Raw genomic sequence first — 111,022 nt, 5'->3', positions numbered from 1 at the left:
TGACGGAGGGGGCCAGCAGGGTGCGCTTGCTGGTCACGCCGTCGCGGAAGCTGTCTTTGTCCTCCTGGGCCAGGTTGAGGCGCACCTGCACCCGCTCACCCGCCTCGCCGTTGAGGTCGGCGGCCAGCCGCCGGTTGTCGAAGCTGCCGACCAGTGCGCTGACGCTGGACTCCTGCCCCTTCTGCGGCTTCTTGCTGACCCGGTTGACTATGCCACCCGTGCTGCCGCGGCCATAGAGCACGGCGGCCGGGCCCTTGAGCACCTCGACCCGCTCTATGTTGCCAAGGTCGCGGGTGTACTGCATGTCATCGCGAAAACCGTCCAGATAGAAGTCGTTGCTGGCGCTGAAGCCGCGGATGTTGACGCCATCGAAGCGGGTGTCGCCGCTGGCGTTGACGCCGGGGATGCCGGTCAGGACCTCGCTCAGGGTGGGCTGGCCGAAGGCGGTCAGCTCGCTGGCCTTGACGCTGTCGATGGCCTGCGGCACCAGCTTGGCCGGGGTGTTGGTACGGGTCGCGGTGGCGACCTCTTCATGCTGGCTGCGTTTGCCGACGACCGTCATGGTCTCGTCTTCGGCACGGGCGCCGGCACTCAGGGCCAGCAGAGCGACGCCCAGCAGGGCGCGTGGGTGATTGGGTGTGTACATGTTGCGTGTTGACTCTTGAGGAAGCGACCTGATGGTCTGAACTTATTGATTTATTTATAATTATTGGTTTCTCTCTTGCGAGAGGATGCTAATGATATTGATTTTCATTAGCTCTGCAACATAAAGATGTAATGAGTATTGGCAAGGGGATCGGATGGAACGCAGCGGCCGGCAGCGCCGTGCCACTGGGTGTCAGGGGCGGTTTGGGGCCCATGGAGAAGGCCGGGTGGTCAGCGGCCCTGGGGGCCCTGGTTGTCGGCGGATGTCAGTTGCTTGCCCAGCACCAGCCGGGGGGCCGGATCCGTCTGCAGCGGAATGTCTTGCAGCGGCGTGCCCTGCAGGTTGCGGTGGATGATGTTGGCCGTCATCCGGCCCAGGGTTTCATAGCTGCTGATGGTGCCGACGGTGCAGCCGTGCTCGACAAACAGCTCGGCGCTGCAGATGGTGGGGATGCCCGCCTCGTTGAGGGCGGCCAGCAGTTCGGGGGCGATGGAGAGCAGATAGCTGTCGGCAGCGAGGAAGACGATGCGCTGGCGGGCATCCTGTTGCAGACGCTTGAGCTCGCCGGCCAGCCGCCGCTTGTCAGGCGCTATGCGCCAGGTGGTGAGATCCCATTGATAGCGCTTGGCTTCGCGCAGCAGCAGTTCACCGGTCAGCAGGGTGTTCTGCTCGCGGGGGTTGAAGGGCAGCAGCAGTCCCTTGTCGGTGGGCAGGTGCTGGCGGGCGTTGGCGAGCTGGAGCGCCATGGGCACCAGGTTGCTGGTGCCGGCCACCATCCGGTTGTCCGCCTTGTCTTCCGACAGGATCCCGGCCCCGACGGGGTCAGACACTATGTTGAAGATCAGCGGCTTGCGATCGCCTATCAGGCTCCTGACCATGGTGGTGGCCGTGGTGCCGAAGCAGTAGATGTAGTCGTAGTCGGCGAGGGAGGGCAGCAGTTGCTGGCGCAGCTGGGTCGCGAAGGCGGCGCGATCCTGGTTGGCGTTGAAGGTGACGAAGGTGGGTTGATGGCCGAGCCGGATCAATTCGGCACGAAAGCCCCGCTCGGCATCCGTTTCACCGCGCCACAGCACCATGGCGATGGTCAGCGCCTGAACGGGAAGGGCGAGCAGCAGGCAGCAGCAGATGAGCAGGCGTAACGGCATGATGATCTCCTCTTCGTGGTTCTGTTGAGCCTAGATCATGAGCCGGACGGCGGCTGGCCTGCATCCCTTTGCGGGCCAACAAAAAGCGCGCCGGCATAAGCCGGCGCGCTGTTTTCTGACTGAGAGCCGAGATTAGAAGTCGTAACGGGCTGCCAGCTGGAAGTCATCCTTGACGTTGAGCTTGCCGCTCTCCTGGCTGTCCAGGTTGTTGATGCGGTACTCGCCGATGACCCGCAGGTTCTTGTTGAACTTGTACTGGGCGCCCAGGGTGTAGTAGTCGATGGAGTCGTAATCGCTCTTGCCGTCCTGCTCCACCTTCTGCTTGTTCCACAGCGCCATCAGGCCGAAGCCGTTCTCGAAGTTGTAACCGAGTGCCCCTTCCCAGCCGGTGTGATCCTTGCCGGTGGCCAGGAAGTCGGTGCCGTCGGCATAGCTCAGGGCGGCATAGACGGCCTTGTTGTCGTACTTGGCGGAGAGCAGCCACAGCTTGGCATCCTCTTCCCCGTTCTTGTCGCGGATACCCACGTTGTAGGCGGTGCCCAGCGCCAGGTTGAACGGGAAGGTGTAGGCCACGGCGGCGCCGTAGGCGGCATCGCTGTCCTTGCTGGTGGTCTCTTCGGTGTCACCGCCATCGAACTTGTAGCTGGTGTCTACCTGGAAGCCGTTGAACAGACCCGAGTATTTCAGCACTGAACCGGCGCGGTTGGTGGCGAAGGTATCGGTCTTGGCGCCGAGGGCTTCGTTGCCGTAGCCATCGGAGAGGGAGACGTCAGTCCAGTCGGCCAGGAAGCCGGGGGCCCCCTTCTGGCGACCGAAGGTGATGTTGCCCCAGTCGGCGCCGACACCGGCGAACGCCAGACGGGTGCGCAGGTTGTCGGAGTTCTCGCTGATGGTCTTCTCGCTGTCGTTGATGTACATCTGCACTTCGTACTGGGCCAGCGCCTTCAGTTGGCTGTTGATCTGGCTATCCACCTTGGCGCCGAAGCGGACAAACTGGTTGGCGCCCTGCTTGTCGCTGTACTCCTGGGTGCCGTTCGGATGGGTGGTGTCGACCCCTTCCTTCTTGTCACCGAAGAACTGGCCGGCATAGATGCGGCCGTACAGATCCAGGGTGGTGGTGTCATTTTTATAAACTTCAACGGCTTGTGCCTGGAAGGCCGCGGTGAGAGCCAGTGCCACTACAGTCAGCTTTTTCATCTTAATCCCTTGTGTTGCAAGCTTTTGTTTTAAAGACGGGGCCATGCTAGGCGAGGGGGATGACAGCGGGGTGACACTCAAGTGACGTGTCGGTGGCGATTTGATGTCAGTTTGGTGAAGGGCCGTGATTTGTGTGGCGATCCGCCACTTTTGCGCGCAAAGGTTTGCCCTTGTGATAGAATGCCGCCCGTTTTCGAGCTCCAAAGGTTGGATATGCGATGAGACGTGAACTGGCAATCGAGTTTTCCCGAGTGACGGAAGCGGCTGCACTGGCTGGCTACAAGTGGCTCGGACGTGGTGACAAGAATATCGCCGATGGGGCGGCCGTAGCGGCCATGCGCCATATCCTCAATCAGATCCAGATCGATGGTGAGATTGTGATCGGCGAAGGTGAAATTGACGAAGCCCCCATGCTCTACATAGGCGAGAAGGTGGGCACGGGTCTGGGCGACGCCGTGGATATCGCGGTCGACCCGATCGAAGGTACCCGCATGACCGCCATGGGCCAGGCCAACGCCTTGGCCGTGCTGGCAGTCGGCGACAAGGGCTCCTTCCTCAAGGCGCCCGACATGTACATGGAAAAACTGATCGTGGGTCCCAAGGCCAAGGGTGCCATCGACCTGGATCAGGCCCTCGAGCTGAACCTCAAGGCCGTGGCCAAGGCGCTGGGCAAGCCGCTCTCCCGCCTGACCGTGATCACCCTGGCCAAGCCGCGTCACGACAAGGCTATCAAGGAGATGCAGGGACTGGGCGTGCGGGTGTTTGCCATTCCCGATGGCGACGTTGCCGCCTCCATCCTCACCTGTCTGCCGGACAGCGAAGTCGACATGCTGTATGGCATCGGCGGCGCGCCGGAAGGGGTGATCTCGGCGGCGGTGATCCGTGCGCTGGATGGTGACATGCAGGCTCGCCTGATACCCCGTCACAAGGTCAAGGGCGACAGCCCGGAAGTGCGTGCCTTGGGCGAGCAGGAAATTGCCCGCTGCGAGGCGCTCGGCATAGACCTGAGCAAGGTGCTCAAGCTGGAAGACCTGGCCAAGAATGACAACGTCATCTTCTCGGCCACCGGCATCACCAAGGGTGATCTGCTGGATGGCATCACCAGCGATGGCGTCATGGCGACCACGGAAACCCTGCTGATCCGTGGCAAGTCACGCACCATTCGTCGCATCAAGTCGATCCACTTCCTGGATCGCAAAGACAGCGTGGTGCGCGACATCATCCTCTGATGCGTCCGACCTGCCGTTGAACGACCAAAGCCCGACTCTGTCGGGCTTTTTGTTGTCTGCGGGCTGACACAGTCCCCTGACTGGCCACTATTTCACGGGCGCGGGGGATAAGGCTAAGGGGAATCGCGGCCCTTTGATAGACTGGTTCGCCACGCACAGGAAAGCGTTACATGGAATGTCGTCAAGGTTGTGGAGCCTGTTGCATTGCCCCCAGTATCAGCAGTGCCATTCCGGGCATGCCCGCCGGCAAACCGGCCGGGGTGCCCTGCGTCCAGCTCGATGTGCGGCTGGGCTGCAAGATCTTCGACCAGCCGGATCGCCCTCTGGTGTGCAGCGGTTTTAGACCCATGCCGGATGTGTGCGGCTATCACAGGGAGGAGGCCATCTGGCTCATAGGTGAGCTGGAGCGGCTGACGGCATAAGCGGGCTGCGGCGTACAATCAGAGCAGAACAGACAAAAGAGAGGCCGCAATTGCGGCCTCTCTTGTTGGTGCTTCTGGCGCAGGGACCAGGATCAGACGTCGGCCAGTTGCAGGGCCTGCCGATAGTACTCGTTGGCCTTGTTGGTGAGGCGGCGCTTGTCCATTACCTGGCCGAGGGCGTGGTAGACGGCGGCACTCGGTGCCTTGGCCACAGCCTGCTCCAGCAGTCGCTGGGCTTCGTCCAGCTGGCCGGCCAGCAGATAGGTCTGGGCCAGTGCGGCGTCGACACCCGGCTGATCCTGGATCTTCTGCAACAAGGTCAGCATGGGCTGGTAGTTATCGAGCTTGAGCCTGGGCAGGCGGGCCAGCAACTGGGGGGAAACCTGCTTGCGCAGCGCATCCAGCCAAAGCTCGGCGGCTTCGTTGTCGGCACCGAGCTGACGCAACCGATCCCCATAGCAGGCCAGCAGATCCGGATCCTGGCGCAGCTTGCGGGGCAGATCCTGCCAGACAGGGCGCAGGGTATCGAGGGCGTCGCTGGCGGCTTTGAGCCGGCCACGCCAGGCCTGATGCAGCAGATCCTCTTCCTGTTTGGGGGTCAGCTTGCCCACCTTGTGCAGGGCGGGGATGAGGTCGATGAGGGCCGTCCAGTCCTCGCGTGCCAGGTGTACCTGACGCAGCTGATCCAGCACCATGGGGTGGCGCGGGTTGAGGGCATAGACGGATTCCAGCATGGCCAGCGCGGTGTCGTACTGGCCCTGCTCTATCTGCAGCTGGGTCTGGGTCAGGGTCAGCGCCAGCTCGGCCTTGGGGTTCTCCTCCTGCGCTTTTTGCAGGTATTGATCCCGGCGCACGTCATCGCCACGGGCCTGGGCGGCCTTGGCGGCGCTCAGGTAGTTGAGCAGCGGGGTGTCGCTGTTGCTGGCGCCCTTGAGCATCAGCTTCTCGGCCTGGCTGTAGTGACCTTCGGCCATGGCCAGGGTGGCGGCCACGGTCTGCTGGTTGGCCTTGCGGCGTCGACGTGAGCCGTACCAGCCCAGCGTCTTGCGACGCAGGCCGAACACCCGGCCCAGCACCCACTCGACGATGAGCAGGGCGCCATAGAAGAGCACGGCCAGGATCACGGCGCTGGTGACCGAGGACTCTACCGTGTAGTTACCCAGGGCGATCAGCACATACCCCTTGTTGCCGGAGGCTTGCGGGCCGAATATCAGCCCCGCCACCATCACGGCCACCAGAACAATCAGACGAATCATGGTGCCCTCCTCAGTTGCTGGCCAGAATGCGTTGCAGGCGCTCGGTCAGCACCTCTTCCAGCATGGCTTGGGTCTTGAAGCGATCCGGATAGTCGAACTGGATCTGCTCACCCTTGAGCTTGTCCAGTTCGGACTGCATGTAGTGGGTCGCGCTGTTGTCGGTATCGAAATACTGGGTCAGCCAGCGCTGTGCCTTCTCCAGACTGTCGTCATACAAGGCCTGCTGCTCGCGGTAGACGGCGAGCTGGGCTTGCAGCAGCTTGGTCTTGAGGTTCTCGCGCAGGAAGATCTCCTGCTGCGGGGAGAGCAGGGCCTCCACGGCACCATCGCGGCGACGTATGGTGATGAAGTTCTCGGTGAACTTGACCCAGTTCTTCTTCAGATTGCTTTCCCACTCGTCCGGGTTGGTGCTGACGGCCTGATCCGGTTCGATTTTCGCTTCCGGCATGCTGACGGTGGAGAGCGGCAGCAGCTCTATCTGATCGGAGAGGGCGGCCAGCTTCAGGGTCAGCCCCTCGCGATCGACTCTGGGCATCCCCTTGAGCTGGGCTATGTCTGCCGCCAGCGCCTTGCGGATGGGCATCAGGCTGGGGTCGTTGAGCGCCTTGATCCGCTCGTCGGCATTGCCGAGCAAGGTGATGGCGGAGATGAGGTCATGCTCCAGCCACAGCTTGCGGCCCGCCATGCGTACCAGGTATTCGGATTCGGCCAGCATCCAGTCGTTGGGGCGCTTGTCGTTGAGATCCAGCACCCGGTTCTGCAGGCCCTTGAGCTCGTCTTGCAGCAGTTGCTGCTGCTTGCCGACGGCGGCCAGCTGCTCACTCTCCTTGCTGTTGCTCTGATCCAGTTTGCTCATGGCCTCGGCCAGTTGCAGCTTGAGCTGATCCAGTTCCCCCTGCTGGGCCACCGCACTCTTGTGGCCGTGCAGGTAGAGACCGCCGGTCAGGCCGAGGGCCAGCAATATGGCCACGCCGCCCAGCAGGGCGCCGGAACGGCTCTTGCCGCCGTTGACCACGGCGGTCGGCTGGGGCTTGACCTGGGTTTCTTGTTGTTCAGTCATTCCATCTTCCTCAGTTCCAGAGCGGCCGTCAGGGCCTGGTTGGATGCACCTTGGGCAATCGTGATTCGGGTAAAGCCCGCCGCCTCGGCCATCTCGGCCACGCGGGGGCTGGGCACCACCAACAGGCGGTCATAAAGCCAGGGTTGCTGCTGGCTTGGCACCAGTTCCAGCAACCGCTGCAACAGTTCGCCACTGGTGATGAGCAGGCTGTCGAGCCCGGCCGCCTGCCAGTGGCGAGTCAATGCGTCCCCGTCGAGCTCGGGGTAGTGGCGCTCATAGGCCGCACAATAGTGCACCAGAGCACCGCGTGAGGCCAGCGTCCGGGCGATGAGATCCCGGCCGCCATTGCCACGCAGGATCAGCACCCGCTTGCCGCTCACCTGTTGCAGGATGGGCAGGGCCAGCAGCCCTTCGCTGCGCGGATCGTCCGGGCAGCTCGCCGCTATGCCTGCATCGGCGAAGGCGTCCGCGCTGGCCTGACCGACTGCAAAGTAGTCAATATGTGGCCAGGTCTGACCAGTTTGCAACAGAAAATGGTGAGTAAAATGAACAGCATGCATGCTGACGGCTATGACTATGTCTGCCTGGGGCAGCAGTTCGGGCAGGCGAGAGAGCTCACTGCCCGCCACGGTTTCCAGCAGCGGACAGCAGAGCGGTGCGTGGCCGTGCCGGCGCAACAGCTGCACCAGCTTGGCGGCCTGGGCGGCCGGGCGCACCACCAGCGGGATCATCAGGCAGCGCTCAATGGTTGTGGCCATGATCCGGCCCGACCCGCACTCATGCCCGGTAGACCTCGGCCAGTATGACGTCGGCGCCCGCCGCCAGCAGGCGCTGGGCCAGGGTGTGGCCGAGCGCCTCGCCATCGGCCAGCGGACCGCGGATCTCGTCGCGGACCACCTGACGGCCATCCGGGCTGCCCACCAGGCCGCGCAACCAGACTTCTTCCCCCTGCACCAGGGCATAGGCACCGATGGGCACCTGACAGCCCCCTTGCAGGGCGCGGTTCATGGCGCGTTCGGTCAGCACCCGGATCCGGGTCTCTGCGTGTTCGAGCGGGGCCAGCAGGGCGTGCAGTTCCTCATCGTCGAGCCGGCACTCGATGCCGACTGCCCCCTGACCGTTGGCGGGCAGGCTCTGTTCCGGTTCGATGAAGGCGGTGATGCGATGTGCCATCTCCAGCCGTTTCAGGCCGGCGGCGGCGAGTATGATGGCGTCATATTCACCGGCATCCAGCTTGGCGAGACGGGTATTGACGTTGCCGCGCAGGTCGCGGATCACCAGATCCGGGCGGGCGGCGCGCAGCTGGCACTGACGGCGCAGGCTGGAGGTGCCGACCACGGCACCTTGCGGCAGCGCCTCTATCTGGCTGAAACGGTTGGACACGAAGGCATCGCGCGGATCTTCGCGCTCGCAGATGGTGTGCAGACCCAGTCCCTCGGGGAACTCCACCGGCACATCCTTCATGGAGTGAACGGCGATGTCGGCGCGTCCCTCCAGCATGGCGGTCTCCAGCTCCTTGACGAACAACCCCTTGCCGCCCACCTTGGCGAGAGGAGTATCCAGGATCTTGTCACCCTGAGTGCTCATGGGTACCAGCTCGACCTGCAACTCGGGGTACAGGGCTTCCAGCCGGTCTTTGACGAAGTTGGCCTGCCACAGGGCCAATGGGCTCTTGCGAGTGGCAATTTTCAGGGTTCGGGCTGCCATATCAATCAGTTGTTTCATCTTTAGAAGGAAAACGATCTTACCACCCTTTGCAGGGGCTTTCATGGCGCAGCCAGCAAAAGCGGGGCCAAGCTCAAAAAGGGGGGCTGAAAATGATTTTCATTAAGTTGAATTAATTTATTAATTCATTGAATCTACTGATTTTTATTGCTTTCCATTGATACTGTTCAGCTGCCAGTCATAAATAATCCGGTGATTCAGTGCGGGCTTGTTTACCACCGCTGTTTGCATTGTTAACATGATCACACTTTTTTGACGTCTCCCCGTTTTGGTGCGTCATTTCTCACCTCGGTATAGGCAGGGCATTGCTGGTAAAACTCGATACGCTGGTGGCGCGCTACGACGAACTCAATCGTCTCAAGACGCAACGGGCGTTAGGTCTCATGAGTCGCTATGGGCAGCAGGTCTTCCAGCTGCTGCCCGTCATGCTGCACTTCAATCATCCCCTGTTGCCCGGTTATGTGGCAGGTGATGTGCCCCACGGCATCTGGAGTTTTACCGCCAACGAGGCCCAGCAGGCCTTCATCCAGGATCTGTGCCAGAACGCCAACTGCCAGAACGGCCTCACCACCCACGACAAGTCGATCCAGGGGCTCTACTCCATGGGCAGCACCTCGTCCATCGGCCAGTGCTGCCACTCGGATCTCGATATCTGGGTCTGCCACGTGGCCGGTTTGTCGCAGGAGCGGCTCGAGCTGCTGGATCTCAAGTGCCAGCAACTCTCCAAGTGGGCCGAGCAGCGCGGGGTGGATCTCAACTTCTTCCTGATCCCCGAGGACAAGTTCCGCCAGCGCAACGATGCCCAGATGCAGGGGGAGAGCTGCGGCAGCGCCCAGCACCTGCTGCTGCTCGACGAGTTCTACCGCAGCGCCATGCTGATCGCCGGCAAGCGCCTGCTCTGGTATCTGGTGCCTGCCGAGTATGACGATCGCTACGACGAATACGTGAACGGCCTGTTTGCCCACGGCAAGCTGAGCCAGGACGACTGGCTCGATCTCGGCGGCTTCGACCGCATTCCCGCCGAGGAGTACTTCGGCTCCGCCTTGTGGCAGCTCTATAAGGGCATCGACTCCCCTTACAAAGCCGTGCTCAAGTCGGTGCTGATGGAGGCTTACTCCCACGAGTATCCCAACACCCGCCTGCTGTCTGTCACCAGCCGCGACTGGTTCCAGCACAACGAGGGCATGCACTACCGGCTCGACAACTACTGCCTGATGCTGGACAAGGTGACCAACTACCTCAAGTCCATCGGCGACATGCAACGGCTGGATCTGGTGCGGCGCTGCTTCTATCTGAAAGTGTGTGACGGCCTCAGCCATCCGAAGGAGGATCACTCCCCGGCCTGGCGCCGCGAGCAGATGACCCAGCTGGTGGCCTACTGGGGCTGGAGCCCGGAGCGGCTGCATCATCTGGATCACCGCCAGGAGTGGAAGGTTGAAGACGTCAAGGTGGCTCACGCCGAGCTGCTGGAAGCCCTGATGCAGAGCTATCGCAACCTCATTCAGTTCGCCCGGCGCAACAACATCAGCGAGTCCATCAACCCGGAAGACATCGGCATACTGTCGCGCAAGCTCTATGCCGCGTTCGAGAGCCTGCCGGGCAAGGTACAGCGCATCAACCTGACCATAGCGCCGGATCTGAGCGAACCGGATCTCAGCCTGGTGCAGGTGCCCCACGGCCGGCTGAATCGCGCCGGCTGGTATCTCTACAAACATTCGCTGGAGCCGGCGGACATCATAGGCCGGGCACCGCTCGAATATAACGGTTACATCAGCAAGCTGGTCTCCTGGGCCTACTTCAACGGCCTGCTGACGCCCCAGTCCCGGGTGCACCTGTTCAATCAGGGCTCGGATCTGCACATCGACAACCTGCACCAGTTCTGTCGTGACCTGTCCGGCACCTTCCCGGTCAAGTATCCCCGCGCCACCAACCTGGCCCTCAGCCGTCCCTGCGAGATCCGTCAGCTCTCCATCTTCCTCAACCTGGAGACGGACCCGACCAGCCACTGGGTGGGTCAGGTGATCGAATTCGACGCCAATGCCGCCGACGTCTTCTCGTTCGGCCGCAATCTGGAGTGTCTGGTGGGATCGGTGGATCTGGTCTATCGCAACTCCTGGAGCGAGATCCGCACCCTGCACTTCCAGGGCGATGAAGCCGTAGTCGATGCCCTCACCACCATACTCGGCAAGATGCACCAGGATGCTGCCGCCCCCGAGATGATAGAGGTGTTCTGCTACAGCCAGCACTTCCGCTCCCTGGTGCGGACCCGTTTCCAGCAACTGGTGGCCGAGTGCATCGAACTGCGCCTCGCCCGTGACAAGCAGCAGCTGGTCAAGACGCTCGCCCTCGGCAAGGAGAAGTACGGCATCTTCTTCGAGCGGCGCGGGGTGTCGGTCAAGAAGCTGGAAAACGCCATCGACTTCTACCGTCACATCTCCCACAACAAGCTGGATCACCTGCCGCTGCGGCTCGACAAGACCCACAGCCAGCACCTGCCCGGTATCGTCGACTCCTACGCCAGCGAAGGGCTGGTGCAGTTCTTCTTCGATACCCGGGATGCGGGCACCAACATCTATATCCTGGATGAGGCGAACCGGGTGGAGATCTACCAGCATTTCGCCGGCAACAAGGATGAGCTGGTGCAGGGGGTGAACCGTTTCTACACCTCCAGCCACGAGCGTTTCAGCGATGCGGGCCAGTTCAGCAACTTCAACCTGCCCCAGTACTACGAGATAGTGCAGGTCAATGGCGAGCTGGAGGTGATCCCCTACCGCAGCCAGGGGCCGCTGCGTGACGGCGCAGGCCAGGCCCGTGAACTGGGCTCGGCGACGGGGTAGCATCAGGGGTCGGGCATGGGGTGGCCGATAAGGCCCTCTTGCTGACGCGGCTCCTCGAACCTGCCAAATAAAAACGGCCTGCAGATGCAGGCCGTTTGGCTATCCGGTGCTGGCTCAGTCCGCGAGGCGGGCCAGCAGCCAGCTGCGGATGTCGGCAAGCTGCGGGCGACAGATCTCGTGGCGCATGGGGTACTCGTGCCACTCGAGCGTCAGCCCTGCCGCTTCCAGCCGGTTCTTGGCGTCCCAGCCCATGGAGAGGCTCACCACATCGTCATAGATGCCGTGCATGTAGCAGATGGGCAGGCTGCGGGCGGCCTCGCTCATCTCGCCGAGCAGGGCGTCGGGCGCCGCCAGGTAGGTGGACATGCAGAGCAGCCCGGCCAGCCGTGCCGGATGGCGCAGGGCGGTGAAGGAGGCGATGACGCCACCCTGGGAAAAACCGGCCAGCAGGATGCGCTCGGGAGCAAAGCCTTCGGCCACCAGCTGATTGAGCAAGGCGGCAATCTGGTCGGCCGATTCACGCACATGGGACTCCACGGCGCGGTCCGCCGGATCGTCGAAGCTCTTGATGTCGTACCAGCCGCGCATCTTGTAGCCCATGTTGATGGTGATGGCGCGCTCGGGGGCATCGGGCAGCAGATGGCGCACCGGCAGGTCGGCAGGCAAGTTCAGCGCATCCACCAGCGGTGCCAGACCCGCGCCGGAATCCCCCAGCCCATGCAGCCAGATCACGGCGTGGCGGGCGTCCTGCGGATGTAGGTCAATCATGGGAATACCACAGCCTCACCCGCCTGGGTGGTGCAGGCCTTGGTCAGCAGGGCCTTGAGCTCGTGGCCGAAGCGGTTGTCGATCCAGGTTTCCCCTTGCAGCTCGAAGTGGAAACCGTTCTCGCGGGTGGCGACCCAGATCTGGTGCAGGGGTTCCTGCTTGTTGATGATGACCTTGGTCTTGTTCTCGAACGACAGGGTCAAGACCCCGCCGGCGCGTTCACAATCAATATCCGGATATCCTGCATCGACTGTGTCTTCCACATATTGGAAAAAGGCGTCGGTCAGGGCGTGATACTCGTGATCCTTCATCGGTTTATCCTGTTGCTTTTAACAATGTGAGTGCGATTATAGAGGGCCAAAAATTTTTTCGCAGCGAACCATTATGATTACCCAGCTTACCAAGTGTCTGCTTGCCACTCTTCTGTCTCTTGGTTTGGCCGCGTGTGGCCTGACGGGGCCGCTTTACATGCCGCCCCCCGAGCAGCCCCAGACCCAGAGTACACCGCAAGCACAGACGCCTGCGACCGCCGAAGCCGCCCCAGAGGCCGCGCCGCAATAATTCAGGAAGGAACCGCCCCTTGGATCACTTTAACTACGACGCCGACGGCCAGCTTCAGGCCGAACACACCTCGCTGCAATACCTTGCCGAGCAGTACGGCACTCCGCTGTACGTTTACTCCCGCGCTACCCTTGAACGCCACTGGCATGCCTTCGATCAGGCCGCAGGCGATATTCCCCATCTGATCTGCTATGCGGTCAAGGCCAACTCCAACCTGGCGCTGCTCAACCTGCTGGCCCGCCTGGGCTCGGGGTTTGACATAGTCTCCGGCGGCGAGCTGTCGCGGGTACTGGCGGCGGGCGGCGATCCGGCCAAGGTGGTCTTCTCCGGCGTGGCCAAGAGCGAAGCCGAGATGCGCCTCGCGCTGGATAAAGAGATCCTCTGTTTCAACCTGGAGTCGGAAGCCGAACTGGAGCGTCTGAACCGGGTGGCGGGCAGCATGGGCAAGAAGGCCAGGGTCTCGGTGCGGGTCAACCCCGACATCGATGCCGGGACTCATCCCTACATATCAACTGGCCTCAAGCAGAACAAATTCGGCATTCCCATCGAGCAGGCGCCCGCCATCTATCGCAAGGCGGCGGCCATGGCCAACATAGAGATCAAGGGGGTGGATTGCCACATCGGCTCCCAGCTCACCGAGTTGACGCCCTTCATGGAGGCGGCCGACAAGCTGCTGCGGCTGATCGACGAGCTGGCAGCGGAAGGCATCCAGATCCATCACCTGGACGTGGGCGGCGGGCTTGGGGTCAACTATGGCGCCGAGCAGCCACCGCACCCTACCGAATATGCCGAGGCGCTCAAGCAGAAGCTGGCGGGCCGGGATCTGACCCTGCTGTTCGAGCCGGGCCGCGCCATCGTCGCCAACGCCGGCGTGCTGCTGACCCGTGTCGAGTTCCTCAAGCCTGGCGAGACCCGCAACTTCGCGCTGATCGACGCCGGCATGAACGATCTGCTGCGCCCCTCCCTCTACGGCGCCTGGATGAACATCATAGAGGTGGACAGCCGCACGGCCCACGAGCCAGCGCTGTACGACGTGGTCGGCCCGGTGTGCGAGACGGGTGACTTCCTCGGCAAGGAGCGCACCCTGGCCATAGGCGAGGGTTCCCTGCTGGCGGTTCGCTCCGCCGGTGCCTATGGCTTTACCATGTCATCCAACTACAACACCCGTCCGCGCGCGGCCGAGGTGCTGGTGGATGGCACGCAATCCTTCCTCATCAGAGAGCGCGAGCAGTTGGCCGATCTCTGGCGCGGTGAGCATCTACTGCCCTGAAAACAGGAAGGCACCATGGCGATGGGATGGTCCAGACGCGTCTCTGTGTGCGTTGAACGCGCGAGCAGTTGACCGATCGCCGGTGTCGCGAGCATTTACTGCCTAAAGGGTACAGGAACGCACGATGTTGATAGATTTTTCCAAGATGCACGGGCTGGGCAATGACTTCATGGTGGTGGATGGCGTCACCCAGAAGGTGTTTTTCAGCAATGACGTCATCAAGAAGCTGGCGGATCGCCACTTCGGGATCGGCTTCGACCAGCTGCTGCTGGTGGAGCCGCCCTATGACCCTGAACTCGACTTTCACTACCGTATCTTCAATGCCGATGGCAGCGAGGTGGAGCAGTGCGGCAACGGTGCCCGCTGTTTCGCCCGTTTCGTGCGCCTCAAGGGGCTGATCAACCGGGATCGCATCGCGGTCAGCACGGCCCGCGGCCGCATTATCCTGCAGCTGGAAGGGGAGAATCAGGTCACGGTCAACATGGGCGTCCCCCAGTTTGAGCCGGGCAAGATCCCGTTTCGGGCCCAGAAGGCGGAAAAAACCTATCTGTTGCGGGCGCAAGAGCATACTGTGATGTGTGGTGTCGTCTCCATGGGCAACCCTCACTGCGTCATCGAAGTGCCATCGGTGGCCGAGGCGCCGGTCGAGACACTGGGCGCCATCATGGAGCGGCACGAGCGTTTCCCCGAGCGGGTCAACGTTGGCTTCATGGAGATGGTCAACGCCACCGAGATCAAGCTGCGGGTGTTCGAGCGCGGGGTGGGCGAGACGCTTGCCTGCGGCACCGGCGCCTGTGCGGCGGCTGTGATCGGCATCAGTCAGGGCAAGCTCAAGGAGCGGGTCACCGTCAGTCTGCCGGGCGGCAAGCTGACCATCGCCTGGAAGGGACCGGGTCAGCCTGTCTATATGACGGGCCCGGCCGAGCATGTGTTCGACGGCCAGATAGAGTTGTAGGCATGGGGCGGAGATGACTCCGCTCTGCCAAGCGCTAATGTCGGGGCCTTGTGCCCCTTTTTCGGATGGACCAACCAAGTTATGAGCGAACTCAAACGGCAGGAATCACTGGTGGATGAAGCCACAGTGCTGGAGTACCTGGCCCGTTATCCCGAGTTTTTCCAGCGCCACGCGGCCATGCTGGATCGGATCCGCATTCCCCACGAGCGCAAAGGCTCGGTCTCGCTGGTCGAACGCCAGATGGACCGGCAGCGCGAGCGCATCGAGCAGTTGGAGCAGGAGATCACCGAGCTGATGGGGATTGCCAGCGAGAACGAGCGGATCTTCCGGGTCTACGCCGATCTCTACGGCGAACTCTACGGCTGCCAGACCCTGTTCGAGGTGAGTGCCGTGATGGGCAAGGCCTTCGTGCAGCGACTGCGGCTGACCGGCCTGCGGCTCTGGCTCAGCCCGAAGAAATTCCAGTTGAGCGGCCCAGAGCTGCGCTTCATGGCGGAGGGCAAGCAGCTCGATCAGCTGCTGGGTCAACGGCTGCCGGGGCAGGATTACTACTTCGGTCGCCTCAACCAGAGCGAGAAGCAGGCGCTGTTTGGCCACGATGTGCTGGTCAACTCCGTTGCCCTGATGCGGCTCGGCGATCTCGGCGTGCTGGCCTTCGCCAGCTCGGATCCCAGCCACTTCAGCCCCCACAACGACACCCTGCTGCTGGGTCAGCTGGGCCGCTTGCTGCAACTGCGCCTGCCCGAGCTGGTTCGTGGCTAAGGCACAGTCTCCTGCCGCCGAGCCTCTGCCGGCCAGCCTGGCCGATGAGTTGGCGGCCTTCATCGAATACCTTAGGGTCGAGCGCCAGCTCAGCCCTCATACCCGCAGCAACTACCGCTCTCACCTGGAGATAATGACAGCCGAGCTGGTCAGGCTTGGCCTGAGCGACTGGACCCGGCTCGAGGCGAGCCAGGTGCGCAGCCTGGTGACCCGGATGCACAAGGCCGGACTGGTACCCAGCTCTCTCGCCACCAAGCTCTCAGCCCTGCGCAGTTTTTGCGACTGGCAGGTGCGCCAGGGGCGGCTCAGCGCCAACCCGGCCCGCGGCATAGCGACCCCCAAGCAGGGGCGACCCCTGCCCAAGAACCTGGATGTGGACGAGATGTACCAGCTGCTCAACATCACAGACGAGCAGGATCCGCTGGCGGTGCGGGATCGCGCCATCATGGAGCTGATGTACTCTTCCGGCCTGCGGCTCGCCGAGCTGGTGGGGCTCAATCTGACGGACATCAAGCTCGATGATCGTCAGCTCAAGGTGACCGGCAAGGGCGCGCGGGAGCGGGTGCTGCCCATGGGGCGGATGGCGGTGGAGTGGTTGCAGAAGTGGCTCAAGGTGCGCCCCCTGCTGGCGGGGGACGAGGCCGAGGCCCTGTTCGTCTCGCAGCGCAAACGGCGGCTGTCGGCCCGCTCGGTGCAGGAGCGGCTCGATGGCTGGGGCAACAAGCAGGCGCTCAATGCCCACATCCATCCCCACAAGCTGCGCCACAGCTTCGCCACCCACATGCTGGAGTCGTCCGGCGATCTGCGGGCGGTGCAGGAGCTGCTGGGGCACGCGGATCTTTCCACCACCCAGATCTATACCCACCTCGATTTCCAGCATCTGGCCAAGGTGTACGACAACGCCCATCCCAGGGCCAGGCGGGATCCTGCCACCCCGGAAGATGAATAACGGGGTCTGGTTACCCCGCCGTGAAGGAGCATGAATGCATTTTTATCGCCGCTGGCAGCCGGTGGCCGCCATCTCGTTCGACCTCGATGACACCCTCTACGACAACGGCCCCGCCATTGAACGGGCCGAGCAGTGGATGCTGGCCCATCTGCGCAGCGAATACCTGGCCACCGCCATGCTGGACAAGCCGCGCTGGCTGGAACTCAAGCGCGCCATCCTGCTTGCCCATCCCGAGTTGCGCCAGGATGTCAGCCTGGCGCGTCAGCGCACCATTCATGAGGCCATGGTGCAGGGCGGCATGGCGGCCACCACCGCCAGCCGGGAGGCCGAACAGGTATTCGCCGCCTTTCTCGCCGAGCGATCCAGGATAACGGTGAGCGCCGCGACCCACGACTTGCTGGCGCGATTGGCCGGGCACTACCCCTTGGTGGTCATCACCAACGGTAACCTGGATCTGGTACAGGCGGGGCTGGCGGATTATTTCACCCTGGTCTGCAAGGCGGGCGCGGGCGCCAGAATGAAACCGGCGCCGGACATGTTTGTGCAAGCGCAGAGGGTCCTCAAGCTGGCTCCAGGCCAGATCCTGCATGTGGGGGACCACCCGGAGACGGATGTGCTGGGCGCGCGCCTGCACGGTTTTCGGGCCGCCTGGCTCAACGATCGCCAGCAGCCCTGGCAGGGGCTGCAACTGTTGCCGGATGTGGAGCTCAATGCCCTCGGCGAGCTGGCCGACTTGCTGCTCTGACGGCGATTGCTGACCGCCCTTCACTGCGTTATTTGCGGCAGATCAGCCCGCGCAGATCGTAAGGGTCGCCCTGATTGACCCGGCAGTAACTGATGCCGAGGGGCAGCGGCTGCTGCAGGGTGAGGGCGGTATCCTGATAGTGGCAGACCAGATAGAGAGGACGCAGGCTGCTGCCGAGCAGGCTCCAGTAGTGGATCTCGTCGCTGTCGCCATTGTCCGGTTTGAGCTGAACCAGCTCACCCGGCTCACCATCAAACAGCGCCAGGTTTGCCAGCCGGTGGCTCAGGGTCTGACCCGGTTTTCCTTCCGGATCCCGGCTCAGACCCTGCCAGCCCTCTGGTGTGGTCAACAGTTGCTGGCGGGTCTCGATTCTGGGTGGGCAGTCAAATTGCAGGGTGGCACTCAGGGCCAGGGCGGTCAGCAGCATGGAGTCGGTCTCTTGTCGAAAGCTCGGGCCTCCATGCTACGTCATAGGCCGCCAAACAGCGCCTTCAGTTTATCCAGCAGATCCCGCGGCGGCGTGACTTGCCTCAGGGATTCCGCCTCCCTTACCAGCAGGGCCTGCTGCTCCTGCTGCCTGGCGCTCAGCACCCGGTAGAGCGGTTCGACCAGCGACTCGCGCTGCATGACCAGCTCCTGGAACATGGCCTGATTGATGCGATAGGTCTCGACGGTGCCGAGCGCCCGCACCGTGAACGGGCTGGGCTCGCCGGTGAGCAGGCTCAGTTCGCCGAAGAAGTCGCCGGCGCTGAGGGTGCCGAGCAGCAGTTCGCGCCCTTCCACCTCCACCAGCATCTCCGCATCCCCCTTCACCAGCACGAACAGCCAGCCCGAGATCTCGCCCTGGGTGAGCATGCGATCGCCGTTGACGAAGGGGGCGAACTTGACCTGATCCGCCAGTTGCAGCAGCTCCTCCTCCTGCAGCATGGCGAACAGCGGCAAGCGGCGCAGGGTGGCGGTGCGCTCGGCGGTATGCCGCTTGTGGCGCTGATCCTTGTGATCCTGATCCGTGGTCATGAAGACGTTGAAGATGGGGGGCGTGAGGCGGCGGTCGTTGCGGCGCAGGGCGGCATCGATCAGGGTGCGCACCGCAGAATCGGTGGGATCGTCTACTGCCAGATCGGTGAGCCAGTAGCGCACCGCGTAGCGGGCGACGCCGTTCTCCACGTTCATCAGCAGGCAGTCTGGCATCGGGCTGGCGGAGACGTGGCGGAGGCGGGTCTCCCGCAGGGAGTGTTCCACCAGCGCTATGATCTGGGTCGGCAACGTGTCCAGGGTGATGTCGAACCAGACCCAGCGCCGCCACTGCAGGGGGGCGTTCTGCCGCCGTCCCAGCACTGTGAAGCGCTGTTTGAGCAGGTGGCTGTTGGGGATCACCACGGTTTCCCAGTTGCGGGTCTCTATGGTGGTGGCGCGCCAGTTGATCTCCACCACCCGGCCCTGGGTAGTCTCGACCTGCAGCCAGTCGCCGATGGCGATGGAGTTGTCGAGCTGGATGGAGACTCCAGCCAGCAGATTGCCCAGGGTGTCCTGCATGGAGAAGGCGATGACGGCCGTGATGACGGCCGAGGTGGTGACTATCTCGCCGAGCGCCATGCCGGAGGCGTAGAGCCGGAACAGGCACCAGCCGATGTAGCCGACCGTGATGACGATGTCGGCTATGATGCGCGGGATGCGGATCTGGCACAGGGGCAGCAGAAACTGGAACAGCAGTATCCCCCAGACCTTCACCAGCACAAGGCCGGCCAGCAGACTGGAGATCTCCACCAGCCAGTGGTGGGGCAGGGGCAGGCGAAACCATCCGCCCTCGAACTGGATCAACAGTATGGTGACGGTGCTCAGCATGACGAAGCCGAGCTCGGCGACCAGCTCCCGCCGCCGGCCAGGGGAGCGCCAGAAATGGGTAGCGAGTAGAGACAGGGTCAGCAGGGTCCAGAACGGGTGCTCACCAATCCACAGCAGGGTAGGTAGCGCAATGAGGTGATCGCTAAACATAACAGCCCCTTATCATTGGTTATTTCCAGCATAGTTGCTTTCGAACCGCTAAATGGGTGCGGGGTGAGGGCAATTTATTTATGCTGGGCGCCAATGTGGCAGGGGAGTGGCGAGTGTGCGCAAGTTGAACAAGCTGGTCTGTATCGCAGGGGTCTGGTTGCTGGCGGGCTGCGATCAGCTGGCCGACAAGTATAGAGTCGAGTTTCGCGATGGCTCCTGGCGCGAGATCGCCATTACCCCCTTCTCCGACGAGGCCCGCTGGCGCGAGGGCTGCGCCACCGGCGAGGTGCTGAGCGACATGACGCTGCCGCTCAAGCGGGGCAAGACGGTCAACGGCCGCGAGCAGCTGCTGATCGGCGGTGAGTTGTTCGAGCTGGATGACGATGCCCTCTATCGCAGCAACGGCATGGTGTTCGGCCACACGCCGGATCACATCCAGCGCGGGCTCAAGGGGATGGAGATATGCCGCACCCTGCGCCCCGAGCGGGGTGGTTTGCCCAAGCTCAAGGCGCGAGGGTTTGGCGACTAGTCAGCCCTTGCTGGCGCGGGCCCGGCAGGCGTCGCCGAAGGCCTCGAAAATCTTGATGGAGTGGGGATTCCCGCTTGCCTTCCACTCCGGGTGCCACTGCACCGCCAGCAGGAAGGAGGCGAGGGCAGGGGCATGGAGTGCCTCGATCAGCCCATCCTCGGCGTGGGCCAGCGGCTCAAGCCCTTTGGCCAGCGTCTTGATCCCCTGCCCATGCAGCGAATTGACCGGGATCGACGGTTGTCCCATCAGCTCGGCAAACCAGCTGCCGGGCACCAGCTCGACCTGATGACTCTCGCCGTACTGCTCGTCGACCGGATCGTCCGAATCTTCCCTGTGATCGTCATAGCCCGGCTCGTTGTAGACCTTCTGATGAATGTCGCCGCCAAGGGCCACGTTGATCTCCTGCATGCCGCGGCAGATCCCGAGGATCGGCAGGCCGCGATCGAGGGCGGCGCGCACCAGCGGGATGTCGAACAGATCCCTGTCTCTGTCCTGCTGCTTCTCCGGGGTCAGGTTCTCCTGGCCGTAGAGGGCGGGATCTATGTTGGATCCGGCGCCGCTCAGATAGACGCCATCCGCCAAATCCAGATACTGCGCCAGATCCTCTGTGCCGCAGCAGGTCGGCACCAGCAGCGGCACGCAGTCGCTGATCTCCACCAGCGGCATTATGTATTTGTGGGTCATCACCTGATAGGGGTGACCATTGCGGGGCTGGGCGCCCATGGTCATGAGTACGACGGGTTTACGCGGGGTGTGGGGGTTGCGAGCTGTCATGATTCACCTTGCTATCCTTTGCGGTCCTGCGCCTTGGGAAGGCCCTTGCTGCCGCTGAAAGGGCAAGGGCATGCCTCAAGGCATGGTCATGGGATCAGGGTCGTGCCGCAGTACCAGAATCGTCGGTCAGCCTGGGCAATGACAGCCTGGATCCTGATCCCAGTCTGCCAAGGCCGTTCAATATGTCAAACGAAATGATGCTGAAATGTTAACTGTTTTAAGCGAAGAGCTGCCTTGAGTCCCTTTTAAAGGGGCCTGCGGGGGTGTTGGTGAGATGAGGGATATGGTCTGTGGTGGATATATTAAACATCTGGCCGGGGTAGCCGGATAGCAGAAGGGGCCCGCAGGCCCCTTTGTCGACTCAGGCGTTCAGCACGAATCGCTCGATGACCTGGGCGACCCCGTCTTCATCGTTGCGCGCCGTGGTGTGCTGGGCCAGCGCCTTGATCTCGTCGGTGGCATTGCCCATGGCCACTCCCAGCCCGGCGTACTCGATCATGTGGTGATCGTTGCCCGCATCCCCCACGGCGATCACCTGGGCGGCGTCCAGCCCCAGATGCTCGGCCAGAGCGGCGACGCCGGTCCCCTTGTTGCTCTGCTTGTGCATGAACTCGAGGAAGTAGGGGGCGCTGCGCACCACTGTGTAGCGCTCATAAAGCTCGGCGGGCAGGCGTTCGATGGCGCGGGAGAGCTGGGGCTGCTCGTCGATCATCATCACCTTCATGATCTGCTCGTCGGCGGGCAGGGTGGCGAAATCGATCAGATTGATGGGCATGCCGATGAGGCGGGATTCGTGCTCGGTATAGGTGCTGACCCTGGGGCTGATGAGGCCACGGGTGACAGAGAAGCCGTGTACGTTCACCTCCAGCTCGTTTGCCAGCCTGGCGATGGCGCTGGCGTCGCCGCCGGTCAGCAGCTGGCTGCGGATGATGCGCTGATCGGCCACCTGTTGCACCAGGGCGCCGTTGTAGCAGATGACGTAGTCATCCTGACCGGTGAGGCCGAGCTCGACCAGGTAGCGGCTCATCCCCTCCAGCGGGCGGCCCGAGGTCAGCACCACAGTCACGCCCCTGGCGCGGGCGGCCTGAATGGCGGCGTGGGTGCGGGGTGAAATCTGGCCCTGGGAGTTCAACAGGGTGCCATCCATATCCAATGCGATCAGCTTGTACATCTCTCACTACCTGAAGTCTGGCTGGCCCGCCCTATGGGGCCAATGGGAGGCCGAGTGTAGCGAAATTCGCCGCCAGGATCACGGGTTGGCGGCGAGAGGCGGCGCCAGCAGGGGGGGCTTGCCGGGAAGTCGCGAGCCGCAGGCCGTCACTTGTGGGGTTCGTAGGGGGTCAGCTGCAACTGATCTTCGTGGATGGCGAAGTGGATGGGGCCGTGCTCTATGTCGACCCTGTAGTGGTGGTGGGCCATCTCCACCTCGACCCCGGGGAAGACGCGCTGGGTGGCTATGATGTCCATCTCCGTCATCAGTTTTTGCAGCTCTTCCTGCGCCGCCTCCAGCTGTTCATCCAGCAGCTTGCTCTCGTCGATATGCTGGGTGCGGATCAATTTGATCTTCTGCACTGTCTGGGGATTGCGCTTGTCCGCTGGCAGCTGCAACAGCTTGAGCAGCAGATCCTGCAGCTTGTCCAGCTGATCCCGGCACTCCTGCTTGCGCTGGCGCAGGGCCTGCTCCTGCTCCTTGTGGGTGAAGTAGCCGCCGAGGATCTGCAACCGGGTCTGGTTGTAGGCCGAGGCCCCCAGTATGGGGGCCATGATGAGGCGATTGGCGATGCTGATGCCCCCCAGAAGGTGGCCCTTGCGCATGCCGCTGTCGCCCACCTTGATGTCTTGCCCGCTGCGGCTGTAACAGTGGCTGAGCTGGCTCTGGATCTGGATGTCGCCGCCGGCCTCCAGCTTGGCGTACTGGGCATAGCTGGCATGGATCTCGCCCTGGGCATTGAGATGGCAGAGGTATTCGTCACTCTGCTCGCTCTTGCGGCCTATGATGCCGCTGCGCACCGTGATGGTGCCGCTCGATTCGATATAGCCCCCCTCGACGAAGCCGCCGATCACCACGTCGCCACTGGTCTTTATCTTCATGCCGGGGGTGACATCCCCCGCCACTATCAGGGCCCCCTCGAAGATGACGTGGCCGTGGCGGATGTCGACCTGCTTGACGCTCAGCACGTCGTCTACCTTCATGCCGTTCTTCTCCTGGCGAGGCAGACCGGGGCGGCCGGCCAGCAGCAGATCCACATCGTCCGGCGAGGCGAAGGTGCCCTCGCCGGCCACCATGGGGCTGTCCTTGCCGTGTTTGGCGGGCAGCTCCTGGCCGGTGACGGTAAAGCCGGGCACGCCCTGGGTGGCGGGGTGGCGGCGCATCAGCTGGGCGCCCGCCTTGACGGTGAGCAGGGTGCCGAGGTCGCGCATGTCGACCCGGCCATGATCCAGCTCCTGGGGCTTGAGGATCCGCTCGGCCGGGGTTTCCACCAGCCGCTCGAAGCGGGTGTCCTGGCCGTTGACGGCGGCCTTGCCCAGCGCCACCGGCAGCTTGATCAGGGCCCCCGGCGTCGCCTCCTTGGCGGCCAGAATGGCGGCGGCTATGAGGGGCGCCTGTACTCCCTGGCTGATCTCGCTGGCTTGCACCGCCTGCTCCAGCTGTTCAGTGGTGAGATACTTGCCACCCCAGTCGGCGGTGATCTGGGCAACGGCGCTCATCCGGTCTTTCTCCACCACCAGGGTGACGCGGGCATCGTGGCGCTGGGCGACGGGGACCGGATTGCCGGGCAGGGGGGCGGCCGGGTTGCTCAACAGGGTGTTGAGCAAGCTGATGGCCTGCTTGATCCCCTCCGTCAGCGGCTGGTAGCGGCGACAGTTGGAAGCCAGCAGCAGCGTCTGGATATCGCTCTCCGAGACGGGTTTGGTCAGCCCGGGCACTATGCGCAGGCAGGCGTACTCCATATCGGTTGATAACAGTAACCACTCTTTGCTTAACACCCGGTTCCCTTCCCTCGTCTGCATCCATATCGAGATCGCTTCTTACTTCCATTTAATCGGCTTTTTGTTAAAAACGCGAGTCATCAAGATGGTTCCGGTCTGCAGTATTCGGGCATTTCTCCTTTTTGGTCAACGAACTAAGCACAAATGGGTGAGCTGGGACGAGGAAATCAAGGATGACAGCGGGTATGCTGACGGCACGAGAAGCCCGCAGGTCTGCGAGAGACGTGCCGGCCCTGAACCCGGTGGTGGTTTGCATCGGTAAGTCTGGCCCGCCGCGAGAGGAGTATCGATGTTGCGTCATTGTCTGCTGCCCCTGGCCCTGACGGGCCTGCTCACCGCCTGCCAGCCGCAGGTGTCCACCATTGCACTCGGTACCCTGGAGCGGGATCGGGTGCTGCTGACCGCCACCGCCAGCGAGATCATTCGCGCCCTGCCGGTGGCCCAGGGGAGTCTGGTGGCTGAGGGGACCCTGCTGGCCCGGCTCGACGATCGCCGCCAGCAGGCGGTGCTGGCCCGTGCCCGTGCCCAAGAGGCGCAAGCGCGCGCGGCCCTCGCCCGCATGACCAATGGCGAACGGCCGGAAGACATAGCCGCCGCCCGGGCCAGCCTCGACAAGGCGCAGGCCAATGTCAGGGAGAGCGAACGCAACTTCGAGCGCATCGATCGACTGGTGCGTCAGAAGCTGGTGAGCCCGGCCGATCTCGACAAGGCCCGCGCCCTGCGTGACGGCGCCCTGGCCGAACAGGACGGGGCCCGCCAGCAGCTCGACAAGCTGACCCGGGGCGTGCGCAGCGAAGACATAGACGAAGCGGATGCGGCCCTGCAGGCCGCCAGGGCCGAAGTGGCGCTGGCCGAGCGGGAGCTGGCGGATCTCTCCATCGTCGCCACTCGCAGCGGCCGGCTCGACAGCCTGCCCTATCACCTAGGTGAAAGGGTATCGGTCGGTGCCGTGCTGGCGGCCATTCAGGCGGATCAGGCCCCCTACGCCCGGGTCTATGTGCCCGAGCCTTCCCTCGCCAGCTACCGCCTCGGCGAGCCGGTACGGGTGCGGGTGGACGGGGTGGCAGAGCCGCTAATGGGCCGGCTGCGCTGGATCTCGAAAGAGCCCGCCTTTACCCCCTACTATGCCCTCAATGAACAGGACAGAGCCCGGCTGGTCTATCTGGCCGAGATAGATCTGCCGAACGGGGCGCAGGATCTGCCGAGCGGCCTGCCGTTGCAGGCGGAGCCCGGTGATGAGAGGGCGAGCCATGAGTGAACTGGCGATCCGGGCGCAGGGAGTGAGCCGCCGCTTCGGTGATTTCCTGGCGGTGGACGGGCTGGATCTCTGCGTGCCCAGGGGGCAGATCCACGGCTTTCTCGGCCCCAACGGCTGCGGCAAATCCACCACACTGCGCATGCTGACCGGCCTGCTCACCCCCTCGGCCGGAGAGGTGGAGGTGCTGGGACTCAGCATTCCCAAGCAGGCCGAGGCACTCAAACGCCGGATCGGCTACATGACCCAGAAGTTCTCCCTCTACGACGAGCTGACGAGCTGGGAAAACCTGGAGTTCATGGGCCGCATCCACGGCATGGGGGGGGCCGCGCTCGGCGCCCGGCTGCACGAACTGCTGGCCACCTATGAGCTGACCGCGCTGGCCCGGCAGCGGGCCGGTGCCATGAGCGGCGGCCAGAAGCAGCGGTTGGCGCTGGCGGCGGCCGTGATCCACGGCCCGGATCTGCTGCTGCTCGACGAGCCTACCTCGGCGGTGGATCCGCAAAACCGGCGCGATTTCTGGGAGAAGCTGTTCGATCTCAGCGAAGGGGGCACCACCATATTGGTCACCACCCACTACATGGATGAGGCGGAGCGCTGTCATGCGTTGGCCATCATGGAGGCGGGGCGGGTGCGGGCCCAGGGCTCGCCCCAGGCGTTGATGGATGCCATGAGTACCCGGGTTGTGGAGGTGCAGGCCAGCGACCTGCGGCTGCTCAAGCAGCAGCTGGTGCAGCTGGCGCCGGTGCGATCCGCCGCCCAGCTCGGTCAGCGCTTGCGGGTGCTGGTGGACAAGGAGCTGGCCGAGCCTGTGACCTGGTTGCAGCAGGCCTGCCCGGCGCTGGCCGGTGCCGCCATGGCGCTGGTCAGGCCCAGCCTGGAGGATGTGTTCGTCAGCTGCACCGGGCAGGAGCCAAGGGCATGAACAGTCTGCGACGGCTCTGGGCCATCACCCAGAAAGAACTCAGGCAGCTGGCGCGGGACAGGCTGACCTTTGGCATGGTAGTCATGATCCCCCTGATCCAGCTGCTGCTGTTTGGCTACGCCATCAACACGGATGTGCGCCACATACCTGTGGGGCTGGTGGAGATGAGCCAGAGCGTGCCGGGACGGCTGCTGGTGGAGGCGGTGAAGGCGAGCCAGGTGGTGCGCATCGAGCAGCAATACGTTGGGGTGCAGCAGGCCGAAGCGGCGTTGACCCGGGGCGAGGTGCGCGCCGTGCTGGTACTGCCCCCCGACTTGAGCCGCCGGCTCAGCGCCGGTGAGACGGCGGGCCAGTGGCTGGTGGACGGTTCGGACACCATGATAGCCGGGGCCCTGCTGGGGCTGCGCAACATGCCGCTCTCCGATCTGAAACCTGGGCTTGAATCCGCGCCGCCCACCTTCGAGACTGTGCTCTACTTCAACCCGGCCCGCCGCTCGGCGGTCAACATAGTGCCCGGCCTGCTCGGTGTGATCCTCACCATGACCATGATCATGTTCACCTCGGCGGCCATAGTGCGCGAGCGCGAGCGCGGCAATCTGGAGCTGCTCATCACCACTCCGGTCAGCTCGATGGAGCTGATGCTGGGCAAGATTCTGCCCTATATCGGGGTGGGGCTGGTCCAGGTGGCCATCATACTCGGCCTCGGCCACCTCATCTTCGATGTGCCCGTCAACGGCGCCCTGAGCCAGGTGCTGCTGGCGACCCTGCTGTTCATCGCCGCCAGCCTGACCCTGGGGCTGCTCATCTCCACCCTGGCACAGACCCAGCTGCAGGCGATGCAGATGACGGTGTTCATCCTGCTGCCCTCCATCCTGTTGTCGGGTTTCATGTTCCCCTACGAGGGGATGCCGGTGCCGGCCCAGTGGATTGCCGAGGTGTTGCCGGCCACCCACTTCATGCGGCTGATCCGGGGCATAGTGCTGCGGGGCGGTGAGTTGTCTGAGCTGCTGCCGGACGTGCTCTGGCTGGCCGGTTTCACCCTGCTGGTGCTGACCCTGGCCGCCCACAGGTTCAAGAAGAGTCTGGATTGAGGCGTTTGATGCCTAGCTGCCGCGCTGCGCCGTTCTGGCCAGGGTGAGGTAGTCGCCGAGCACAGGCAAGCCTTGCAGCTGGCGGCGCAGCATGTCGAGGGCGGCGAAGGCGAGGATCTTGCGTCGGCTCTCGGGATCCGGGTGGCTGGCCTTCAGCGTCTGGCCGATCTGTTGCCCGTCGGCGCAGAGCAGCAGCGGCACGCCGTCCGGCCCCTCCCATCCCATGGTCAGGCTCAGCCCCTCACTCCTTGCCTCCAACTGCGCCAGCTCGCTGGCGACATCGCCGCGAAAGCCGGCCTCAAGCCAGGGATGGTCGTGGCAGAGGGCGAGCAGGGCACCCCGGCTCTCCCCCTCCAGCAGGGTCAGCGGCCTCTCCCCCAGCAGGGCCAGGATCTGCCGCGCCGGCTCCTCATCCCCCCGTCCCACCAGCCAGGGCTGGATCGCCGCGAGCAGTCGCGCCTCGGCGGCATCCATGTCGGCCGCGCTGGCGCCGTGGCCTATGAGTTTCAGCTCGATCAGCGGCATGGAGGAGCGGTAGCCCAGCTCTATGCCGGTCGGCCAGGGGGCCGCATCCAGCATGTCGGAGAGGGCAGATTCCGAGATGCCGAAGCTGTAGAAGCGGCGCAGCTCGGTATCGGTCTGCGCGCCCGCCAGCTGTTTGAGGCGCGGCAAGATCTGCTCGTGCATCATCTGCTTGAATTCGAACGGCACGCCCGGGGTGAAGAAGAGCTGGCTCTGACCCTGATGGCCTGTGTGGGTGACCACAAAGCCACAGGCGGTGCCGACCGGGTTGTCGAGGATCTCGCAATCTTGCGGCAGCCAGGCCTGCTTGGCGTTGCTGGCGGGCATGACGCGGCCCCGGCTGGCGTAGCGGGCCGCTATGGTGGCGAGCCAGTCCGGGAACAGAACCAGGGGCTGGCCGAACGCCTCGGCCGCCGCCTGGGCGGTGAGATCATCGGCGGTGGGGCCCAGGCCGCCGCACACCAGCACCACCTCGGCGCGGCTGGCGCTCTCCTGCAGCACGGTTTTCAGATCGGCGAGGTTGTCCCCCACTGTGACGCGGCGGCGCACCTGCCAGCCCTGTTCCAACAGCAGGGCGCTGAGCCAGGCGGCATTGGTATCCACCACCAGACCCGTCACTATCTCGTCTCCGGTGCTGATGATCTCGATACGCATGGGGGCTCCTTGGGCTGGGGACCTGAACTGGGACGGCCATGAACCATGGCCGGGACAATCAGGGTTTGGCGTGTTCGAAGTAGTAGCTGATCCGGGTACGCGGATTGAGGTACTCGAACACCGCCGGGGGCAGTCGTTTGGGGTGGATCACCTTGGCGATGGAGAGCTCGGCCTGTTGCAGATCTATGATGGCCGCCTCCTGGCGCGGGATGCGGGGATCGTACACCAGCACAGAGGGATAGAGCAGGCGGGAGGCATTCACCGACATCACCAGCCCTACCTGACCGTTGGAGAGCTGCACCACGCTGCCGGGCGGGTATATGCCCATCAGCCGGATCAGCATGCTGAGGTATTCCGGGTTGAACTGGGCCTTGCGCTGCTTGTAGAGGCCGCTCAGGGCCGAGTAGGGCACCTTGGCCTGCAGGTGGCAGAGGTTGTCGTACTCGTTGATCAGCGACACCATCTGGGTGAGGGGGTCGAGCTGCCCCTTCTTGAGCCCCTCGGGCCCGCTGCCATCCAGGTATTCGTGGTGATGCAGCACGATTCCCTTGGCCCCGGCCGGAAAATCCTTGGCCAGATTGAGCAGATCCAGGCCGTAGCGCGGGTGCTGGGCCATCAGGTTCTGCTCAGGCTTGGTCAGCGGCTCCGTCTTGCGCAGTATCTGGCTCGGGATCTTCAGCTTGCCGATGTCGTGGAACAGGGCGCCCATGCCGACCTGGCGGATCTCGTCGGCCGACATCTTGCACTCCTTGGCCAGCAGCATGCTGAGCACGCTGACGTTGAGGGAGTGGAAGTAGAGGTTGTTGCCATCCTCGCTGTCGGAGACCAGGTGCAGCACCATCTCGTCCACCGAGAGCAGCTGCTCCGTCATGGCGTTGATCAGCTCCTGCGCCTCGCCGATGGCGTTGAGGGGGCGGGACTGGATCTTGCTCATCACGCTGCGCACCTGCGCCAGCGACTGCTGGAACTGCTTCTCGCACTGCTGCAAGTCGCGGCGATACTGCTGCAACTGTTCGATACGGCGCTCTTTTTCCAGCTGCATCTCGGCCTGGCGCTGGGAGGTGTCCGGCGCCTCGGCCGGTTGCGGCTGGATCTGGCTCAGCGGCTTGGGCGGCGCATCGCTCTTGTCGGGGATGATGGTAACGAGCTTGAGGCCGAGCCGGCGGATCAGCTCTATCTCCTCTTCAGTCTTGAGCTTGAAGCTGGAAAACAGGAAGGGGTGTTCGCGCCAACCCAGTGGCAGAGAGACGAAATTGCCGACTTGCAGTCGGTCTACGGAAATCTTGATACCTGTCATTGTCTTGGCTGCGAGAGACACATGAGCCGTATGCTAGTCAAAGGCGGAGGTGAATACAAAAGGTATCTGATGACAGGGTAGACGCTTTATTATAGGCTTCTGGATGTCCAGACATATTTACCGATGCAGTACAGGGAGTAAGCATGCCGATCAAGATCCCGGATCAGTTACCCGCCGCCGAAGTGCTGGGGCAGGAGAACATCTTCGTGATGACGGAATCCAGGGCCGTCACCCAGAACATACGCCCGTTGCGGGTGTTGATCCTCAACCTGATGCCCAAGAAGATTGAAACCGAGATCCAGCTGATGCGGATGCTCTCCAACTCGCCGTTGCAGGTGGACGTGGATCTGCTGCGCATCGACGATCGGGAGTCGAAGAATACGCCCCAGGCACACCTGGAGAACTTCTATCACGACTTCGAACAGGTGCGGGCCAACAACTACGACGGCATGATCATCACGGGGGCGCCGCTCGGGCTGGTGGAGTTCGAGGAGGTGGTCTACTGGCCGCGCATCGTCGAGATCATAGAGTGGTCCCATCAACACGTGACCTCGACCCTGTTTCTCTGCTGGGCGGTGCAGGCGGCGCTGAAAGCCTTGTATGGCATGGAAAAACAGACTCACGGCGAGAAGCTCTCCGGCATCTATCGCCATCACAGGCTCGATGAGCACGAGCCGTTGCTGCGCGGCTTCGACGACGAGTTCGTGGCGCCCCACTCCCGTTACGCAGCGTTCGATGGGGATCTTATCCGCGCCCACACCGACCTACAGATCTTTGCCGAGTCGGAGGAAGCCGGTGTCTATCTGGCGGCGACCAAGGATTGTCGCCAGGTGTTCGTCACCGGCCACCCTGAATATGACGTGCTGACTCTGGATGGGGAGTACCGGCGGGATCTGGCGGCCGGGCTCGAGCCCGTCATCCCGGTCAACTATTACCCGGCCAACGATCCCGGCCAGACCCCGCGCGCCAGCTGGCGCAGTCACGGCCACCTGCTGTTCTCAAACTGGCTCAACTACTACGTCTATCAGCTCACCAGCTATAGGGTGGAAGACATAGGCAAGGTGTTTACCTACCAGCAGCCCAAGTAAGGAGCAGGGTGGCTCAGTCGGCCTGCTCCCGTCGTGCGGTCAGGGCATCGAGCCACTGGCGATGCGCCGCCAGGGTGAAGGCCTTGGGCCTGTGGGCCCGGATGGCGGCCATGGCCTCCTGCTGTGGCTGGCCGAGGGAGACAAGCAGTGCGGCCGCGACCAGACCTGTGCGGCCGCTGCCCCCCTTGCAGTGGATGACCAGGTGTTTGCCCTCGCGCAGCAGGCCGGTCAGTTGCGGCAGAGCCTGTTGCCAGGCCTGTTCGAAGGCGACATCGGGGGCCTGATCGTCTTCGATGGGCAGGTGGAACCAGCGCATGCCGCTCGCCTCGACCTGCGGGCCAAGCTGGCTCAGTGCGAGCCGGGCCAGTTCGGCCTCCGTCATCAGGGTCAGCACGCCGTGGGCTCCCGCCAGCCTGAGCTGATCCAGTGCCAGTGGCAGCGCCACCTGCTGGGTGCCGGGGCAGGGGGTCAGCAGCAGCTGGCCATCGACGCGGGGTACTTCCTGGCTCCAGAAGGGGTGAGACGGGTGCATAAAGGTCCTTATGAGGCCAGCAAGGGCGCGGCGAGCCGGCATGGCCGGTTTCTGAGTGCGCCAAAGCATAGGGGGCGCGGCCCCGATGTCAATCTGCGTTGTGTTCGGCCTGGTTTACGGGCAGAGTCTAAAAAATTGATCGGTTCAAGGAGTTAAGATGAGAAACCTGGATCAACTGGATTTGGATATCCTGGCCCATCTGTTTCGCGATGCAGGCATGACCAACAAGGATCTGGCCGCCCTGGTCGGCGTGGCGCCGTCCACCTGCCTGGAGCGGGTGCGCAAGCTGCAACAGGACGGGGTGCTCAAGGGCGCCCATTGCGAAGTGGATCACCAGGCGCTCGGTGGCCATATCCAGGCCATGGTCTCGCTGCAACTGGCGCGTCACAGCCGCCAGATCATCGATGCCTTCCGCGACGCCATACTGGCGCTGCCCGAGGTGATCAGCTTGTTTCACATGGGTGGCAAGGATGATTTCCTGGTGCACCTCTGCGTCGCCGATACCGAGCACCTGCGCAACTTCGTGTTCGATCACTTCACCTCCCGGGAGGAGGTGGTGCACCTCGAGACCTCGCTGGTGTTCGAACACAGGTTCAGCCGCTCGCTGCCCTGTTTCCTCAACACCTGATCCCCTGTTGCGGCCAACATAAAACCCGCCAATCGGCGGGTTTTATGTTATTGCGGCGGCGGGCTCAGTTCAGCGCAGTCTGGGTATCCGGCGCCGTCTGGTAGAGCCCTTTCTGATAAGCCAGGCTGCCCCACAGCGCCAGCCCGAGCGCGGCATCCTTCATGGCATCCGGCTGCGCCGCCGGGGTGAGGGTTTCGGTAGCATCCTCGTAGATGAAGCCTTCCGCCGGGCGCTCGGGTTGCAGTATCACCACGTCCTTGCCCCGCATCAGGGCGAAGTTCTTGTCGTACTGCATGATGGCGCGCCCCGGCCAGTCGGCGGGCATCCGGGTCAGATCCTTGCCCAGCATGGGGTAGTCGGCGCTTATCCCCATCAGGGAGAGCAGGGTCGGCGCCATGTCGATCTGGCTGACGATACGGGGATCCTGCTTCGGCGCTATGCCGTCACCCACGATGACGCCGGGAATGTGGAAGCGGGGGATGGGCACCAGGCTGGCACCGCCGACCCGGCTGTCGTGATCGGCGATGACCAGGAACAGGGTGTCCTTCCAGTAGTCCGACTGCTTCGCCTTCTTGAAGAACTCACCGATGGCGTAGTCGGCGTACTTGGCCGCGTTGTTGCGGGTCTGCTTGGGCTGCTCATAGAGGGCGATGCGATTGTCCGGGAATTCGAACGGATCGTGGTTGCTGGAGCTGAACACCAGGCTGAAGAAGGGCTTGCCCTCCTTGTGCAGCGCCTTGAAGGTCTCGTCCGCCTTGGCCATCAGATCCTCGTCCGAGGCACCCCAGGATCCCTTGAACACCGGATTCTTGAAGTCCTTCTGCTCGACTATGGTGGTGAAGCCGTTGCCGAGGAAGAAGCTGCGCATGTTGTCGAAGTGACTCTCGCCGCCATAGATGAAGCTGGTGTCGTAGCCCCGCTGTTTGAGCAGATCCGCGATGGTGAAGAAGTTGGTCTGGCTCTTGCCAAGCTTGACCACGGCCTGGGCCGGGGTGGGGGTGAAGCCGGTCAGCACGGCTTCTATGCCGCGCACCGAGCGGGTGCCGGTGGCGTAGAGCTGCTCGAAGGCCCAGCCCTGCTGCGCGAGTGCATCCAGATTGGGGGTGAGCGGCAGGCCGCCGAGGGAGCCGACGAACTGGGCCCCCAGGCTCTCCTGCAGCAGGATCACCAGGTTCTTCGGCTTGCCGATATAGCTGGCTTCGTTGAAGGTCTGGCTGGGCAAGGTTTCCGAGCTGAATTCGTGGGGCTCGCGGCCACTCTCCTGGCGAATGAGCTCCAGGATGCGCGCCTGGGGCAGCTTGCCGTAGAACTGGCTGGCATCCTCTTCGGCCCCCATCTGCTTGATGGCGAAGAAGAGGGAGTAGGAGGAGTTGACGGTCAGCGCATTGATCAGGGGATCGCTGGCAAACGCCACCATGGCCGGGTTCAGGGCGCGATGGCCCAGGCTGGAACGGGCGCCGAGAAAGCCTATGGCCAGAATGAGCAGGGCGAAGGCGGGCCGCCAGTACCAGCGCGGGAAGGTGAGATCGCGCAGCAGGCGCCCGCTCAGCCACCAGCCACCGCCCAGGGTCAGCAGGCTGAACAGCACGGCGGCCAGCAGTTCTCCCTTGCGGCCGGCCCACAGCATGGATAGCACCTCCTTCGGATAGATGAGGTACTCCACATAGAGGCGGTTGGGCCTGACCCCGTATTCGGTCACGAAGGAGGGGGTGGAGATCTCCAGGAAGAGCATCAGCCAGAGTCCCAGGGTCAGCCAGACCCGGATGATCTGCAGCCAGGCCCGACCGATAGGGTGGGGCCCCGCCAGCAGCAGGGTCAGCATGGCAGGTACGCCCCACAGCCAGCAGAGGGTGGCGAAATCGACCCGCAGCCCTTGCAGCAGCATCTCCTGCCAGCCGGCGACGGCGTCGACCCGTTCCAGTTGCCAGAAGCCGAGACCGAGTCGGCTGACGGAGAGAGAGACGAGCGCGATCAATGAAAAAACGGCGATGGGCCAAAACGGTCCCAGCCATTGTCTGATAGTGGTCATTGTTGTTCCTACAAGCCTGTTTGCACCCGTCCTCGGGCACATTGTTTTTATATTGCAGGGTTATGACAGCGGGTCCGGGGAAAGGTTGCGTGTAGGTGCCGTTTAAAAGGATGTTTTGGCACGATTTATGATTTTTATGTGAGGGCGCGCAGGGATCCAAGACAGCATAAACGGCTGGGGAAACTGTGATCCCCCTTGCAAAGTCATGTAGGCCGCTTCCCTATAATGACGCCGAATTTTCTCAATCGGAGCCGAAGGGATGCCGGTCTTTATCGATGTGGAATATTTGCAGGGATGGCGCCTGTTCGTGGTGCTCTCCGACGGCACCACGGGGGCGCTGGACCTGACCCCCTGGCGCGCGCAGGCCCTGTTTGCGGCGCTGGATTCGGAGCGGCGTTGCGCCCGGGTCTTCATCAATCGTCACCACCAGCTGGAGTGGCCTGCCGGCTGCACCCTGTCGGCCCACGAGGTCTATCACCTGATCAGACCCATCAACGAGCGGGAGGCTTTCAGTTAACCCCCTGTTTTTGTGAGCCATCCCCAGATTCCTGTAACTGGAATGTTTGTTCATTTGCCTTCTCTACCTAGTTTGGGTAAAACCTGCGCAACATTTTGCCAACCCCTCTTCCAGCTTTGCCCGTCAAGGCTTGCCGCCTCCCGCCGCAGGCCTTTTTTGCGGCCGGATGACAAACCTTTCCCCAACTGAAAGGTTTGTTGGGTGAGATAAGAAAAACAAAATAAACAAAGAGATAAGGAAAGAGTATGGCTTGTCATATGCGCACCCCGCTGGCCCTGCTGGTGGGCGGTCTCGCCTGCCACGGCGCCGCCGGTCAGGAGCAGGTCCAGCAGCTGGAACCCATGGTGGTGGTCGCCAGCCGCCCCGCCAGCACCCTGGAAGTGACCCTGGATCCCAAGAAACCGGGCTCTCCCATGCCTGCCGCCGACGGTGCCGGTTATCTGAAGAACGTCACCGGCATGAGCATGGTGCGCAAGGGCGGACTGGGGGGCGACCCCGTGCTGCGGGGTATGGGGATGTCCCGCCTCAACGTGCAGATGGATGGCGGCATGCTGGCCGGTGGCTGCGGCGGCCGCATGGATCCACCCACCGCCTATGTGTTTCCCCAATCCTTCGACCGGATCCGGGTGCTGAAGGGGCCGCAATCCCTCGAGCAGGGCGTGGCCCTGGCGGGCACTGTGCTGTTCGAGAGGGACAGGCCCGAGTTCACCGCCCCCGGCGTCAAGGCCGAGGCCTCGGCGCTCTATGGCAGCTTCGGGCGCGACGATCAGATGCTGGATGCCACAGTCGGTGCGCCCGAGGGGTATCTGCGCGGCCAGTTCACCCACTCCGACAGCGATGACTATAGAGATGGCCACGGCGACAGGGTGCGCTCTTTTTATCGCCGGGAGAACGGCACGGCCCAGCTGGGCTGGACGCCGGAGGAGCACACCTGGCTCGAACTCACCGCCGAGCGCAGCAACGCCCGCGCCGCCTATGCGGATCGCACCATGGACGGTCCCATGTTCGATCGCGAATCCTTCGGCCTCAAGCTCAGGCAGGAGCAGATCAGCCGCCACTGGCAGCGCAGCGAGCTGACCCTGTGGGACAACGACATCGACCACATCATGGACAACTTCAGCCTGCGACAAAACAGCGGCATGAAGATGCTCTCCAACCCGGATCGGCGCAACACTGGCGGGCGCTGGGCCAACGACCTGGCCCTGCCGGCCGACTGGCTGCTGACCGCCGGGCTCGATGCCAACCGGGATCAACACAGGGCCCGCAGCGGGGTGGATTACGCCAGCCAGCCGCGCCAGCGCACCCTGCGTTTCGAGCAGCAGGGGGGCTTTGTCGAGCTGGGCCGTCAGCAGGGGGCCCACGGCTACAAGGGCGGTTACCGGCAGGACAGGGTCGAGACCACCCGTTATGGCGCTGGGGATCAGACCCTCTATAGCGATACCCTGACCCTGGACAGCGGCTTTGGCCGCTACGAATACCAGTGGTCGCCGGCCTGGTCGAGCTACCTGGCCTGGGGTCAGGCCAAGCGGGCACCGGACTACTGGGAGCGCAGCAAGGACAGCGTCCCCTTCACCCTCAACCCGGAGCGCAGCCGCCAGTGGGATGCGGGGCTGGCCCTGCGCAGCCGCGAACTGGATCTGACCCTCTCCCTCTTTAGTGCCGACATTCAGGACTACCTGCTCTATAACAACAAGTCGAACAAGGTGCGCAACATAGATGCTCGGACCCGGGGCGGTGAGCTGGAAGGGCGCTGGCAGTTTGCCGAACAGTGGCGCCTCGATGGCGGCCTGGCACTGGTCTACGGCGAAAACCAGAGCGACAACCAGCCGCTGGCCCAGATGCCTCCGCTCGATGGCAAGCTGGCGCTGGGCTGGCAGCCGGCCGAGGCGTGGAACCTGACCCTGCTTGGCCGCGCCGTTGCCGCGCAGGACAGGGTGGACGTGGGGTCCGGCACGGTAGCCGGGCAGGATCAGGGGGAGACGCCGGGCTTCTTCACCCTGAACCTGAGCGCCGCCTGGCAGTTCCACCCGGGGTGGCAGCTGTCGGCCGGGGTGGACAACCTGTTCGACACCTTTTATTACGAGCACCTCTCCAAGTCGGTGCACGCCAGTCAGGCGGGGCTGGGCTATGAACAGGTGGGTCGCATCCCGGAACCGGGTCGCGCCGTCTGGCTCTCCCTCAACTACCGTTTCGCCTCCGCCGGCGTGCTCTAGGCAGACGCACCAACCGACTGAACCGGGTAACGTTTTCAGTCACAGACCCGTGCTGGCGGGGCCGCTATCATGGCCCCGGAGTGGCGCCTTGTGCGCCGATACAAATACAGCGGGAACATAACAATGAAACAAGGAACGTTGCGCTATGGCGGCCTGCTCGGGGCCGCCCTGTTACTGACGGCTTGCGGCAGCGGAGGCGGGGGATCCAGCAGCGAACCCCAGCCCCCCGTGGTCAATCCGCCGCCTGCCACCGCCAGCCGCGCCTGCTACGGCAATGATCAGCCCGCCTGCAACCTGCGCACCTATCAGGTGATGGTGGAGTCCTTCGTCGATGGCGACAGCGCCGCCAACTACGGCGTCGGCTACGGCCCCTCCCGGCACAACGGCGATCTGCAGGGGATCATCGACAGCCTGGATCACATCAAGAGTCTCAACGTCAACGCCATCTGGCTCACCCCGGTATTCGACTCCTGCGCCGGTCAGGGCGGGGATGACAAACTGGATGCCACCGGCTACTTCGCCTGCGACTTCTTCACCGTGGATCCCAACTTCGGCAGCAATGCCCAGCTCAAGAAGCTGGTGGAGGCGGCGCACCAGCGTGGCCTCTACGTCTTCCTCGACGGCGTGTTCGGTCACGTCAACAAGGTGGGGGTGAGCAAGCCCTCGCCAGAGGGGCGTCTGCCCGCCCTCAAGAGCGGTGGTGCCGGTTATCCGGGCCAGCTGGTGGATTACAGCCAGTCCCAGAGTCTGGCCTACTTCAAGGAGGTGGCCCGCTACTGGGTCGAGCAGTACGGCATCGACGGCTGGCGTCTCGATCAGGCCTACCAGCTGGGGCTGGACGAGTGGCGTGCCATTCGTGGCGAGGTCGAGCAGGCCAGCGCGGCACGCAAGGCTGCCGGTCATCAGTGGGGCACGCTCGGCTACCTGGTGGGCGAGGTGTGGAAGGGGGCCGACGAGATCCGGGCAGAGGCTTATGGCCCGAGCGACAACCCGGCGCTCTCCTCGGCGTTCGACTTCCCGCTGCGTTACGGTCTGGTGCAGGCGCTGGCGGTGGAGGAGTCCGGCAAGGGCGGCCAGGGTGCCAGCGTGCTCGACGCCAGCTGGAACAAGGTGGAGAACTACCCGGATCACGCCATGCCGAACCTGATGCTGGGCAACCACGATCTGGTGCGCTTCGGCGATCTGCTGGAGCGCGGCAACTTCAATCCGGCGGACTACTGGCAGCGCCACAAGGCGGCCTTCAGCTTCCTGGCGGCCCGCTCCGGCCCCATCACCCTCTATTACGGCGAGGAGTTTGGCGACGAGGTGCCGGGCTTTGCGGCGCAGGTGAGCGGCGACTGTGCGGCCCAGGGGCTCTGTGACGATCACGTGGCCCGCAGCGACGGCAAGGTGCCGGTTGCCACCGGTTTCGTGCCAAGCGGCGAGCAGGCCGAGCTCAAGCAGTGGCTGAGCCAGCTGCTGGCCCTGCGTGCCAAGCATCCCGCCCTCTATCAGGGTGAGCGGGTCAAGCTGGTGGCCGATGGCAGCGTCTATGGCGACATCAAGCAGACGGCGGCGGAGCAGATCGTCTACCTGCTCAACGTTTCAAGCACTCCCCAGAGCTATGCCCTGCCGGTCGGCAAGCTGCGCGGCGGCAGTGCCCTGCTGGATCTGCAGAGCGGCGAGAGCCTGGCCATAGGCGGCAGCAGCGTGACGGTGGACTTGCCGGCGCTGAGCGGTCGCTTCCTGCTGTTGCAATAAGGCTGGCGAGTAACAACAAGGGCTCCAATCTGGAGCCCTTGTTCATTGTGGCGGGTTACTTCTCGATGCCGCTGCCCAGCTCGTCCTGATGGGCGTTGGGGGCGGGGGCGTGACCATTGCCGTGGCGCCAGCTCTCCAGCCGGTTGTGCACGCCGCGGCGCAGGCTCTTGAAGCTGGTTTCGAGATAATCCACCCCCACCAGTATGGCCAGGGTGACGCCGGTGAGCAGCACGGCCTGGTGCAGCATCTGCATGCCGATGAGGGCGCCGAGGGCCGCCAGCATCCAGACGGTGGCGGCCGAGGTGACTCCCAGCACCTGACCATCCCTGGTCATCATGACGCCGGCGCCGAGAAAGCCGATGCCCGTGATGAGCTGGCCCAGCACCCGCGCCCGATCGGCACTCTCCGGGCTGACGGCGGCACCTATGGCGAGAAAGCAGTAGGTGCCGAGTATGATGAGCGAGGAGGTGCGGATGCCGACCGGCTTGCCGCGCAGTTGCCGCTCCAGCCCCACGAGCGTGCCACACACCAGGCAGGCCAGGATGTTCTCCCAGCCAAGGGGCGCTATGTCCCACCAATCCGTTGTCATCATATCCACCTCTGCTGTCGATGCTTGTTATCCTGCCGCGCTCTGCCCCCGGTTTTCCAGCCGTTGCCGGAAGGCCCTGGCCAGGCGCTCGTAGAGGTCCTTTGCCTCCCTGTCCTCAATATCGCCACGTATCCAGGGATTGTCGATGATTTCCAGCAGCACGCAGTCCCGATCCTGCTGGCGCAGATCCACCCCGAACAGGCCATTGCCGAGCTGGTGCACGGCGCGGCGGGCGGTTTGCAGCACCCGCTCCGGCACTTCGGTGAGCGGCAGTGCCTCGATCCGGCTCATGTCGAGGGGATGCTTGCGGCGGCGGATGCGGTTGCCCGGCTCGGGCCGGTAGCGGCGACAGGCGAACAGTGGCGAGCCGTCGAGAAAGCCGATGCGCCAGTCGAATTCGGCGGGGATCCGGCTCTGCACCAGCAGCAGGGCGGAGCGGCCCAGCCCCTCGTCCAGCAGGCGGGCGAGCTGCTGAGCGTCGCTGGCCATGGCGAGATCCCGCCCCTGGGCGCCGTCGGGTATCTTCACCATCAGCGGCAGGCCGAGCCGCTGCACCAGCTCGTCCACCTGATGGCGGCCACGACGGGTCACCACCATGGTGGGCGGCATGGGTACGCCGCTGCGCACCATCAGCTCGTAGAGGTAGAGCTTGTTGCTGCAGGCGAGGATGGCGCGGGAGCTGTCGATGACCGGCATCTTGAGCTGCTCGGCGCGGCGGGCAAATTCGAAGGTGTAGTGGCCGACGGCCGTTTCGGAACGCAGCCAGAGAGTATCGAACTCCGGCAATCGCTCGATGGCGGACGGCGCCAGCCTCTCGGCCTGGATCCCCTGGGCGGCGGCGGCCCGAATGAAGCGATCCAGCGCCAGGGCATCGCTGCTGGCGCGGCCGTCATCGGGATCCACCAGGATGGCGAGCTGGTAGAGCGGGGCCGCCTGCTCCTCGTCGCCGGCACCGACCAGCGCCTGGGCGTGGTGCAGCATCAGCGCCTTCTCGCTTGGGCTCAACTCCAGGGGCGACAGGCTCTGCTGCTGGCGCACCGACCAACCGTGGCGGCCGCGTTTGAGGGTCAGCTCCTGCAGCGGCAGCTGGCTCAGGCCGTAGTAGTAGCGGGCCAGCCCAGCCAGCTCGCTCTGTTCACTCTGGCCGAAGATTGCGCGCACCCGAATGCGATCCTCGCTCTGCTGGGCCAGCCAGCCCTGTACCTTGCGCCACAGCTTGGCCGGCGGCTGCTGGGGTTGCAGCACGCTGATGGCCTGCAATCCCGGCAGGCAGTGGTGGCCACGTGCCTGGGCCAGCAGGGAGCAGTAGTAGCCCGCGCTCAGGTGCTCCAGGTTGCGGCAGAGGTTGATGATGCGGGGTCGGCCGCCTGTGGTCGGCACGCCGTGTTGCAGATAGGTGCGGGCGGTCAGCAGATAATCGGCATGGCAAGGCCAGTCGCCCGGCTCTTCGACTATGACGTAGGTACTCATATTTTCGGCTCCACAGATCAGACTGCCTTGAATGGCAGGATCCCCAGTGGGCTTCGATGCACCGACAAGCACGACAATGGCGCGAGGGGAAACAAGAGGTTACAGTGCCTAATATTCTGCTTTGGTAACTTGTGATACAAGTCGCATTTCTGGTGCTGAAGATAAATAACCGAACAAGGACTCCCCGTGTTGACCGTACGAGCGGCCCGAACCGATGATTTGGGCGCCATCGTTAAGCTGGAACGCTACTGTTTCCCCCCCGAAGTCGCCTTTGGCCGCAGCCGCTGGCACTATCTGCTTACCCACGCCAAGGGACGCACCCTGCTGGTGCTGGATGAGAAGGATCAGCTGATGGGTTATCTCAGTCTGCTGGAGCACAGGGGCTGGGATCGACTGGTGATCCAGACTCTCGCCATCCGCTGGACCATCCGTCGCCAGGGCTGGGCCCGTCGCCTGCTGGAGCAGGTGATCCGGGAGGGGCGCGAGGCTGGCTGGGGGGCTGTGCGCCTCGAGGTGGGTGATGCCAATGAAGAGGCGCTGGCCCTCTATCAGGCGCTGGGATTCAAGGCTCAGCAAAGGTTGCCGGACTATTATGGCCGCGACCAGCATGCCCACCGGCTGGTGTTGCCGCTGGTGAGCGACGAGGTTCGCACCCTCAGGCGCCAGCGCCGCAGTGTACAAGCCGCCCTGTGCCGCCAAGCCCGCGCCTTGAGCGGCCATGGATCCGGAGGACCGGCATGAGCTGTGATGACTGTCTGGCCACCGCCATCAAGGCCAAGCTGGGGCGCTGCCCTGTCTGCGCCGGCCAGACCTTCGTCATCGGCATGCTCGGTTGGCTGGCGTGGTGGTGGTTTGGCGCCGATACCTCGGTCAATGCCCTCACCGGCCTGCTGTTTGCGTTGGGGGGCTCGGGCCTGTTTCTGCTCCATCTGCTGGTATTTTTCTGGCGCAAGGTGACCGGGCGTGAATTGAGCGATGAATGAATCAGATTGGATTCAAATACATAAATAACAATATCGGTGTAGATATGGAGGTTCAGATGATAGCAATGGTAACGGGCGCCTCGTCCGGCTTTGGTGAGTCCATCAGCCGTCAGCTGGTGCAGGCGGGCTACAAAGTGATAGGCACGGGTCGCCGTGCCGAGCGGCTGGCCGCCCTGGCCGATGAGCTGGGCGAGCAGTTCCTGCCGCTGGTGTTCGATGTGCAGGACAAGGCGGCTACCCGCGCCGCCATCGCTGGCCTGCCGGCTGCTTGGAGCGAGGTGGACCTGCTGGTCAACAACGCCGGGCTGGCGCTGGGGCTGGAGCCGGCCCACAAGGCGGATCTGGAAGACTGGGAGCAGATGATAGCCACCAACATCAGCGGTCTGACCCTGCTCACCCGCTTGCTGCTGCCGGGCATGGTGGCGCGCAATCGCGGCCACGTGGTCAATATCGGCTCCATCGCCGGCACCTATCCCTATCCGGGTGGCAACGTCTACGGCGCCACCAAGGCGTTCGTGAAACAGTTCAGCCTCAACCTGCGCGCCGATCTGGCGGGCACCGCCATCCGCGTTACCAACGTGGAGCCAGGCCTGTGCGGTGGTACCGAGTTCTCCAACGTGCGCTTCCACGGCGACGACGCCAAGGCGGCCACCGTCTATCAGGGGGTGCAGGCCATTCAGCCGGAAGACATCGCCAATACGGTGCTCTGGGTCAGCCAGCAGCCCGCCCACGTTAACATCAACAGTATCGAGATCATGCCGGTGGCCCAGACCTTCGGCCCGCTCCATATCAGCCGTCGCTGAGCTTCCCGTTTGACGAAATGAGAAGAGGCACCTCAGGGTGCCTCTTTGCTTTGCAGAGCCGGTCAGAGGCTCATGATCTTCTTGAACTCCTCCTCTGAATACTTCTTCTCGCTGCTCTTGGTGAGATCCGTCATCAGCTTGTAGCGCAGGTCCTTGGCCATCTGGTAGGTCTGCTCCAGCTGGCCGTAGGAGTAGTCGGCGGCCAGCCCGAGCGCCGTCGCCTTGTCGCTGGCATAGCTCTGCTTGAGGGTCTTGTCGAGGACGGCGACCTCCTTGTAGAGCTTGGCGCTCTCCTTGCTCCAGACTCCCCTCAGCAGCGGCAGGTACTTGTCCGGGTTGGTGTTGGCCAGCGCGGTCAGGCTGCGGAACTGCCAGTAGGCGGAATCGTCGGAGTAGCTGTCGCTGCCGCTGCGATAGGGCAGGGGATAGTTTTCCAGGGTGTTGTAGAGCGGCACCATCACGGATTCGGCCAGCACGCCGTAGCTCTGCCAGATGAGCCCTTGCAGCTCCTTGGGCATCTCCTTGCGCAGCTGGATGACGTGGGATTCCAGCTGGCGATCGATGCGGATCGGCCGCTCCGCCTTGCCCGCCAGCGGCGTGCCCTCATAGGTGGCGCTCAGCAGCCGGGCCACGTCCGGCACGGCTATGGGGGCGTCCGGCTTCATGAACAGCGGGTATTGCGCCTGCCGGGTCGCCTGCGGGTGGGAGGCGGTCAGCATGTGTTGGCCGAGCCACTCCCGATCCACGTTGTAGGGGTCGGCAATCACCCCGAATGCCTTGGCGAAGTTGAAATCCTTGGGGTCGGCCTGGTCGAGCAGCTTGTGCTGTTGTACAAACTCCAGCAGCCTGGGGGAGTGCAGCACATCGGCGCTGTCGAGATTGACGCCGTGGATGCGCAGGCCGTTGGCCACCATGGCGTAGCTGTCGTCAGGCACCCGTACCGCGATCCAGTGGTGGCCCGAGCCTATCTCCATCAGCCAGGCCTCGTTCACATCCGCCAGATAGAGGCTGTTGCCCTCGCCGGCGCCATATTGCTCCACATAGCGGCCGAGCAGTTCGACCCCCTCTTTCGCGCTCTTGGCCTGCGGCAGGATCAGGGTCGGGATGATGGCTTCTATGATCCCTTTTTCGATCAGCGGATCGGCTTTCTGGGCCTTGTCGTTGACCTCGGCGCTGGTGGTGGCCGAGAGGGCGACGTTGAGCTCGTTGATGCCGCGCTCCTCATAATACTTGCCGGCGGGATCGCTGGTGGCGGCGTCCCAGTCGCGAATGGCTGAGTAGGCGAGGAAGGCCTTGGGCATGGGCACTTCCAGCCCGTTGCCCAGCTTCCAGACCTTGCCCTCGTTTTGCTGGGCGGGTCGGAAGGCCAAATACTTGTTCCAGTTGTTGACGCCAAAATCCTCGTTTCTGGCGATCATCACGCTGCCGTCGGCACTGGCGCCCTTGCCGACGATGAGGCCGGTACAGGCGTCGGCACTGGTGCCAAGCAGGGTGAGCAGGGTGGCGGAGAGAAGACTCAAGGTGTGTTTTTTCATGGCATTGCCCGAAGCGTAGCTGTGAGTGAAAGTCAGGCGGTGGGATGCAGGTCTGCCGCAGTGCGATCAGCCGCCGATACGCTGCCGGGGGATCGTGCTGCTCATGGTCGATGATGCAAACATTTCATCCATAACACTGCTTGCTGGTCGTTTTGTGCGCCGAAATTGTATGCCTCGCTGGTTGTTTGTTTTGTGATCTATGAGTCGTTCCTTTGCTTTGTCTGGTAAAGCATGAAAATGGCAGCGATATGCACCAGAACCTGCCGATTGGACAGCGCAGCGTCATGATTCTGACGTCGGGATGGCCATCAGTAAGCCTGCGAGCCCGTGCGGGCCGGGATCTGCACCAATTTGGCAAGTTGGCCTGCAACTTGCTGGTTTTATTGCCAATGATGGGGCCTGGCGCCTCATGCCATCGAATCAGCGACCTCGTCATGCCGGATCGGCATGCAGACTGGAGCCCCCATGGATATCAAACCCTACAGCCAGCAGCTTGCCCAGAGTGCGTCCAATTCCCGCGCCCTCGCCACCCTCAGCGGTGCCGAAGGGGGTCAGGGGGGCGGCTGGGAAGATCTGGTCAACCTCTCCTCCCAGCGGCTGACCAGCAAGGCCCAGCAGACGCTCACCTATGAGCACCTGGCCAAGAACAGCAAGCTGCCGCCGGCGCTGGACATCAGTTCAGACAAGGGCGGCATGATGCAGCAACTGGTGGACAAGGCGCTGGGGTTTGATCGCAAGAAATTCAACGAGATAGAAGACAAACTCAAGGAGATCGCCGACAACAAGCAGCTCTCTGCCGAGGAGCGCGAGCAGCAGAGCAAGGCCTTGAACGAGCAGCGGGACGCCATGTTGCAGGATGCCATGGATCGTCTCACCGGCAAGAAGAGCGAGCCAAAGGAAGAGACCAAGAGCGCCTGAGTGATGGCCTGCGTGACTCGAACGGCAATCTGTGGTCGTCGGGGGCAAGCCGTTGCCGATGTCTGGGCGTCATGGCCGGGTTGATGACCTGACAACGTATGGGCAGGCTGGCGCCACAAAAGAGGCAGCAAAAAAGGGAGGGCGGATGCCGCTCCCTTTTTGATCGGGCTGAGCCTGCCAGTGCGGCCCAGGCTGCGCCGGCAGTGGATTCGCTGCTTATTTTTTCTCGGGCACTATTTTTTCTCGGGTACTATGCCGATGCCCACCGCCTGGGTCTGGACGGCCTTGATCTGATCCCCCTTGGCGATCAGGGCAAACTGCGCCGGGTTGTGCACCTTGAGCACCAGGGTGTGATCCACCCCCTTGACCGTGACCGTCTGCTGCGCCTTGTCGACGGCGATGACGTCCCCGTACAGTGTGACCTTGACGCCAACCCCGGCCCCCGGTTTCTGGCCTGCGGCGGCCTTGTCCGCATCCACCTCGACGACGCGCTGTCTGACGCCTGCCGTGCCCTTGAGCAGTTCCAGATCCAGCATCTGCAGGTATTTCAGCGCCACCACGTCGCCGACCTTGAGGTTTTGCAGGTTGGTGACCTGCTCACCTGCGACTATGTCGAACGCCTCACCGGCGGCATTCTTCAGGCTGACCTTGCGGCTCGCCATGTCGATGGCGGTCACCGTCGCCTGGGCGGTCACGGCTTCCACCAGATTGGCCTTGCCCGGGGCGGTCGCGACTTCGGTGACCACCTCGGCGGCTTGCACCAGACAGGTCGAGAGGGAGAGCAGACCGGCAATCCATGCATGCTTCAGTTTCATGTTTCAGACCTTATGACGGGAAAATGAGGATGAGAGGAGGTGGGCATGTGGGTCCTGATGGGGCATGACACCGCCTTCCTGACAGACCATAGCAGAGCCGCGCCTGGCCACCCCGCCGGACTCGAACGCAATGCGTGTTTTGATAGCCAGCTCCCGTTTTTTGACCTCATGACGCCACAGGCGCACAATTCCCTGCATGCATTCAAGCGAGGGCTCTGCCGTGTACAACTTCCAATATGCCAATCCTACCCGCGTCTGTTTCGGTGAAGGCCAGATAGCCAGCCTGCCCGATCTGATCCCGGCGGGCAGCCGCCTGCTGGTGCTCTACGGCGGCGGCAGCATCAAGCAGAATGGCGTCTATGAGCAGCTGACCCAGGCGCTGGCGGGGAGGGATTGGCAGGAGTTCCCCGGTATCGGCGCCAACCCCCAGTACGATCAGCTGATGGAGGCGGTAGCGCTGGTCAAGCGCGAGCGCATCGACTTCCTGCTGGCGGTCGGCGGCGGATCCGTGGTGGATGGCACCAAGTTCGTGGCCGCCGCAGCCTGCTTCGAAGGGGCGGATCCCTGGGAGATATTGCTGCACAAGGCACCCGTCAAGGCGGCGCTGCCCCTGGGCTGTGTGCTGACCCTGCCCGCCACCGGCTCGGAGAGCAACCCCGCCGCCGTGGTGAGCCGCGGGGAGGCCAAGCTCTCCTTCATGAATCCGCTGGTACAGCCCGTGTTTGCGGTGCTGGATCCCGCCACCACCTACAGCCTGCCCACCCGTCAGATCGGCAACGGGGTGGTGGATGCCTTCGTCCACATCATAGAGCAGTACCTCACCTTCCCGGTGGGGGGCGAGGTGCAGGACAGGCTGGCGGAAGGCTTGCTGCAGGTGCTGGTGGATAACGGCCCCAAGGCGCTGGTGGAGCCTACCAACTACCAGGTGCGTGCCAACCTGATGTGGGCCGCCAGCCTGGCGCTCAATGGTCTCATCGGCCGCGGCGTGCCGCAGGACTGGTCCACCCATGCCATCGGCCACCAGCTCACCGCGCTGCACGGGCTGGATCATGCCCAGAGTCTGGCTGTGGTGCTGCCCTCTCTGCTGCGTGAGCAATCGGCCCAGAAGCAGGAGAAGCTGGCCCAGTTCGCCGAGCGGGTCTGGCATTCGAGCCGGGAGGACAAGGCGCTGCGCATCGAGGAGGCCATCATCCGCACCGAGCAATTCTTCCGGCAGATGGGGGTGGGCACCCGTCTCGCCGACTACGGTCTGAGCGAGAGCTGCATCCCCGGCATCTGCTCCAACCTCAAGCGCTTCGGCCTGACCGCGCTCGGGGAGCAGCAGGACATAGATCCCGACAAGGTAGCCAGGATCCTTTCTCACGCGCTTTAAGTCAGGGGACTTGCGCCTGGCAATCAGAGTGGCGCGGATCCTTTCTCACGCCCTCTAGGCCTGAGGTCCTTGGTCAAGGGGCGATCCTGACAATAAGTGCGGCCAGGATCCTTTCCCACGCGCTCTGATCATCTGGTTGACGAGCTGAAAAAAACGCCCCGGTTGTCGGGGCGTTTTGCATTCCGGGGTGGGGCGCTGAAGGCAGAGGATCAGGCGCCCAGATCCAGCTCGCGCTCCAGCGCCGCCGCCTTCTGGCGGGCCGGATGGGTATTGAGTCGCTGCCAGTAGGCCAGCAGATGCGGGAACTGGGCCAGCTGGCCGCTCTGGGCCAGCAGATCCACCAGGAAGGAGTTCATGATGTCGGCGCCGGAGAGGCGAGCCCCCACTAGATAGTGGCGGGTCGCCAGCACCTCATCGAGATAGCCCAGCACCTTGGCACACTCCGCCTTGGCGTAGTCCGGCAGGAAGCGCATCGGGCTGCCGTCCTTGCGCACGAACATGTCCAGCAGCAGCGGCAATATGCCTGAGCTCTCGGCAAAGTGGAGCCACTGCAGGTACTCGGGGTAGTCGGGGCTATCCTGGGCCGGCGCCAACCTGTCGGCCGCGTATCGTGCAATCAGGTACTCTGTGATGGCGCCGGACTCCGCCAGCACGCGGCCTTCCAACTCGATGACGGGCGACTTGCCGAGGGGGTGGATGGCCTTGAGTTCGGGCGGCGCCAGAAAGCTGGTGGCGTCGCGCTGGTAGGCCTTGATCTGGTAAGGCAGCCCCAGCTCTTCGAGCAGCCAGATGATGCGTTGGGAGCGGGACTTGTTCAGGTGGTGCAGGATTATCATGGGAACCTCGATTCGGTGGCAGGAGTCGGTATACGCATCGGCGAGGCGGCCGGTTCACCGGCGGATAAAAAAGAGCGGGCAGATGCCCGCTCTCTCATTGGTTGGCTCAGGCCTCCAGCGCCTGATCCAGATCCGCCAATATGTCCTCGATCGCTTCTATCCCCACTGACAGCCGGATCATCTCCGGCTTGACCCCGGCCCTGGCCTGCTCGGCTTCGCTCAGCTGGCGATGGGTGGTGGAGGCGGGGTGGCAGGCCAGCGACTTGGCGTCGCCGATATTGACCAGCCGCTTGAAGATCTTGAGCGCATCGTAGAAGCGCACCCCGGCCTCATAGCCCTCCTTCAGGCCGAACGAGAGGATGGCCGAGGGGCGGCCGGCCATGTACTTCTCCGCCAGCAGGTAGTGGGGGTGGCCCGGCAGTCCGGCGTAGCTGACCCAGGCCACCTTGGGGTGATGCTTGAGGTGGTGGGCGACCCGCAGGGCGTTGTCCACGTGGCGCTCCATGCGCAGGCTCAGGGTCTCCAGCCCCTGCAGCAGCAGGAAGGCGTTCATGGGGGCCAGCGCCGCACCTGTATTGCGCAGCGGCACAGTGCGCACCCGGCCGATGAAGGCGGCGGGGCCGAAGGCCTCTGTGTAGACCACCCCGTGGTAGGAGGGCTCGGGCTGGGTGAGCTGGGGGAAGCGTTCGGCGTGATCCGCCCAGGGGAATTTGCCCGAGTCGACGATGACGCCACCCAGCGAGTTGCCGTGGCCACCCACGTACTTGGTGAGGCTGTGCACCACTATGTCGGCGCCGTGCTCTATGGGTTTGCACAGCACGGGGGTGGCGACCGTGTTGTCGACGATGAGCGGCACGCCACGGGCGTGGGCCACCTTGGCGAAGGCGGCCAGGTCGACTATGTTGCCCGCCGGGTTGCCTATGCTCTCGCAGTAGACCGCCTTGGTCTTGTCGTCGATGAGGGCGGCGATGGCCTCGGCGCTGTCATCCTTGGCGAAGCGCACCTCGACCCCGAAGCTCGGCAGCATGTGGGCGAACAGTGTGTAGGTGCCGCCATAGAGCTGGGGCGTGGAGACTATGTTGTCACCGGCGGCGGTCAGCGCCTGGATGGCGTAGGTGATGGCGGCGGAACCCGCCGAGACCACCAGACCGGCAATGCCCCCCTCCAGCGCGGCCATCCGCTGTTCCAGCACGTCATTGGTGGGGTTCATGATGCGGGTATAGATGTTGCCAGGCACCGCCAGATTGAACAGGTCCGCCCCGTGCTGGGCGCTGTCGAACTCGTAGGCCACCGTCTGGTAGATGGGTACGGCGACGGCCTTGGTGGTGGGGTCGTGGGAAAAGCCGTGGTGCAGGGCCAGGGTCGCATCTTTCATCACACACTCCTTGTTGGATGTTGCTGGGTAGCAGTTATAGATGGATAGACGTCCAATCTATCAGGCCCAGCGCCGATGTAAACCACCCAATCCGGCAAAGCAATTGCGCCCGCTGACGATATGCGTCTCCCTTGAGCGCTCCGTGCGGGGATGGCACTCAGAGACGGCGACGATACTCCCGATCGTCTATCTGGTGCATGTCCCACTGCATCAGGCGGTTGAGCTGACTCATGGGATCCTCGATCAGGGTCAGCGGCCTGGGCAGGATCCGCTTGAAGTAACGACGCAGGGTCTGCTGGATCCGGTTCGGTTTGAGGGGGTTGGCTTGGTTCATCATTGTGCTCCTGTGCTGTGGTTCTCACGTTCGCCAGCAGTATTGAGCTAAAATGCGGAAGTAAAAACTGATGACTTACAGCAACAGGATTTCCTCTTTTATGCCGACCGGTCGCCTCTACCAGCAGTTTCAACGACTCGCCCAGCAGCTTGGCTGCGATGAGCGGGAGACAAGCCTCGCCGAGGTGGCGGATCTGCTCTGCTGCACCCCGCGCAACGCGCGCCTGCTGCTGCGCCGCATGCAGGATCAGGGCTGGCTCAGCTGGTCGGCCGAAGCGGGGCGGGGGCGGCGCTCCCGGCTGGTACTGCTCGACAGCCAGGAGAGCCTGACCCGGCGCCGGCTGCGGGATCTGCTGAGTCAGGGTCAGCTGGCGCAGGCGGTGCGGTTGGCGGAGGGGCGGCTGGATCTGCTCACCCCGCTGCTGATCGAGCAGCTCGGCCAGGCCACCCGGGAGGGGCGCCAGATCCTGCGGGTGCCCTACTATCGTCCGCTGCCCCAGCTGTTGCCCACGGATCCGCTGCGTCGCTCCGAAATTCACCTGAGCCGGCAGATCTTCAACGGCCTGACCCGACGAAATGAGGAAAATGGGGAAATCGAGGGGGATCTCGCCCACCATTGGGAGCGGCTCGGCCCCTGTCACTGGCGCTTCTATCTGAGGCCGGCCGTGCGTTTTCACCACGGCCGCGAGCTGGGAGTGGAGGATGTGATGGAGAGCCTGCTCGGCTTGCGCGATCGTCCGCTGTTCGCCCATCTTGCCCGGCTGGAGAGCCATTGGCCGCGCACCCTGGATATGTATCTCGACAGTCCGGATCCCCTGCTGCCCCATCTGCTGGCCGAGCCGGTGGCCGCCATCTTGCCGCGTGAACTCAAGGGAGAGGCGGGTTTTGCCCTGCAGCCGGTCGGCACTGGCCCCTACAAGGTGGCTGCCAACGATCCCCTGCACCTCTGTCTGGCGGCCTTCGACGACTACTTCGGCTTGCGCGCCCTGCTCGACGAGATCGACATCTGGATGCTGCCTGAGCTGGCGGATCGGCTGGAGAGCCACCTGCAGCTGGGACGCGACAGCCCCGAGCTCGGCACCATGCGCGGTGAGTCCGAGCTGGAATCGGGCTGCTACTTCCTGCTGCAGGACGACAGATCCGGATCCTTGCAGGATCCCGCCCTGCGCCAGTGGCTGGCCCACCTGCTCAACCCCATAGCCCTGATGGCGCGGGTCGCCCCCGAGTTGCAGCGGGGCTGGACCAGCGCGCTGGGCCTCTTGCCCCACTGGCGCGAGGCCTTGCCCGCGCCGTTGCCAAATCCGACGCGGTTGCCGACGACACTGGTGTTGGCCTGTTTCAACCAGCATCTGGAGTTCAACGAGTGCGCCGGGGCCATGAGCAGCCTGCTGGCGGAACAGGGGATCCGGCTGGAGGTGCGCACCCTGGATTACGGCCGCTGGGTGAGCGGGGCGGATGAAGACGTGGATCTCTGGCTTGGCACCCTCAACCTGGAGCACGAGCACGCCTTCGCCCCCTACGCCTGGCTGCTGGGTACGCCGCTGCTGCGTCAGGTGTGGGCAAGCCAGCGGTCCCTGTGGCAGGGTCTGACGCAGTGGCGTGCCAGCGGTGAGGAACCGGGCCCGCGTGCCCTGCTGGCCCAGGTGCAGCAACAGGGCTGGTTCGTGCCCCTGTTCCACCACTGGCTGGAGCTGGAGAGCCGGGTCGGCGTGCACGGGGTGCGCATGACGGCGCTCGGCTGGTTCGATTTTCGCAGTGCCTGGCTGAGGCCGGAGCTGGCCGGGAGCGAGGCGGGCAAAGCGGGCGGCAGCTCCCGCCCCGAGACAGGGGAGCTTGAGTCCTGACGCGGGCCGCGTTAGCCTGAGCGCGGTCCAACGACAAGGAGTCGATATTCATGCTGGAAATGCAGATCCAACCCCGTTTTCAAGAGACTGATGCCCTCGGCCACATCAACAATACGGTGCCGGCGGTCTGGTTCGAAGCGGCCCGGGATCCCCTGTTTCGCATCTTCTCCCCCGAGCTGGATGTGCACAACTGGCACCTGATCATCGCGGGCTATACGGTGCAGTTCAAACGGGAGCTGTTTTATGGCCAGCAGGTATCGATCAAAACCGGGGTGCGTCGCATCGGCTCCAGCTCCTTCACGCTCTGGCAGGAAGCCTGGCAGGGCGGCGAGCTGGCGGTGACCGCCGAGACGACCCTGATCCATTTTGACTACCAGACCCGCCAGTCCCTGCCCCTGAGCGACAAGCACAGGGAGGGGCTGCGGGCCTGGTTGATAGAGAGTTAACCTTGGCCTATCGGCCAATCACAGGACACTTATGCGCAATACCGTGATCGCCCTGAGCCTCGGCTTGGGGCTGGGGCTCTGTTCCCTGCCTTCCGTGGCTGCTTCCCTCGCAGAGCAGTTTACCCTGATGGAGCGGGGGGCCGAGAGTGCCCTCGACACTCGCCTGTTCAGCCACGATGGCGTCGACATCAAGGCCTGGATCGATGGTTCCCCCGTCATCATAGCCGTGCCCATCATGAACGAGCAGGGCAAGCTGGAAGGGGAGAGCCGCTACTACTTCAAGGGTGGCAAGCTGTTCGGGGTGAAGGAGCCTGCGGCCCAGTTTGCCTTCGATGACAAGGGGACGCTCACCCAGTGGCTGGATGACAAGGGCCAGCCGGCCGAGTTCGTCAGCAAGATGAGCATGCAGCAGCGCGAGGCCTGGCTCACCAAGCGGGCCGCCGAGCTGGCCACACTGTTTGCCCAGAGCCCGGCCGAGCAGAAGGCGGCCAAGGGGGGCGTCAAGCTGAAGGGGGCGGATCTCGCCCACTGGCTCTGCAATGGCAAGCTGATGGATCTCGCCAGAGGGGACAAGGTGATCTTCGAGCAGGCAAAGCTGAAGATTGCCGAACAGGGCGTAGAGGGGGAAGTGTCCCTGCGTCAGGACAAGGGGTGGCAGGATCTCTGCCTCAAGTGCGAGGTGCAGGGCACGCAAGTGACCCGCCTCACCTGGCAGCCGCTGCCGGGGGCCAACAAGCCGCAATAAGCGCGGTTGCAGCAAAGCGAGGGGCCCAGATGTGGGCCCCCTTTTCATTGCGGCGACGACTCGCCCAGCTTGAGCCGGGTGAGAGCCTCCACCCGCCGCCATTGCTCGGCGGGAAACCAGCGCGCCAGTATCTCCTGCTGCTGCTCGGCCCGATCCAGGGTGGGCAGGGGCTTGAGTTCGGCCAGATAGCCCGCCAGCTGTCGTTCGAACCCTTGTTGGCCCTGCTCCAGCTGATGCAGCCGATCCACCGCTTCAGGCCCCAGCCTCTCCAGCAGCACGGCGTCGCGCTCGGCCGCGGGCAGCCGCTCCAGACTCTGCAGGTCGCCGAGCAGGCGGCTGTTGGCCTCGGCCTCCCTGAACCACTGGGGCTGTTCCGCCAGCCAGAGATCGAGCTCATCGGCCAGCATCTTTTTGTCGGCCTCGCTCGTCTCTGCCAGCGCCTTGCGGCGCAGGGTCCACTGCTCCATCAACCTGTCCTCGGCAAACAGCTGCTCCTGCTCGGCCGGGGTGAAGCTCTGCTGGCGCAGCTGCTCGCGCTCGTCAAACAGCACCTGCAGACTGGCGAGGCCAGGATCCGCCGGCACCGTCAGGCTGCCCTCCGCCGCCAGAAAGCTCTGGTAGCGGGCCAGCAGTTCATCCTCCGCGTTCGTTTCTCCCTGTTCCAGACGCTGGGCCAGCTGATGGCGCAGGGCCCCCTGTTCGGGGGCTGCCGTCAGATCTGGCTGCGAGTCGGGCCAGAACAGGACGGCCCCCAGCAGCAGGGCTGACCCCAGAGGCACGGCGATCCGCAGGGATCTTTTCATAGCCCCAGCCCCTGCAGGCGATTGGCGTGCTGGCGATAGAGGGTGACAGGATCGGTTTCAAACAGGTGGTGGATGCCGAACGACTGGTTCACCTCGTCCAGATGGTTCATCCGGTAGCCGGTGCCGATCACCTTGCCGAGGTGGCTGCTGCACACCCCGACCAGACCGTCGTTGGGTTCGCTGAAGAAGGTGCCGGTGAGGGCCAGCGCAGGATCCACCGGATCCAGTATGTTGGTCATGTTGCCGCGCCCGCTCCAGGAGAAGTAGTAGACCCCGTTGGCGGCCTGCAGCGGCCCGTCACCGCAATATTGGCCGGGCAATCCCTCTGGGTAGCGCTGGTTGAAGCGCTGGGCTCCCGAACTGGTCAGGGCATCGAGGGCGGCGAGGGGATCCTGCGGCAGCTGGCTGCCGCCGGAGAGCAGCGAGATGACCCCGGACAGGGCCGAGGCGGCGGCCACCGCCAGCTTCTCGGCCACCGAGCCCGGCGCCACCCTGGCGCGCACCAGATCGGCGATCTCCGAGCCATAGTTGACCCCTCCCACGCTGGTGGCGGAGGCGACCAGCTCGGGGGCGACCGAGGCGACGTAGCGTATGGTGGGGCCGCCGTGGGAGTGGCCGATGAGGTTGACCTTGTCGGCCCCCGTGATGGCCAGCACCTGCTGTACCTGCTTGAGCAACTGCTCACCGCGCAGCTCCGAGCTCTCGGTGGCGGAGACCTGCGCCACGTAGACCCGGGCGCCATCCCGGGTCAGCGCCTGGGGGATCCCGTAGAAGTAATCGACCCCGAGCAACCTGTCGAAGCCGAACAGCCCGTGCACCAGCACTATGGGGTAGCGGGTCTGGGTATAACCTGCCGCCTGGCCCAGCATGGGCAGGGCGCACAGCAGCACCAATAGCCATCTTTTCATCTTGTCCATCCTTGTGAATAAGGTTGCCACAGCGGCAACCACCGGCCTCATGCCAGTACCGACCAGCATGACGGAGCGGGACCTTTGCATCTGTGCAAATGATCACCAAACGGACAGATTCAAAAAAGCCCTACCCATATGGGCAGGGCTGTTGGCGGTGCTGGCACAAGTATCCCTTGTGTTCGGCCCCTACATAAGTTAAATAATAATTATTATCATTTGAGTGATCGGGATCATGACGGGAATCTGGGTGAAGGGATGGGTCGGCACGAGCGACGCGGACAGCAGCATGGTGCACTGGAAAGTGCAGACCCTGAGTGGCAATCGCCACTTCGATGCCGGCGAGCACGCCAAGGCGCTCTCCTATTACCAGCAGGCATTGTGGCTGGCGCGCCAGCAGTTTGCCTGCTGGCACGATGCGGACGAGGCGGTGGCCGCGCTGGTGGTGGCTCACCACAATCTGGCGGATCTGCTGGTGGCCATGACGCTGCCGGAGCGTGCCGCCGATCTGCTGTGCCATATCCACGACTGCCTGCTCGCCACCAGCCAGTCCCCCGCCAGCCCTGTCCCCTTGCGGGATGCCGCCCTGCGCCACACCCGCAGCACCCGCACCGAGCTGCTCGCCTTCGTGCGCAAGCACGGCACCCAGGATGCCATTCAGCGCTGCCTCGGCCAGTGTCTGTGCCAGACCGAGCCCGCCCATCAACTGCATTAATCACAATAAAAAGAGGTGATCATGAGCCATACCCTGCCAGCCCTTGCCTACGGCTACGATGCGCTGGAACCCCACCTGGACGCGCTGACCATGGAGATCCATCACAGCCGTCACCATCAGACCTATATCACCAATCTCAACGCGGCCCTGGCCGAGCTCCCCGAGCTGGCGGTCCTGCCGGTGGATGCGCTGCTTGCCCGTTTCGACAGCCTGCCGGCGCACGTGCAGGGGGCGGTGCGCAATCACGGCGGCGGCCACGCCAACCACAGCCTGTTCTGGCAGGTGATGAGCCCGCAAGGGGGCGGTGAACCGGGCGGCGAGCTGGCGGCGGCGATCGCACGGGAGCTGGGCGGACTGGATGCCTTCAGGCAGGCCTTTACCCAGGCGGCGCTGAGCCGGTTTGGCAGCGGCTGGGCCTGGCTGGTGGTGGACGAGGAGGGAAGATTGCGAGTGGAGAGCAGCGCCAACCAGGACAGTCCCCTGATGCAGGGCCAGGTGCCCATACTGGGGCTGGACGTGTGGGAGCACGCCTATTACCTCAAGTACCAGAACAAGCGACCCGACTACATAGCCGCGTTTTACAAGGTGATCGACTGGGACGAGGTGGAACGCCGCTATCGTGCCGCGCTGGCATGACCGCCGGCAGGATAGTGCACTCGGCCAAATGAAAGAGACCCGCCTGATGGCGGGTCTCTTGTTTCTCTCTTGTCAGGGGGTCGAAGCGGAGGCGGCGCTACTGGTTGCCGGGCTGATCGAGAGCGCCGCACTGGTTGCAGCGGCAGCGCTGGCAGCCTTGGCTGTATCCGCCTCCTTGCTTGCGGTGGCCGCGCTGGTCGATATGGCGGAACTGGCGGTGAGCGCGGCGTCAGTGGCGGTGGCTGCACTGGTCGCCGTGGCCGAGCTGGCGGCAGGTGCAACCGGCGGCTTGTGGGTCACGGGCGGGATGGGCAGGCAGGGTTGGCTTGCGCCTATGGTGCTCAGGGCCTGACAGGGGGTGGGGCCACCGATGACGATGGGCTCGCCGAGGAACTTGGGCCCCTTGTCCAGCACGTAGAGGTCGAGCAGCCCCATCAGGCGGGCGAATACCTCGCGTACCCGGGTCTTGATGCCCTGATAGGCGCTGGGATCCTTGGCGTTGAAGCCGACGGCCTCGATGCCGAAGTGGCGGGCGATGAAGATGGCGCGCTCGTTGTGAAAGGCCTGCGACACCACGGTGAAGTGGGCCTGACCAAACACCTCCTTGGCGCGGACTATGGAGTCCAGGGTACGAAAGCCGGCGTAGTCGCTGTAGATGGCCTTGGCCGGGATGCCGGCCTGGATCAGGGCCCGCCGCATCTGGCGCGGCTCGTTGTATTGCACGGTCGCGTTGTCACCGGACACCAGTATGTAGTCCACCTTGCCGTTGTTGTAGAGCTCGGCAGCGGCCTTGATCCTGTACTTGAAGTAGTGGTTCGGACTGCCCCCGATCAGGTACTTGGAGGTGCCTAGCACCAGGGCGACCCGGTTGTAGGGGACTGCATCGACGTCGTCATAGGTGTAATGACGGGCGTCCGAGACGGTCCACTCGCTGTAGCCCAGCAGCATGGCGGCAGATGCCAGCAACAGGCAAAAGCAGGCGAGGAGGATCTTGGCAAACTTCTTCATGCGCGGTGCGGTTCGGGTCTGAAGTAAGAGGTGACAGAGGGTCATTCTATTACAAGTTGCCGCTGCGCGTCAGGCTTGATAGCGGCCGATGGCGTCACTCGGGCAAAGGCTGTCGCATACTGTGGCTGGCTAACCGTTTGATCCGGCACCGATAAAAACCTTTCGTATAAAAACAAGGGGCAGCCGTGGCTGCCCCTTGTCGCTAGCGTCTCATCCTCAGTGGGAGGAGTCGTTCGCCTTGCACTCGTCAGACTCCTTGTTGGCTTCCCACCAGGGCAGCAGATCGCGGCTCAGCCAGCTCTGGTAGGCCTCGCTGTCATTGGCGATCAGCTGATCCAGCTCGGCTTCGAAGGCGCTCATCGCCTGCTGCTGATCCGGGTTGCGCAGGGCCTGGGCCATGGCCAGCCAGCTGGCGCCGCGACCGGTCTCGTTCAGGAAGCGATGCACCGTATAGGACCAGGAGTAGACCATCTCGCCACCCTTGTCGTAATCCAGGTGCAGTATGTCGGCCAGGCTCGGTCGCTCGGCCGCCGGGCGACCCGAGACGTTGTCCATGCCACGGGCGAAACACTGACCGTGGGCGATGAACTCCGCCAGCCCTTCCGACCACCAGGTGGTGCGGTTGAGCGGGTAGTGACCGAAGCTGCCGTACTGGTTGAAGCGTCCATCCAGGTAGTGCACGTACTCGTGGCGCAGGTTCCACACCTGGAAGGCCGGGCGTTTCCACTCCGCCTCATAGGCGAAGAAGCGGGCCTGGTTGCCGGGACGCGCCGGATCCCCTTCGATGTAGATGCCGCCGTTGTCGGTGGAGACGCCACCAAACAGGGCGCTGCCGTAGCGCTTCCAATCGGCGGAGGAGTTGAAGATCACCAGCTCCAGCGCCTCGTTGTTGTCATCACTCACCGGCTGCCAGCCTGTTTCCATCTGCTGATGGAACTGCTGCTCCTCGGCGCCCAGCTCGCGGCAGATGCCGTCGGCCTGATCCTGGCTCAGCTCCTGGGCCCGCAGGCGCAGGGTCGGCGAGCAGGTGTGCTCGAACGGCAGCACGTCTTCCATTCGGATCGGGGTGCAGAGTCCGGCAAAGTCACCGCTGATACAGGCCTCGCTGGTGCGATCCGTGTAGGTCAGATAGTAGGTGGAGAGGGTCAGTGACATGTCTTCCAGCAGATCCTGACTCTGTTGACCGCCGGGGATCAGGCCGTGATGACGGATGAGCTCGATGACTGAGCCATCCAGCAGCTTGCGATAGCCTTCGCTCTCGTCGGGACGGGTATAACGGGCGACCCGGTAGAGGCGGGTATAGGCATCCAGCACGTTGTTGAGCAGGAACAGATCCTTGCCATCCCGTCCTTGCCACAGCGACAGCTCGCTCATGCCGAGGGCGTGCAGCTGTTTGCGCAGCTCGCCATCCTGCTGGCGGAAATCGGCGGCGAAGGCGTCGCTATGGTCGCTGGCGAAGTCGAGGAAGTTGAGCAGATCGAACAGACCGGTTGCCCAGGCATGCTGACCATTGATCTCGCTGGCATGCCGGGTGCTGTAGGCCAGCATCTGGTTGAACTGGCCGAGCAAGGTGCCAAACCGGCTCTGCACCGCCGGGCTCTTGAACTGGCCATGCAGGGCTATGCTCCAGGCGCCCATGACGGCTCCCACTTCATCGCTGGCCTGCTCCGGGTAGAGCAGCGGATGGGCGCCGAGCGCGGTCAGCGCCTCGGCCAGTGCCTCGGCGGCGGCCGGGCCGTCTTCCTTGTGTTTGCCGTAGTTGTGATAGTTGTGGGCGCGCACGTATTCCAGCAACAGCTTCATGGCCGGATGGGCGGGCTGATTGGCCGCCAGCAGGCTCTGGATACCGCGGGACACGGCCAGCAGCTTGGTGTCATCGTGGCCATAGTTCTCCTGCCAGACGGGAGCGGGCTGGCCGCTGGCATCCTGCACTATCCTGGCGGCGTCGGCATCCAGCAGATCCGTGCCCGGTTGTTCCGGCTCGGAGCAGGCGCGACCATCGGCGCGGCGGCAGTCGAGCTGCTCCTCCTTGCTGGCCAGCACTATGGGGCGATTGAGCACCCGACTCTCCTGCCACTCGTCGGTTTCCGGCAGTGTCTGCCATTCGCTGCCACCGACCGGGTATTGATAGCCGGTGTCTTTCAGTACCACCTGTACCTCGCTGCCGGCGGGCAGGGTCTGGCGGCAAACCCGGTAGCTGATGGTCTTGTCCCCTTCCTGGCGGGTCTGGGGCTCATCGCACTCCTGCTGTGTCTTGGTCTCGTCCAGCTGCCAGCTGTACTGGCGCCAGACATGGATCTCGCTCACCTGGCTGGCGGCCTGACTGCCCGCCACGGGTTGCAGGCGGAAGAAGATCTGCTCGAGGCGGCCGTCCCGCTCGTTGGGGGTCTCTTCCAGCACGCTCAGCTGTTGCCAGTTTTGCGGCTGGTATTGCCAAACCTGTTCGGCGCAGCGCCCCTGGGCATTGAGCTCGCAGCGATCCAGCTCCTGCTCGCTGTGACCCAGTATGATGCGCTCGGCCAGCGGCAGACGATCCTGACGCGGGGCGGTCGGGGTGCCCGTCAGCGGTTCCCAGCGGCCCTGTTTCAGGCCGTAGCCAAAGTCATAGCTGCTGGCCGGGATGGCCTTGCCTGCCGGCACCACCTGCTCGCAGCTGAGGTAGCGGATCTGCCAGCCCTGCTCGATCTTGAGCTGCGGCTCGCCGCACTGCTGCTCTGCCTGTGCGGTCAGATTGGCATCTCTCCAGTCGAAGCGGCGGTAGACCCGCAGTTGCTGATAGGGGGCATCGTCATCGCGGGCGCTGAGCTCGTAGGTGACTTCGGTGACGCGATCGCTCAGCTGGCGGCTGGATTCACCGTTCAGCCGGTACTGTTGCCAGTCGGCGGGGGAGTAATTGGCCAGCGCCGAGGTGGCGAGCAGGCCCGGTGCTGCCAGCAGCAGCAACCTTGTTCCCAGATTGTTCATTTTTATCCCTTTGGATGAGAGTCTGCGTGGTTATCGCGGGCAATGTACTCAGTTCCAAAGGGGTATCAACTCACCAGTCAGGCCATATAAATCATTTATTTAGATTGAATCAAAATAAAGTGAGTGCCATTGGGGGCTCAGCTGATAGCAAGGACTCATCTGCCATCTGGGGGGTATCTCAGCCTTCGGCTGACAAGTGTGATCAAGGTCTCGTTTGAGGTGCGTTGGCAGTGTGTTGTTGCGACAGTACGAAGAAGGCGATGAAGTGGAAAACTGAGCCGACGCTATGGCTGTGTGGTGAGCCGGGTCCTGAGGGGACTTTGCAAGAGAGGAAATGCGAGAGGGGCTGGTGCCGGCAGAGGGCGACGGTTGGATGCTAAACAAGCGCTGTGTTCGGCGTGGGCTCCACCTGCTAAGGGGAGGCGAGCAAGTCCGCCCGAGGCAATGAACAACCCCGGGCAGATGGGATGGCTAACTCGATCAGAGGTAGCTGACGGTCACTATGGCCATCTTGCTGCTGCCGGCAGACAGCTTGTACTGCATGGTGCTGCTGATGGTATTGAGGCTGCCGGCTTGCTGCAGGCTGGTCAGATCCAGGGTCTGGCGCTGGGTGCCCGAATAGCAGGTCACGCTGTTGTCAGCGAAGTCGCAAGGGGCTTCGTAGATGGTTCCGGTGAAGGTCACGCTGCCATCGTAGGCCGAGGCTGTTGCCGGCAACAGAGCGACGCCCAACAGCATGGCTGCGGCGGCAGAAGAGGCAAAACGGATGGCGCTGTTGCGAACGGAAGCGGTGGAAGTGTTCATTTTTATGTCCTTTTCGTCACATGTCGTTGTACGAAAAGGGCAACGCAATCAAAGAGAATGACACAGATACAACTGATGACATCGCTCTTCTCAGATGGCAGCTCCGCTGTCTTAGGTATTTAAACCCTTAGACCGGTGGCTTTGCGTCCCGACCTTTCGACCGGTTTGCCCTTTACTCTATGTTTAGATGATAACACCCTACTTTGAGAAATCAATCAGCATAAAAAAGCATGAGATATGGGTCACAGATAGCAGGAATAATAAATGTCTACGTGGGATATATATTGCTGACCTACTGCTGAAATGGCTTTGTTGAGTGTCAACATCATCGTCATAACACAGCGCGACAGTGAAAACACCCTCATCTATTGAGCCATGTCGGGATTTAATAAGCAGGTTATTCATCCCAGGCATGGAACAGCGGCTATTTACTGCTTGTATGCCATGGGCTGTCATTCTGATTACCTGATTACCTGATTACCTGATTACCTGATTACCTGATTACCTGATTACCTGATTACCTGATTACCTGATTACCTGATGATTACTTGGCAAAGATGAGGGCGGCGATTTGCTTGGTCAGTGGCGTTTGTTTTTAGTGGTTGATGTTGGTTTTTTGTTAATTTGGTTTGTGATGTGAGTGGGTTGTGAAACTCACTATTGTCAGTCGAGTGATATATATAGTGGTTAATTGTCTTTCATTGTTTTGGAATGTCACGTGCGATTGTAAGTTTATGATTTTAAAGTGTTTATAAAGGAATTTATAAAAATCAAAATGTATTTGATGTGCATCAAACGTGTCGTTAATTTATCCACCAAGCAAAAGTTGAATTCGGTTTTTTGTGCAGATGACATGGATGTATGTAGTCGTGCAAATGGGAGGTGGCGGGAACTGCCTCTAATACTGCAAACACCTTTGCTTGTTTGATATGCACAGATGATTGCACCAGTAGCCATATCTCATTAATGAGGCGTCGGTCTGCTGACAGTTGCTGAGCAATAATATCGCGGCATCATCGAAAATCATGACTCCAGCTTGATCCAGATGATGCCGCATAACAACACACGTTAATGTAGGTATATACGAATGAACGCTAATAAAATCTTGGTTGCTATGGGTGTTGGTTCCATTCTGCTGTGCGGCTCCGCCGTTGCTGCCGGTGGCGCTGGTTCAGGCAAAGTCACCTTCAACGGTGAAATCATCAACGCTCCTTGCTCCGTTGCTCCCGAGTCTGTTGATCAGGTTGTAGAGATGGGCCAGGTCAGCACCAAAGAGCTGGTCAATGGTGGTGAGTCCAACTCCAAGCCGTTCAGCATCAAGCTGCTGAACTGCGAAATCTCCGACAAGGAAGATGCCGTCAAGGTGACCTTCAGCGGTGCCTCCGAGCATGATGGCCTGCTGGTGATCGGTGGTGGTCAAGCTGCCGGTGCTGGTATCAAGATGAGTGCGCCGGGTGGTTCTGCCATCGTGCTGGGTACCCCGACCGCAGCCTTCAACCTGGTAAACGGTGACAACGAGCTGCCCTTCAGCGCCGTGCTGAAAGGTTATTCTGATCAGACCGCCAACCCGCTGCAGGCCGGTGCTTTCACTGCAGTGACCAACTTTACTCTCTCCTACGAGTAATTGGCTGCCTTAACGTGTGACAAGGGTTGTGGTGGTGCGAACCACCACAACCTCACACATTCTGTTTCCTCGTATCGAACCTTGATCATGAAAACTTCAATGATGGTGCCGGTAGTGCTGCAGATGGTGATGATGGCGGGGCCTGTTCTTGCCAATGAGATCACGGATGGCTTGGCTGAATCGGGGTGTACTCTGGATGTTTTACACAGCATCCCCCAGCAAGAACAACACCAGGGCACGCTGAAAATCAGCGGGTGTCAGGCTGAAGGCACATCACTGCCTTTTATTGCCATGTCCGTACGCAGTGCCATGAACGATGAATTGAGCATCATCAGCAATGGTCAATATTACAAGGTATCCGGCGAACGCTTTATTGTCTCGGATATTGTCAACAGCGATCTGGAATTCAATTTGAAAATAAACGGAAACCAGCTGTTTGTTTCAGATAGAACGACGCTGTTTGAGCTCGATTATATGTAAGCAAGTTCATTGCTTAGTGTAGATACCTCATTAATGTGAGACCGTTATGCCATCCCTAGAGTAAATTTATGAGCGTTTCAACATCAAACTCTGCAAGAAGAAAACATTATTCAAAAATGGCTTTTATGCTATGCGTGCCCGGCCTGATGGCGGTGGCAAATCACGCATGGGCAGAAACGGAGTTTAATATTGATGCGCTCGATCTGGACGAACGGACCAAGATCGACCTCTCCCAGTTTGCCGACGAAGGCTACATCCTGCCCGGTGACTACTACCTCGAGATCGAGGTCAACAAGAACAAGCTGCCTCTGCAGAAGATCCCTTTCTACGAGACCAATGCCGGCAAGGGCAAAGGCGGGGTTGCCTGTCTGCCGCAAGAGGTGATCCCCAAGCTGGCGCTGACCGATGAGGCCATCGCCAAGATCGATACCTGGCACGATGGCCAGTGTGCCAACCTGCTGGCTCTGGACGGGGTCGTGATCTCGAACGACATCGGCAATGGCCTGCTCAGGATTGCCGTGCCCCAGGCGTGGATGAAATACAGCGACCCCAACTGGATTCCACCGGAGCAGTGGGATGTGGGTATTACCGGCCTGATGCTGGATTACAACATCAACGCCCAGGTCAATGAAGGGAGTGACTACTCCAATAGCAATATCAGCAGCTATGGCACCCTGGGGGCCAACTATGGCGCCTGGCGCCTGCGTGGTGACTATCAGGCCAGCTCTTATTGGGGTGATGATGAGCGGTCGTCAGCCGAGCTGAATCGTATCTATGCCTATCGCCCCTTGACCGACATGGCGGCCAAGCTGACGGTGGGCGAGCAGCAGCTCAACTCCCAGCTGATCGACGGCTTTCGCTATACCGGCGTGAATCTGGCCAATGACGAGCGCATGTTGCCGCCGAGTCTGCAGGGTTATGCGCCCGAGGTGAGCGGCATCGCCAAGACCAACGCCAAGGTCACCATCTCCCAGTCCGGCCGCATCATTTATGAGACCAACGTGCCAGCCGGCCCGTTTCGTATTCAGGGGCTGGACAGCTCGGTGCGCGGTCGGCTCGATGTGCGGGTAGAAGAGCAGGATGGCAGCGTCAGCTCGTTCCAGGTAGACACAGCGACCGTCCCCTACCTGACTCGTCCCGGCTATGTCAGATACAATCTGGCCGTCGGTGCCCCCTCCGAGCTGGGGGATTCCGCCCACGACGTGCATGGCCCGGCGTTTGTCACCGGCGATTTCTCCTGGGGGGTGGCGAACTCCTGGTCACTTTATGGCGGCAGCCTGATCGCCGGTGAGTACAACTCCATGGGGCTGGGTATAGGTCGCGACCTGTATGCCTTCGGCGCCATCTCCGCCGACCTGACCCAGTCCATTGCGAAGCTGCCGGGCCTGTCCACCAAGATTGGCCAGTCGGTGCGCGTGAACTACGCCAAGCAGTTCGATGAATACAACAGCGCCATCACCTTCGCGGGTTATCGCTTCTCCCAGCATAACTTCATGACCATGTCGCAATTCTTGAGCAACAAGGATCGGCTGGAGAACAACAATACGACCTCGAGCGATGACTACAACACCTGGGGTGACAAGGAGCTATATACCATCACTGCCAACAAGACCTTCTGGGCGGATGATACGGCCAAGGCTCTGACAATCTATCTGGACTACACCCACAGAACTTATTGGGCTCACGATGCCGAGGACCGCTACGGCCTCTCCATCAACAAGAACGTAAACATCGGCAGCTTCAAGGATGTCTCCGTCTATGTATCGGCCTACAAGACCAAGACCGAGAACTACGAGGATGACAAGAGCGTCATGCTGACCCTGAGCATGCCGATTGGGGACAGGAAGAGCGCGGGATACAGCGTGCAGTCCTCCAACGGCAAGGTTACCCATCTGGCCACCTATCAGGATTACAGCCGGCCGGATGATACCTATCAGCTGGGGGCCGGGGTACAGAGCAACGGCCACGCCGTGGCGCGCGGCTACTACAACCACAACGGCGATGTAGGTGCCGTCAGCCTCAACGCCTACAGCGTGCAGAGCGAGTACACCTCGGTCGGAGCCAGCCTGCGCGGCGGTTTGACGGCGACCGAGCATGGGGCGGCGCTGCACCAGGCTACTCGCCGCGGCGGTACCCGCATGATGGTGGACACCGACAAGACCTCCGGCGTCTCTTTCAACAACGGCCGCGCCGTGACCAACCGCTTTGGCGTCGCTGTGATCAGCGACATGACCGACTATCGCAAGAGCGACACCCGGATAGACGTGGATCAGCTGGGTGATGACATAGATGTCATGAATGCCATCAAGCAGGGGACCCTGACCGAGGGTGCAATTGGATATAATGCCTTCGAAATGGCCGAAGGGTTCAAGTTGCTGGCCAATGTCAAACTGCCCGATGGCTCAGTACCGCCGTTTGGCGCCACTGTCGTCAAGGATTCCGGCCGGGTGCTCTCGGTGGTGGATGAGGATGGCCTGGTCTATCTGACCGGGGTGAAACCGAATGAAGCGTTTGAACTCTCCTGGGGCGGGGCTCGCCAGTGCCAGATAGTGGCGCCGCAAGAAGTAACCGATCTGTCGATGAAGACTCTCACTTGCAAGTAATGGGATACCGATGAAAAAGCTGCTCTCTTATACCTGTCTGGCCGTGCTGGGCATGACCTCGCTCAACGTCAGTGCTGCCATAGTGCTGGATCGTACCCGGGTCGTGTATCCCGGCGGTGCCAAATCCATCAGCCTCAACATCAAGAACGAGAACCAGAAGCTGCCCTACCTGGCGCAGGCCTGGATTGAAGACACCCAGGGCCAGAAGATATCTTCTCCCTTCGTGATATTGCCGCCGGTACAAAGGGTGGATGCCAACCAGAAGTCCATCGTGCGCATCGCCAGCGTGCCAGCCATCGACAGCCTGCCCAAGGATCGCGAGTCGATCTACTACTTCAACCTGCGCGAGATCCCGCCCAAGAGCGAGAAGAGCAACGTGATGCAGATTGCCGTGCAGTCCAAGATCAAGTTGTTCTACCGCCCCGAGGCCATCATCCCGGAGCGCGGCGCCGTCTGGCAGGATCAGGTGTTGATCACCAAGCAGGGCACGACCCTGAAGGTCAACAACCCGACCCCTTACTACATCACCTACGTTGGCCTCGGCCATCCGCAGGGCAAGGAGCGGACCGTGATCAAGGGTTTCTCCGCCTTTATGGTTGAACCCAAGTCAGAGCAGACGGTCACGATCCCGGAAGCGTTGGGCAACCAATTTGTGATCAGCTACGTCAATGACTACGGCGGATATATGGATATCAAATACCAGTGCGCAGGCAATGCCTGTAAAGCTATCAAGAGCGAGTAATGCTATGTACCGTTTCATTCTCTGTGCCGGAATGATGGCTCTTGCTGCGCCAGCATTGGCGGTCAATGGCGCAGTAGTGCCAGATTCGACTCAAACATATAATATAAATCTTGATAAGGCTGACATTGTCAATAAGCCGGGAGAGAAGACAAAGCCTTTCACGTGGGCGCTAGGTGCCACTTATGGTGGCACGGTATATTGTCCAGACCAGAGTATCCCAACATCACCCATCTACTACCGTGCAGTGATAAGTGATGGTTTGCCGCCAGTCGGTGATGGCTTTGTAAAGCTCAATGAATTTTTGGATATGAAGGTTGAGATTTTTATCGCTGGAGATAGAAGGGAGCTGGTTACTGCTCCCTTTAATAATGAGAGTAATAGAGGTCGTTATGGTCCCTGCAATAAGGGGGGGCATATTAGGTTTAACTTCGAGAGTGGTAGTCATGGTCAGGTCACTTTTCGGGTAAGAAAACCCATTATCAATGGCGTGCATATTGCTGACCACCAAATCGTTGAAATGTTTGGAAGGTTGGGAATGACAGACTCTGGCTTCAGTGGCGATGTGATGTCACGGATTGTGATCCAGTCATCCATTCTCTATGTGCCAGAAGAGTGTGTGATCAATGGTGGCCAGACCATCGAGGTTGAATTTGGTGATCTGCCTGGTAGTGGGCTGGATGGAAATAACTTTGAAAAAGTGCTGCCATTGACCTTCCAATGCAAAGGTGGTGCATTTGAAGGAAATGCGTTGAAAATCAACCTTGGTATTTCTGGGAGACCTGCATCGTTCAATCAAGAGTATTTGCGAACCACCAAAGATGGCTATCAGGGGGGAACAGTTATCCCTGATCTGGGGATCAAGTTCAAACAGCTGGATGGTTCCCCATTGAGGCTGAATGAATTCTATCCTGTTTCCATGCAGGGCAATATCGGTGATTGGGGCTTTATTGCGGCGCCGATAACGCCGGTAGGTGCTGATATCCCTGCGGGCGACTTCTACGCCACCGCCACCATTGTTGCCGAATTCCAGTGAGGAGCTGTTATATGTTGCGGACATTGTGGATAGGCTTGGCGCTGTGCCCGGTGTTGGCGGTGACGGCGGCTCCCCGTGCCGGCGATGACCTGGAGCTGCTGGGCAACACTGTGCACCTGCATGGCCGGATCATAGATCAACCGTGCGTGATATCTCCCGAATCGGCCGATCAGTCGGTCGACATGGGGGTGGTTGACGTCAGGGAGCTCTACTCGGCCGGTACCGGGGCTCAGGTGCCATTCGTCATCCGCCTGACCAACTGCAAACCCGGTATCTTCCGCATGGCCAAGGTGACCTTCAGCGGTGCTGCGGACCAGCAGATGAGCGGTGCCCTGGCCTTTTCTGCCGGTTCAGCCAAGGGGGCCGGGATCCGGCTCTATGATGCCACTCAGACCCAGCTGGATTTGGGCACAGCTTCTCGCGGCTATGTCCTGGGTGGTTCAACGGAAAATGAACTGCTGTTTTCCGCTCGGGTTGAGGGCCACCCGGATGCGATCGCCGCCAAGAGTATCACACCCGGGGATTATACCGCCGTGGCCAACTTCATCGTCTCCTATGAATAACCTCAAAGGTCATTACGCTGGATGACCTTTAAATTCTCTCGGCTGGGCCAGGAGATAACACCGCCCATATAGCTGGAGAGATATATCCCGCCTGGCAGCTGAATAAACAGCGACTTCTGTTTGGGTGGGGTCAGGGCAGCCACCAGGGTGGCGACCATGCTATTGCTGATCAGTGCCTTCTGGTCGATAAAGTTGACTATGGTATTCTTCATTTCGACCGCAATATCATCCTGATCCCGCTCTATATCACCAACGGAATCCAGATTGAACAGGGTTTGCCCCTGATGGTCTGTTGCTATCACTGTGGCCACGACAATTTCTCTGTTCATGGTCACTATAATCTTGCTTTTGTTGGTGATTTCGACCCAGTTATCCGGTGCCTGACAATTGCTGTGATATCTGACGGTGGCATTCGGATAGTTATAGTAATTATGGGAAACGTTCTTGCCCTGCAATGCTATGGTCGTCATGACGCATTGCAGTTCCTCCGCGATGGAATGGCCGGCTCTCAGCAGGAAGATATTTTCTGACAACTCTTTGTTTTTATTATCAATGGAAAAGTAGCTGATAGCTTCCTTTCCGATGAGAATGGAAACACGTTCGTCTTCATAATGCGGCACTCTTTTGACAAGCGGTGCCAGCGTATCAATCTTCAATTTCAATGCATTTTCTGTTTCGCTGGTCGTATACAGAGAAACATGGCCAAGGTGAATCGTTCTAAGGGTATTTTCATTGCTGTAATGATAAATAAATGCGGCCAGCGAGGAGACCACCACAATCAGCAGTGCAAACAGCATGATGCGCTTTGGGTTGAAATAGCGATCGTATTTTCTGCGAGAGTATTGGCGTCTGGCCCGCGGTGAGGCCGCGGGTGTTTCTGCCCTTGCCTCCGTATTTTCAGCCTCCCCGGTGACCTCAATGGGTGCACAGAAGATATAACCTACCCTGGGGATGGTATCAATTGAGTTCAGCAAGCCAAATGATTCCAGTTTTCTCCTCAGGGAGAGGATCTGTCGATTAAGGTTGGTATCGGTATTATCCTGATTTGGCCACAAGGCTTCCTGCAGTATGTTTCTGGGAATGACACTACCTGCCTCATCACACAGCATTTCGAGCAGCTCGGCTTCTTTGTTGCTGAGCTTGATGTCCTTTTCTCCCTTAGAGAGTCGGAATATTGCCGCGGAGAAAAATATCTCCTCTGCAATTTTATAAATTTTGTTACTCATGTGTGACTCGCCTTACTGCCAAGGAGTGCATTTTACCACCATGTCGCAGTTGTTCAAATAACGCCAAATTAACAATTTCCTTTACTATCAATCGATTATATTTCCATCGAGATACTGGGCGAGGGACATGGTACTACAGTCGATTAATTTGGTTCAAAAAATGCTCAAAAAGATGACCAATGATGTAATCGTTCTCACTCAGGATGACGATGGAGGGATAATGTTGGCCTTGAGCGGGGTTTCTCTTGAATAAGGTGCATACAGACGGCTCCTGCCGTGTCGGAAACTGTCGTATGACGCCTTATTGCTTGAAGATAGATGGCTGATGCAGCTTTCGCTGTGGCTTGAGCGCCCCGCCCATGTCGGGCCAGGGTTGCCAGAGGTCGGGCACCATGAAGCCGGGCAGGGTGGCGCGGATCCAGGCGGCCAGCTCCGGATAGGGCACAGGCTCGCCGTGCCAGTCGATGAAGGCGGCGGGGCGTTGCCCCCACTCGTCGCTCGGCATGGGCACCACCAGTGCCTGCGCCACGGCGGGATGATCCACCAGCCGCTGCTCTATGGTTTCGGGCTGTATGTTCTCGCCCCCCGAGATGAACAGATTGTCGATCCGCCCCTCCACCACCAGCTCGCCGTCGGCGGTGATATGCCCCTTGTCGCGGGTGTGAAACCAGCCAGCCTCGTCGATCGGCCTCTCCAGTACGCCCGCCTTGAAATAACCGGCAAACAGGGTGTCACCGCGCACGCAGATCTCATCTTGCTGGATGCAGACTTCCCGCCCCGGCAGCGGTTTGCCAACCACGCCAGCGGCGGATGGCTGGCCGGTGCAGACCTGGCTGCCCATCTCGGAGAGGCCGTAACTCACCTTGGGGGTGAGCCCTATGGCCTTGAGGCGGCTCACCAGCGGCTCGGGGATGGCGGCGCCGCCGAGCAGCAGCTCGCGCAAGCGGGTGCGGGCTGGGTCGAAGCCCTCTGCCAGCAGCCGCCAGAGCTGGGTCGGCACCAGCGAGAGGTGGGTGATGGGCTGGCGTTCGAGGCGCGCCTTGAGGGGCTGACTGCGATCGTCGAGCACCAAGCTGGCGCCTGCCAGAAAGACCCTAAACAGGATGGCGTAGCCGCCGACGTGAAACAGCGGCAGGGAGAGCAGCCAGCCGCACTCTTCATCGAGCGGGATCAAAGACGCCGAGCCCCGTGCCGAGGCCAGGTGGTTGGCGAGGCGATGCACCACGGCTTTCGGTGTGCCGCTGGAGCCGGAGGTGAGGATCATGTTGTTCAACTGGGCAGGCGCGAGCGGCCAGGGCTGATCGGCCGCCGCCAGTTCAGTGTCGAAATCCAGCCGCAGTGGGCACCCAATTCCCGCCGGAATTTCGTCGGCCGACCAGCAGGCGGCCACGTCCAGCTGCTGGGCCAGTTCGGCCTGTCTGGCCGCAGGAAAGGCGGGATTGAGCGGGCAGAAGACGATGCCGCTGCGCACGCAGGCCCAGGCCAGCAGGACGTCCGGCAGGGCGCCGCGTACCACGGCAGCCAGCCGGTCGCCGGCTTTCAGGCCCGCCAGCGTCAGCTGCCGGCACAGGCTGTTGAGCCTTGCATCCAGCTGCTGATAGCTGAGGGGCTTGTCTGTGTGGATGGCGATGCGCTGGGGAGATATATGTGCCCAGTGACGCACCGGGCAGAGTTCCAGGAGGGAGTGATGGTCAGATGTCGGCAGCATTAAGGCCCCTTCAGTCACGGTGAAACAGGGGCTCCAGCAGGCCAGGATCGGGTTTGCCTTGCTTGTCCAGCAGATCGCTTGCCAGCCAGCGTTTGGTGTCCAGGCCCGGCGCCTGATCCGGCGCCCATTCACCCGCGAGACGGGCGAGCTGGCCGAGGCCGACTCCGGACTCGAAGCAGGAGGAGACGATCACTTTCAGGCGTAGCTCGCGGGCGCGGGCGACCAGTGCCTCGCTGTTGGCCAGCGAGCCAAGCAGCATGGGTTTGAGCACCAGGGCTCTCAGCTGCGGGATGGGCTCCCAGGGTTTGCCCTGTGCCAGCAGCTCGTCGATGGCCACCGGCATGCCGGTGCGGGCCGCCACGAAGGCGATGTCGTCAAAGTTGGCGCAAGGGTCTTCCAGATACTCGATCCGGTTCGAGTCCAGGTGACCGCAGAAGGCCCAGGCCTCCTCACGGGTCCAGCCCTGGTTGGCGTCCAGCACCAGCTTGAGGGTGGGGATGCGATCGCACAGCAGGCGGATCAGTGCCAGCTCGTCGCGCATGGGATAACGGGCCACCTTCAGCTTGGCCTTGGTGGGCGTCTGATGCAGCCAGTCCTTCCAGTGTTTGAGCAGCTCCTGGGGGGAGCCTTGAATGAGGGGATAAGGCTCGGGCAGGGTGGCCGTTTGTTCGGGCCAGACCCGCCGCGCACAGTCCAGACCAAATTGCACCGAGGGCAACAGGGGCGCTATGGGCTGCCCCTGAGCCAGCTGCTCCAGACAGCCGAGTGCTTCGGCTTGCGCCTCGGCCAGGGTCTCTCTGGAGAAACCGGGCAGGGGGGCTATCTCCCCCCAGCCCTTGTCGATGCGAACCAGCAGGCCCTCTCGCGCCACCTCCACCTTGCCGTGAAAGGTCAGGGGCTGGGTAAAAGGCAGTTGGTAGCGATAGAGAGCGAGTTTCATCAGGGATTCCGCTTGTATTTGGAGAAGTCGGGACGGCGTTTCTCGTTGAACGCATTGCGCCCTTCCTGACCCTCTTCGGTCATGTAGAACAGCATGGTGGCATTCCCCGCCAGCTCCTGCAAGCCGGCCTGGCCGTCGCAGTCGGCGTTGAGGGCCGCTTTCAGGCAACGCAGTGCCATCGGGCTGTTCTGCAGCATCTCGCGGCACCAGCGCACGGTTTCGCGCTCCAGCTCGGCCAGCGGTACGACTGTGTTGACCAGCCCCATGTCGAGCGCTTGCTGGGCATCGTACATGCGACACAGGAACCAGATCTCGCGGGCCTTCTTCTGGCCGACGATGCGGGCCATGTAGGAGGCGCCCCAGCCGCCGTCGAAGGAGCCGACTTTCGGACCTGTCTGGCCGAACTGGGCGTTGTCCGCCGCTATGGTCAGATCGCACATCATGTGCAGCACGTGGCCGCCACCGACCGCGTAGCCGGCCACCATGGCGACCACGGGTTTCGGGCAGGTGCGGATGTCGCGCTGGAAGTCGAGCACGTTGAGGTGATGGGTGCCTTCGTCATCCCGGTATCCGCCGTAGTCGCCCCGGATCTTCTGGTCGCCACCGGCGCAGAACGCCTTCTCGCCGAAGCCGGTGAGTATGATGGTGCCGATATGGTCGTCATAGCGGGCATCGGCCAGCGCCTGCAGCATCTCTTTGACGGTGCGGGGACGGAAGGCGTTGCGCACTTGGGGACGATTGATGGTGATCTTGGCAATGCCATCGCCGGACTTGTGATAGAGGATATCCTCGTAACCGGTGGAGCAATCGCGCCACTCGACAGGTGCATACAGTTCTGCTTCCGTCATTGCCTCAATCATCTATTTTTCCTTCTGTTGTCGTGCACAGTGAGCAATCGCGTCATCCGAAACAGGTGCGTACAGCTCCGCTTCCGTCATTGCTTCAATCATGTGCACTCTCTTTTTCTTGTTGGTGATAAGCCCGCAACGCCGGCTCAGGTAAAGGGTGTCATGCCGTTTTATGGCGTGTTCACAACCCACTCCCGCAGGAGTTGGGCAAAGGTCTCGGGTTGGCTGGCGTGCAGATTGTGGCCGCCATCCAGGGTCAAGTGATTGATATTGCAGCCCTGCTTCACCAACTGGCAAGCCAGCTGATGGAATTTGTGATCCCGGCTGCCGGAGAGCCAGGTCACCGGCAAGCGGGTACCGGCCAGCGGTTCCGCTCTTAGCCAGGGGGCGAGATCCGGCTGCTGGCCCAGCGAGGTGGCGCGCAGCATGCTAGCGACGGCTCTGCCCTCGTTGCCAAGGCGGCGAGCTGCCTGGCGGGCGCGGGCCGCCTCGTCGAGATCGGCGAACACCCCCTGCCGATACCAGTCGGCCAGCACTTCTGTCAGCGGTTCGCGCTCGAAGCGCCGGGCCCAGCGCTCGTCGTGTTCGATGCGAGCGGCCCGTTCGGCCAGCGGCAGGCCGGGATGGCAGTTTTCCAGCAGCAGGGCCTGCAAGCCGGCGGGGGATCGGCTGGCGTGATAGAGGGCGAGCCGCCCGCCCAGCGAATAGCCGGCCAGTCGGTACTGCTCGATGCCGCGAGCCTTGAGCGCATCGCAGAGCCACTCATGGGCTTCTTCGAAGCCGCTCACCCGCAGATGCTGGTTGTGGCCGTGGCCCGGCAGATCCAGCGCGTGGCAATCCATTCCAGGCAAGGCTTCGCTCACCGGCTGCCAGTCGTTGGCATCGCCGAGCAGACCGTGCAGCAGCACCAGGGTTGGCTGGTCAGTGCTAGATGCCACGGATAAGGGTTCCCAAGGCTTTCAGATCTTCGGCCACCTCGCTGCTCGGTACCTTGATTTCAATCAGGGTTACTTTCTTTTCCAACGCCGGGTTTGTCAGGGCTGCGCCGTAGGCCTGCTCGAATTCAGCCAGCGTGGTCGGTGCCCGATAGTGGAGGCCGAACATGGCGGCGGCATGCTCGAAGTGCAGGCCGTGGGGCAGGCAGTAGTAGGTCTCCAGCAGCCGATCGCCGGTGGGCACAGGCAACATGCGAAAGATGCTGCCGCCGTCGTTGTTGAGCAGGATCACCACCAGCGGCCGGCTCGATTTGCCGAGCAGGGCCAGGCTGTTGAGATCGTGCAGGGCGCTGAGATCGCCGATCAGCAGGGTCGTCGGCTGCTCGCTCGACTGGGCGAAGCCATAGGCGCTGGCGATCAGGCCGTCGATGCCGGAGGCGCCGCGGTTGGTCATCACCCGGCTCGGTCCCTTGCCCGCTTCGCCGAGCATGTCCATCAGCCGGGCCGGCATGCTGTTGCCGACGAACAGCTGGCCTTGGATCAGGGTGCCCAGCCGATGGCAGACGCCGAGCTCGGAGAAGCGATCGCAGGCGCTGCGGATCTGGCGGGTGGCGCTCTGCTGGCGCTCCGCCAGCCGGTGCCAGGGCAGGTGGCGAGTGCTCACCTTGTGGGTCGCGGCGAAGGCGGTGGGCTCGCACACCAGACGGCGGCGCAGCCGGTAATCAGGATCGAGCCGCGCCGGCTGCGGATCCACCAGCCAGTAATCCTGCCAGGGGTGCTGCTTGATGAACTGGCCTAGCCGCTTGGAGATGAGGCGGGCACCGAATTGCAGCAGCACTTCGGCGCGAGCCAGCTCGGCCACGAAGCAGCTGTTTTGCAGGGCGAGATCCATGTGGATGAGGTTGCGGGCATCGAAGCGGATCTGGCTCTGCAGATCCGCCAGCAGCGGCCAGCCGAGGCGCTCGGCCAGCTCGGCCACCAGCTGCGCCTGGGCGGGATCCTGGATGCGGCCCGCGACTATGACGCCACGCTTGCCCTGCAAGGCCGCCCAATCCGGCTGGCGGGGGCAGATCTGCTCGTTCTGCTGCCAGGGGCTCCAGGGTTCGCTGGAATGGAGCCAGTCACCGAGGGGGGCCAGGTAGTCGCTGAAGTCTTGATATGCGTCGCCGGGGTAGAGCGGTTCCGGGTACATGCAGTTGAAGTGCACAGGCCCCGGCGTCAGCGCCTGCTGGGCCAGCGCCTGATCCACCGAACTCAGCACGAAGGCCGCCGGTATGGTCGGGGTGGGGCTCGGCAGGTTCTGCTGATAGACGGGGTAGCGCCCGAAGATCCCCTGCTGATCGATCGCCTGATTGGCGCCGTTGTCGATAAGCTCGGGCGGGCGATCGGCCGAGAGAATGATGAGCGGCACACCGGTCAGCTGGGCTTCCGCCACCGCCGGCCAGAGGTTGGCGACCGCCGTGCCCGAGGTCATGATCACCGCCACCGGTCGGCCGCTGCCCTTGGCCAGCCCCAGCGCCATGAACCCCAAGCCCCGCTCGTCAAAATGGAGGTGACGACGAAAGCCGGAGTGGGCGGCGGCAGCCATGGTGAGCGGCGCCGAACGTGAGCCGGAAGCCAGCGCTATGTCCCGCACGCCGAGGCGATGGAGCTCTTCCAGCAAGAGGGAAGACCAGACGTGATTGAAGGTGGCATGTTGACTGGCAAACACGGGGCTCGCAAACATGGGGCTCTCGCTGAATGAGGGTCGATGGGAAAACGCTATCCCAGCAGGGAGAGCACGTTGGCGATCTTGTTGTCGAGTTCGGCCCACTCGGCGGCGGGCTCGGATCCCGCCACTATGCCGGCCCCGGCGAACAGCGTGATGGTCTGCGCCGTGACACGGGCGCTGCGGATGGCGACCGAGAATTCCGAAGTCTCCCGGCTCAGCATGCCGCAGGCCCCCGCATACCAGCCGCGCTGGTAGGGTTCACATTCGCGGATAAAGGCCAGTGCGGCTTCGCGCGGGGCGCCGCCCACCGCTGGGGTGGGGTGCAGGGCGTCCAGCAGTTGCCAGTCACAGACCCCGGGGCTGAGTTCGGCCTCTATGTCGCACTTGAGGTGTTGCAGCAGCCGCAGTTTCAGAATGCGCGGCTCGGTCAGGCTGGCGCCCGTGGTGAGCGGTGCCAGCCGGCTGAGGATGTCGGCGTGCACCAGCCGATTCTCCAGCCGGTTCTTGCTGTCGGCCAGCAGCTCGGCGGCCAGGGCCGCGTCGGTCGCCTCGTCGCCGGAGCGGCGTATGGTGCCCGCCAGCGCCTCGGTGAAGAGGTGGCGCCCTTCCCGGCGGTAGAGCCGCTCGGGGGAGCAGGAGATGAAGCTCTGCTCGGGGGAGAACTGAAAGCCGAAGTGGAAGCAGTCCTGGGCGTGCTGTGCCCACTGCGCCAGCAGGGACCAGGGGCAGAGGTCATCGTCGTGCCGCTGGCGGGAGAGCAGGCTTTCCCGCGACAGCACCACCTTGGGGGTGTGCGCCTGAAAATCGGGCGCCGTCACCCGCTCGACCAGCGTCTGCCATTGGGCTGGGCCCGGGCAATCCTGGCGCAGCCAGCTGTGGGGTTGCAACGCAGGCAGGGGCGCTTCCGGTTGCAGGGCTGCGAGGGCCTCCTCGGCCGCCTGCAGCTCGGCATCCAGATTGCCGTCGGTCAGCCAGAGATTGAGGCAGAGGCTGACACACTCGCCCCGGCGCACCAGCTCGATGCGGGGCAGCACGAAGCGGCAGGGGCCAAAACCCTGCCAGCCGGGCTGAGCGGGATCGAACGCCAGTCCGCCGTAGTAGCGCGGACTGTCGTCGTGGGGCTGGCCCGTGTGCGCGCAGACCTGTTGTATGTCCTGCGGCCGGGTCAACTCGCGAATGCAGCCCAGCGCCACGTATTCGGGCTTGTCGTGCCCTCTGGCATGCCAATAGATACGGGGATAGAGGGTCTGCGCCGCGAGCCAGCCCAAAAAGGAGTCGACCTCGATCGCCACGCGCAGCCGCACGAAGCCGCTGGCGTTGCCGTGACGCAGGGCGTCCAGTTGTTGCTTGATATGGGTCTGAGCCAACATGGATTTCGTCTATGAGCCGATAGTGACGGTCAATCCTGCAGAAGGATGCCGTTGGTTTATGCCAAAGGAGCGATTATTCCTATATATTATCTGCCCATTCGTCCATGTAAATCGCCCGGGGAGCTGACTCCCGAGGGGCCAAGTATACCGAAATCCGGTTCGATAACCCTTAACACGATCAATATCTGATTGTTTGGCCATCACAATATGACAAATACCTTCTCTATCTGGTTGCTGGCGGCGCGTTTGCGAACACTGCCGCTCGCGTGCTCCTCCATCTTGCTGGGATCCGGGCTGGCGGCCAGCCGTGGCGCCTTCGATGGCACTATCATGGTGCTCTCCCTGCTGACCGCCATACTGCTGCAGATCCTCTCCAACCTGGCCAACGATTACGGGGATGCTGTCTCCGGTGCCGACAATGGCGAACGGATCGGTCCCCAGCGCGCTGTGGTCTCGGGTCTCATCACCCAAAAGCAGATGTGCATGGCCATGGCGTTGACCGCCCTGGCCGCCGTGGTGAGCGGCCTCGCCCTGCTGGGCTGCGCCTTCGGCGATCAGTGGCTGCAGATCCTCACCTTCGTGGTGCTGGGCGGCGCGGCCATAGTCGCGGCCATCACCTACACGGTGGGCAAGACCCCTTACGGCTACCGCGGTTTCGGCGATATCTCTGTGTTCCTGTTCTTCGGCCTGCTGGGGGTGCTCGGCTCTTACTACCTGTTCACCAAGACGCTGCAGTGGGATCTGCTGCTGCCGGCCACCGCCTGCGGCCTGCTGGCCACCGCCGTGCTCAACATCAACAATGTGCGGGACATAGAGACGGACGCGGTCAGCGGCAAGATCACCCTGGCGGTGCGGCTCGGTCGCAACCGCGCCATCGCCTATCACTGGCTGTTGCTGGGGGCGGCGCTGATCAGTACCATCGCCTTCCTGCTGACCCAGCCCGCCAGCTTCTGGCCCTGGATCTTCCTGCCCGCCATGAAGCCGCTCACGGACGCCGCCAAGACATTGCGCACGAGTTTCGATGGCGAGGTGCTGACCGGTGCCCTCAAGAAGACCGCCATCAGCGCCTTCCTGTTCAGCCTGCTGCTCTCCATCGGGCTGGCGCTCTCCTGATGGGGTGATGATGCATGAAAGGCTCCGAACAGGGGCCTTTTTTGTGGGCATCCCCGCCGGTTTTTCCAATCATTTCAGTCTCATCAAGATCGCCATTCCCCAAACTGCCGTGATCCGGTCGGCAATATTGAGAAATTCTCCGGCCAGCGAGTTGAGTTGTGACGGGCCCCGATTGTGGCGCCAGAGCGATTGCTATAGAGATGTAACCGTATCTGGTTGTACATGTAAAAATCGATGGCGGGAGCAGACTGATGGACAAGTTAGGGAAACACCTGGGATGGGGGCTGATGGCGCTGGTGGGCGCCAGTTCGCTCGGCTATATCGCCCTCAACCGGGGCGAACAGATAAACGCACTCTGGATCGTGGTCGCGGCTGTGTGCGTCTATCTGATCGCCTATCGCTATTACGGCCTGTTCATCGCCAAGCGCGTGCTGGCGGTCGACAGCACGCGCATGACCCCGGCGGTGCGTCACAACGACGGTCTGGACTATGTGCCGACCGACAAGAAGGTCTTGTTTGGCCACCACTTTGCCGCCATCGCCGGCGCCGGCCCCCTGGTCGGTCCCGTGCTGGCGGCCCAGATGGGCTATCTGCCCGGCATGCTCTGGCTGCTGGCCGGGGTGGTGCTGGCGGGGGCGGTACAGGACTTCATGGTGCTGTTCGTCTCCACCCGCCGGGATGGTCGCTCCCTCGGTGAGTTGGTCAGGGCTGAGATGGGGCCCACGGCGGGTGTCATCGCCCTGGTCGCCACCTTCATGATCATGGTGATCATACTGGCGGTGCTGGCGATGATAGTGGTCAAGGCGCTCGCCCACAGCCCATGGGGCACCTACACTGTGGCCTTCACCATACCGCTCGCCATCTTCATGGGGATCTACATCCGCTACCTGAGGCCGGGCCGCATCGGCGAGGTGTCTGTGATCGGTTTGGTGTGCCTTATCTTCGCCATCATCTCCGGTGGCTGGGTGGCCGAGAGCGAGACCTGGGCACCCTATTTCGACTTCGACGGCGTGCAGCTGACCTGGATGCTGGTGGGCTATGGCTTCGTCGCCTCCGTGCTGCCGGTCTGGCTGCTGCTGGCACCCCGTGATTACCTCTCCACCTTCCTCAAGATCGGCACCATAGTGGGCCTCGCCATCGGCATACTGGTGACCCAGCCGACCCTGCAGATGCCGGCGCTGACCCAGTTCATCGACGGCACAGGCCCGGTCTGGGCCGGGGATCTGTTCCCCTTCCTGTTTATCACCATCGCCTGTGGCGCCGTCTCCGGCTTCCACGCGCTCATCTCGTCCGGCACCACTCCCAAGATGCTGGCCAACGAGAATCAGGCCTGCTTCATCGGTTACGGCGGCATGCTGATGGAGTCCTTCGTCGCCATCATGGCGCTGGTGGCCGCCTGCGTCATAGATCCGGGTGTCTACTTCGCCATGAACAGCCCCATGGCGGTGCTGGCACCGGCAGGCACCACAGACGTTGTGGTCTCCGCCGCCGCCGTGGTGAGCAACTGGGGCTTCCAGATCACCCCCGAGACCCTGACCCGCATCGCCAGCGAGGTGGGTGAGCAGAGCATCATCTCCCGTGCTGGCGGTGCCCCGACCCTGGCGGTCGGCATGGCCTACATACTGCACGGTGCCCTCGGCGGCCTGATGAACGTCGCCTTCTGGTATCACTTCGCCATCCTGTTCGAGGCCCTGTTCATCCTCACCGCCGTGGATGCGGGGACCCGGGCGGCGCGCTTCATGCTGCAAGATCTGCTGGGGGTCATCTCCCCCTCCCTCAAGCGCACCGACTCCCTGCCGGCCAACCTGCTCGCCACCGCCCTGTGCGTGCTGGCCTGGGGTTACTTCCTGCATCAGGGGGTGGTGGATCCCCTCGGCGGCATCAACACCCTGTGGCCGCTGTTTGGCATAGCCAACCAGATGCTGGCGGGCATGGCGCTGATGCTGTGCGCCGTGGTGCTGTTCAAGATGAAGCGTCAGGCCTATGCCTGGGTGGCGCTGCTGCCCACCAGCTGGCTGCTGATCTGCACCCTGTCTGCGGGTTGGGAGAAGACCTTCAGCGACAATCCCAAGCTCGGCTTCCTGGCCATAGCCAACAAGTTCCAGGCCATGATCGACAGCGGCACCATCCCGGCCCAGTACACCGAATCCCAGCTGGCCCAGCTGGTGTTCAACAACCGGCTGGATGCGGGGCTGACCATCTTCTTCATGCTGGTGGTGGTGGTGCTGGCCGGCTTCTCCCTGAAGACGGCCCTCAAGGCGCTGAAAAATCCGCAGCCGACCGCCAACGAGACGCCGTATCAGGCTATGCCGAAACAACCGGGTGCAACCCGGCCCAAGTCTGACGACGATGCTGACGACGGCGAGCTGGCTCCCAGCCTCAAGTAAGTCAGCAGGCCGGCACCCGCGGGTGCCGGCGCCTCATCGACGGCCTTTAAGGAGTTTGCATGTTCGATACCCTGGCCAAGGCGGGCAAGTATCTGGGGCAGACCGCCAGACTCATGGTGGGTGTGCCCGATTACGACAACTACGTGCAGCACATGCGGCTGACTCATCCCGATCAGACCCCCATGAGCCACGACGAGTTCTTTCGCGAACGCCAGGATGCCCGCTACGGCGGCAAGAATGGCGGGCGCTGCTGTTAGGTTTCACGTCACAGGACTTCCACCATTACACATGCTGTCGCGGTCATCCTTGATTGAACGATTTTCTCGGCTCTGGCCGGACACTGCGACTAGCCTCCTCACCACAGGACTCTCATCATGACGAATGCTGTAGCGGTCACCCTGCTGACCGGTTTTCTCGGCGCCGGCAAGACCACGCTGCTCAACCATTTCCTGCGCCACCACGTCGACGCCTCCGTGGCGATCCTGGAGAACGAGTTCGGCGCCGCCAACATAGACGGCGCCCTGCTGGAGGGAGGCTCGGGGGTGAGCGTGGTGGAGCTCAGCAACGGCTGCGTCTGTTGCAGCGTGCGGGGTGAGTTTCGGGCCGCCCTGAGCGACCTGCTGGCCCGGCGGGCGGCGGGGGAGTTGAGGTTCGAGCGGCTGATCGTCGAGACTACTGGGCTCGCCGATCCTGCCCCCATCATCCAGACCTTCTTTGTCGAAGAAGAGTTGCGCGATGCCTTGCGCCTGGATGCCGTCATCACCCTGGTCGATGGTGAACACATAGGCCGCCAGCTGGACGAGCATCCGGTGGCGGCGGCCCAGATAGGTTTTGCCGATCGCATCCTGCTCACCAAGACAGACAGGGTGGACGGGGCGACGCGGGAGGCGGCCATAGCGCGAGTCCACGGCATCAATCCCAGGGCGCAGATCCTCGACATAGTGCAGGGTGAGTGCCCGGCCGAGTGCTGGCTGGATCTGGATGCCTTCAGCCTGAGCGACGAGCTGGCGCTGAGTTCAGGCCTTCGCATTGTGCGGGCAGGGCAGCAGGGCTTCGAGGCGTTTCGCCCGCTTTCGGCCCGGCCGCGCTCCTGGCAGGATGCCATCTCGGCCCAGCTGTTCGAGGGGGGCGAGCTGGATTTGAAGCAAATCGGCGCCTTCATGGAGCAGTGCATCGAGTTGCATGGCAATGACATGCTGCGCTACAAGGGAGTGCTGGCCATCGCCGGGGAGCCGCGCCGTCTGATAGTGCAGGGGGTACACAGGGTGGCTGGGTTCGATTACGGCTCTCCTTGGGAGGAAGAAGTCCCGCACTCAAAGCTGGTGATCATCGGCCGCTACCTGCCCGTCGAGGCGCTGCGGGAGGGGTTTGCCCGGACGCAAGCATGAGGGGAAAAAAGCACATGCGCGGATCATTGAAAAAGAAAATCATCCAAGTCTGCCACCAGAAGATTGCGCAGAAGGGGGAGGCGGTAGGTGTCTCCTTCTATGCGTTTTTTGCCAACCGCAATGACGACCCCGAGTTGTTGATGGAGGCGGCGACCTGGTGGATCCAGACCCAGAGGCTCGACCATTTCGAGAAGGCGCGGAAGATCATAGCGCTGGTGGAGGCGATGGAATAATAGGGGGGATGAAACAAGAAGGGCTCCTGATGAGGAGCCCTTCTTGTTTGCCGCCACGGCGGGCGAGCGGCCTCAGCCGGCTTGCGTCAGTCCAGCGGCACGACGGGAGAAGATCAGGCTGTCCAGCAGCCAGATGACGACCATGGAGGCGCCCACCAGGGGGAAGCAGATGCCGAGCAGCACCAGCACGGCGATGGCGCCGCGCATGGGGGGCAGTTTGGCCGGCAGCGGCGGCGCCGCTAGACGGCCCTGCGGACGGCGGCTCCACCAGATCCAGAGGCCGCTTACGGCGCTCAGCAACACCATCAGGCAGATGAGCAGCATGGCGAGCTGATGGGGCCAGCCGTAGAGCTTGCCGGTGTGGAGCATGACGCCGGTTTCCACCGTCTTGGCGACCAGGCCGTAATCCTGCCAGCGCACGTCGGCCAGCACCTTGCCGCTGTACTGATCTATGTGCAGGGTGGCATCGTTGCGCGGATCATCGGCGAACAGGGCTATGGTGTAGACGCCGCTCTTGCCGGCCGGCGGCGTGATGCTGTAGCCCGGGGTGACCCGGCGTTCGTTGGCAATCTCCACCACCTGCTGCAGCGGGATGCGGTGCTCGGCCATCACCATCCCCTCGTGTTCCCCGCCATGGTTCATGGCGCTGTGATCGTGGCCTTCCGCACTCTGCGGCATGGCCGTGTCCGCCATCGCCATGGAGCCCATCTCATCGGGCGTGACCGAGCTCGGCATGGGGGTGCTCTCCATCGCCCAGGGCACAGTTTGATCGTGGGCCTGGTTCAGGCTGCGGGCAAGCGGTGCTGATGCGGGCACCTGGTTCCACATGGCAGCGGGGAAGCGGTTCCAGACGTTGGCGAACTGATCGCCCCAGAAACCGGTCCAGGTCATGCCGCTCAGCAGCAACAGCAGCAGGAAGCCCGCGCCCCAGAAGCCGACCACGGCGTGCAGATCACGCCACCAGAGGCGTCCACGCTGGTTCATCCTGGGCCAGAGGATGCCGCCCACGCCGGGCCCCTTGCGTGGCCACCACAGATAGAGGCCGCTGATGAGCAGCACTATTCCCCAGCCAGCGGCCAGTTCGATCAATCTATCCCCTGTGGTGCCGAGCAGGAGCTCGGCGTGCAGGGCGCGGGCCACCGCCTGCAGATTCCATTGGTTGTCCAGGGTGCCGAGCAGGGCGCCGCTGGCGGGATCGAGGAACAGGGTCAGCTCGCGGCCGCCCTGGCGGACGATGAACTGGGCGCTGGCATCCGGGCTGACCGGCGGCAGGTACTTGCTCAGGCTGGCGTCCGGCATGGTCACCATCGCCTTGACCAGCAACTGATCGGCGCTCAGGGCCTGGCTGGCAGGTGTCACCTTCATCAGCTCGGGATACATGAGATTGTCGAGCTGGGGCTTGAACAGGTACACAATGCCAGTGAGGGAGAGCAGGATCAGGAAGGGGGCGACGAAGAGGCCGGCGTAGAAGTGCCAGCGCCAGATCCGCTGGTAGTGACTCGAGTCCCGGTTTTTCATCTCTGATCCTTGCGTTGATGACCAACGTTTCCGCTGGTGGAATGTTCATGGCGGCGCGGATGATAGCAGCAACGTTTTGTTAACTGCAACAGAACATGACGGGAGGGGAGGCCGCTCCATATTGCCTGGGCATCTGTGCCGGCCAGGGGCTGGCTGGCGGTGGGACAAGGGTTTGGCCATGTGCAGTGGCATGGACTTTGTGTAGATAAATCCTTACCTTGTTGCAACATGCCACCGTTTTGGTGCAGTGGGAAAGGATCCAAGGAAGGAGACTGGAGTGAAGTTGCAACCACACGGCCATTTTGAGATGCAGCGGCGAGGACAGGTGCTGATCTGTCAGCCGAGCGGCCCCTTCAACCTGGCGGGGGCCATGGCCTATGAGGCCGCCTTCAGCCGGCAGATAGCGGAATTGCGCGATGCGCCCTGGGGGATCGTCGAGGTAGCGACCGAGTTTGAGGCGGCAGGACCCGAGGTGCTTGCCCGCTTTCGTCGCCAGTTCGGCTGGTGCGCCGTCAATGGCTGCGCCTTTCTGGCGGTGGTGCTGGCAGGGAGCTTCAAGCAATACCTGGCCGATCAGATCTTCAGCGAGCTGCCATTTCAGGCGATCCGCTACTTCGAGCAGACCGACGAGGCGCTGTGCTGGCTGGAGCAGCGGCTGGCCGCCGATCCGGTTCCGCTCACGCCCGCTTGATAAACCATGTGTCCCGCTCGTCGATGCAGTCGGGCTCGCCCATCTCGAACTCGCGGTAGATGAGGGGGCGCACCTCATGGATGCGGCACATCATAAAGAGGAGCGATCCCTTGGTTAACTCAGGTTGATAAACCACTTGTCCCGCTCATCGATGCAGTCGGGTTCGCCCATCTCGAACTCGCGACAGATTAAAGGGCGTACCTCGTAGATGCGGCACATCATGGTGTTGCGATCCAGCGCCGCACACCAGCCATCTTCCAGCCGGTGCATCACGGGCACCTGTCCCTCTATCTCGTCCACGTAGCGATCCGGCACGCCGGTATCGGTAAACAGCATGACTTCGAGGCGGCAGCAGCAGGCTTCGCAGTTCTGGCAGCTGACGTCGGCTTGGGGTTCTCTGTTCATCTGTGTTGTCCATGCCATGGGAATGGCACATGTGCGATAAAAAACAGGCGCCTGCAAAGGCGCCCGTGCTGTGGTTCGTGACGAGTCGGGCAGCTGCGCCGCCCGGCTGCATCGTTAACCCAGTTTGCGGGCGCGGTAGGTGCGCCCCTTGATCTTGCCTTCCTGCAACCGCTTGAGGGCGGCGCTTGCCACGCTGCGCTTCACCGCCACGTAGGAGTACTGCTCGGAGATCTGGATCTTGCCAACATCGGCCCCGGCAATGCCGCCTTCGCCGGTCAGGGCGCCCAGGATGTCACCGGCCCGCACCTTGGTCTTGCGGCCCGCATCGATGGAGAGGGTGGCCATCAGCGGCGCGATCGGTTTGATCTCGCGGCCAATCTCGGCCAGATCCCCTTGCGGGATGGGAGCCTGCTGGTACTCCTCGATAAAGTTGACGCGCTGGGCCTCGTTCGGCTGATACAGGCTCAGGGCCAGACCCTGCTGGCCGGCGCGACCGGTACGACCGATGCGATGCACATGCACCTCGGGGTCATAGGTCAGCTCGAAGTTGATGACGGCGCCCAGCTCCTTGATGTCCAGACCACGGGCGGCCACGTCGGTGGCGACCAGTATGGTGGCGCTGCCGTTGGCGAAGCGCACCAGCACCTGATCCCGCTCGCGCTGTTCCAGGTCGCCGTTCAGCGCCAGCGCCGAGAAGCCCTTGGCGGCCAGATGGTCGGCCACGTCGTTGCAGGCCCGCTTGGTGTTGCAGAACACCACGCAGGAGCTTGGCTGGTAGTGGCTCAGCAGCCAGGTCAGGGCGTCGAGGCGCTGACCGGCCGGCACTTCATACAGCTTCTGTTCGATGGCGCTGCCCTCGTGCAGGGACTCCACACTCACCTCGACCGGGTTGCGCTGCACGCCGCGGCTCATCTGGGCTATCCCCTCCGGATAAGTGGCGGAGAACAGCAGGGTCTGACGGCGCTCGGGGGCATAGCTGATGACCTTGTTGATGTCTTCGCCAAAGCCCATGTCCAGCATGCGATCTGCCTCGTCCAGCACCAGTGTCTCCAGGCTGGAGAGCTCCAGGGTACCCTGCTCCAGGTGCTTGAGAATACGACCCGGGGTGCCGACGGCGATGTGGGCGCCGAAGCTCAGAGTGGCGGACTGAGGTGCGGTCGGAGTGCCACCACACAGGGTCACCAGCTTGACGTTCGGCAGGGCGCGGGCCAGACGACGGATCTCCTGGGCCACCTGATCCGCCAGTTCGCGGGTCGGGCAGAGCACCAGCGCCTGCACGTCGACACGGTTGACGTTGAGCCGGGAGAGCAGACCCAGGGCGAAGGCGGCCGTCTTGCCGCTGCCGGTTTTTGCCTTGGCGATCAGATCTTTGCCATCGAGCACCAGGGGCAGGCTCTGGGCCTGGATCGGGGTCATCTGCAGATAACCCAGACTGGCGAGGTTCTCCAGCAGGGCGGGGGAGAGGTTGAGGCTGCTAAATTCGCTGTTGTTCACAAAAGGACTCTATTTCGGAGAAAACGGGGATGCGCTAACGCTAAGGCCGCGCATTGTACCAGAATGCGGCCTCGGGTGTGGCGGATTTTTGAACGCCTGAGCAAAGGAGCCTGGTGAGGCGCGTGCAGTAAAAAGCGGGCGCTTTCCCGTTTGTGTGCACGGAACAGAATGCAAAACAGCGTCAAAAATAGCGCGACTAAGCCGGCGTTGTTCATCGCAAATAAGATAAACGTTTGTCACTCTGGTTTGATTAAATATTTTTGTCTCAAATTTAACCTGACCGCTACGACGGGGCGGCCAGCGTTTTAAGCAGATGTTGATATTGTGTTGTGATAGGTCTTTCTGGTTGAGATGTTTATTTGTAACTGGCTGTTTATTATCTATTTTTATATTTATTGAACAATGATTAGATGCCGCAATGAGCGTTTAATTAATTTAAAAACGTTTGTATTATCCAACATGCATATTTTTACCGCAGATTGTGATGGCTATCTGATTTTTAAATATGCAAATGACTATGATGGCGCCGGTCAAAAATAACAATTCACTCAGGTGCTACTGGTATGGAATACGTTCACTTTGTGCTCGGACTCGTGATGGTCCTCGCTCTTGCTTTGCTGGCTAACCGCCACAACTGGAAACAGATCAAACTGCGCTATATCGGCCAACTACTGGTGGTCGAACTGGCGCTGGCCTGGTTCATGCTGAACTCCGAAGTGGGTCTGGCGGTGGTGGGTGGCTTCGCAGCCGGCTTCACCAAGTTGATGGAGTTTGCCAAACAGGGTACCGACTTCGTGTTCGGTGGCCTGGTCAACGAAGGGGCCTTCTCCTTCTTCCTGATGGTGTTGATGCCCATCGTCTTCATCTCCGTGCTGATCGGTATTCTGCAGTACATCCGTCTGCTGCCCATCGTCATCCGTGGCATAGGTACAGTGCTGGCCAAGATCAACGGCATGGGCAAGCTGGAATCCTTCAACGCCATCAGCTCCATGATCGTCGGCCAGTCCGAGAACTTCATCGCGCTCAAGAACACACTGCCGCACCTGAACGAGAAGCAGATGTACACTCTGGCGGCGACCGCCATGTCCACCGTCTCCATGTCCATCGTCGGTGCCTACATGCAGCTGATCGAGCCGCGTTACGTGGTGGCCGCGCTGGTGCTCAACATGTTCAGCACCTTCATAGTGCTGTCCCTGATCAACCCGTATGAGCCGGACAACTCTGTCACCGACCTGAAAGCCATCGCCGAGGGCGACGAGCACCACACCCCGAAGAAAGAGAACTTCTTCGAGATGCTGGGCGAGTACATCATGGCCGGTTTCTCCGTGGCCGTGATCGTGGCTGCCATGCTGGTGGGCTTCATCGCCCTGATCGCTCTGGTCAACTACTTGTTCGAGCTGGCGTTTGGCGTCAACTTCCAGTACGTCATGGGCTACCTCTTCTACCCGATCGCCTGGATCCTGGGTATCCCGGGTGGTGAAGCCCTGCAAGCCGGTTCCATCATGGCGACCAAGCTGGTGACCAACGAGTTCGTGGCCATGATGGACTTGGGCAAGATCGCTGCCGAGCTCTCCCCGCGCACCGTCGGCATCCTCTCCATCTTCATGGTGTCGTTCGCCAACTTCAGCTCCATCGGCATCATCGCCGGTGCGGTAAAAGCGCTGAACGAAGAGAAGGGCAACATGGTTTCCCGCTTCGGTCTGAAGCTGGTGTACGGTTCTACCCTGGTGAGCCTGCTCTCCGCCGTGATTGCCGGTGTGATGCTGTAACTCATTCATCCGCTCTCACCATGACAAACCCCTGCCTCGGCAGGGGTTTGTTTTTTTCAGGGGGCAGAGGGGCTTCCGGCCAATCCGCAGCGGTGCCGGGTCTGGGCCCGCTCAACCGGCCCAGTGGTTCCAGTAACCGGCGGCCAGCAGGGTGAGGGTGCAAAAGCCGGTCTCGACGGCACCGCCGCTCTTGAGCGGCCAGCCCGGCAGCCGGTAGCGCCGCTTGAGGGGCCAGAACAGCGGTATGCCGGCGGGGGTGAGCCAGTCTCCCAGCAGGTGGCTGAGGTAGCCGATAATGAGCGCATCCTTGACCCCGGCGGGCAGCAGTTCGGGCACCAGGCTCTGATCCAGCCCCCACACGGCCACGGCCACCGCCAGCAGGCTGTGGGTGAAGCCGCGATGACCAAACAGCCGCGACAATGGCTTGGAGATCCAGGGCAGCCGCTGACCCAGCACGGACTTGGGGTGGTCGAGATCCGGCAACAGGGCGCTGGCCAGTGCGGCGGGTATGGTCTGCCACAGACTGGCATCGGCCAGGGCCGGCGTGAGCTGGAACTTGTGGGCGAGCAGGGTGCAGGTGACGGAAAACAGCAGGTGCCCTTGGGCTGTCATGGTGGCTTACGGCATGGAGAAATGGCGGCGCATCTTACCAGTGTCGCGGGCCATTGCAGCAAAAAACTGGGGCCGGCGGACCGGCCCGGTCATTAACTGCGCGGATCTTCCACCTTGGCATCGGCGGGCACCCGTTTTTTGCCCAGCACCATGGCGCGCAGCAGATCGCTGCGGGTGAGGCGGTCGGTCAGGATCACCACGGCGGCATGGACACCGACGGCGGCCATCAGGGTGTTGGCGACGACCCCGTGCAGCTCTTCCATCCACTCTTCACCCCAGAAGGTATCCCAGGTGGTGAACCAGCCGGTGGCTATGGTGCCGACCAGCGACAGCAGCAACAGCCAGATCATCAGGGCGCCGAGCGGGTTGTGGCCGAGATAATAGGGGTGGCGGCCCTGCGCCAGCTGGCGCAGGTAGTAACGAATGCGGGCCGGCGTCGGCCACCATTGGCCGAAGCGGGCGTAATGGGGGCCGACCAGTCCCCACAGCAGCCGGATCAGCAGCAGGGCTGCCAGGGTATAGCCGACGTATCTGTGGTTCTTGCTGCCCTCTTCCAGTACGAAGAAGTTGAGCAGGCAGAGGATCACGGTTGCCCAGTGAAACACCCGGATGAGGGGATCCCAGACTTTCACTTCAGACGGGGTTGTCATGGCAAGGCTCCATCAAGGGGGCCGGCGACAGACCGGCCCATGGCTGGGTTAGTCGTCTATCTCTTCTTTCACTTTCTTCAGATCGGTCGGGTCGAAGTAGATCTCGACCTTGCGCTTGTCCTTGTCCCAACCGTAGATCTCGTAGCAGTGGGTCTTGGTCACCTTGAACTTCTTGATGTCGTAGCCCATCGCCTTGATCTGCTGCTGGGCATCCGCTTCGCTCAGCCATTGGCTCTTGTCGGTCTGGGTACACTGGGGATCGGCCAGAACGGCGCCGCTGAACAGGGGGATCAGTAACAACAGAGGGGTCAGTTTCATGTGTGCTCCTTGCGGGTGGGTGTGAAACAGCCACAAGGTTAGGGGACCAAACTTAAGGAAAAATTAAGCACAAGGAGGTAGGAATGAATATCCCCGGCTGGATGCCGGGGAGGCCGCAATCAGCTCAGCTTGCCCTTGAGCAGCCACTTGTCGAGGGCGTTGGCGAAGCGCTGCTTGTCGGCGGCGTTGAAGGGCGCCGGGCCGCCGGTCTGCACCCCGGCCGAGCGCAGCTCCTCCATGAAGTTGCGCATGCCGAGCCGCGCCTGGATGGTCTCGCGGGTGTAGATCTCGCCGCGGGGGTTGAGCGCCTCGCCACCGGCATCTATCACCCAGGAGGCGAGCGGTATGTCGCCCGTGATCACCAGATCCCCCGGCGTGACCTGCTGGGCGATCACATGATCCGCCACATCGAATCCTTTCTCCACCTGCTGGGTCTTGATGAAGGGGGAGGGGGGGACGCGCAGCCCCTGATTGGCCACCAGCGTGGTGACGACCTGGGCGCGGTGGGCGGCGCGGTAGAGGATCTCCTTGACCGGGAGGGGGCAGGCATCGGCATCGACCCAGATGGGCATGGCATGGCTTCCTGTGTCTGAAATGATGCCGCATCTTAACATGGCCGGCACGGGCCGGCTGCCCCGGGGCTGAGTCAGGCCCGGCTTTCGTGTAAGCTGGGCCGATGAATCGGAACGAAAAGGACGAGCAGATGGATCGGGTGCCCAGTGACGTGATTTATGGCCTGACCCTGGATGGTAAGGGCGGCATGCAGCCGCTGGCGGCGGGGAGCGAGATACCGGGGGATAAACCCGGCTGGTTGCATCTGGATTACGGCAATCCGGAAGCGGCCCGCTGGCTGCTGCAGACCCCGCTGCTCAATGACGCGGCGCGCGAGTCCCTGCTCGGCCAGAGCAACAGGCCCAAGCTGGTGCGGATGGGGGAAACCGTGCTGCTGATCCTGCGTGGCATCAACCACAACAAGGATCACAGGCCCGAAGAGATGGTGGCGCTGCGCATCTACATCACCCCGGATCTCATCATCAGCAGCCGTCGTCGCGCCTTGTTGTCGGAGCAGGACGTGTATGGCCAGCTGAAACTGGGGGGCGGTGCCGATACCCCGGCCGACTGGCTGGTGGAGATCTGTGATGCCCTGACCGACAGGGCGGGAGAGTTTGTCGAGGAGCTGCACGATCAGATCCTGGATCTGGAGGAGATGGTGCTGATGCGCGACCTGCCCGCCAACGGCAGGCTGGCGCTGATCCGCAAGCAGCTCATCATGATCCGCCGCTACCTCTCCCCCCAGCGGGATCTGGTGGCGCGCCTCGCCAACGAGAAGATCAGCTGGCTGGACGAGGATGACAGGCGCCGCCTGCTCGACATCGCCGACCGGCTGCGGCGCTGGCTGGATGATCTGGATGCCGGGGTGGCGCGCACCGCCGTGCTGGCGGACGAGATCAACAACCTGATGGCGGAGGCGACCAATCGCCGCGCCTACCAGATGTCGGTGATGGCGCTGCTGTTTCTGCCCGCCAGCTTCCTGACCGGTCTGTTTGGCATCAACCTGGGGGGGATCCCGGGGGCCGAGAGCCCGACCGCCTTCTGGGTCTTCTGCGGCTCCCTGGTGGCACTGGCCACCGGGCTGGCCGTCTGGCTCAAACACAGACGCTGGTGGTAAGGAGTCGTCATGACCATGTGGCAATCTTTTGGCGTGACCCTGCTGCTGTTGCTGGGCCACACCCTGATCCGCAGCCTCATTCACAAAAGTCTGCTGGCGCTGGCCCAGAGCCGGCAGGTGAGCGAGAACCGGGTGCTCTACGTGGAGCACGTGTTCCACTTCCTGCTCGGCTGCGCCACCCTGCTGATCCTGGCCGGGGTGTGGGGGCTCGACTTCTCCCGGCTGGTGGTGCTCGCCTCCTCCTTCTTCGCCGTGCTGGGCGTCGCCATGGTGGCGCAGTGGTCGATCCTCTCCAACATCACCGCCAGCATCACCATCTTCTTCGCCTTCCCCTACAAGATTGGCGACCGGATCCGGATCCTCGACAAGGACGATTCGGTCACCGGCGTCATCACAGAGATAGGCCTGTTCTACCTGAGGGTGCGCGATGACAATGGCGATCTGGTCACCTATCCGGCCAACCTGATCCTGCAAAAACCGGTCAGGCGGCTGGAGGGCAAGGGGGCGGAACCCTTGCAACCTGAATGAGAAAAGGCTCCCTCGGGAGCCTTTCTTGATCCTGAATGCCGCTCAGCGTTCGAAGAAGCGGTAGAGATGCTCGACCTGGATCGGGCAGTCCGCCACCAGATGCACGTGCTGGCGGGCCTCCTCGATAGAGCCGAAATAGCGGGGGCAACCCAGGGTGTCTGTCAGCTCGTACAACCTGCCATCCTGACCCCTGAACTCCACGATCCAGCCCGGCAGTATGGCATCCTGCAGGATCTCGGCTTCCTTGAAGGCTTGCTGTTGGTAGAGCAGGCGAAGTTCACTGACTGTCATGACGTCCTCCTGTGACTCTTGGCGCCTCTTCAAGTCTAGTGGCTGGGACTGGTGGCGGCCCGGCTCATTTGGCTGTGTTCAGGCACTCCCAGGCCCAGCGAATGCGGATGAAGGTCTCGGCATCGCCACCCCGATCCGGGTGGTGTTGCAGCGCCAGCTCCCGCCAGCGGCGGCGCACTGTCTCCTGGCTGGCATCTGCGGTCAGCTCGAACAGGGCCAGCGCCTCCGCCCTGTGCCCCGTTCCGTCATAAGCGAGCCAGAAACGGGTGAGCAGGGCCTCCACCTCCTCCCTGTCTGTCTGCCAGAACACCCGCCAGTCCAGGTAGTAACTGCGCAGCGGCTGGCCGAGGGCCAGCCTCTGGCGAGTATCTGTTGCCCCGGCAAGGGGTTCGAGCCGGATATCCAGGGTACTGATCACCAGCCACCAGCCCTCGTCATGGAGCTCGGCCTGCAGCTGGTAGAGGGCGTTCATGATGAGGAAGTTGACCCGAAACAGCTGCAACTGCTCATCCTCCGCCAACGTTGGAACCGCCCCCTGCCGGCGCAGGGCGGCCAGCAGCTCGTGCACCTTGTAGCCACCCCTGGCCTGTTGCAGCAGGGCCAGCAGGGGTGCGAGCAGCGGATTGTGGTGGTGCGACGTCTCGCTCATGAGCTGACTGCCTCCTTCGGTGGTTGCAGGGCGATCAGCAGCTCCCCCGCCAGCGGCGTGACAGGGCCCGTGACTATGCGGGGCCTGGCCTTGCCATCCAGCACGAACAGCGGGATGGCACCGGGATTGGCCACCTGGTATTGCGCCCAGTCAAACGCCTCGCTCAGGCGGGTCGCCTTGATCTGGCCGCCCCGGCTCAGCAGGCCGCTCAGGCGGGCATAGTTGACCTCGGGACCGAACAGGTTCTGGCGGGCGCGGAAGGTGGCGCTCTCCCGGTTTGCCTTGCCGTGCTGTTCGCTGGAGCGCAGGGAGTAGACCTTCTCCTCGCCATAGAGATGAGCGAAGTGCAGCACGCCGAGGGCGTTGTTGTGACGGTTGGGGGAGAGCGCCAGCACTGTGCTGATGCTGGTGAGCGGCAGGTGCAACTCGGCGTGTTCGGACTGGGGGTTGCCGAAGTAACAGGGCAGGTTGCTCATGCGCGCCTGGCGGCAAAACTCCCAGGCCGGATCGCAGAGCTGCACCGGCACTCCCTGCTCCGCCAGCGCCCGGCCTATGGCCCGCGCCACCGAGTTGGCCCCTATGATGAGCCAGGTGTTGGGGGCGCTCTGGCGCATCTTGAGCAGGCCCGCCAGCGGCGCAGAGGTGAGGCTCTGCAGCACCACTGTGGAGATGATCACCGCGAACACCAGCGGCACCAGCTTGTCTGCATCGGGAATATCGGCCTGATGCAGGCTGATGGCGAAGGAGGCGCTGACCGCCGCCGCCACTATGCCCCGCGGCGCTATCCAGCTGAGCAGGGCGCGGGCTCGCCAGGAGAGATCCGAGCCCCAGGTCGAGACCAGGATGCAGAGCGGGCGTGCCACGAACTGCACCACGCACAGCAGCGCCAGCACCATGGGGCCGAGCTGCCAGAGCTGGGCCAGATCGAGGCGGGCCGCCAGCAGGATGAACAGGGAGGAGATGAGGATGACGGCGAGATCCTCCTTGAAGGCCAGCACCTCCTCCAGATCCAGCCCCTCCTGGTTGGCGAGCCAGATGCCGAATACTGTGACCGCCAGCAGGCCGGATTCGTGGCTGAGCCAGTTGGAGAGGCTGAAGGTGACCAGCACCAGCGCCAGCACCCCGAACTTGTGCAGGCTGACCGGCAGCCAGTCCTTGCGGATCAGCAGTGTGGTGAGCCAGCCGGCGACCACCCCGTTCAGGGCGCCGACCCCCACAGTTTTTGCCAGTGCCAGCAGGGTGTGGCCGATGAGATCCCCCTGACTGCCGAGGCGCACCGCCTCGAACACCAGCACGGCGAACAGGGCACCGATGGGGTCTATGACTATCCCTTCCCAGCGCAGGATGCGGTCCACTTCCCGGGTCGGGCGGATCACGTTGAGCATGGGGGCGACCACGGTCGGCCCCGTCACCACCAGCACGGCGCCGAGCAGCATGGCAACCCGCCAGTCCAGCCCCAGCAGGAAGTAGCTGGCGCTGCCGATGACGGCGAAGCTGGCCAGCATGCCCACCGAGCAGAGGTTGCGCACCACCTTGCCTATCCCCTTGAGCTCGGCCAGATGCAGGGTCAGGGCCCCTTCGAACAGTATGATGGCCACCGACAGGGAGACCAGCGGAAACAGCAGGTCGCCGAGCAGGGCATCGGGGTCGAGCAGGCCGCTGACCGGGCCCAGGGTCAGGCCGGTGAGCAGCAGAAACAGGATGGCGGGTACCCGCAGCGACCAGGCGAGCCACTGGGCCAGCACTGAGACCAGGGCGATCCCGGCCAGGGAGAGAGCAATCATGCAGACCTCGACTCAGCTAATGGACTAGGGGGAAGTGTAGCGGGGAAGCTGGTCAGATTGACACCCGGTGGCGGCGCGAGCAAGGGCGACGGGGATGGGCGCGACAGCCGGCGTCATGGCCGTCGGGAAGAAGGGGTGGGCAAGGGGAGGCTGCTGACCCGACGCCTCCAGCCGGATTAGATGGGGCTCTCTTTGTGGAGATCGGTGACGCAGTCGGCCACCGCCAGCACCAGCGCCGAGCGCACCACCTGATCGAGCCGGTTGAGCTGCATCTGGTAGAAGGGCCAGTCTTCCTCGTTGGCCGGGGGATCCTGCGGCATCATGCTGCCCTGGTTGAGACCGTGCAGACGATTCAGCAGATCGCGGATCGGCTTGTCGCTGAAGCGGTAATCCTTGGGATCGCGCACCAGAAAGTCGCGGATCTTCAGGTAGGCTTCCAGATCCTGATAGCGCTCGAGGGAGATGAGACCGAGGGCGAAGATGAGCTTGAGGCGCACCTCCAGCTGGCCGAGGGGGCCGCTCTGGTTGAGCAGGGGTTCGATGGCGTATTTGACGGCATACTCCTCCTGGCGGAACGCGCGCCGCATCAGGGAGTCGACCGCCTCTTCCAGGATGGTCACGACTTCGAGAAAGAAGCCGCGGGGGCCATCCTGCTCGTTCAGTCGTTCCAGTACTTCATCTTCCTGGTGTGTGGTCATAGGTGCTTAGGGTCCAGCTGACAGGGAGAGAGAGTGCCTCTCTCCCGGTTTTTATCATATGGGGCGAATTCCCATGCCATTCAACCGGTTGATGCGGCGGTCCGGCGATGAGTGCGCCCCATCAGGGTCACTTCAAGGTGTCGTAACGGGCGACGATGGCACGCACTATCTCGCTGTCGGCGGCAAGGCCTGTCACCCGGGCCAGGGCCTGGGCCGGGCCAAGCTCTGCCAGCAGGCTCTGCAGCTCCACCGCCTGGGGGTCATCGGCGTTGCGATAGTGCAGCGCCGCGGCTATCCCCTCCTGCAGGTGATCGCTCGGCAGGCCGTACTCCAGGGTGCCGAGCAGCGGCTTCACCAGCCGATCCCCCGCCGCCAGCTTGCGCAGCGGCTGACGGCCGACCCGATCAATCTCGTCCACCAGATAGGGGTTGGCGAAGCGGGCCAGGATCTTCTCGATATAGGCGGCGTGCAGACGGGGATCGAAGCCGTAACGCTTCACCAGCACGGCTCCGCTCTCCTCCATGGCGCGGCGCACCTTGCTGCGGATCACAGGATCTTCAATCGCCTCGCGTATGGTGCGATAGCCCCGCAGCTTGCCGAGGTAGGCGGTGACTATGTGGCCGGTGTTGAGGGTGAACAGCTTGCGCTCGACGAAGGCCATCAGGTTGTCGGTGGGCTCCATGCCCGCCACCTGCGGCAGTTCACCCTTGAACTGGGTCTGATCGACGATCCACTCGCTGAAGCTCTCCACCGTCACTTCCAGCGGATCGTCGTTGGCCGCCGCCGGTGGCACTATGCGATCCACCGCCGAGTCGACGAAGCCGACGCAGGATTCGAGCGTGGCATGATACGCGACCGGCAGGAACTTGAGTACCTCCTGCTTGAGATGGCTGGTGCCGCGCACCATGTTCTCGCAGGCGATGACGTTGAGCGGGGTCAGGTTGCCGGCATCGAAGCGGGCCTGCAGCCCCTTGGCCAGGGTGCTGGCAATCTTGTCCAGAATGTTGGGGCCGACCGCTGTGGTGACCAGATCGGCGGTGATGATGCGGGCGATCACCTCGTGACCGGCGGAGCTGACCGCCGCCACGTTGCGCACCACGTCCAGCTTCTGATCCGCCCCCACCACGTGCACCTTGTACTCCTGGCGGTGGTTGAGCTGATCGATCAGGGTCTCGTTGACGTCGGCGAAGGTGACCTGGTGGCTGGCGTCCGCCAGCAGTTTTCCAATGAAGCCACGACCTATATTGCCGGCACCAAAATGCAATGTTTTCATGATATTAACCTCTACAACCAAAGACGATGAAGGACGATTACGCAGCCTGTTCGGCACCCAGCAGATCCAGAAACTCCTGGGGATCCTGGGTGCTGGCCAGCCGGTCGATGAGACCGGGTTCATCCAGTGCATTGGTCAGGCGGGTTATCACCTGCATGTGCTCGTCGTTGCGGGCGGCGATGCCGATCACCAAGCGCGCCACTTCATCGGCCGCCTCGCCGAAGGCGACCCCGGCCGGATACTGGCAGATGACGATGCCGGTACGCTTCACGAACTCCTTGGCGGCTATGGTGCCGTGGGGCACGGCGATGGACTCGCCGAGGTAGGTTGAGACCAGCTGCTCGCGCTCCAGCATGGCGTTGACGTAGTCGGGTGCCACGTAGCCCCGCTCCGCCAGCAGCTTGCCGGCAGCCCGGATGGCGGCCTCCTTGTTGTCGGCCTTGAGCCCCAGGTGCACGTCCTGACGGCTCAGGGTGAACACCTCGCTGGCCTGCGGCTCGTAGTGGTCGTCGTTGGCCGCCACCAGCAGCTGGGGGTGGGCGACGTCATCGTTGGCGGCCTGGGTCAGGCTCTGCACCAGCTCCTGATAGAGGCCGTTGTCGAGGAAGTTGGTGAGCGAGATGTGGTGGGCGTGCGGCGCATGGCGACGGGCCCGCTCGGTCAAGTCCTTGTGGGTGATGACCCAGTCCACCTGATCGTCGAGCTGATCGATGGCGCGGTTGGTGACGCTGATGTCGAGCCCGGCGGCCTGCACCCGCTTGCGCAGCATGCCGGCGCCCATGGCGCTGGAACCCATGCCCGCATCGCAGGCAACCACGATATTGCGCACCGCCATCAGTTCACCGCCCGGCTTCTTGGCCGCCGCGGTTTCGGGTTTGGCACCCTTCATGGCTTTCATCTTGCGAGTGGCTTCACCCAGGGCATCGGCCTCGTCGGCTTCCGGCTGCTGGGCGCGCACGAACACGGCGGCGACCAGGAAGGAGACCAGGGTCGAGCAGATGATGGAGAGCATGACCCCGATCAGGGAGGCTTTCGGCGTCATCAAGAGTACGGCGAAGATGGAGCCCGGCGAGGCGGGGGAGACCAGACCCGCGTTGAACAGGGTCAGGGTGAAGACCCCTGTCATGCCACCGGCGATCACCGCCAGTATGAGGCGCGGGTTCATCAGCACGTAGGGGAAGTAGATCTCGTGGATGCCACCGAAGAAGTGAATGATGGAGGCACCGGCGGCGGACTGTTTGGCGGCACCGCGACCGAACACCATGTAGGCCAGCAGCACGCCCATGCCCGGGCCCGGGTTCGCTTCGATCAGGAAGAAGATGGACTGGCCATGCTCGGTCGCTTGCTGGATCCCCAGCGGCGAGAAGATGCCGTGGTTGATGGCGTTGTTGAGGAACAGGATCTTGGCTGGTTCGACGAAGATGGAGGTGAGCGGCAGCAGGTTGTTGTCCACCAGGAAGCCGACGCCACCGGCCAGCACGCCGGAGAGCACCTTGACGAAGGGGCCGATCACGAAGAAGGCGAGGATCGCCAGCAACATGCCGATGAGGCCGGCGGAGAAGTTGTTGACCAGCATCTCGAAGCCGCTCTTGACGCGCCCTTCCATCACCTTGTCGAAGCGCTTGATGGCCCAGCCACCGAGCGGACCGACCATCATGGCACCCATGAACATGGGGATGTCGGTCCCCACTATGACGCCCATGGTGGTGATGGCACCGACCACGCCGCCCCGTTCACCGCCCATCAGCTTGCCGCCGGTATAGCCAATCAGCAGCGGCAGCAGGTAGGTGATCATGGGGCCGACCAGCTTGGCCAAGGTTTCGCTTGGCAGCCAGCCGGTGGGAATGAAGAGGGCGGTAATGAAGCCCCAGGCGATGAAGGCGCCTATGTTGGGCATGACCATATTGGACAGGAAGCGTCCAAAATTCTGTATCTTGACTTTGGTATCCGGTGATAACATGTCGGGACCCCGTTTTAAGCCTGTTTGATTAAAAGTGGTAGTCGGGATGACGGGTTTTGCCGAACCCCCATCCCAGTCGTCTAAGCAACTTCAATCTACCAGCTTGTGATCAAATTAGGCTGAAAACGGGGTGTCTTGTGACGCACCTCTCAAATACCCAGACCACCCCCCTCCCTTCATGGTGACGCCGATCACATTCAGGCGCTGTAGTTCGGCTACATTTCGAACTTTTCTGCCGAGTACGCAGATTTAATGTGATTAAGATCACCTTATGTGGTTTGCGCAAACTGGCTGTCAATGTGATTTGCATCACAAATACATTATTTGTATTCAAATGGGGCGATCTCAGTGACCCCCAATCAGCGAGTCAGGGCGATGAATCCTTCGCTTTATGTCATTAATCATCAATGAATCAATTATTTTGTAACCCACTTTCAGTTTTCCACTCAGATCCCTCAGCCGCACAGCCGGCGCATCACCCCCTCCAGCAGGCCCCGATCGAAGCGCTTATTCCACAAATTGGCAAACAGCAGAGCCGCCAGGGCGAAGAGGGCGGCGGCCAGCACCACCTCGGGCAGATCCTGCCCCTGCAGCCAGCCCAGTGCTTCCAGCACGCCCAGGCCGATCATGATGTGGGCAATATAGAGGGTCAGCGTCTGCCGTCCGACCGGCAGCCAGACCCGCCACCAGCGCGCATGGGGCAGGGCGCGGCCGAGCCAGAGGCAGAGCGCGATCAGGGTGCTGGCCGCCCCCATGCCAAACAGCAGGTAGAGCGGGGCCGGAGGTATGGGTTGGGTCGCCAGCAGAGGCGCCAGCTCAGGCTGGGGAAACAGTGTCAGCAGCCAGAGCGACAGCCCCTTGGCCAGCCCCATGGCACTCAGCCCGCCGACCAGCAGCCTGCGCTGTACGGTTGCACTCGCGAGGGCCTGGCGGCTCAACCAGAGGCCGTAGAGCAGAAAGCTCAGCCAGGGCACCACGGGGTGCCAGCCATTGAACAGCAGATTGCGGGCAAAGCCGTGCAGGGTCCAGAACTCGGGATAGCTGAAGCTGTGCCACTGCCAGCCCTGATCGTAATTGAAGTGAAACAGCAGGCTGACGAAGCCCGCCGCCAGCAAGGGGATCAGGGCGAGCAGCCAGAGGGAGGGCAGCCGCAGACAGCAGGCCCCCAGCAGGAAGTAGACGGCGTAGTAGTGGATGATGTCGGCCGGAAACACCAGGTAGTTGAGCAGCCCCAGGATCAGCAGGAACAGAGCCCGCCTGGCGGTGTGGTGCATGGCTGCCGGCCAGCTCAGCTTGCGGGTCGACAGACCCAGGCCTATGCCTGCCAGCACCACGAAGCTGGCGGCGGAGCGCCCCTCCAGCGCATCCAGCAGGGTTTTGAGCCAGTCAGGCCCGCCCGTCAGCACCCCCATGGCGATGCGAAAGTTCACCAGCACCATGCCGAGCAGGGCCAGGGCGCGGGCCAGATCCAGTCCTTCCAGTCGATTGAGCGGGGAGGTCATGATGGCGACTCCTTGGGGTGATCAGCTGGCCGGGCCCAGCAGCTGGTCCAGCAGCTGGGGCAGTCGTTGTACGATCGGCGCCTGCTCCGGGTGCAGGGCCAGGGCGTGGCGCAGGGCCTGCCCCTCCAGTGCATCCAGCAGCAGCTGGGCCGTGAGATCCGGCACCAGGCGGGCAGCCAGCTCCCCCGCCTGCTGGCCACGGCGCACCGCAGCGGCCAGGGCATCACACAGCTGGCGCTGGTTGCTGGCAAAGGTGGCCGCCATCTCGGGGTGGCGGGTCAGCTCGGCCAGGATCTCGGTGCCGAGCAGCAGGTTCTCCGGGGTCAGCGACCAGGTCAGATAGCCGGCGGCGAAGCGGGCCAGCGCCGCGCGGGCCGGTCCCCGGGTCAGCTCATCCAGCAGGGGTTGCAGCTCGGCCGCCTCCAGCGAGGCGATCAGGGCGATCAGATCCTCCTTGCGGGCGAAGTGGTTGTAGAGGTTGCCCAGACTCACTCCGGCGGCGGCGGCTATGTCGCGCATCCCGGTCTGGTGGAAGCCCCGCTCGATGAAGCAGCCGAGGGCGGCCTGGATGATCTGCTCCCGCCTCTGCTCCAGGCGGTTGTGATTGATGGACATGGCCGGTTTCCCCTCTGCTGGTCCAAGTCTTATGAGCGAACGTTCGTTCATTTGTGGTGTTCACCTTATCCCCGGTGTGAAAAATAAGCAAGCCACAGGTGGCCAAGGGGACGCACCTTCTCGGTCGGCAGGCTCAGGGGCAAGCCATGCCTCCGCCGAGCCGCCCTTACCCCAGCCTTCAAGCCGGTCAGCGCCGTGACTGGGAGGGTGAGCGCTCCCCTGACCATCGCCTCATAGGGCCGCCTGCTCAGCACTCGCCTGTTGGCTCAAGGGGGCCATGGAGAGGGCTGGTTGCGGGCGGGGGTATCCTCTTTCTGCTGGCCGTGAACAACGGCCATAAAAAAGCCCGCAGGGTTGCGGGCTTTATGGATATCCAGTTGCTGACGCCGGGCTTATTCCGCCTTGGGGGCGGCCTCTGCAGGAGCGTCAGTGCTCTCGGTCACTGCGCTGTCGGCCACAGGGGCTTCCGGTGCCGGACCCGGCACCAGATCCACCGCCGGTTTGGCGATGAGGGAGCGGGTATCTTCTACCGCCTCGGTCAGCTTGACCTCGATGATCTGGCCCAGCTCATAGACCACTTCGGTCTTGTCCAGGTAGACGCGGCCGTTGTCCCAGTTGCACTCCAGCCGCTCCTTGTTGTCCAGGATGTGGCGGGCGGGCATGAAGACCACGGCACCGTTTTCCTGCAGACGCAGTTTGAGACCGGCGCGCATCACGTCGATGATCTCGGCGTTGAACACCTTGTCGGTGCCGGCATCGGCCTTGAGGTAACGGACATAGAGCCAGTCGCCGATGTCGCGCTCCACCCTGCGGTGCAGGCGGCGGCACTCGGTCAGGTGCTCGGTCAGCTCCTGGCTTGGGCGCTCACCCGGGGTCTTGCCGGCGATGACGGCCTTGAGCAGGCGATGGTTGACCATGTCGCCGTACTTCCGAATAGGTGAAGTCCAGGTAGCGTAGGCATCCAGGCCCAGGCCGTAGTGGGCACCCGGCTCGGCGGACATCAGCGCATAGCTCTGGAAGCGGCGGATCTTGCCGTCCAGCCAGCGGGTATCCAGGCTGTCGATCCAGCGGCGCAGGGCGCAGAAGCCGGACAGGCTGGCGATCTCTTCCTTCTCGAACGGGGCCTCGGCGCTTTTCAGCAGGTCGATGGCGCCGTCGAGGGACTCTTCATCGAACCCTGTGTGGACGTTGAAGATGCCGTAGCCGACGCTCTTGCCTAGCACGCGACCGGCGCAGATGTTGGCGGCGATCATCGACTCTTCGATCATGCGGTTGGCGATGCGGCGCGGCTCCAAGTGGATGGCCAGCACGGCGCCGTTTTCACCCAGCTCGAAGTCGTAGTCGGGTCTGTCCGGGAACACCAGGGCGTGCTCGGTACGCCATGCGATGCGTGCCTCCGTCATCGCCTTCATCAGTGGCAGCTGGGCCATGACGTCTGCGTCTATGTCCAGTGCCTTGCCATGCTCGGCCCAGTCGGAGACCTCGTCATAGTTGAGGCGGGCGTGGGAGCAGATGCGGGCGGCGAAGAATTCGGTCTCTTCCAGCAGCAGGCCATCTTCGGCGATCAGCAGGCGGGCGCACAGGGTGTTGCGCTCCTCGCCCTCTTTCAGGGAGCAGAGCTCGTCCGAGAGGGTGCGCGGGATCATGGGCACGTTGCGGCCCGGCATGTAGACGGTGAAGGCGCGCTGGGCGGCTTCCTTGTCCAGCTCGCTGCCTTCGGCCACATAGGCGGTCGGATCGGCGATGGCGACCAGCAGTTCCCAGCCGTTGTCCAGCTTGCGGATGGCCAGGGCGTCATCCATGTCCTTGGTCTTGGCGCCATCTATGGTGAAGAAGGGGGTCGCGGTCAGGTCGGTGCGCGGCAGCTCTTCCTCTTCGATGACGTTCCACTCGGGCAGGTCGGCCGGTTCAATCTGGGCCAGGTTGTGGCGCGCCAGCACCACCCACCAGGGTACGTTGTGGTCTTCCTGATCGGCGATCTTGTGGCTGATCTCGGCGGAGAAGTTGCCATCACTCAGGGCGTGGCGCTTGAGGGTCGCTACCACCCAGTCCCCTTCCTTGAAGGACTTCTCATCCAGACCCTTCTTGGCGCGGGCCTTGATGGCGTCCTTGATCAGCGGATGGTCCGGCACCACGTTGAGGCGATCGCGGAACATCTTCACGCGACCGACGAAGCGGGTCACCGCCTGCTCCAGCAGGGCATCCGGCTCGGCCACTTCCTTCTCTTTTTCGGTACGGATCAGGGCGCTCACCCGGTCACCGTGCATCACCTTCTTCATGTAGGGAGGCGGCACGAAATAGCTGGTCTTCTCATCGACTTCCAGAAAGCCGAAGCCCCGGTCCGAGGCGCGGATCACACCCTCTTTCTTGGGGATGTTTTCGCGGATTTGTTGCTTGAGCTGGGCCAGCAGCGGATTGTCTTGGAACATAAGTGAGGAACCTGAAGTGGAAAACCTGGGTGGAGACCTGATGAAGGATCGCCCAGCACTATACGTTTTTACCCCTCCAAAGCCAAGGTGAATGGCCCCGTCAGCCCCTGTGCAGTGCGTGGCGCCCCTGATCGATCAGGCGCTGGGAGATCTGTTTGTGCAGCCCCCGCTCCAGCACCCAGCGGTGCCAGTAGAGGCGCTCGACCAGGTGATGCTGCGGGCTGAGATCGAGCAGGCTGCCCTGGGTCAGCTGCTGGCGGATCTGCAGTTCGGGGATGAGGCAGTAGGCGAGCCCCTGCTCGGCCATGGCGACGAAGGCCTCCGACGAGCGCACCGTGTGGCAGGGATAGCCGCCGGGCTCCAGCCCGAAGTGGCGTGCCATGAAGCTGACGTGCATGTCGTCACGCTGATCAAACGCCACCGCCGGCGCCTTGGCCAGCGCTGCCCGGGTCATGCCATTTGGAAAATGGCGGGCGACGAAGGCGGGACTGGCGGTGAGCAGGTAGTGCATCTCGCCGAGCTCGTCGACGCAGCAACCCGCCAGCGGCTGGCCGTGCAGGCTGACGGCGCCGAAGGCCTGCCCCTCGCGCACCCGGTCCAGGGTGCGGCACTCGTCATCCACCAGCAGGTTCAGCTCTATGGGGTGCTGCTCCAGCAGAGGTGCGAGGGCTGGCAGGAACCAGGTCGCCAGACTGTCGGCGTTAACCGCTATGCTGACCCGGATCGGGGCCTGGGGTTCGTCGGGTGCTATCTCGCCGGCCAGCTCCAGTTCCAGCTGGCGCACCTGGCGGTAGTGGGCCAGCAGCTTCTGGCCGAGAGGGGTCGCCTGTAGTGGTTGACTGCGAATGAGCAGCGGCTCGGCGAATTGCTGCTCCAGCTGCTTGATGCGCTGGGAGATGGCGGACTGGGTGATGTGCAGGCGCTGGGCGGCCCGCTCGAAGTTTTGTTCCTGCATCACGGCATCCAGTGCCAGCAGCAGCTTGTAATCCAACGCCTTCATCAGCATTCCTTATCCGTACAGGTATTGAGAAGGGATGCTACTGGAGTGGCGACCGCAGGACAACACTGTGCTGGCCGGATCGCCGACAGGCCCGGCTGGCGTGGTGTGCGGGGTGAAAGCGGGTTTGTCACTGTGAGATGTGACAGTGGTGGTCAAAAGATATTCAGGGGATACTCTTTTGCGTCCGTTTTTGCATGGGGTGGAAACGGGCCATAGCGAGAACTTTTAATCCCGGGTCTTATCCCGGGATTTTTTTATGACGACTCTCACTCAGTGACCAGCTCGCGGGCATCGGCATACTCGCCCTGCATGGGCCGGCCGACGGCACGGGCGAAGCGCTCATCCAGATGGAAGCGGATACCGACCCCGCGCACGGCCCCAAGATCCACCGCCTGACGGTGGCCGAGTCGCTCGATGGGCAGGCCGAGACGGCGGAAGATGCGCTCCACCGGCAGGCTGACCACGGCGACGAGCTCCCGGATCCCCTTCGCCCTGGCGAAGGCATAGACCTCGCGGAAGATGATGCAGGTCAGTTCGCTGATGCCGTTGCCGAGCCGGGGAGCCCGTTCGGCATCGATGGCGAGGCGGGTCAGTTCCCAGACGTCGTTGCTGCGCGGTGGCGCCTCACCGGCGAGGGCGCTGGGGAATATGCTGGGCAGCATGTAATCCTGGGCGCAACTGAGCAGCCGGATGCAGCCACACAGGCCCTCTTCGTCCTCGATCAGCACCCAGTGGGTGTCCGGGGTATCGAAGCTGTCCTGCTCCAGACCACGGTGGGACTCCACATCCCAGCCGAGGCGATCGGAGAAGACGCGATTACGGAAGCGATAAAGCTCGTTTTCTACCTCCCATCTGGGGTGTTCTTTTAATTTTCCTTTGAAAACAAGCATTCAGATGTCTCCATTTCAGTGTTCGGCGCTATAATCGAGGCCCTGGCCAGGGGGGCTAGCATATGAAACAAGACCAACTGCTTGAGTACCTCGAACATTTCACTTCGGTAACGGACGGGGATCGTTTGGCCGAGTTGATCGGTCGGTTCACGCTCGGTATGGGCTATGACTACTACCGGTTCGCGCTGATCATTCCCATGTCGATGCAAAGGCCCAAGGTGGTGCTGTTCAATCAGTGCCCCGACTCCTGGGTGCAGGCCTATACGGCCAACCATATGCTGGCCTGTGATCCCATCATTCAGCTGGCCCGCAAGCAGACCTTGCCCATTTATTGGAACCGGCTGGAAGGACGGGCGCGTTTTCTGCAAGAGGGCAGTCTGGATGTGATGGGGTTGGCGGCGGAGTTCGGGCTGCGCAACGGCATTTCGTTTCCGCTGCACGGTGCGGCGGGGGAAAACGGCATACTGTCGTTCATCACCGCCGAGCGGGCGTCGAGCGATCTGCTGCTGGAGTCCTCGCCCATCCTCTCCTGGATGTCCAACTACATCTTCGAGGCGGCGATCCGGATTGTGCGGGTCAGTCTGCGGGAAGATGACCCTCAGGAGGCCCTGACTGACCGGGAGACGGAATGCCTGTTCTGGGCCAGTGAAGGGAAAACGTCGGGTGAAATTGCCTGCATCCTGGGGATCACGGAACGCACCGTGAACTACCACCTCAATCAGGTCACCCGTAAAACGGGGTCGATGAATCGCTACCAGGCCATCGCCAAGGGGGTGAGCAGTGGCATTTTGCTGCCCAATCTGGAGCAGGTCGTTGTCACCAACTTCCCCAAGTTGATGCAATAAAACTCAATGATTCTCGGGGCAGAGCGACAGGCTCACAATTGTCAGATCATGCAATTGACAGTTGGTGCCGGATGGAATTCATCCCTGCCCTCAGAAATCCAGCTGATTAGGAAAATGAATCCATCAGCAGATTTATGAATTTCTCTGAACACCCCGCCGACCTTTATAGTGCCGTCCAATCCCTCTTCTGGACGTTCAATCCATGTTCGCAACTAGCCTGCAAGGCTTCACCCTCGGCCTTGCCATGATCATTCCCATCGGAGCCCAGAACGCCTTCGTGCTGAGCCGGGGCATACACCGCAACCACCATCTGCTGGCGGCGACGCTCTGCTGCCTGTGTGATCTCGTGCTGATCGGGATCGGGGTGTTCGGCGGTGCCAACCTGCTGGCGGCCAGCCCTATCGGACTGGCGCTGCTGACCTGGGGCGGCGTGCTGTTTCTCGGCTGGTTCGGCATCCGTTCCCTGCGCAGCGCCTGGCGCGGGCAGGGGGCTGCGCTTGCGGACTCGCCGCAGTTGATGGGGGTCAAGAGCGTGCTGGCCATGACGCTCGGGGTGACCCTGCTCAATCCTCACGTCTATCTGGATACCCTGATGCTGCTCGGCTCCTTCGGCAGCCAGTTTGCCGAGGAGTTGCGGCCGGCCTTTGCGGCCGGGGCCATGCTGGCCTCTCTGGTCTGGTTCTACAGCCTGGCGTTTGGCGCGGCTGCGCTCTCGCCCTGGCTTGCTCGCGGCAGGGTTCAGCAAGCTATTGATACCATTGTTGGTTTCATCATGCTCGGGTTGGCGTTGCAACTGGCGAGCGGGGCTTTGCTGGCCTCATAAGGCTATTTTTGTGCCGTACCTCATAAAAATTAATCCCGGCTTCATGCCCTGACATATTCGTCTGTTAAATTCCCGTCGCTGGTAAAGCGACACTCATAATAAAAGGGACAAGACAGTGAATAAAACCATGAAGCTGGGTGCTATTGCAGCCATCGTGCTGTTGTCTGCCTGTAGCAACGAAAACGACAGCAAGGCGCAACCGGGAGCGGTTGCCCTGCGTCTGATCCAGACCTCCGATATCCACTCCAACGTGCTGGGGTATGACTACTACCAGAACAAGGAGGATCGCAAGTTTGGCTTCTCCCGCACCGCGCTGCTGATCCGCGCGGCCCGCGCCGAAAACCCCAACAACCTGCTGCTCGACAACGGTGACCTGATCCAGGGCACGCCGCTGGCGGATTACATCTTCGAGCAATCCGGTGCCGGCTACCTCGACAAGCAGGCCCATCCTGTGTTCAAGGCCATGAACGAGATCGGCTATGACGCCGGCAACCTGGGCAACCACGAGTTCAACTACGGGCTGGATTACCTCACCAAGACACTGCAGGGCGCCAAGTTCCCCTATGTGAACGCCAACGTGTTCGAGGCGGGCGCCTTCAAGCGCGATGCCAAGGGGCAGATCGACTGGAGCGGCAACAAGTTCAAGCCCTACCTGCTGCTTGAGCGCAAGGTGAAGGATGACAAGGGCCAGCTGCAGACCGTCAAGGTGGGCATACTGGGGCTGACCCCGCCGCAGGTGCTGCAGTGGGACAAGCGTCATCTGGAGGGCAAGGTGGTGGTGGCCGACATGGTCGAGACCGCCAACCACTATGTGCCCGAGCTGCGTGCCAAGGGCGCCGATATAGTCGTGGTGGTGGCCCATACCGGCATCAACGCCAGCAGCTACGAGGCCATGATGGAGAACTCCGCCTGGCATCTGGCCAAGGTGAAAGGGGTGGATGCCCTGATGCTGGGCCACGCCCACAAGAACTTCCCAGGCGACTTCCCGGATCTGCCGGAGGTGGACAACCAGGCCGGTACCCTGAGCGGCGTGCCGACCGTGATGCCCGGCTACTGGGGCAACCACCTCGGTATCATAGACCTCACCCTGCAGCAGGTAGACGGCAAGTGGCAGGTGAAACAGAGCCAGGCCAGCCTGCGCAAGATCGACTCCAGCGAAGGCAGCGCCGTGGATCAGCGGGTGGTGGACCTGGTGCAGGCCGATCACGACGCCACCAACCAGTGGCTGGACGAGCCGCTCGGCAAGATCACCTCCTCCATCCACAGCTTCTTCGCCCTGGTGCAGGATGACCCTTCGGTGCAACTGGTGAGCGATGCCCAGCGCCGCTACGCCGAACAGCTGCAACAGGACGGTCTGCTCAAGGAGTCCTACCCGATCCTGTCGGTGGCGGCGCCCTTCCGCGGCGGTCGCAACGGCATCAACGACTTCACCTATGTGGCCCAGGGCGACATCTCCCTGCGCAACGTCTCCGACCTCTACATCTACCCGAACACCCTGCAGGTGGTCGAGGTGAACGGGGCCACCGTCAAGGAGTGGCTGGAGATGAGCGCCGGTCAGTTCAACCAGATAGATACCGGCAAGACAGAGGTGCAGTGGCTGGTGAACGAGAAGTTCCCCACCTACAACTTCGACGTGATCGACGGGGTGAACTACGAGGTGGATATCACCCAGCCGGCCCGTTATAGCAAGGAAGGGGCCAAGGTCAGCGATGGTCAGCGCATCAGCGGGCTCACCTTCAACGGTCAGCCCATGGATCCGGCCCAGAAGTTCTACGTGGTGACCAACAACTACCGCGCCAGCGGTGGCGGCCACTTCCCGGGCATAGACGGCAGCAACATAGTGCATGAAGATCCCTCCGAGACGCGGGAGATCATAGCCCAGTACCTGAAGGCCCAGTCTGCCGACAATCCGGGTGGTTTCAGCCCGGCGGCCAACAACAACTGGCATATGAAGGTACTGCCGGCCAACGTGGACGTGCGGCTCTACTCCTCTCCCCGCGAAGAGGCCAGGCAGCTGGCCGGTGCGGATCTGGAGTACAAGTCCACCCTGCCGATGGACGATGCCAAGCACCCCGGCTACGCCATCTTCCGCCTGATCCGTCAGTAATGCCTGACTGACACCGGCGATAAAAAAAGCCCTCGCAGTGCGAGGGCTTTTTCGTGGGCGGCTGCTGGCCTGTGCTTAGTTCACTACGGCCACGTTGATGCTGCCATTGCCCTGGGTCATGCGTACCCGGGCGCCCGGCACGAAGGTGGGGCTGGCTTTTTGCACCACTACGATGGATTCGCCGTTCTCTTTCTTGATCTCGAGCTCGACGCCATCGACCTGATTGAACTTGTCACCGGCGGCCTTGCCGGCGGCGGCCCCGGCGATGGCGCCACCGGCGGCGGCGATGTCGCTGCCGCGACCGCCCCCTATGGTGCTGCCGAGCAGGCCGCCGACCACGGCGCCGCCTATGGTGCCGACCAGGGAGTTCTCATCGGCCTGGATCTTGACCGGGCGGGTGGAGAGTATGGTGCCGTAGCTGACGGTCTGGACCTGCTTGGCACGATCCTTGGTGTAGACATCACCGGAGTAGACGTCGCTGTTGGCACAGCCGCTGAGGGTGGTGGCTGTGGTGGCGGCCAACAAGGCGATAAGGGTGATACGTTTCAACATGATGGGCCTCCTGGGCTGGCATCTGATCTGGTTAATTCGGTCAGTGAGTTCAACTTTACGCCAACCGGATTGGGCATGAAACCAGCAAAGTGTAACCAATTATAAGACCCGGGCGCCGCAAATCCCGTCAGCAGTGGCTCAGCCGAGCCGTTTTTCCAGCAGCAGGCGATCCTCGCCCGGGCCGAAATAGTCGCGCTCCTCGGCCAGTTGCTGATAACCGAGTCGAAAGTAGAGGCGTTGGGCCGGATTGGCGGGATCCACCGTCAGTTTGATCCGATCGATCCCCAGTTTTGCCAGTCCCTGCTCCACCTGCAGCATCATGCGCTCGGCCAGGCCGAAGCCGCGCGCCTCGGGCAACACAGCCAGGGAGAGCAGCCAGCCCTGCGACCGATCCTGTCCCAGCCCGCCCAGGGCATAGCCCAGCAGTTTGCCGTCCAGCTCGGCCACCAGCAGCAGCTCGGGCCAGAGATCCATGGCCTGACGGAAGAAGAAACCGGGGTAGACATCCTCCCCGAAGACATTGACGTCTATCTGCCAGATGGCGTGCATGTCGGCGTGGCGGGCCACTCTCAAAACGGGGGGCTGATGCATCCGGGCTCCTGTCATTGCGTGCGTGCTGCCGTGCGGCAGTCAAAAAGGAGTCACAGGTTAGTGGGCCATCCGGGCTGATGCAAGCGGGTCTGGTGATGGGGGCGGGCGTCGCAGCTTGCCCGGTTCAGGGCGGCAGGGGCCGGTTGCTGGGCAATCTGGGGGCCTTGCGGCGGCTGTCCAGCAGGTGGCGCAGGGCGAGCCAGGGGTGATGCCACAGCATGCGCGGGCCGCTCCACTTCATGATCAGCTGTATCTGTTTGCGCATGGCCGGGGCGTAGCAGTGGATGTTGCAGTTGGCACAGGTGGGTTTGTGGCCGTGGCCATAGCGGCAGCGCCGCAGGCGCTGGTGGGCGAAGGCTTGCAGCTGCTGGCAGTGGCGGCAGGCGGGATCCTGATGATGGTGGTCGCAGTAGAGGCGGATCATGGCGCTGACCGTCTGCTGCTCCCGCTTGAGCCTGGGGTGCTCGGGTGCCTTGCGGGCACGGGGCTGGCGCACGGGATCGGGGTGATGGGTTTTCATGGGGGTCATTGTCCTGACCTGCCCCGGCGGGGTCTTGATACAGGTCAAGCCGGCGGGCAAAAAAACAGGGCCCGCGGGCCCTGTCTCATCAGACAACTCTGCTTGTCTGCGCTTAGATGAGGCTGGTTGCCTGTTCCAGCCAGGCGAGATCCTCGCCCTCCAGCAGCGGGCTCAGGCGGCGGAACACCTCGACATGGTATTCGTTGATCCAGCGGAACTCGGCCGGGCTCAGCAGGCTGCGCTCGATGAGGCGGGTATCGAACGGCACGTAAGTCAGCCGCTCGAAGCCCAGCATCGACAGCTCGCCGATCTGCTCCTGCTCGGTCACCACCACCAGGTTCTCGCAGCGGATGCCGAACGCATCTTCCCGGTAGTAACCCGGCTCGTTGGAGAGCACCATGCCCGGCTGCAGGGCCACCAGGCTGCCCTTGGGGGCGATGCGCTGCGGGCCTTCGTGCACGCTCAGGAAGTGGCCGACGCCGTGGCCTGTGCCGTGGTCATAGTTGTAACCGGCCTGCCACAGCGGCATGCGGGCCAGTACGTCGAGCTGGATGCCGGCGGTGCCGCGCGGGAAGCAGGCCTGATCCAGCGCGATATGACCCTGCAGCACCCGGGTGAACATGGCCTTGTGCTCGTCGGTGACCTCACCCACCTTGACGGTGCGGGTGATGTCGGTGGTGCCGTCCAGATACTGGGCGCCGGAGTCCACCAGATAGATGCTGTCCTGACCGAAGGCGCGCGGTGTGCCGTTGGTGTGACGGTAGTGGCACATGGCGGCGTTGGGGCCCAGTGCCGAGATGGTATCGAAGCTCGGCTCGACGTAGTGCTCCTGCTCGTGGCGGAAGGCTTCCAGCTGGTCCGCCAGTGTGCCTTCGTCCACCCCTTCAAACTCGCCGGCGGCGATCAGCCGATCCAGCCAGGCGAGGAAGCGGGTGACGGCGACGCCATCGCGCAGGTGGGCGCGCTGCATGCCGGCCAGCTCAACGGCGTTCTTGCACGCCTTCGGCAGCATGGTCGGATCCTGGCCGGCCACCAGGATGGCGCCCGCCTCTTCCATGATGAGCTGGGTCCAGGCGTTGGCCGTGTTGGGGTCGGCCAGCACTTTTTGCTGGTCTTCCCCTATGCGTTGCAGCACGTCACCCAGCTTGTCGATGGGGTAGACGGAGACATCCTGCCCTACGTGCTGGCTGAAGGCGAAGCAGTCGATCTTGTCAGTGTCGACGAAGAAATCCATGCTGGTGTTGGCGTAGAGCACGGCAAAGCCCAATACCACCGGCAGCCGCTCCACGTCGCGACCGCGCAGGTTGAGCAGCCAGTTGATGGGCTCGGCCTGGGTCAGCAGCACCGCATCCAGCCCGCGTTTGCGCAGATCGCTGGCCAGCAGTTCACGCTTGGCCTGGCTCGACTGGCCCGCCAACTCCTCGCTGTAGAGGATGACTGGGGTCTTGGTGGGGGCGGGGCGATCGCTCCAGTGCAGGTCTATGGGGTTCTGCTCCACGCGTACCAGCTCGATACCGCGCTCGGTCAGCACGGCCCTGGCGTTTTGATACCAGGCCAGGCTGTGCAGGCGGGCATCGAAGCCGACCCGGGAGCCGGACGGCAGCTGATCCGCCAGCCACTGGACGTGGGGATCTTCGTTCAGATGGAGAAACTCAAACAGCTCGGCCGGTGCCTGCATGCGGGCCTGCACCGTGTAACGACCGTCGATGAACAGGGCCGCCCGCTG

At 62.6% G+C, this 111,022-nt stretch carries 105 protein-coding genes and 1 riboswitch (2 of these 106 cut by a window edge); of the genes, 46 read left to right on the top strand and 59 right to left on the bottom strand.

Translation table 11 applies throughout. The features are described from left to right. The 3 genes from ACM3N8_RS12830 to ACM3N8_RS12820 all read right to left on the bottom strand — a co-directional run. On the bottom strand, positions 1 to 646 hold the beginning of the coding sequence (locus tag ACM3N8_RS12830) for a TonB-dependent receptor (RefSeq protein ID WP_290018864.1). 1,397 nt of this gene lie to the left of the window's left edge; 646 of the gene's 2,043 nt are visible here — the first part of the coding sequence; it begins with the start codon at positions 644 to 646; its stop codon lies beyond the left edge, outside the window. A gap of 230 nt (positions 647 to 876) precedes the next feature. After that, positions 877 to 1,791, bottom strand: a complete 915-nt coding sequence (locus ACM3N8_RS12825; protein WP_274453298.1) for an ABC transporter substrate-binding protein — start codon at positions 1,789 to 1,791, stop codon at positions 877 to 879. 132 nt (positions 1,792 to 1,923) lie between these two features. Continuing rightward, on the bottom strand, positions 1,924 to 2,988 hold the full coding sequence (locus ACM3N8_RS12820; protein WP_043134966.1) for a porin: 1,065 nt from the start codon (positions 2,986 to 2,988) through the stop codon (positions 1,924 to 1,926). A gap of 218 nt (positions 2,989 to 3,206) precedes the next feature. Here ACM3N8_RS12820 and glpX point away from each other — a divergent pair, with 218 nt between their 5' ends. Both glpX and ACM3N8_RS12810 read left to right on the top strand, forming a co-directional pair. Further along, positions 3,207 to 4,217: a class II fructose-bisphosphatase gene (glpX, locus tag ACM3N8_RS12815; RefSeq protein WP_043134967.1), complete on the top strand. Its 1,011-nt coding sequence runs from the start codon at positions 3,207 to 3,209 to the stop codon at positions 4,215 to 4,217. 170 nt (positions 4,218 to 4,387) lie between these two features. Continuing rightward, a complete protein-coding gene (locus ACM3N8_RS12810; protein WP_043556964.1) occupies positions 4,388 to 4,639 on the top strand; it encodes a YkgJ family cysteine cluster protein in 252 nt (83 codons plus the stop codon). A 92-nt stretch (positions 4,640 to 4,731) separates the two neighbouring features. On the opposite strand, the gene ACM3N8_RS12805 is transcribed toward ACM3N8_RS12810, so the two are convergent. Genes ACM3N8_RS12805 through hemC form a run of 4 tightly spaced genes read right to left on the bottom strand, consistent with a single transcriptional unit; the run spans position 4,732 to position 8,662 of the window. Beyond that, entirely contained in the window at positions 4,732 to 5,895 is a 1,164-nt protein-coding gene (locus ACM3N8_RS12805) for a heme biosynthesis HemY N-terminal domain-containing protein (RefSeq protein ID WP_290018858.1), read from the bottom strand. A gap of 10 nt (positions 5,896 to 5,905) precedes the next feature. Next, positions 5,906 to 6,955: a uroporphyrinogen-III C-methyltransferase gene (locus ACM3N8_RS12800; protein ID WP_043556963.1), complete on the bottom strand. Its 1,050-nt coding sequence runs from the start codon at positions 6,953 to 6,955 to the stop codon at positions 5,906 to 5,908. Further along, on the bottom strand, positions 6,952 to 7,686 hold the full coding sequence (locus tag ACM3N8_RS12795; protein WP_290018971.1) for a uroporphyrinogen-III synthase: 735 nt from the start codon (positions 7,684 to 7,686) through the stop codon (positions 6,952 to 6,954). The genes ACM3N8_RS12800 and ACM3N8_RS12795 overlap by 4 nt, the downstream gene beginning before the upstream one ends. A gap of 46 nt (positions 7,687 to 7,732) precedes the next feature. Further along, positions 7,733 to 8,662, bottom strand: coding sequence for a hydroxymethylbilane synthase (hemC, locus tag ACM3N8_RS12790; protein ID WP_241326022.1), 930 nt, complete (start codon positions 8,660 to 8,662; stop codon positions 7,733 to 7,735). A gap of 323 nt (positions 8,663 to 8,985) precedes the next feature. On the opposite strand from hemC, the gene ACM3N8_RS12785 reads away from it, so the two are divergent. After that, the gene (locus ACM3N8_RS12785; protein ID WP_043134973.1) at positions 8,986 to 11,517 is read left to right on the top strand and encodes a class I adenylate cyclase; all 2,532 of its coding nucleotides are present in this window, start codon (positions 8,986 to 8,988) and stop codon (positions 11,515 to 11,517) included. Between the two features lie 114 nt (positions 11,518 to 11,631). On the opposite strand, the gene ACM3N8_RS12780 is transcribed toward ACM3N8_RS12785, so the two are convergent. Beyond that, complete coding sequence (locus ACM3N8_RS12780) at positions 11,632 to 12,285, bottom strand: alpha/beta hydrolase (protein ID WP_416016201.1); 654 nt, start codon at positions 12,283 to 12,285, stop codon at positions 11,632 to 11,634. Further along, a complete protein-coding gene (gene cyaY, locus ACM3N8_RS12775; protein ID WP_042868743.1) occupies positions 12,282 to 12,596 on the bottom strand; it encodes an iron donor protein CyaY in 315 nt (104 codons plus the stop codon). Before cyaY ends, ACM3N8_RS12780 begins: the two co-directional genes overlap by 4 nt. Before the next feature lie 73 nt (positions 12,597 to 12,669). Between cyaY and lptM the strand changes: the two genes are divergently transcribed. The 6 genes from lptM (at position 12,670) to ACM3N8_RS12745 (ending at position 17,527) form a co-directional block, all read left to right on the top strand. Next, on the top strand, positions 12,670 to 12,846 hold the full coding sequence (gene lptM, locus ACM3N8_RS12770; RefSeq protein WP_017408874.1) for an LPS translocon maturation chaperone LptM: 177 nt from the start codon (positions 12,670 to 12,672) through the stop codon (positions 12,844 to 12,846). Positions 12,847 to 12,865: 19 nt separating this feature from the next. Further along, a complete protein-coding gene (gene lysA, locus ACM3N8_RS12765) occupies positions 12,866 to 14,116 on the top strand; it encodes a diaminopimelate decarboxylase (protein ID WP_103471726.1) in 1,251 nt (416 codons plus the stop codon). Between the two features lie 124 nt (positions 14,117 to 14,240). Continuing rightward, a complete protein-coding gene (gene dapF / locus ACM3N8_RS12760; RefSeq protein WP_042868747.1) occupies positions 14,241 to 15,071 on the top strand; it encodes a diaminopimelate epimerase in 831 nt (276 codons plus the stop codon). 81 nt (positions 15,072 to 15,152) lie between these two features. Next, on the top strand, positions 15,153 to 15,833 hold the full coding sequence (locus ACM3N8_RS12755; RefSeq protein WP_065401948.1) for a DUF484 family protein: 681 nt from the start codon (positions 15,153 to 15,155) through the stop codon (positions 15,831 to 15,833). Next, a complete protein-coding gene (xerC, locus tag ACM3N8_RS12750; protein ID WP_098980920.1) occupies positions 15,826 to 16,782 on the top strand; it encodes a tyrosine recombinase XerC in 957 nt (318 codons plus the stop codon). Before ACM3N8_RS12755 ends, xerC begins: the two co-directional genes overlap by 8 nt. A 34-nt stretch (positions 16,783 to 16,816) precedes the next feature. Next, positions 16,817 to 17,527, top strand: a complete 711-nt coding sequence (locus ACM3N8_RS12745) for an HAD-IA family hydrolase (RefSeq protein WP_416016200.1) — start codon at positions 16,817 to 16,819, stop codon at positions 17,525 to 17,527. Between the two features lie 28 nt (positions 17,528 to 17,555). Here ACM3N8_RS12745 and ACM3N8_RS12740 read toward each other — a convergent pair whose 3' ends face one another. Together ACM3N8_RS12740 and ACM3N8_RS12735 are read right to left on the bottom strand one after the other, a co-directional pair. Continuing rightward, positions 17,556 to 17,954 (bottom strand): STY0301 family protein, encoded by a 399-nt coding sequence (locus tag ACM3N8_RS12740; protein WP_416016199.1) that lies wholly within the window; start codon positions 17,952 to 17,954, stop codon positions 17,556 to 17,558. Positions 17,955 to 17,995: 41 nt separating this feature from the next. Then, positions 17,996 to 19,522 carry a mechanosensitive ion channel family protein gene (locus ACM3N8_RS12735; protein WP_274453306.1) on the bottom strand — a complete coding sequence of 509 codons (1,527 nt, stop codon included), beginning with the start codon at positions 19,520 to 19,522 and terminating at the stop codon, positions 17,996 to 17,998. Positions 19,523 to 19,637: 115 nt separating this feature from the next. Between ACM3N8_RS12735 and ACM3N8_RS12730 the strand changes: the two genes are divergently transcribed. Next, positions 19,638 to 20,051: a hypothetical protein gene (locus tag ACM3N8_RS12730; RefSeq protein WP_241326029.1), complete on the top strand. Its 414-nt coding sequence runs from the start codon at positions 19,638 to 19,640 to the stop codon at positions 20,049 to 20,051. Here ACM3N8_RS12730 and ACM3N8_RS12725 read toward each other — a convergent pair whose 3' ends face one another. From ACM3N8_RS12725 to ACM3N8_RS12715, 3 genes are all read right to left on the bottom strand, one after another. Then, complete coding sequence (locus ACM3N8_RS12725; protein WP_103471722.1) at positions 20,052 to 20,825, bottom strand: gamma-glutamyl-gamma-aminobutyrate hydrolase family protein; 774 nt, start codon at positions 20,823 to 20,825, stop codon at positions 20,052 to 20,054. It abuts the gene before it with no gap. A gap of 361 nt (positions 20,826 to 21,186) precedes the next feature. Continuing rightward, a complete protein-coding gene (gene yidA / locus ACM3N8_RS12720) occupies positions 21,187 to 21,996 on the bottom strand; it encodes a sugar-phosphatase (RefSeq protein ID WP_290018846.1) in 810 nt (269 codons plus the stop codon). Positions 21,997 to 22,142: 146 nt separating this feature from the next. Further along, positions 22,143 to 23,813 (bottom strand): DUF342 domain-containing protein, encoded by a 1,671-nt coding sequence (locus ACM3N8_RS12715; RefSeq protein WP_353851971.1) that lies wholly within the window; start codon positions 23,811 to 23,813, stop codon positions 22,143 to 22,145. Positions 23,814 to 24,105: 292 nt separating this feature from the next. Between ACM3N8_RS12715 and ACM3N8_RS12710 the strand changes: the two genes are divergently transcribed. Genes ACM3N8_RS12710 through ACM3N8_RS12700 form a run of 3 tightly spaced genes read left to right on the top strand, consistent with a single transcriptional unit; the run spans position 24,106 to position 27,087 of the window. Further along, on the top strand, positions 24,106 to 25,074 hold the full coding sequence (locus tag ACM3N8_RS12710) for an HlyD family secretion protein (RefSeq protein ID WP_290018844.1): 969 nt from the start codon (positions 24,106 to 24,108) through the stop codon (positions 25,072 to 25,074). Then, the gene (locus ACM3N8_RS12705) at positions 25,067 to 25,996 is read left to right on the top strand and encodes an ABC transporter ATP-binding protein (RefSeq protein WP_290018843.1); all 930 of its coding nucleotides are present in this window, start codon (positions 25,067 to 25,069) and stop codon (positions 25,994 to 25,996) included. The genes ACM3N8_RS12710 and ACM3N8_RS12705 overlap by 8 nt, the downstream gene beginning before the upstream one ends. Further along, positions 25,993 to 27,087: an ABC transporter permease gene (locus ACM3N8_RS12700; protein WP_290018841.1), complete on the top strand. Its 1,095-nt coding sequence runs from the start codon at positions 25,993 to 25,995 to the stop codon at positions 27,085 to 27,087. Before ACM3N8_RS12705 ends, ACM3N8_RS12700 begins: the two co-directional genes overlap by 4 nt. 12 nt (positions 27,088 to 27,099) lie before the next feature. Here ACM3N8_RS12700 and ACM3N8_RS12695 read toward each other — a convergent pair whose 3' ends face one another. Further along, positions 27,100 to 28,263 carry a competence/damage-inducible protein A gene (locus ACM3N8_RS12695; protein ID WP_290018839.1) on the bottom strand — a complete coding sequence of 388 codons (1,164 nt, stop codon included), beginning with the start codon at positions 28,261 to 28,263 and terminating at the stop codon, positions 27,100 to 27,102. Between the two features lie 58 nt (positions 28,264 to 28,321). Continuing rightward, positions 28,322 to 29,560 (bottom strand): HD-GYP domain-containing protein, encoded by a 1,239-nt coding sequence (locus ACM3N8_RS12690; protein ID WP_103471716.1) that lies wholly within the window; start codon positions 29,558 to 29,560, stop codon positions 28,322 to 28,324. Positions 29,561 to 29,703: 143 nt separating this feature from the next. On the opposite strand from ACM3N8_RS12690, the gene metA reads away from it, so the two are divergent. Then, positions 29,704 to 30,648 carry a homoserine O-acetyltransferase MetA gene (metA, locus tag ACM3N8_RS12685; protein WP_043134999.1) on the top strand — a complete coding sequence of 315 codons (945 nt, stop codon included), beginning with the start codon at positions 29,704 to 29,706 and terminating at the stop codon, positions 30,646 to 30,648. 13 nt (positions 30,649 to 30,661) lie between these two features. Here the strand turns inward: metA and ACM3N8_RS12680 are convergent, their stop codons facing one another. Continuing rightward, entirely contained in the window at positions 30,662 to 31,180 is a 519-nt protein-coding gene (locus tag ACM3N8_RS12680; protein ID WP_290018834.1) for a cyclin-dependent kinase inhibitor 3 family protein, read from the bottom strand. A 157-nt stretch (positions 31,181 to 31,337) separates the two neighbouring features. On the opposite strand from ACM3N8_RS12680, the gene ACM3N8_RS12675 reads away from it, so the two are divergent. Next, a complete protein-coding gene (locus tag ACM3N8_RS12675; RefSeq protein ID WP_042868783.1) occupies positions 31,338 to 31,808 on the top strand; it encodes an Lrp/AsnC family transcriptional regulator in 471 nt (156 codons plus the stop codon). 64 nt (positions 31,809 to 31,872) lie between these two features. On the opposite strand, the gene ACM3N8_RS12670 is transcribed toward ACM3N8_RS12675, so the two are convergent. Continuing rightward, positions 31,873 to 33,837, bottom strand: a complete 1,965-nt coding sequence (locus ACM3N8_RS12670) for an LTA synthase family protein (protein WP_241280216.1) — start codon at positions 33,835 to 33,837, stop codon at positions 31,873 to 31,875. A gap of 259 nt (positions 33,838 to 34,096) precedes the next feature. Here ACM3N8_RS12670 and ACM3N8_RS12665 point away from each other — a divergent pair, with 259 nt between their 5' ends. From ACM3N8_RS12665 to ACM3N8_RS12655, 3 genes are all read left to right on the top strand, one after another. Further along, on the top strand, positions 34,097 to 34,354 hold the full coding sequence (locus ACM3N8_RS12665; protein ID WP_290018828.1) for a DUF2442 domain-containing protein: 258 nt from the start codon (positions 34,097 to 34,099) through the stop codon (positions 34,352 to 34,354). Between the two features lie 245 nt (positions 34,355 to 34,599). Then, a complete protein-coding gene (locus ACM3N8_RS12660; RefSeq protein WP_290018821.1) occupies positions 34,600 to 36,567 on the top strand; it encodes a TonB-dependent copper receptor in 1,968 nt (655 codons plus the stop codon). A gap of 123 nt (positions 36,568 to 36,690) precedes the next feature. Further along, positions 36,691 to 38,307 (top strand): alpha-amylase family protein, encoded by a 1,617-nt coding sequence (locus ACM3N8_RS12655; RefSeq protein ID WP_290018820.1) that lies wholly within the window; start codon positions 36,691 to 36,693, stop codon positions 38,305 to 38,307. Positions 38,308 to 38,362: 55 nt separating this feature from the next. On the opposite strand, the gene ACM3N8_RS12650 is transcribed toward ACM3N8_RS12655, so the two are convergent. Both ACM3N8_RS12650 and ACM3N8_RS12645 read right to left on the bottom strand, forming a co-directional pair. Next, a complete protein-coding gene (locus ACM3N8_RS12650; RefSeq protein WP_241326038.1) occupies positions 38,363 to 38,899 on the bottom strand; it encodes an MgtC/SapB family protein in 537 nt (178 codons plus the stop codon). Positions 38,900 to 38,923: 24 nt separating this feature from the next. After that, complete coding sequence (locus ACM3N8_RS12645) at positions 38,924 to 40,366, bottom strand: RimK family protein (RefSeq protein ID WP_043556943.1); 1,443 nt, start codon at positions 40,364 to 40,366, stop codon at positions 38,924 to 38,926. Positions 40,367 to 40,552: 186 nt separating this feature from the next. Between ACM3N8_RS12645 and ACM3N8_RS12640 the strand changes: the two genes are divergently transcribed. The 3 genes from ACM3N8_RS12640 to ACM3N8_RS12630 are packed head-to-tail and all read left to right on the top strand — an operon-like array spanning position 40,553 to position 42,152. Next, positions 40,553 to 41,107, top strand: coding sequence for a GNAT family N-acetyltransferase (locus tag ACM3N8_RS12640; RefSeq protein WP_274453318.1), 555 nt, complete (start codon positions 40,553 to 40,555; stop codon positions 41,105 to 41,107). Next, entirely contained in the window at positions 41,104 to 41,349 is a 246-nt protein-coding gene (locus tag ACM3N8_RS12635) for a DUF3624 domain-containing protein (protein WP_290018817.1), read from the top strand. Before ACM3N8_RS12640 ends, ACM3N8_RS12635 begins: the two co-directional genes overlap by 4 nt. 56 nt (positions 41,350 to 41,405) lie before the next feature. Further along, on the top strand, positions 41,406 to 42,152 hold the full coding sequence (locus ACM3N8_RS12630) for an SDR family oxidoreductase (RefSeq protein WP_274453321.1): 747 nt from the start codon (positions 41,406 to 41,408) through the stop codon (positions 42,150 to 42,152). 62 nt (positions 42,153 to 42,214) lie between these two features. Here ACM3N8_RS12630 and ACM3N8_RS12625 read toward each other — a convergent pair whose 3' ends face one another. Next, positions 42,215 to 43,687: a C69 family dipeptidase gene (locus ACM3N8_RS12625; RefSeq protein WP_290018814.1), complete on the bottom strand. Its 1,473-nt coding sequence runs from the start codon at positions 43,685 to 43,687 to the stop codon at positions 42,215 to 42,217. 465 nt (positions 43,688 to 44,152) lie between these two features. Here ACM3N8_RS12625 and ACM3N8_RS12620 point away from each other — a divergent pair, with 465 nt between their 5' ends. Beyond that, on the top strand, positions 44,153 to 44,605 hold the full coding sequence (locus ACM3N8_RS12620) for a hypothetical protein (RefSeq protein ID WP_098980901.1): 453 nt from the start codon (positions 44,153 to 44,155) through the stop codon (positions 44,603 to 44,605). Between the two features lie 233 nt (positions 44,606 to 44,838). Here the strand turns inward: ACM3N8_RS12620 and ACM3N8_RS12615 are convergent, their stop codons facing one another. Then, positions 44,839 to 45,420 (bottom strand): hypothetical protein, encoded by a 582-nt coding sequence (locus ACM3N8_RS12615; protein ID WP_098980900.1) that lies wholly within the window; start codon positions 45,418 to 45,420, stop codon positions 44,839 to 44,841. A 196-nt stretch (positions 45,421 to 45,616) separates the two neighbouring features. On the opposite strand from ACM3N8_RS12615, the gene ACM3N8_RS12610 reads away from it, so the two are divergent. Then, positions 45,617 to 46,792 (top strand): iron-containing alcohol dehydrogenase, encoded by a 1,176-nt coding sequence (locus tag ACM3N8_RS12610; protein WP_290018812.1) that lies wholly within the window; start codon positions 45,617 to 45,619, stop codon positions 46,790 to 46,792. Positions 46,793 to 47,001: 209 nt separating this feature from the next. On the opposite strand, the gene ACM3N8_RS12605 is transcribed toward ACM3N8_RS12610, so the two are convergent. From ACM3N8_RS12605 to ACM3N8_RS12595, 3 genes are all read right to left on the bottom strand, one after another. Further along, positions 47,002 to 47,628, bottom strand: coding sequence for a glutathione S-transferase family protein (locus ACM3N8_RS12605; RefSeq protein ID WP_416016198.1), 627 nt, complete (start codon positions 47,626 to 47,628; stop codon positions 47,002 to 47,004). 106 nt (positions 47,629 to 47,734) lie between these two features. Then, positions 47,735 to 49,003 carry an O-acetylhomoserine aminocarboxypropyltransferase/cysteine synthase family protein gene (locus ACM3N8_RS12600; protein ID WP_290066244.1) on the bottom strand — a complete coding sequence of 423 codons (1,269 nt, stop codon included), beginning with the start codon at positions 49,001 to 49,003 and terminating at the stop codon, positions 47,735 to 47,737. Positions 49,004 to 49,160: 157 nt separating this feature from the next. Further along, positions 49,161 to 49,337, bottom strand: a complete 177-nt coding sequence (locus ACM3N8_RS12595; protein ID WP_098980896.1) for a hypothetical protein — start codon at positions 49,335 to 49,337, stop codon at positions 49,161 to 49,163. 100 nt (positions 49,338 to 49,437) lie between these two features. Between ACM3N8_RS12595 and sgrR the strand changes: the two genes are divergently transcribed. The 3 genes from sgrR to ACM3N8_RS12580 are packed head-to-tail and all read left to right on the top strand — an operon-like array spanning position 49,438 to position 52,371. Next, on the top strand, positions 49,438 to 51,180 hold the full coding sequence (gene sgrR, locus ACM3N8_RS12590) for an HTH-type transcriptional regulator SgrR (protein WP_416016197.1): 1,743 nt from the start codon (positions 49,438 to 49,440) through the stop codon (positions 51,178 to 51,180). A gap of 50 nt (positions 51,181 to 51,230) precedes the next feature. Continuing rightward, positions 51,231 to 51,626: an acyl-CoA thioesterase gene (locus ACM3N8_RS12585; RefSeq protein ID WP_043140443.1), complete on the top strand. Its 396-nt coding sequence runs from the start codon at positions 51,231 to 51,233 to the stop codon at positions 51,624 to 51,626. A 31-nt stretch (positions 51,627 to 51,657) separates the two neighbouring features. Beyond that, complete coding sequence (locus ACM3N8_RS12580) at positions 51,658 to 52,371, top strand: hypothetical protein (protein WP_098980894.1); 714 nt, start codon at positions 51,658 to 51,660, stop codon at positions 52,369 to 52,371. Positions 52,372 to 52,415: 44 nt separating this feature from the next. Here the strand turns inward: ACM3N8_RS12580 and ACM3N8_RS12575 are convergent, their stop codons facing one another. Together ACM3N8_RS12575 and ACM3N8_RS12570 are read right to left on the bottom strand one after the other, a co-directional pair. Next, positions 52,416 to 53,174 (bottom strand): lipase secretion chaperone, encoded by a 759-nt coding sequence (locus ACM3N8_RS12575; RefSeq protein WP_416016196.1) that lies wholly within the window; start codon positions 53,172 to 53,174, stop codon positions 52,416 to 52,418. Beyond that, complete coding sequence (locus ACM3N8_RS12570) at positions 53,171 to 54,082, bottom strand: lipase family alpha/beta hydrolase (protein WP_277604456.1); 912 nt, start codon at positions 54,080 to 54,082, stop codon at positions 53,171 to 53,173. Before ACM3N8_RS12570 ends, ACM3N8_RS12575 begins: the two co-directional genes overlap by 4 nt. A gap of 289 nt (positions 54,083 to 54,371) precedes the next feature. On the opposite strand from ACM3N8_RS12570, the gene ACM3N8_RS12565 reads away from it, so the two are divergent. Then, complete coding sequence (locus ACM3N8_RS12565; protein WP_043140455.1) at positions 54,372 to 54,797, top strand: hypothetical protein; 426 nt, start codon at positions 54,372 to 54,374, stop codon at positions 54,795 to 54,797. Positions 54,798 to 54,818: 21 nt separating this feature from the next. Continuing rightward, entirely contained in the window at positions 54,819 to 55,433 is a 615-nt protein-coding gene (locus ACM3N8_RS12560; RefSeq protein WP_274453330.1) for a superoxide dismutase, read from the top strand. Positions 55,434 to 55,505: 72 nt separating this feature from the next. Here the strand turns inward: ACM3N8_RS12560 and ACM3N8_RS12555 are convergent, their stop codons facing one another. From ACM3N8_RS12555 to ACM3N8_RS12545, 3 genes are all read right to left on the bottom strand, one after another. Next, on the bottom strand, positions 55,506 to 56,486 hold the full coding sequence (locus ACM3N8_RS12555; RefSeq protein WP_274453332.1) for a vancomycin high temperature exclusion protein: 981 nt from the start codon (positions 56,484 to 56,486) through the stop codon (positions 55,506 to 55,508). A 171-nt stretch (positions 56,487 to 56,657) separates the two neighbouring features. Further along, positions 56,658 to 59,405, bottom strand: coding sequence for a collagenase (locus ACM3N8_RS12550; RefSeq protein WP_274453333.1), 2,748 nt, complete (start codon positions 59,403 to 59,405; stop codon positions 56,658 to 56,660). 480 nt (positions 59,406 to 59,885) lie between these two features. Beyond that, positions 59,886 to 60,209, bottom strand: coding sequence for a fimbrial protein (locus tag ACM3N8_RS12545; RefSeq protein ID WP_348686738.1), 324 nt, complete (start codon positions 60,207 to 60,209; stop codon positions 59,886 to 59,888). A 93-nt stretch (positions 60,210 to 60,302) separates the two neighbouring features. Next, a riboswitch (cyclic di-GMP riboswitch) is annotated at positions 60,303 to 60,389 on the bottom strand. A gap of 907 nt (positions 60,390 to 61,296) precedes the next feature. Between ACM3N8_RS12545 and ACM3N8_RS12540 the strand changes: the two genes are divergently transcribed. The 6 genes from ACM3N8_RS12540 (at position 61,297) to ACM3N8_RS12515 (ending at position 67,254) form a co-directional block, all read left to right on the top strand. Beyond that, positions 61,297 to 61,833, top strand: a complete 537-nt coding sequence (locus ACM3N8_RS12540) for a fimbrial protein (protein ID WP_065401982.1) — start codon at positions 61,297 to 61,299, stop codon at positions 61,831 to 61,833. A gap of 99 nt (positions 61,834 to 61,932) precedes the next feature. Next, positions 61,933 to 62,313, top strand: coding sequence for a hypothetical protein (locus tag ACM3N8_RS12535; RefSeq protein WP_348686955.1), 381 nt, complete (start codon positions 61,933 to 61,935; stop codon positions 62,311 to 62,313). A gap of 68 nt (positions 62,314 to 62,381) precedes the next feature. Continuing rightward, on the top strand, positions 62,382 to 64,916 hold the full coding sequence (locus ACM3N8_RS12530) for a fimbria/pilus outer membrane usher protein (protein ID WP_416016195.1): 2,535 nt from the start codon (positions 62,382 to 62,384) through the stop codon (positions 64,914 to 64,916). A 10-nt stretch (positions 64,917 to 64,926) separates the two neighbouring features. After that, positions 64,927 to 65,658, top strand: a complete 732-nt coding sequence (locus ACM3N8_RS12525) for a molecular chaperone (RefSeq protein ID WP_043140478.1) — start codon at positions 64,927 to 64,929, stop codon at positions 65,656 to 65,658. Between the two features lie 4 nt (positions 65,659 to 65,662). Next, positions 65,663 to 66,691, top strand: coding sequence for a fimbrial protein (locus tag ACM3N8_RS12520; protein WP_416016194.1), 1,029 nt, complete (start codon positions 65,663 to 65,665; stop codon positions 66,689 to 66,691). A gap of 11 nt (positions 66,692 to 66,702) precedes the next feature. Then, entirely contained in the window at positions 66,703 to 67,254 is a 552-nt protein-coding gene (locus ACM3N8_RS12515; protein ID WP_241278860.1) for a fimbrial protein, read from the top strand. A gap of 2 nt (positions 67,255 to 67,256) precedes the next feature. Here ACM3N8_RS12515 and ACM3N8_RS12510 read toward each other — a convergent pair whose 3' ends face one another. The 7 genes from ACM3N8_RS12510 to ACM3N8_RS12480 form a co-directional block, all read right to left on the bottom strand. Then, positions 67,257 to 68,480, bottom strand: a complete 1,224-nt coding sequence (locus ACM3N8_RS12510) for a winged helix-turn-helix domain-containing protein (RefSeq protein ID WP_241278861.1) — start codon at positions 68,478 to 68,480, stop codon at positions 67,257 to 67,259. Between the two features lie 301 nt (positions 68,481 to 68,781). After that, positions 68,782 to 70,188, bottom strand: coding sequence for an AMP-binding protein (locus ACM3N8_RS12505; RefSeq protein ID WP_416016193.1), 1,407 nt, complete (start codon positions 70,186 to 70,188; stop codon positions 68,782 to 68,784). A gap of 10 nt (positions 70,189 to 70,198) precedes the next feature. After that, positions 70,199 to 71,128 (bottom strand): o-succinylbenzoate synthase, encoded by a 930-nt coding sequence (menC, locus tag ACM3N8_RS12500; RefSeq protein WP_416016192.1) that lies wholly within the window; start codon positions 71,126 to 71,128, stop codon positions 70,199 to 70,201. Continuing rightward, positions 71,128 to 71,988, bottom strand: coding sequence for a 1,4-dihydroxy-2-naphthoyl-CoA synthase (gene menB, locus ACM3N8_RS12495; RefSeq protein ID WP_416016191.1), 861 nt, complete (start codon positions 71,986 to 71,988; stop codon positions 71,128 to 71,130). Before menB ends, menC begins: the two co-directional genes overlap by 1 nt. 158 nt (positions 71,989 to 72,146) lie before the next feature. Further along, positions 72,147 to 72,914 carry a 2-succinyl-6-hydroxy-2,4-cyclohexadiene-1-carboxylate synthase gene (gene menH, locus ACM3N8_RS12490; protein WP_416016190.1) on the bottom strand — a complete coding sequence of 256 codons (768 nt, stop codon included), beginning with the start codon at positions 72,912 to 72,914 and terminating at the stop codon, positions 72,147 to 72,149. Next, positions 72,904 to 74,622 (bottom strand): 2-succinyl-5-enolpyruvyl-6-hydroxy-3-cyclohexene-1-carboxylic-acid synthase, encoded by a 1,719-nt coding sequence (gene menD, locus ACM3N8_RS12485; RefSeq protein WP_416016222.1) that lies wholly within the window; start codon positions 74,620 to 74,622, stop codon positions 72,904 to 72,906. Before menD ends, menH begins: the two co-directional genes overlap by 11 nt. A gap of 50 nt (positions 74,623 to 74,672) precedes the next feature. Continuing rightward, positions 74,673 to 75,992 (bottom strand): isochorismate synthase, encoded by a 1,320-nt coding sequence (locus tag ACM3N8_RS12480; protein ID WP_416016189.1) that lies wholly within the window; start codon positions 75,990 to 75,992, stop codon positions 74,673 to 74,675. A 207-nt stretch (positions 75,993 to 76,199) separates the two neighbouring features. On the opposite strand from ACM3N8_RS12480, the gene ACM3N8_RS12475 reads away from it, so the two are divergent. From ACM3N8_RS12475 to ACM3N8_RS12455, 5 genes are all read left to right on the top strand, one after another. Continuing rightward, positions 76,200 to 77,105: a 1,4-dihydroxy-2-naphthoate polyprenyltransferase gene (locus ACM3N8_RS12475; protein ID WP_043557061.1), complete on the top strand. Its 906-nt coding sequence runs from the start codon at positions 76,200 to 76,202 to the stop codon at positions 77,103 to 77,105. 251 nt (positions 77,106 to 77,356) lie between these two features. Then, positions 77,357 to 79,492, top strand: a complete 2,136-nt coding sequence (gene cstA, locus ACM3N8_RS12470; protein WP_290019659.1) for a pyruvate/proton symporter CstA — start codon at positions 77,357 to 77,359, stop codon at positions 79,490 to 79,492. Positions 79,493 to 79,551: 59 nt separating this feature from the next. Beyond that, a complete protein-coding gene (locus ACM3N8_RS12465; RefSeq protein ID WP_290019660.1) occupies positions 79,552 to 79,749 on the top strand; it encodes a YbdD/YjiX family protein in 198 nt (65 codons plus the stop codon). A 117-nt stretch (positions 79,750 to 79,866) separates the two neighbouring features. Continuing rightward, on the top strand, positions 79,867 to 80,880 hold the full coding sequence (locus ACM3N8_RS12460) for a CobW family GTP-binding protein (protein WP_290019661.1): 1,014 nt from the start codon (positions 79,867 to 79,869) through the stop codon (positions 80,878 to 80,880). A gap of 14 nt (positions 80,881 to 80,894) precedes the next feature. After that, entirely contained in the window at positions 80,895 to 81,113 is a 219-nt protein-coding gene (locus ACM3N8_RS12455) for a DUF6500 family protein (protein WP_042868861.1), read from the top strand. Between the two features lie 72 nt (positions 81,114 to 81,185). On the opposite strand, the gene ACM3N8_RS12450 is transcribed toward ACM3N8_RS12455, so the two are convergent. Beyond that, the gene (locus ACM3N8_RS12450; RefSeq protein WP_416016188.1) at positions 81,186 to 82,631 is read right to left on the bottom strand and encodes a PepSY-associated TM helix domain-containing protein; all 1,446 of its coding nucleotides are present in this window, start codon (positions 82,629 to 82,631) and stop codon (positions 81,186 to 81,188) included. A gap of 277 nt (positions 82,632 to 82,908) precedes the next feature. Between ACM3N8_RS12450 and ACM3N8_RS12445 the strand changes: the two genes are divergently transcribed. Beyond that, positions 82,909 to 83,322 carry a hypothetical protein gene (locus tag ACM3N8_RS12445; protein ID WP_043556915.1) on the top strand — a complete coding sequence of 138 codons (414 nt, stop codon included), beginning with the start codon at positions 82,909 to 82,911 and terminating at the stop codon, positions 83,320 to 83,322. A gap of 114 nt (positions 83,323 to 83,436) precedes the next feature. On the opposite strand, the gene ACM3N8_RS12440 is transcribed toward ACM3N8_RS12445, so the two are convergent. Both ACM3N8_RS12440 and dbpA read right to left on the bottom strand, forming a co-directional pair. Next, on the bottom strand, positions 83,437 to 83,727 hold the full coding sequence (locus tag ACM3N8_RS12440; RefSeq protein ID WP_042868866.1) for a YkgJ family cysteine cluster protein: 291 nt from the start codon (positions 83,725 to 83,727) through the stop codon (positions 83,437 to 83,439). Between the two features lie 114 nt (positions 83,728 to 83,841). Continuing rightward, positions 83,842 to 85,221 carry an ATP-dependent RNA helicase DbpA gene (gene dbpA / locus ACM3N8_RS12435; protein WP_416016187.1) on the bottom strand — a complete coding sequence of 460 codons (1,380 nt, stop codon included), beginning with the start codon at positions 85,219 to 85,221 and terminating at the stop codon, positions 83,842 to 83,844. A 563-nt stretch (positions 85,222 to 85,784) separates the two neighbouring features. Between dbpA and ACM3N8_RS12430 the strand changes: the two genes are divergently transcribed. Further along, positions 85,785 to 86,990 (top strand): NupC/NupG family nucleoside CNT transporter, encoded by a 1,206-nt coding sequence (locus ACM3N8_RS12430; protein ID WP_043140518.1) that lies wholly within the window; start codon positions 85,785 to 85,787, stop codon positions 86,988 to 86,990. A gap of 111 nt (positions 86,991 to 87,101) precedes the next feature. Here ACM3N8_RS12430 and ACM3N8_RS12425 read toward each other — a convergent pair whose 3' ends face one another. From ACM3N8_RS12425 to ACM3N8_RS12410, 4 genes are all read right to left on the bottom strand, one after another. Then, positions 87,102 to 87,602, bottom strand: coding sequence for a metal-dependent hydrolase (locus ACM3N8_RS12425; RefSeq protein WP_241325677.1), 501 nt, complete (start codon positions 87,600 to 87,602; stop codon positions 87,102 to 87,104). A gap of 92 nt (positions 87,603 to 87,694) precedes the next feature. Next, a complete protein-coding gene (locus ACM3N8_RS12420; protein WP_290019663.1) occupies positions 87,695 to 88,252 on the bottom strand; it encodes a cytochrome b/b6 domain-containing protein in 558 nt (185 codons plus the stop codon). A gap of 48 nt (positions 88,253 to 88,300) precedes the next feature. Then, complete coding sequence (locus ACM3N8_RS12415; RefSeq protein ID WP_043140526.1) at positions 88,301 to 88,570, bottom strand: PepSY domain-containing protein; 270 nt, start codon at positions 88,568 to 88,570, stop codon at positions 88,301 to 88,303. Between the two features lie 119 nt (positions 88,571 to 88,689). After that, positions 88,690 to 89,142, bottom strand: a complete 453-nt coding sequence (locus ACM3N8_RS12410) for a YaiI/YqxD family protein (RefSeq protein WP_042868879.1) — start codon at positions 89,140 to 89,142, stop codon at positions 88,690 to 88,692. 104 nt (positions 89,143 to 89,246) lie between these two features. Here ACM3N8_RS12410 and zntB point away from each other — a divergent pair, with 104 nt between their 5' ends. After that, positions 89,247 to 90,239 carry a zinc transporter ZntB gene (gene zntB, locus ACM3N8_RS12405; RefSeq protein ID WP_098980868.1) on the top strand — a complete coding sequence of 331 codons (993 nt, stop codon included), beginning with the start codon at positions 89,247 to 89,249 and terminating at the stop codon, positions 90,237 to 90,239. Positions 90,240 to 90,248: 9 nt separating this feature from the next. Next, positions 90,249 to 90,767, top strand: coding sequence for a mechanosensitive ion channel domain-containing protein (locus ACM3N8_RS12400; RefSeq protein WP_042868883.1), 519 nt, complete (start codon positions 90,249 to 90,251; stop codon positions 90,765 to 90,767). A 42-nt stretch (positions 90,768 to 90,809) separates the two neighbouring features. Here the strand turns inward: ACM3N8_RS12400 and ACM3N8_RS12395 are convergent, their stop codons facing one another. The 11 genes from ACM3N8_RS12395 to ACM3N8_RS12345 all read right to left on the bottom strand — a co-directional run bounded on the left by ACM3N8_RS12395 (position 90,810) and on the right by ACM3N8_RS12345 (position 103,858). After that, positions 90,810 to 91,058 carry a hypothetical protein gene (locus tag ACM3N8_RS12395; protein ID WP_098980867.1) on the bottom strand — a complete coding sequence of 83 codons (249 nt, stop codon included), beginning with the start codon at positions 91,056 to 91,058 and terminating at the stop codon, positions 90,810 to 90,812. Between the two features lie 64 nt (positions 91,059 to 91,122). Then, on the bottom strand, positions 91,123 to 91,707 hold the full coding sequence (locus ACM3N8_RS12390) for a DNA-J related domain-containing protein (protein ID WP_241325681.1): 585 nt from the start codon (positions 91,705 to 91,707) through the stop codon (positions 91,123 to 91,125). After that, a complete protein-coding gene (locus tag ACM3N8_RS12385; RefSeq protein WP_416016186.1) occupies positions 91,704 to 93,491 on the bottom strand; it encodes a cation:proton antiporter in 1,788 nt (595 codons plus the stop codon). Before ACM3N8_RS12385 ends, ACM3N8_RS12390 begins: the two co-directional genes overlap by 4 nt. Before the next feature lie 176 nt (positions 93,492 to 93,667). Further along, positions 93,668 to 94,189 carry an MltR family transcriptional regulator gene (locus ACM3N8_RS12380; protein ID WP_042868891.1) on the bottom strand — a complete coding sequence of 174 codons (522 nt, stop codon included), beginning with the start codon at positions 94,187 to 94,189 and terminating at the stop codon, positions 93,668 to 93,670. A gap of 127 nt (positions 94,190 to 94,316) precedes the next feature. Continuing rightward, the gene (locus ACM3N8_RS12375; RefSeq protein ID WP_416016185.1) at positions 94,317 to 95,462 is read right to left on the bottom strand and encodes a mannitol-1-phosphate 5-dehydrogenase; all 1,146 of its coding nucleotides are present in this window, start codon (positions 95,460 to 95,462) and stop codon (positions 94,317 to 94,319) included. A 37-nt stretch (positions 95,463 to 95,499) separates the two neighbouring features. Beyond that, entirely contained in the window at positions 95,500 to 97,422 is a 1,923-nt protein-coding gene (locus ACM3N8_RS12370; protein ID WP_416016184.1) for a PTS mannitol transporter subunit IICBA, read from the bottom strand. A gap of 455 nt (positions 97,423 to 97,877) precedes the next feature. Then, on the bottom strand, positions 97,878 to 98,924 hold the full coding sequence (locus ACM3N8_RS12365) for a heparan-alpha-glucosaminide N-acetyltransferase domain-containing protein (protein WP_416016183.1): 1,047 nt from the start codon (positions 98,922 to 98,924) through the stop codon (positions 97,878 to 97,880). Positions 98,925 to 98,945: 21 nt separating this feature from the next. After that, positions 98,946 to 99,539 carry a TetR/AcrR family transcriptional regulator gene (locus tag ACM3N8_RS12360; protein ID WP_416016182.1) on the bottom strand — a complete coding sequence of 198 codons (594 nt, stop codon included), beginning with the start codon at positions 99,537 to 99,539 and terminating at the stop codon, positions 98,946 to 98,948. A 392-nt stretch (positions 99,540 to 99,931) separates the two neighbouring features. Continuing rightward, positions 99,932 to 101,968, bottom strand: coding sequence for an exoribonuclease II (locus ACM3N8_RS12355; RefSeq protein ID WP_416016181.1), 2,037 nt, complete (start codon positions 101,966 to 101,968; stop codon positions 99,932 to 99,934). 100 nt (positions 101,969 to 102,068) lie between these two features. After that, positions 102,069 to 102,968: a LysR family transcriptional regulator ArgP gene (locus tag ACM3N8_RS12350; RefSeq protein WP_290019670.1), complete on the bottom strand. Its 900-nt coding sequence runs from the start codon at positions 102,966 to 102,968 to the stop codon at positions 102,069 to 102,071. A 266-nt stretch (positions 102,969 to 103,234) separates the two neighbouring features. Further along, on the bottom strand, positions 103,235 to 103,858 hold the full coding sequence (locus tag ACM3N8_RS12345; protein ID WP_290019671.1) for an acyl-homoserine-lactone synthase: 624 nt from the start codon (positions 103,856 to 103,858) through the stop codon (positions 103,235 to 103,237). A 62-nt stretch (positions 103,859 to 103,920) separates the two neighbouring features. Between ACM3N8_RS12345 and ACM3N8_RS12340 the strand changes: the two genes are divergently transcribed. The 3 genes from ACM3N8_RS12340 (at position 103,921) to ACM3N8_RS12330 (ending at position 107,633) form a co-directional block, all read left to right on the top strand. Then, complete coding sequence (locus tag ACM3N8_RS12340) at positions 103,921 to 104,703, top strand: LuxR family transcriptional regulator (RefSeq protein ID WP_042868909.1); 783 nt, start codon at positions 103,921 to 103,923, stop codon at positions 104,701 to 104,703. Positions 104,704 to 104,905: 202 nt separating this feature from the next. Continuing rightward, complete coding sequence (lysE, locus tag ACM3N8_RS12335; RefSeq protein WP_241325688.1) at positions 104,906 to 105,526, top strand: L-lysine exporter; 621 nt, start codon at positions 104,906 to 104,908, stop codon at positions 105,524 to 105,526. Positions 105,527 to 105,653: 127 nt separating this feature from the next. Then, positions 105,654 to 107,633, top strand: a complete 1,980-nt coding sequence (locus tag ACM3N8_RS12330; RefSeq protein WP_290019688.1) for a bifunctional 2',3'-cyclic-nucleotide 2'-phosphodiesterase/3'-nucleotidase — start codon at positions 105,654 to 105,656, stop codon at positions 107,631 to 107,633. Positions 107,634 to 107,708: 75 nt separating this feature from the next. Here the strand turns inward: ACM3N8_RS12330 and ACM3N8_RS12325 are convergent, their stop codons facing one another. The 4 genes from ACM3N8_RS12325 to ACM3N8_RS12310 form a co-directional block, all read right to left on the bottom strand. After that, positions 107,709 to 108,185 carry a glycine zipper 2TM domain-containing protein gene (locus tag ACM3N8_RS12325; protein WP_043140749.1) on the bottom strand — a complete coding sequence of 159 codons (477 nt, stop codon included), beginning with the start codon at positions 108,183 to 108,185 and terminating at the stop codon, positions 107,709 to 107,711. 138 nt (positions 108,186 to 108,323) lie between these two features. After that, positions 108,324 to 108,776, bottom strand: a complete 453-nt coding sequence (locus ACM3N8_RS12320) for a GNAT family N-acetyltransferase (protein WP_290019672.1) — start codon at positions 108,774 to 108,776, stop codon at positions 108,324 to 108,326. A 124-nt stretch (positions 108,777 to 108,900) separates the two neighbouring features. Next, the gene (locus tag ACM3N8_RS12315) at positions 108,901 to 109,296 is read right to left on the bottom strand and encodes a nitrous oxide-stimulated promoter family protein (protein WP_172955208.1); all 396 of its coding nucleotides are present in this window, start codon (positions 109,294 to 109,296) and stop codon (positions 108,901 to 108,903) included. Positions 109,297 to 109,408: 112 nt separating this feature from the next. After that, positions 109,409 to 111,022, bottom strand: partial view of an aminopeptidase P family protein gene (locus tag ACM3N8_RS12310; RefSeq protein WP_290019673.1) — the 3' portion only. Its footprint extends 189 nt past the window's final position; 1,614 of the gene's 1,803 nt are visible here — the last part of the coding sequence; its start codon lies off the right edge, out of view; it ends in the stop codon at positions 109,409 to 109,411.

The organism is Aeromonas sp. A04, assembly GCF_047780465.1.
GTDB lineage: Bacteria > Pseudomonadota > Gammaproteobacteria > Enterobacterales > Aeromonadaceae > Aeromonas > Aeromonas bestiarum.
Note: the sequence above shows the minus strand (reverse complement) of the source record. Positions and strands in the feature narration are given on the sequence as shown.

What these genes read in the sequence shown, in the direction of transcription:
- ACM3N8_RS12825 (WP_274453298.1), bottom strand. Translation starts at nt 1,791, where the DNA reads ATGCCGTTACGCCTGCTCATCTGCTGCTGCCTGCTGCTCGCCCTTCCC.
- ACM3N8_RS12820 (WP_043134966.1), bottom strand. Translation starts at nt 2,988, where the DNA reads ATGAAAAAGCTGACTGTAGTGGCACTGGCTCTCACCGCGGCCTTCCAG.
- glpX (WP_043134967.1), top strand. Translation starts at nt 3,207, where the DNA reads ATGAGACGTGAACTGGCAATCGAGTTTTCCCGAGTGACGGAAGCGGCT.
- ACM3N8_RS12810 (WP_043556964.1), top strand. Translation starts at nt 4,388, where the DNA reads ATGGAATGTCGTCAAGGTTGTGGAGCCTGTTGCATTGCCCCCAGTATC.
- ACM3N8_RS12805 (WP_290018858.1), bottom strand. Translation starts at nt 5,895, where the DNA reads ATGATTCGTCTGATTGTTCTGGTGGCCGTGATGGTGGCGGGGCTGATA.
- ACM3N8_RS12800 (WP_043556963.1), bottom strand. Translation starts at nt 6,955, where the DNA reads ATGACTGAACAACAAGAAACCCAGGTCAAGCCCCAGCCGACCGCCGTG.
- ACM3N8_RS12795 (WP_290018971.1), bottom strand. Translation starts at nt 7,686, where the DNA reads ATGATCCCGCTGGTGGTGCGCCCGGCCGCCCAGGCCGCCAAGCTGGTG.
- hemC (WP_241326022.1), bottom strand. Translation starts at nt 8,662, where the DNA reads ATGGCAGCCCGAACCCTGAAAATTGCCACTCGCAAGAGCCCATTGGCC.
- ACM3N8_RS12780 (WP_416016201.1), bottom strand. Translation starts at nt 12,285, where the DNA reads ATGATTGACCTACATCCGCAGGACGCCCGCCACGCCGTGATCTGGCTG.
- cyaY (WP_042868743.1), bottom strand. Translation starts at nt 12,596, where the DNA reads ATGAAGGATCACGAGTATCACGCCCTGACCGACGCCTTTTTCCAATAT.
- lptM (WP_017408874.1), top strand. Translation starts at nt 12,670, where the DNA reads ATGATTACCCAGCTTACCAAGTGTCTGCTTGCCACTCTTCTGTCTCTT.
- dapF (WP_042868747.1), top strand. Translation starts at nt 14,241, where the DNA reads ATGTTGATAGATTTTTCCAAGATGCACGGGCTGGGCAATGACTTCATG.
- ACM3N8_RS12755 (WP_065401948.1), top strand. Translation starts at nt 15,153, where the DNA reads ATGAGCGAACTCAAACGGCAGGAATCACTGGTGGATGAAGCCACAGTG.
- ACM3N8_RS12745 (WP_416016200.1), top strand. Translation starts at nt 16,817, where the DNA reads ATGCATTTTTATCGCCGCTGGCAGCCGGTGGCCGCCATCTCGTTCGAC.
- ACM3N8_RS12740 (WP_416016199.1), bottom strand. Translation starts at nt 17,954, where the DNA reads ATGCTGCTGACCGCCCTGGCCCTGAGTGCCACCCTGCAATTTGACTGC.
- ACM3N8_RS12735 (WP_274453306.1), bottom strand. Translation starts at nt 19,522, where the DNA reads ATGTTTAGCGATCACCTCATTGCGCTACCTACCCTGCTGTGGATTGGT.
- ACM3N8_RS12725 (WP_103471722.1), bottom strand. Translation starts at nt 20,825, where the DNA reads ATGACAGCTCGCAACCCCCACACCCCGCGTAAACCCGTCGTACTCATG.
- yidA (WP_290018846.1), bottom strand. Translation starts at nt 21,996, where the DNA reads ATGTACAAGCTGATCGCATTGGATATGGATGGCACCCTGTTGAACTCC.
- ACM3N8_RS12710 (WP_290018844.1), top strand. Translation starts at nt 24,106, where the DNA reads ATGTTGCGTCATTGTCTGCTGCCCCTGGCCCTGACGGGCCTGCTCACC.
- ACM3N8_RS12705 (WP_290018843.1), top strand. Translation starts at nt 25,067, where the DNA reads ATGAGTGAACTGGCGATCCGGGCGCAGGGAGTGAGCCGCCGCTTCGGT.
- ACM3N8_RS12700 (WP_290018841.1), top strand. Translation starts at nt 25,993, where the DNA reads ATGAACAGTCTGCGACGGCTCTGGGCCATCACCCAGAAAGAACTCAGG.
- ACM3N8_RS12695 (WP_290018839.1), bottom strand. Translation starts at nt 28,263, where the DNA reads ATGCGTATCGAGATCATCAGCACCGGAGACGAGATAGTGACGGGTCTG.
- ACM3N8_RS12690 (WP_103471716.1), bottom strand. Translation starts at nt 29,560, where the DNA reads ATGACAGGTATCAAGATTTCCGTAGACCGACTGCAAGTCGGCAATTTC.
- metA (WP_043134999.1), top strand. Translation starts at nt 29,704, where the DNA reads ATGCCGATCAAGATCCCGGATCAGTTACCCGCCGCCGAAGTGCTGGGG.
- ACM3N8_RS12680 (WP_290018834.1), bottom strand. Translation starts at nt 31,180, where the DNA reads ATGCACCCGTCTCACCCCTTCTGGAGCCAGGAAGTACCCCGCGTCGAT.
- ACM3N8_RS12675 (WP_042868783.1), top strand. Translation starts at nt 31,338, where the DNA reads ATGAGAAACCTGGATCAACTGGATTTGGATATCCTGGCCCATCTGTTT.
- ACM3N8_RS12670 (WP_241280216.1), bottom strand. Translation starts at nt 33,837, where the DNA reads ATGACCACTATCAGACAATGGCTGGGACCGTTTTGGCCCATCGCCGTT.
- ACM3N8_RS12665 (WP_290018828.1), top strand. Translation starts at nt 34,097, where the DNA reads ATGCCGGTCTTTATCGATGTGGAATATTTGCAGGGATGGCGCCTGTTC.
- ACM3N8_RS12660 (WP_290018821.1), top strand. Translation starts at nt 34,600, where the DNA reads ATGGCTTGTCATATGCGCACCCCGCTGGCCCTGCTGGTGGGCGGTCTC.
- ACM3N8_RS12655 (WP_290018820.1), top strand. Translation starts at nt 36,691, where the DNA reads ATGAAACAAGGAACGTTGCGCTATGGCGGCCTGCTCGGGGCCGCCCTG.
- ACM3N8_RS12650 (WP_241326038.1), bottom strand. Translation starts at nt 38,899, where the DNA reads ATGATGACAACGGATTGGTGGGACATAGCGCCCCTTGGCTGGGAGAAC.
- ACM3N8_RS12645 (WP_043556943.1), bottom strand. Translation starts at nt 40,366, where the DNA reads ATGAGTACCTACGTCATAGTCGAAGAGCCGGGCGACTGGCCTTGCCAT.
- ACM3N8_RS12635 (WP_290018817.1), top strand. Translation starts at nt 41,104, where the DNA reads ATGAGCTGTGATGACTGTCTGGCCACCGCCATCAAGGCCAAGCTGGGG.
- ACM3N8_RS12630 (WP_274453321.1), top strand. Translation starts at nt 41,406, where the DNA reads ATGATAGCAATGGTAACGGGCGCCTCGTCCGGCTTTGGTGAGTCCATC.
- ACM3N8_RS12625 (WP_290018814.1), bottom strand. Translation starts at nt 43,687, where the DNA reads ATGAAAAAACACACCTTGAGTCTTCTCTCCGCCACCCTGCTCACCCTG.
- ACM3N8_RS12620 (WP_098980901.1), top strand. Translation starts at nt 44,153, where the DNA reads ATGGATATCAAACCCTACAGCCAGCAGCTTGCCCAGAGTGCGTCCAAT.
- ACM3N8_RS12615 (WP_098980900.1), bottom strand. Translation starts at nt 45,420, where the DNA reads ATGAAACTGAAGCATGCATGGATTGCCGGTCTGCTCTCCCTCTCGACC.
- ACM3N8_RS12610 (WP_290018812.1), top strand. Translation starts at nt 45,617, where the DNA reads ATGCATTCAAGCGAGGGCTCTGCCGTGTACAACTTCCAATATGCCAAT.
- ACM3N8_RS12605 (WP_416016198.1), bottom strand. Translation starts at nt 47,628, where the DNA reads ATGATAATCCTGCACCACCTGAACAAGTCCCGCTCCCAACGCATCATC.
- ACM3N8_RS12600 (WP_290066244.1), bottom strand. Translation starts at nt 49,003, where the DNA reads ATGAAAGATGCGACCCTGGCCCTGCACCACGGCTTTTCCCACGACCCC.
- ACM3N8_RS12595 (WP_098980896.1), bottom strand. Translation starts at nt 49,337, where the DNA reads ATGAACCAAGCCAACCCCCTCAAACCGAACCGGATCCAGCAGACCCTG.
- sgrR (WP_416016197.1), top strand. Translation starts at nt 49,438, where the DNA reads ATGCCGACCGGTCGCCTCTACCAGCAGTTTCAACGACTCGCCCAGCAG.
- ACM3N8_RS12585 (WP_043140443.1), top strand. Translation starts at nt 51,231, where the DNA reads ATGCTGGAAATGCAGATCCAACCCCGTTTTCAAGAGACTGATGCCCTC.
- ACM3N8_RS12580 (WP_098980894.1), top strand. Translation starts at nt 51,658, where the DNA reads ATGCGCAATACCGTGATCGCCCTGAGCCTCGGCTTGGGGCTGGGGCTC.
- ACM3N8_RS12575 (WP_416016196.1), bottom strand. Translation starts at nt 53,174, where the DNA reads ATGAAAAGATCCCTGCGGATCGCCGTGCCTCTGGGGTCAGCCCTGCTG.
- ACM3N8_RS12570 (WP_277604456.1), bottom strand. Translation starts at nt 54,082, where the DNA reads ATGAAAAGATGGCTATTGGTGCTGCTGTGCGCCCTGCCCATGCTGGGC.
- ACM3N8_RS12565 (WP_043140455.1), top strand. Translation starts at nt 54,372, where the DNA reads ATGGTGCACTGGAAAGTGCAGACCCTGAGTGGCAATCGCCACTTCGAT.
- ACM3N8_RS12560 (WP_274453330.1), top strand. Translation starts at nt 54,819, where the DNA reads ATGAGCCATACCCTGCCAGCCCTTGCCTACGGCTACGATGCGCTGGAA.
- ACM3N8_RS12555 (WP_274453332.1), bottom strand. Translation starts at nt 56,486, where the DNA reads ATGACCCTCTGTCACCTCTTACTTCAGACCCGAACCGCACCGCGCATG.
- ACM3N8_RS12550 (WP_274453333.1), bottom strand. Translation starts at nt 59,405, where the DNA reads ATGAACAATCTGGGAACAAGGTTGCTGCTGCTGGCAGCACCGGGCCTG.
- ACM3N8_RS12545 (WP_348686738.1), bottom strand. Translation starts at nt 60,209, where the DNA reads ATGAACACTTCCACCGCTTCCGTTCGCAACAGCGCCATCCGTTTTGCC.
- ACM3N8_RS12540 (WP_065401982.1), top strand. Translation starts at nt 61,297, where the DNA reads ATGAACGCTAATAAAATCTTGGTTGCTATGGGTGTTGGTTCCATTCTG.
- ACM3N8_RS12535 (WP_348686955.1), top strand. Translation starts at nt 61,933, where the DNA reads ATGATGGTGCCGGTAGTGCTGCAGATGGTGATGATGGCGGGGCCTGTT.
- ACM3N8_RS12530 (WP_416016195.1), top strand. Translation starts at nt 62,382, where the DNA reads ATGAGCGTTTCAACATCAAACTCTGCAAGAAGAAAACATTATTCAAAA.
- ACM3N8_RS12525 (WP_043140478.1), top strand. Translation starts at nt 64,927, where the DNA reads ATGAAAAAGCTGCTCTCTTATACCTGTCTGGCCGTGCTGGGCATGACC.
- ACM3N8_RS12520 (WP_416016194.1), top strand. Translation starts at nt 65,663, where the DNA reads ATGTACCGTTTCATTCTCTGTGCCGGAATGATGGCTCTTGCTGCGCCA.
- ACM3N8_RS12515 (WP_241278860.1), top strand. Translation starts at nt 66,703, where the DNA reads ATGTTGCGGACATTGTGGATAGGCTTGGCGCTGTGCCCGGTGTTGGCG.
- ACM3N8_RS12510 (WP_241278861.1), bottom strand. Translation starts at nt 68,480, where the DNA reads ATGAGTAACAAAATTTATAAAATTGCAGAGGAGATATTTTTCTCCGCG.
- ACM3N8_RS12505 (WP_416016193.1), bottom strand. Translation starts at nt 70,188, where the DNA reads ATGCTGCCGACATCTGACCATCACTCCCTCCTGGAACTCTGCCCGGTG.
- menC (WP_416016192.1), bottom strand. Translation starts at nt 71,128, where the DNA reads ATGAAACTCGCTCTCTATCGCTACCAACTGCCTTTTACCCAGCCCCTG.
- menB (WP_416016191.1), bottom strand. Translation starts at nt 71,988, where the DNA reads ATGATTGAGGCAATGACGGAAGCAGAACTGTATGCACCTGTCGAGTGG.
- ACM3N8_RS12480 (WP_416016189.1), bottom strand. Translation starts at nt 75,992, where the DNA reads ATGTTGGCTCAGACCCATATCAAGCAACAACTGGACGCCCTGCGTCAC.
- ACM3N8_RS12475 (WP_043557061.1), top strand. Translation starts at nt 76,200, where the DNA reads ATGACAAATACCTTCTCTATCTGGTTGCTGGCGGCGCGTTTGCGAACA.
- cstA (WP_290019659.1), top strand. Translation starts at nt 77,357, where the DNA reads ATGGACAAGTTAGGGAAACACCTGGGATGGGGGCTGATGGCGCTGGTG.
- ACM3N8_RS12465 (WP_290019660.1), top strand. Translation starts at nt 79,552, where the DNA reads ATGTTCGATACCCTGGCCAAGGCGGGCAAGTATCTGGGGCAGACCGCC.
- ACM3N8_RS12460 (WP_290019661.1), top strand. Translation starts at nt 79,867, where the DNA reads ATGACGAATGCTGTAGCGGTCACCCTGCTGACCGGTTTTCTCGGCGCC.
- ACM3N8_RS12455 (WP_042868861.1), top strand. Translation starts at nt 80,895, where the DNA reads ATGCGCGGATCATTGAAAAAGAAAATCATCCAAGTCTGCCACCAGAAG.
- ACM3N8_RS12450 (WP_416016188.1), bottom strand. Translation starts at nt 82,631, where the DNA reads ATGAAAAACCGGGACTCGAGTCACTACCAGCGGATCTGGCGCTGGCAC.
- ACM3N8_RS12440 (WP_042868866.1), bottom strand. Translation starts at nt 83,727, where the DNA reads ATGAACAGAGAACCCCAAGCCGACGTCAGCTGCCAGAACTGCGAAGCC.
- ACM3N8_RS12430 (WP_043140518.1), top strand. Translation starts at nt 85,785, where the DNA reads ATGGAATACGTTCACTTTGTGCTCGGACTCGTGATGGTCCTCGCTCTT.
- ACM3N8_RS12425 (WP_241325677.1), bottom strand. Translation starts at nt 87,602, where the DNA reads ATGACAGCCCAAGGGCACCTGCTGTTTTCCGTCACCTGCACCCTGCTC.
- ACM3N8_RS12420 (WP_290019663.1), bottom strand. Translation starts at nt 88,252, where the DNA reads ATGACAACCCCGTCTGAAGTGAAAGTCTGGGATCCCCTCATCCGGGTG.
- ACM3N8_RS12415 (WP_043140526.1), bottom strand. Translation starts at nt 88,570, where the DNA reads ATGAAACTGACCCCTCTGTTGTTACTGATCCCCCTGTTCAGCGGCGCC.
- ACM3N8_RS12410 (WP_042868879.1), bottom strand. Translation starts at nt 89,142, where the DNA reads ATGCCCATCTGGGTCGATGCCGATGCCTGCCCCCTCCCGGTCAAGGAG.
- zntB (WP_098980868.1), top strand. Translation starts at nt 89,247, where the DNA reads ATGAATCGGAACGAAAAGGACGAGCAGATGGATCGGGTGCCCAGTGAC.
- ACM3N8_RS12400 (WP_042868883.1), top strand. Translation starts at nt 90,249, where the DNA reads ATGACCATGTGGCAATCTTTTGGCGTGACCCTGCTGCTGTTGCTGGGC.
- ACM3N8_RS12395 (WP_098980867.1), bottom strand. Translation starts at nt 91,058, where the DNA reads ATGACAGTCAGTGAACTTCGCCTGCTCTACCAACAGCAAGCCTTCAAG.
- ACM3N8_RS12390 (WP_241325681.1), bottom strand. Translation starts at nt 91,707, where the DNA reads ATGAGCGAGACGTCGCACCACCACAATCCGCTGCTCGCACCCCTGCTG.
- ACM3N8_RS12385 (WP_416016186.1), bottom strand. Translation starts at nt 93,491, where the DNA reads ATGATTGCTCTCTCCCTGGCCGGGATCGCCCTGGTCTCAGTGCTGGCC.
- ACM3N8_RS12380 (WP_042868891.1), bottom strand. Translation starts at nt 94,189, where the DNA reads ATGACCACACACCAGGAAGATGAAGTACTGGAACGACTGAACGAGCAG.
- ACM3N8_RS12375 (WP_416016185.1), bottom strand. Translation starts at nt 95,462, where the DNA reads ATGAAAACATTGCATTTTGGTGCCGGCAATATAGGTCGTGGCTTCATT.
- ACM3N8_RS12370 (WP_416016184.1), bottom strand. Translation starts at nt 97,422, where the DNA reads ATGTTATCACCGGATACCAAAGTCAAGATACAGAATTTTGGACGCTTC.
- ACM3N8_RS12365 (WP_416016183.1), bottom strand. Translation starts at nt 98,924, where the DNA reads ATGACCTCCCCGCTCAATCGACTGGAAGGACTGGATCTGGCCCGCGCC.
- ACM3N8_RS12360 (WP_416016182.1), bottom strand. Translation starts at nt 99,539, where the DNA reads ATGTCCATCAATCACAACCGCCTGGAGCAGAGGCGGGAGCAGATCATC.
- ACM3N8_RS12355 (WP_416016181.1), bottom strand. Translation starts at nt 101,968, where the DNA reads ATGTTCCAAGACAATCCGCTGCTGGCCCAGCTCAAGCAACAAATCCGC.
- ACM3N8_RS12350 (WP_290019670.1), bottom strand. Translation starts at nt 102,968, where the DNA reads ATGAAGGCGTTGGATTACAAGCTGCTGCTGGCACTGGATGCCGTGATG.
- ACM3N8_RS12345 (WP_290019671.1), bottom strand. Translation starts at nt 103,858, where the DNA reads ATGCTTGTTTTCAAAGGAAAATTAAAAGAACACCCCAGATGGGAGGTA.
- ACM3N8_RS12340 (WP_042868909.1), top strand. Translation starts at nt 103,921, where the DNA reads ATGAAACAAGACCAACTGCTTGAGTACCTCGAACATTTCACTTCGGTA.
- lysE (WP_241325688.1), top strand. Translation starts at nt 104,906, where the DNA reads ATGTTCGCAACTAGCCTGCAAGGCTTCACCCTCGGCCTTGCCATGATC.
- ACM3N8_RS12330 (WP_290019688.1), top strand. Translation starts at nt 105,654, where the DNA reads ATGAAGCTGGGTGCTATTGCAGCCATCGTGCTGTTGTCTGCCTGTAGC.
- ACM3N8_RS12325 (WP_043140749.1), bottom strand. Translation starts at nt 108,185, where the DNA reads ATGTTGAAACGTATCACCCTTATCGCCTTGTTGGCCGCCACCACAGCC.
- ACM3N8_RS12320 (WP_290019672.1), bottom strand. Translation starts at nt 108,776, where the DNA reads ATGCATCAGCCCCCCGTTTTGAGAGTGGCCCGCCACGCCGACATGCAC.
- ACM3N8_RS12315 (WP_172955208.1), bottom strand. Translation starts at nt 109,296, where the DNA reads ATGAAAACCCATCACCCCGATCCCGTGCGCCAGCCCCGTGCCCGCAAG.